At 69.5% G+C, this 112,697-nt stretch carries 102 protein-coding genes (1 of these 102 running past the window's edge); 57 read left to right on the plus strand and 45 right to left on the minus strand.

Going from position 1 to position 112,697, the window contains the following annotated elements:
• Positions 1 to 283 precede the first annotated feature (283 nt).
• The 8 genes from ABTX24_RS01480 (at position 284) to ABTX24_RS01515 (ending at position 10,951) form a co-directional block, all read left to right on the plus strand.
• On the plus strand, positions 284 to 1,558 hold the full coding sequence (locus tag ABTX24_RS01480; RefSeq protein WP_350836895.1) for an HNH endonuclease signature motif containing protein: 1,275 nt from the start codon (positions 284 to 286) through the stop codon (positions 1,556 to 1,558).
• A gap of 55 nt (positions 1,559 to 1,613) precedes the next feature.
• Complete coding sequence (locus ABTX24_RS01485) at positions 1,614 to 2,237, plus strand: flavin reductase family protein (RefSeq protein WP_350836897.1); 624 nt, start codon at positions 1,614 to 1,616, stop codon at positions 2,235 to 2,237.
• Between the two features lie 131 nt (positions 2,238 to 2,368).
• The gene (locus ABTX24_RS01490) at positions 2,369 to 3,628 is read left to right on the plus strand and encodes an extracellular catalytic domain type 1 short-chain-length polyhydroxyalkanoate depolymerase (protein WP_350836898.1); all 1,260 of its coding nucleotides are present in this window, start codon (positions 2,369 to 2,371) and stop codon (positions 3,626 to 3,628) included.
• A 1,309-nt stretch (positions 3,629 to 4,937) separates the two neighbouring features.
• Complete coding sequence (locus ABTX24_RS01495; protein WP_350836900.1) at positions 4,938 to 5,882, plus strand: class F sortase; 945 nt, start codon at positions 4,938 to 4,940, stop codon at positions 5,880 to 5,882.
• Positions 5,883 to 5,887: 5 nt separating this feature from the next.
• Positions 5,888 to 7,360: a Na+/H+ antiporter NhaC gene (nhaC, locus tag ABTX24_RS01500; protein WP_350836902.1), complete on the plus strand. Its 1,473-nt coding sequence runs from the start codon at positions 5,888 to 5,890 to the stop codon at positions 7,358 to 7,360.
• On the plus strand, positions 7,357 to 8,805 hold the full coding sequence (locus ABTX24_RS01505; RefSeq protein WP_350836904.1) for a basic amino acid/polyamine antiporter: 1,449 nt from the start codon (positions 7,357 to 7,359) through the stop codon (positions 8,803 to 8,805). Before nhaC ends, ABTX24_RS01505 begins: the two co-directional genes overlap by 4 nt.
• 44 nt (positions 8,806 to 8,849) lie before the next feature.
• Positions 8,850 to 10,115, plus strand: coding sequence for an arginine deiminase (locus ABTX24_RS01510; protein ID WP_350836906.1), 1,266 nt, complete (start codon positions 8,850 to 8,852; stop codon positions 10,113 to 10,115).
• Positions 10,115 to 10,951: an META domain-containing protein gene (locus ABTX24_RS01515; RefSeq protein WP_350836908.1), complete on the plus strand. Its 837-nt coding sequence runs from the start codon at positions 10,115 to 10,117 to the stop codon at positions 10,949 to 10,951. The genes ABTX24_RS01510 and ABTX24_RS01515 overlap by 1 nt, the downstream gene beginning before the upstream one ends.
• Positions 10,952 to 11,120: 169 nt before the next feature.
• On the opposite strand, the gene ABTX24_RS01520 is transcribed toward ABTX24_RS01515, so the two are convergent.
• Positions 11,121 to 13,361: an MMPL family transporter gene (locus tag ABTX24_RS01520; protein ID WP_350836910.1), complete on the minus strand. Its 2,241-nt coding sequence runs from the start codon at positions 13,359 to 13,361 to the stop codon at positions 11,121 to 11,123.
• 85 nt (positions 13,362 to 13,446) lie between these two features.
• On the opposite strand from ABTX24_RS01520, the gene ABTX24_RS01525 reads away from it, so the two are divergent.
• Positions 13,447 to 14,064 carry a TetR/AcrR family transcriptional regulator gene (locus tag ABTX24_RS01525; RefSeq protein WP_350836912.1) on the plus strand — a complete coding sequence of 206 codons (618 nt, stop codon included), beginning with the start codon at positions 13,447 to 13,449 and terminating at the stop codon, positions 14,062 to 14,064.
• Between the two features lie 82 nt (positions 14,065 to 14,146).
• Positions 14,147 to 14,458, plus strand: coding sequence for a hypothetical protein (locus ABTX24_RS01530; protein WP_350720590.1), 312 nt, complete (start codon positions 14,147 to 14,149; stop codon positions 14,456 to 14,458).
• 5 nt (positions 14,459 to 14,463) lie between these two features.
• Here ABTX24_RS01530 and ABTX24_RS01535 read toward each other — a convergent pair whose 3' ends face one another.
• On the minus strand, positions 14,464 to 14,850 hold the full coding sequence (locus ABTX24_RS01535; RefSeq protein WP_350836914.1) for a nuclear transport factor 2 family protein: 387 nt from the start codon (positions 14,848 to 14,850) through the stop codon (positions 14,464 to 14,466).
• A gap of 48 nt (positions 14,851 to 14,898) precedes the next feature.
• Positions 14,899 to 15,315, minus strand: coding sequence for a hypothetical protein (locus tag ABTX24_RS01540; protein ID WP_350836916.1), 417 nt, complete (start codon positions 15,313 to 15,315; stop codon positions 14,899 to 14,901).
• A gap of 131 nt (positions 15,316 to 15,446) precedes the next feature.
• Here ABTX24_RS01540 and ABTX24_RS01545 point away from each other — a divergent pair, with 131 nt between their 5' ends.
• From ABTX24_RS01545 to ABTX24_RS01555, 3 genes are all read left to right on the plus strand, one after another.
• Complete coding sequence (locus tag ABTX24_RS01545) at positions 15,447 to 16,169, plus strand: polysaccharide deacetylase family protein (RefSeq protein ID WP_350836918.1); 723 nt, start codon at positions 15,447 to 15,449, stop codon at positions 16,167 to 16,169.
• Positions 16,170 to 16,353: 184 nt separating this feature from the next.
• Positions 16,354 to 17,448 carry an FAD-dependent oxidoreductase gene (locus tag ABTX24_RS01550; RefSeq protein WP_350836920.1) on the plus strand — a complete coding sequence of 365 codons (1,095 nt, stop codon included), beginning with the start codon at positions 16,354 to 16,356 and terminating at the stop codon, positions 17,446 to 17,448.
• A 35-nt stretch (positions 17,449 to 17,483) separates the two neighbouring features.
• Positions 17,484 to 18,236: a DoxX family protein gene (locus ABTX24_RS01555; protein WP_350836922.1), complete on the plus strand. Its 753-nt coding sequence runs from the start codon at positions 17,484 to 17,486 to the stop codon at positions 18,234 to 18,236.
• A gap of 6 nt (positions 18,237 to 18,242) precedes the next feature.
• On the opposite strand, the gene ABTX24_RS01560 is transcribed toward ABTX24_RS01555, so the two are convergent.
• Complete coding sequence (locus tag ABTX24_RS01560) at positions 18,243 to 18,890, minus strand: GNAT family N-acetyltransferase (protein WP_350836924.1); 648 nt, start codon at positions 18,888 to 18,890, stop codon at positions 18,243 to 18,245.
• Positions 18,891 to 18,933: 43 nt separating this feature from the next.
• Positions 18,934 to 19,119, minus strand: coding sequence for a hypothetical protein (locus ABTX24_RS01565; protein ID WP_160024081.1), 186 nt, complete (start codon positions 19,117 to 19,119; stop codon positions 18,934 to 18,936).
• A gap of 527 nt (positions 19,120 to 19,646) precedes the next feature.
• Here ABTX24_RS01565 and ABTX24_RS01570 point away from each other — a divergent pair.
• Positions 19,647 to 21,848, plus strand: a complete 2,202-nt coding sequence (locus tag ABTX24_RS01570; protein WP_350836926.1) for a tetratricopeptide repeat protein — start codon at positions 19,647 to 19,649, stop codon at positions 21,846 to 21,848.
• Positions 21,849 to 21,899: 51 nt separating this feature from the next.
• On the opposite strand, the gene ABTX24_RS01575 is transcribed toward ABTX24_RS01570, so the two are convergent.
• Positions 21,900 to 23,153 carry an aspartate aminotransferase family protein gene (locus tag ABTX24_RS01575; RefSeq protein WP_350836927.1) on the minus strand — a complete coding sequence of 418 codons (1,254 nt, stop codon included), beginning with the start codon at positions 23,151 to 23,153 and terminating at the stop codon, positions 21,900 to 21,902.
• A 107-nt stretch (positions 23,154 to 23,260) separates the two neighbouring features.
• On the opposite strand from ABTX24_RS01575, the gene ABTX24_RS01580 reads away from it, so the two are divergent.
• Positions 23,261 to 24,727 (plus strand): NAD-dependent succinate-semialdehyde dehydrogenase, encoded by a 1,467-nt coding sequence (locus ABTX24_RS01580; protein ID WP_350836929.1) that lies wholly within the window; start codon positions 23,261 to 23,263, stop codon positions 24,725 to 24,727.
• Between the two features lie 57 nt (positions 24,728 to 24,784).
• Here the strand turns inward: ABTX24_RS01580 and ABTX24_RS01585 are convergent, their stop codons facing one another.
• Positions 24,785 to 26,212, minus strand: a complete 1,428-nt coding sequence (locus ABTX24_RS01585; protein WP_350836931.1) for an aldehyde dehydrogenase family protein — start codon at positions 26,210 to 26,212, stop codon at positions 24,785 to 24,787.
• A 94-nt stretch (positions 26,213 to 26,306) separates the two neighbouring features.
• Between ABTX24_RS01585 and ABTX24_RS01590 the strand changes: the two genes are divergently transcribed.
• A complete protein-coding gene (locus ABTX24_RS01590) occupies positions 26,307 to 27,122 on the plus strand; it encodes a helix-turn-helix transcriptional regulator (RefSeq protein WP_350836933.1) in 816 nt (271 codons plus the stop codon).
• On the opposite strand, the gene ABTX24_RS01595 is transcribed toward ABTX24_RS01590, so the two are convergent.
• From ABTX24_RS01595 to ABTX24_RS01610, 4 genes are all read right to left on the minus strand, one after another.
• Positions 27,119 to 27,775 carry a GntR family transcriptional regulator gene (locus tag ABTX24_RS01595; protein ID WP_160024075.1) on the minus strand — a complete coding sequence of 219 codons (657 nt, stop codon included), beginning with the start codon at positions 27,773 to 27,775 and terminating at the stop codon, positions 27,119 to 27,121. The genes ABTX24_RS01590 and ABTX24_RS01595 overlap by 4 nt on opposite strands.
• Positions 27,776 to 27,937: 162 nt before the next feature.
• Positions 27,938 to 29,311, minus strand: a complete 1,374-nt coding sequence (locus tag ABTX24_RS01600; protein ID WP_350836935.1) for an MFS transporter — start codon at positions 29,309 to 29,311, stop codon at positions 27,938 to 27,940.
• Between the two features lie 170 nt (positions 29,312 to 29,481).
• Positions 29,482 to 30,201, minus strand: a complete 720-nt coding sequence (locus ABTX24_RS01605) for a maleate cis-trans isomerase family protein (RefSeq protein WP_350836937.1) — start codon at positions 30,199 to 30,201, stop codon at positions 29,482 to 29,484.
• Positions 30,198 to 30,908, minus strand: a complete 711-nt coding sequence (locus tag ABTX24_RS01610) for a maleate cis-trans isomerase family protein (RefSeq protein WP_160024072.1) — start codon at positions 30,906 to 30,908, stop codon at positions 30,198 to 30,200. Before ABTX24_RS01610 ends, ABTX24_RS01605 begins: the two co-directional genes overlap by 4 nt.
• A gap of 94 nt (positions 30,909 to 31,002) precedes the next feature.
• Between ABTX24_RS01610 and ABTX24_RS01615 the strand changes: the two genes are divergently transcribed.
• The 3 genes from ABTX24_RS01615 to ABTX24_RS01625 are packed head-to-tail and all read left to right on the plus strand — an operon-like array spanning position 31,003 to position 33,967.
• Positions 31,003 to 31,998 carry a D-2-hydroxyacid dehydrogenase gene (locus ABTX24_RS01615; protein ID WP_350836939.1) on the plus strand — a complete coding sequence of 332 codons (996 nt, stop codon included), beginning with the start codon at positions 31,003 to 31,005 and terminating at the stop codon, positions 31,996 to 31,998.
• Positions 31,995 to 33,458 carry an amidase gene (locus ABTX24_RS01620; RefSeq protein ID WP_350836941.1) on the plus strand — a complete coding sequence of 488 codons (1,464 nt, stop codon included), beginning with the start codon at positions 31,995 to 31,997 and terminating at the stop codon, positions 33,456 to 33,458. Before ABTX24_RS01615 ends, ABTX24_RS01620 begins: the two co-directional genes overlap by 4 nt.
• On the plus strand, positions 33,455 to 33,967 hold the full coding sequence (locus ABTX24_RS01625) for a DUF3830 family protein (protein ID WP_160024071.1): 513 nt from the start codon (positions 33,455 to 33,457) through the stop codon (positions 33,965 to 33,967). The genes ABTX24_RS01620 and ABTX24_RS01625 overlap by 4 nt, the downstream gene beginning before the upstream one ends.
• Positions 33,968 to 34,031: 64 nt before the next feature.
• Here the strand turns inward: ABTX24_RS01625 and ABTX24_RS01630 are convergent, their stop codons facing one another.
• Positions 34,032 to 34,643, minus strand: a complete 612-nt coding sequence (locus ABTX24_RS01630; RefSeq protein ID WP_160024070.1) for a TetR/AcrR family transcriptional regulator — start codon at positions 34,641 to 34,643, stop codon at positions 34,032 to 34,034.
• Positions 34,644 to 34,709: 66 nt separating this feature from the next.
• Between ABTX24_RS01630 and ABTX24_RS01635 the strand changes: the two genes are divergently transcribed.
• The 4 genes from ABTX24_RS01635 (at position 34,710) to ABTX24_RS01650 (ending at position 37,779) form a co-directional block, all read left to right on the plus strand.
• Entirely contained in the window at positions 34,710 to 35,414 is a 705-nt protein-coding gene (locus ABTX24_RS01635) for an SGNH/GDSL hydrolase family protein (protein ID WP_160024069.1), read from the plus strand.
• A 99-nt stretch (positions 35,415 to 35,513) separates the two neighbouring features.
• The gene (locus tag ABTX24_RS01640; RefSeq protein WP_350836944.1) at positions 35,514 to 36,428 is read left to right on the plus strand and encodes a glucosyl-3-phosphoglycerate synthase; all 915 of its coding nucleotides are present in this window, start codon (positions 35,514 to 35,516) and stop codon (positions 36,426 to 36,428) included.
• Positions 36,428 to 37,288: a dihydropteroate synthase gene (gene folP, locus ABTX24_RS01645; RefSeq protein ID WP_350836946.1), complete on the plus strand. Its 861-nt coding sequence runs from the start codon at positions 36,428 to 36,430 to the stop codon at positions 37,286 to 37,288. Before ABTX24_RS01640 ends, folP begins: the two co-directional genes overlap by 1 nt.
• Positions 37,285 to 37,779 (plus strand): class III extradiol ring-cleavage dioxygenase family protein, encoded by a 495-nt coding sequence (locus tag ABTX24_RS01650; protein WP_350836948.1) that lies wholly within the window; start codon positions 37,285 to 37,287, stop codon positions 37,777 to 37,779. The genes folP and ABTX24_RS01650 overlap by 4 nt, the downstream gene beginning before the upstream one ends.
• Here the strand turns inward: ABTX24_RS01650 and ABTX24_RS01655 are convergent.
• Entirely contained in the window at positions 37,755 to 38,381 is a 627-nt protein-coding gene (locus ABTX24_RS01655; RefSeq protein ID WP_160024066.1) for a TetR/AcrR family transcriptional regulator, read from the minus strand. The genes ABTX24_RS01650 and ABTX24_RS01655 overlap by 25 nt on opposite strands.
• 115 nt (positions 38,382 to 38,496) lie before the next feature.
• Here ABTX24_RS01655 and ABTX24_RS01660 point away from each other — a divergent pair, with 115 nt between their 5' ends.
• On the plus strand, positions 38,497 to 39,492 hold the full coding sequence (locus tag ABTX24_RS01660) for a hypothetical protein (RefSeq protein WP_350836950.1): 996 nt from the start codon (positions 38,497 to 38,499) through the stop codon (positions 39,490 to 39,492).
• A 10-nt stretch (positions 39,493 to 39,502) separates the two neighbouring features.
• Positions 39,503 to 40,345, plus strand: coding sequence for a CHAD domain-containing protein (locus tag ABTX24_RS01665; protein WP_350836952.1), 843 nt, complete (start codon positions 39,503 to 39,505; stop codon positions 40,343 to 40,345).
• Between the two features lie 27 nt (positions 40,346 to 40,372).
• Here ABTX24_RS01665 and vanX read toward each other — a convergent pair whose 3' ends face one another.
• The 3 genes from vanX to ABTX24_RS01680 are packed head-to-tail and all read right to left on the minus strand — an operon-like array spanning position 40,373 to position 43,012.
• Complete coding sequence (vanX, locus tag ABTX24_RS01670; protein ID WP_350836954.1) at positions 40,373 to 40,987, minus strand: D-Ala-D-Ala dipeptidase VanX; 615 nt, start codon at positions 40,985 to 40,987, stop codon at positions 40,373 to 40,375.
• Positions 40,984 to 42,024 carry a D-alanine--(R)-lactate ligase gene (vanA, locus tag ABTX24_RS01675; protein WP_350836956.1) on the minus strand — a complete coding sequence of 347 codons (1,041 nt, stop codon included), beginning with the start codon at positions 42,022 to 42,024 and terminating at the stop codon, positions 40,984 to 40,986. Before vanA ends, vanX begins: the two co-directional genes overlap by 4 nt.
• A complete protein-coding gene (locus tag ABTX24_RS01680; RefSeq protein WP_502891064.1) occupies positions 42,017 to 43,012 on the minus strand; it encodes a D-isomer specific 2-hydroxyacid dehydrogenase family protein in 996 nt (331 codons plus the stop codon). The genes vanA and ABTX24_RS01680 overlap by 8 nt, the downstream gene beginning before the upstream one ends.
• Before the next feature lie 196 nt (positions 43,013 to 43,208).
• On the opposite strand from ABTX24_RS01680, the gene ABTX24_RS01685 reads away from it, so the two are divergent.
• Positions 43,209 to 44,537, plus strand: a complete 1,329-nt coding sequence (locus ABTX24_RS01685; protein ID WP_350836958.1) for a UDP-N-acetylmuramoyl-tripeptide--D-alanyl-D-alanine ligase — start codon at positions 43,209 to 43,211, stop codon at positions 44,535 to 44,537.
• Here the strand turns inward: ABTX24_RS01685 and ABTX24_RS01690 are convergent.
• Positions 44,493 to 45,074: a VanZ family protein gene (locus ABTX24_RS01690; RefSeq protein WP_160024059.1), complete on the minus strand. Its 582-nt coding sequence runs from the start codon at positions 45,072 to 45,074 to the stop codon at positions 44,493 to 44,495. The two genes, ABTX24_RS01685 and ABTX24_RS01690, sit on opposite strands and share 45 nt — an antisense overlap.
• 37 nt (positions 45,075 to 45,111) lie before the next feature.
• Positions 45,112 to 46,242, minus strand: coding sequence for a lipid II:glycine glycyltransferase FemX (locus ABTX24_RS01695; protein WP_350836960.1), 1,131 nt, complete (start codon positions 46,240 to 46,242; stop codon positions 45,112 to 45,114).
• Positions 46,243 to 46,327: 85 nt separating this feature from the next.
• Here ABTX24_RS01695 and ABTX24_RS01700 point away from each other — a divergent pair, with 85 nt between their 5' ends.
• Both ABTX24_RS01700 and ABTX24_RS01705 read left to right on the plus strand, forming a co-directional pair.
• Positions 46,328 to 46,993 carry a response regulator transcription factor gene (locus tag ABTX24_RS01700; protein WP_141804182.1) on the plus strand — a complete coding sequence of 222 codons (666 nt, stop codon included), beginning with the start codon at positions 46,328 to 46,330 and terminating at the stop codon, positions 46,991 to 46,993.
• Positions 46,994 to 47,003: 10 nt separating this feature from the next.
• Positions 47,004 to 48,089 carry a sensor histidine kinase gene (locus ABTX24_RS01705; RefSeq protein ID WP_350836962.1) on the plus strand — a complete coding sequence of 362 codons (1,086 nt, stop codon included), beginning with the start codon at positions 47,004 to 47,006 and terminating at the stop codon, positions 48,087 to 48,089.
• Positions 48,090 to 48,097: 8 nt separating this feature from the next.
• On the opposite strand, the gene ABTX24_RS01710 is transcribed toward ABTX24_RS01705, so the two are convergent.
• Entirely contained in the window at positions 48,098 to 48,568 is a 471-nt protein-coding gene (locus ABTX24_RS01710) for an Lrp/AsnC family transcriptional regulator (RefSeq protein ID WP_350836964.1), read from the minus strand.
• Positions 48,569 to 48,687: 119 nt separating this feature from the next.
• On the opposite strand from ABTX24_RS01710, the gene hppD reads away from it, so the two are divergent.
• Positions 48,688 to 49,893 carry a 4-hydroxyphenylpyruvate dioxygenase gene (gene hppD / locus ABTX24_RS01715; RefSeq protein ID WP_350836966.1) on the plus strand — a complete coding sequence of 402 codons (1,206 nt, stop codon included), beginning with the start codon at positions 48,688 to 48,690 and terminating at the stop codon, positions 49,891 to 49,893.
• A gap of 121 nt (positions 49,894 to 50,014) precedes the next feature.
• Here the strand turns inward: hppD and ABTX24_RS01720 are convergent, their stop codons facing one another.
• Positions 50,015 to 51,799: a bifunctional sugar phosphate isomerase/epimerase/4-hydroxyphenylpyruvate dioxygenase family protein gene (locus ABTX24_RS01720; protein ID WP_350836968.1), complete on the minus strand. Its 1,785-nt coding sequence runs from the start codon at positions 51,797 to 51,799 to the stop codon at positions 50,015 to 50,017.
• An 82-nt stretch (positions 51,800 to 51,881) separates the two neighbouring features.
• Here ABTX24_RS01720 and ABTX24_RS01725 point away from each other — a divergent pair, with 82 nt between their 5' ends.
• From ABTX24_RS01725 to ABTX24_RS01735, 3 genes are all read left to right on the plus strand, one after another.
• The gene (locus ABTX24_RS01725) at positions 51,882 to 52,505 is read left to right on the plus strand and encodes a TetR/AcrR family transcriptional regulator (protein WP_160024052.1); all 624 of its coding nucleotides are present in this window, start codon (positions 51,882 to 51,884) and stop codon (positions 52,503 to 52,505) included.
• Positions 52,506 to 52,638: 133 nt separating this feature from the next.
• Positions 52,639 to 53,499: a shikimate dehydrogenase gene (locus ABTX24_RS01730; RefSeq protein ID WP_350836970.1), complete on the plus strand. Its 861-nt coding sequence runs from the start codon at positions 52,639 to 52,641 to the stop codon at positions 53,497 to 53,499.
• Between the two features lie 83 nt (positions 53,500 to 53,582).
• On the plus strand, positions 53,583 to 54,914 hold the full coding sequence (locus ABTX24_RS01735) for an MFS transporter (RefSeq protein ID WP_350720521.1): 1,332 nt from the start codon (positions 53,583 to 53,585) through the stop codon (positions 54,912 to 54,914).
• 97 nt (positions 54,915 to 55,011) lie between these two features.
• On the opposite strand, the gene ABTX24_RS01740 is transcribed toward ABTX24_RS01735, so the two are convergent.
• The 6 genes from ABTX24_RS01740 to ABTX24_RS01765 all read right to left on the minus strand — a co-directional run bounded on the left by ABTX24_RS01740 (position 55,012) and on the right by ABTX24_RS01765 (position 61,396).
• A complete protein-coding gene (locus tag ABTX24_RS01740; protein ID WP_350836972.1) occupies positions 55,012 to 55,959 on the minus strand; it encodes an RNA polymerase sigma-70 factor in 948 nt (315 codons plus the stop codon).
• 81 nt (positions 55,960 to 56,040) lie between these two features.
• Entirely contained in the window at positions 56,041 to 56,898 is an 858-nt protein-coding gene (locus tag ABTX24_RS01745; RefSeq protein WP_350836974.1) for a phosphatidylinositol-specific phospholipase C/glycerophosphodiester phosphodiesterase family protein, read from the minus strand.
• Positions 56,899 to 56,995: 97 nt separating this feature from the next.
• Complete coding sequence (locus tag ABTX24_RS01750; RefSeq protein ID WP_350836976.1) at positions 56,996 to 57,367, minus strand: DoxX family protein; 372 nt, start codon at positions 57,365 to 57,367, stop codon at positions 56,996 to 56,998.
• A complete protein-coding gene (locus tag ABTX24_RS01755) occupies positions 57,364 to 58,563 on the minus strand; it encodes an NAD(P)/FAD-dependent oxidoreductase (RefSeq protein ID WP_350836978.1) in 1,200 nt (399 codons plus the stop codon). Before ABTX24_RS01755 ends, ABTX24_RS01750 begins: the two co-directional genes overlap by 4 nt.
• Positions 58,564 to 58,660: 97 nt before the next feature.
• Complete coding sequence (locus ABTX24_RS01760; protein ID WP_350836980.1) at positions 58,661 to 60,706, minus strand: family 20 glycosylhydrolase; 2,046 nt, start codon at positions 60,704 to 60,706, stop codon at positions 58,661 to 58,663.
• Positions 60,707 to 60,823: 117 nt separating this feature from the next.
• On the minus strand, positions 60,824 to 61,396 hold the full coding sequence (locus tag ABTX24_RS01765; protein WP_350836982.1) for a TetR family transcriptional regulator: 573 nt from the start codon (positions 61,394 to 61,396) through the stop codon (positions 60,824 to 60,826).
• A 167-nt stretch (positions 61,397 to 61,563) separates the two neighbouring features.
• Between ABTX24_RS01765 and ABTX24_RS01770 the strand changes: the two genes are divergently transcribed.
• The 3 genes from ABTX24_RS01770 to betT all read left to right on the plus strand — a co-directional run bounded on the left by ABTX24_RS01770 (position 61,564) and on the right by betT (position 67,027).
• Complete coding sequence (locus tag ABTX24_RS01770; RefSeq protein WP_350836984.1) at positions 61,564 to 63,066, plus strand: aldehyde dehydrogenase family protein; 1,503 nt, start codon at positions 61,564 to 61,566, stop codon at positions 63,064 to 63,066.
• A 5-nt stretch (positions 63,067 to 63,071) separates the two neighbouring features.
• The gene (betA, locus tag ABTX24_RS01775) at positions 63,072 to 64,808 is read left to right on the plus strand and encodes a choline dehydrogenase (protein WP_350836986.1); all 1,737 of its coding nucleotides are present in this window, start codon (positions 63,072 to 63,074) and stop codon (positions 64,806 to 64,808) included.
• Positions 64,809 to 64,879: 71 nt separating this feature from the next.
• Complete coding sequence (gene betT / locus ABTX24_RS01780) at positions 64,880 to 67,027, plus strand: choline BCCT transporter BetT (RefSeq protein WP_350836988.1); 2,148 nt, start codon at positions 64,880 to 64,882, stop codon at positions 67,025 to 67,027.
• Here the strand turns inward: betT and ABTX24_RS01785 are convergent.
• The 3 genes from ABTX24_RS01785 to ABTX24_RS01795 form a co-directional block, all read right to left on the minus strand.
• A complete protein-coding gene (locus tag ABTX24_RS01785) occupies positions 67,008 to 67,577 on the minus strand; it encodes a Uma2 family endonuclease (protein ID WP_160024038.1) in 570 nt (189 codons plus the stop codon). The two genes, betT and ABTX24_RS01785, sit on opposite strands and share 20 nt — an antisense overlap.
• Before the next feature lie 676 nt (positions 67,578 to 68,253).
• A complete protein-coding gene (locus tag ABTX24_RS01790) occupies positions 68,254 to 69,528 on the minus strand; it encodes an HNH endonuclease signature motif containing protein (RefSeq protein WP_160024037.1) in 1,275 nt (424 codons plus the stop codon).
• A gap of 614 nt (positions 69,529 to 70,142) precedes the next feature.
• Positions 70,143 to 70,298 (minus strand): hypothetical protein, encoded by a 156-nt coding sequence (locus tag ABTX24_RS01795; protein ID WP_350836990.1) that lies wholly within the window; start codon positions 70,296 to 70,298, stop codon positions 70,143 to 70,145.
• A 106-nt stretch (positions 70,299 to 70,404) separates the two neighbouring features.
• On the opposite strand from ABTX24_RS01795, the gene ABTX24_RS01800 reads away from it, so the two are divergent.
• The 5 genes from ABTX24_RS01800 (at position 70,405) to ABTX24_RS01820 (ending at position 74,105) form a co-directional block, all read left to right on the plus strand.
• Entirely contained in the window at positions 70,405 to 71,604 is a 1,200-nt protein-coding gene (locus ABTX24_RS01800) for a homogentisate 1,2-dioxygenase (protein ID WP_350836992.1), read from the plus strand.
• Positions 71,601 to 72,791, plus strand: coding sequence for a fumarylacetoacetase (gene fahA / locus ABTX24_RS01805; protein ID WP_350836994.1), 1,191 nt, complete (start codon positions 71,601 to 71,603; stop codon positions 72,789 to 72,791). Before ABTX24_RS01800 ends, fahA begins: the two co-directional genes overlap by 4 nt.
• The gene (locus ABTX24_RS01810; RefSeq protein WP_350836996.1) at positions 72,788 to 73,177 is read left to right on the plus strand and encodes an acyl-CoA thioesterase; all 390 of its coding nucleotides are present in this window, start codon (positions 72,788 to 72,790) and stop codon (positions 73,175 to 73,177) included. Before fahA ends, ABTX24_RS01810 begins: the two co-directional genes overlap by 4 nt.
• Positions 73,178 to 73,229: 52 nt before the next feature.
• Positions 73,230 to 73,751, plus strand: coding sequence for a pyridoxamine 5'-phosphate oxidase family protein (locus ABTX24_RS01815; protein ID WP_350836998.1), 522 nt, complete (start codon positions 73,230 to 73,232; stop codon positions 73,749 to 73,751).
• A 99-nt stretch (positions 73,752 to 73,850) separates the two neighbouring features.
• Positions 73,851 to 74,105 carry a hypothetical protein gene (locus tag ABTX24_RS01820; RefSeq protein WP_350717129.1) on the plus strand — a complete coding sequence of 85 codons (255 nt, stop codon included), beginning with the start codon at positions 73,851 to 73,853 and terminating at the stop codon, positions 74,103 to 74,105.
• A 21-nt stretch (positions 74,106 to 74,126) separates the two neighbouring features.
• Here ABTX24_RS01820 and ABTX24_RS01825 read toward each other — a convergent pair whose 3' ends face one another.
• From ABTX24_RS01825 to ABTX24_RS01835, 3 genes are read right to left on the minus strand one after another with little or no spacing between them, the layout of a single operon-like run.
• Positions 74,127 to 75,743 (minus strand): AMP-binding protein, encoded by a 1,617-nt coding sequence (locus tag ABTX24_RS01825; protein ID WP_350837000.1) that lies wholly within the window; start codon positions 75,741 to 75,743, stop codon positions 74,127 to 74,129.
• A 10-nt stretch (positions 75,744 to 75,753) separates the two neighbouring features.
• Complete coding sequence (locus tag ABTX24_RS01830; protein ID WP_350837002.1) at positions 75,754 to 76,887, minus strand: DUF5938 domain-containing protein; 1,134 nt, start codon at positions 76,885 to 76,887, stop codon at positions 75,754 to 75,756.
• A gap of 2 nt (positions 76,888 to 76,889) precedes the next feature.
• Positions 76,890 to 77,672: an SDR family NAD(P)-dependent oxidoreductase gene (locus tag ABTX24_RS01835; RefSeq protein WP_350837004.1), complete on the minus strand. Its 783-nt coding sequence runs from the start codon at positions 77,670 to 77,672 to the stop codon at positions 76,890 to 76,892.
• A 139-nt stretch (positions 77,673 to 77,811) separates the two neighbouring features.
• On the opposite strand from ABTX24_RS01835, the gene ABTX24_RS01840 reads away from it, so the two are divergent.
• A complete protein-coding gene (locus ABTX24_RS01840; RefSeq protein WP_350837006.1) occupies positions 77,812 to 78,480 on the plus strand; it encodes a TetR/AcrR family transcriptional regulator in 669 nt (222 codons plus the stop codon).
• The gene (locus ABTX24_RS01845) at positions 78,477 to 78,728 is read left to right on the plus strand and encodes a hypothetical protein (protein WP_350837008.1); all 252 of its coding nucleotides are present in this window, start codon (positions 78,477 to 78,479) and stop codon (positions 78,726 to 78,728) included. The genes ABTX24_RS01840 and ABTX24_RS01845 overlap by 4 nt, the downstream gene beginning before the upstream one ends.
• 63 nt (positions 78,729 to 78,791) lie before the next feature.
• On the opposite strand, the gene ABTX24_RS01850 is transcribed toward ABTX24_RS01845, so the two are convergent.
• Positions 78,792 to 80,252 (minus strand): amidohydrolase family protein, encoded by a 1,461-nt coding sequence (locus tag ABTX24_RS01850; RefSeq protein WP_350837010.1) that lies wholly within the window; start codon positions 80,250 to 80,252, stop codon positions 78,792 to 78,794.
• 116 nt (positions 80,253 to 80,368) lie between these two features.
• Between ABTX24_RS01850 and ABTX24_RS01855 the strand changes: the two genes are divergently transcribed.
• The 10 genes from ABTX24_RS01855 to ABTX24_RS01900 all read left to right on the plus strand — a co-directional run bounded on the left by ABTX24_RS01855 (position 80,369) and on the right by ABTX24_RS01900 (position 93,238).
• The gene (locus tag ABTX24_RS01855; protein ID WP_350837012.1) at positions 80,369 to 81,757 is read left to right on the plus strand and encodes a serine hydrolase; all 1,389 of its coding nucleotides are present in this window, start codon (positions 80,369 to 80,371) and stop codon (positions 81,755 to 81,757) included.
• A gap of 37 nt (positions 81,758 to 81,794) precedes the next feature.
• On the plus strand, positions 81,795 to 83,405 hold the full coding sequence (locus ABTX24_RS01860) for an ABC transporter substrate-binding protein (RefSeq protein WP_350837014.1): 1,611 nt from the start codon (positions 81,795 to 81,797) through the stop codon (positions 83,403 to 83,405).
• Between the two features lie 11 nt (positions 83,406 to 83,416).
• On the plus strand, positions 83,417 to 84,433 hold the full coding sequence (locus ABTX24_RS01865) for an ABC transporter permease (RefSeq protein ID WP_350837016.1): 1,017 nt from the start codon (positions 83,417 to 83,419) through the stop codon (positions 84,431 to 84,433).
• Positions 84,433 to 86,286: a dipeptide/oligopeptide/nickel ABC transporter permease/ATP-binding protein gene (locus tag ABTX24_RS01870; RefSeq protein WP_350837018.1), complete on the plus strand. Its 1,854-nt coding sequence runs from the start codon at positions 84,433 to 84,435 to the stop codon at positions 86,284 to 86,286. Before ABTX24_RS01865 ends, ABTX24_RS01870 begins: the two co-directional genes overlap by 1 nt.
• Before the next feature lie 76 nt (positions 86,287 to 86,362).
• The gene (locus tag ABTX24_RS01875; RefSeq protein WP_350837020.1) at positions 86,363 to 87,109 is read left to right on the plus strand and encodes an ABC transporter ATP-binding protein; all 747 of its coding nucleotides are present in this window, start codon (positions 86,363 to 86,365) and stop codon (positions 87,107 to 87,109) included.
• Positions 87,109 to 88,494, plus strand: coding sequence for a serine hydrolase domain-containing protein (locus tag ABTX24_RS01880; RefSeq protein ID WP_350837022.1), 1,386 nt, complete (start codon positions 87,109 to 87,111; stop codon positions 88,492 to 88,494). The genes ABTX24_RS01875 and ABTX24_RS01880 overlap by 1 nt, the downstream gene beginning before the upstream one ends.
• Entirely contained in the window at positions 88,495 to 89,631 is a 1,137-nt protein-coding gene (locus ABTX24_RS01885) for a M20 family metallopeptidase (RefSeq protein WP_350837024.1), read from the plus strand.
• A complete protein-coding gene (locus ABTX24_RS01890; RefSeq protein ID WP_350837026.1) occupies positions 89,628 to 90,428 on the plus strand; it encodes a GNAT family N-acetyltransferase in 801 nt (266 codons plus the stop codon). The genes ABTX24_RS01885 and ABTX24_RS01890 overlap by 4 nt, the downstream gene beginning before the upstream one ends.
• Complete coding sequence (gene menC, locus ABTX24_RS01895) at positions 90,425 to 91,546, plus strand: o-succinylbenzoate synthase (protein ID WP_350837028.1); 1,122 nt, start codon at positions 90,425 to 90,427, stop codon at positions 91,544 to 91,546. The genes ABTX24_RS01890 and menC overlap by 4 nt, the downstream gene beginning before the upstream one ends.
• Positions 91,547 to 91,588: 42 nt before the next feature.
• Entirely contained in the window at positions 91,589 to 93,238 is a 1,650-nt protein-coding gene (locus ABTX24_RS01900; RefSeq protein WP_350837030.1) for a PucR family transcriptional regulator, read from the plus strand.
• 25 nt (positions 93,239 to 93,263) lie between these two features.
• Here ABTX24_RS01900 and ABTX24_RS01905 read toward each other — a convergent pair whose 3' ends face one another.
• The gene (locus tag ABTX24_RS01905) at positions 93,264 to 94,130 is read right to left on the minus strand and encodes a DMT family transporter (RefSeq protein WP_350837032.1); all 867 of its coding nucleotides are present in this window, start codon (positions 94,128 to 94,130) and stop codon (positions 93,264 to 93,266) included.
• Positions 94,131 to 94,218: 88 nt separating this feature from the next.
• Between ABTX24_RS01905 and ABTX24_RS01910 the strand changes: the two genes are divergently transcribed.
• Positions 94,219 to 94,743, plus strand: coding sequence for a DoxX family protein (locus tag ABTX24_RS01910; RefSeq protein ID WP_160024009.1), 525 nt, complete (start codon positions 94,219 to 94,221; stop codon positions 94,741 to 94,743).
• A 53-nt stretch (positions 94,744 to 94,796) separates the two neighbouring features.
• On the opposite strand, the gene nhaA is transcribed toward ABTX24_RS01910, so the two are convergent.
• Positions 94,797 to 96,680 (minus strand): Na+/H+ antiporter NhaA, encoded by a 1,884-nt coding sequence (gene nhaA / locus ABTX24_RS01915; RefSeq protein ID WP_350837033.1) that lies wholly within the window; start codon positions 96,678 to 96,680, stop codon positions 94,797 to 94,799.
• Positions 96,681 to 97,079: 399 nt separating this feature from the next.
• Here nhaA and ABTX24_RS01920 point away from each other — a divergent pair, with 399 nt between their 5' ends.
• Complete coding sequence (locus ABTX24_RS01920) at positions 97,080 to 97,793, plus strand: TetR/AcrR family transcriptional regulator (RefSeq protein WP_350837035.1); 714 nt, start codon at positions 97,080 to 97,082, stop codon at positions 97,791 to 97,793.
• A 49-nt stretch (positions 97,794 to 97,842) separates the two neighbouring features.
• On the plus strand, positions 97,843 to 98,259 hold the full coding sequence (locus ABTX24_RS01925) for a VOC family protein (protein ID WP_160024004.1): 417 nt from the start codon (positions 97,843 to 97,845) through the stop codon (positions 98,257 to 98,259).
• Here the strand turns inward: ABTX24_RS01925 and ABTX24_RS01930 are convergent.
• The 10 genes from ABTX24_RS01930 to ABTX24_RS01975 form a co-directional block, all read right to left on the minus strand.
• Positions 98,248 to 99,123 (minus strand): NAD(P)-dependent oxidoreductase, encoded by an 876-nt coding sequence (locus ABTX24_RS01930; protein WP_350837037.1) that lies wholly within the window; start codon positions 99,121 to 99,123, stop codon positions 98,248 to 98,250. The genes ABTX24_RS01925 and ABTX24_RS01930 overlap by 12 nt on opposite strands.
• Before the next feature lie 80 nt (positions 99,124 to 99,203).
• Positions 99,204 to 100,022, minus strand: coding sequence for a sulfurtransferase (locus ABTX24_RS01935; RefSeq protein WP_350837039.1), 819 nt, complete (start codon positions 100,020 to 100,022; stop codon positions 99,204 to 99,206).
• A 12-nt stretch (positions 100,023 to 100,034) separates the two neighbouring features.
• Positions 100,035 to 102,329, minus strand: coding sequence for a molybdopterin-dependent oxidoreductase (locus ABTX24_RS01940; protein WP_350837041.1), 2,295 nt, complete (start codon positions 102,327 to 102,329; stop codon positions 100,035 to 100,037).
• Positions 102,326 to 103,984, minus strand: a complete 1,659-nt coding sequence (locus ABTX24_RS01945; RefSeq protein WP_350837043.1) for a dipeptide ABC transporter ATP-binding protein — start codon at positions 103,982 to 103,984, stop codon at positions 102,326 to 102,328. The genes ABTX24_RS01940 and ABTX24_RS01945 overlap by 4 nt, the downstream gene beginning before the upstream one ends.
• A 13-nt stretch (positions 103,985 to 103,997) precedes the next feature.
• The gene (locus ABTX24_RS01950) at positions 103,998 to 104,843 is read right to left on the minus strand and encodes an ABC transporter permease (RefSeq protein ID WP_350837045.1); all 846 of its coding nucleotides are present in this window, start codon (positions 104,841 to 104,843) and stop codon (positions 103,998 to 104,000) included.
• Between the two features lies 1 nt (position 104,844).
• Positions 104,845 to 105,873, minus strand: coding sequence for an ABC transporter permease (locus tag ABTX24_RS01955; protein ID WP_350837047.1), 1,029 nt, complete (start codon positions 105,871 to 105,873; stop codon positions 104,845 to 104,847).
• 5 nt (positions 105,874 to 105,878) lie between these two features.
• Positions 105,879 to 107,534 (minus strand): ABC transporter substrate-binding protein, encoded by a 1,656-nt coding sequence (locus tag ABTX24_RS01960; RefSeq protein ID WP_350837049.1) that lies wholly within the window; start codon positions 107,532 to 107,534, stop codon positions 105,879 to 105,881.
• Between the two features lie 46 nt (positions 107,535 to 107,580).
• Positions 107,581 to 108,780, minus strand: coding sequence for an acyl-CoA dehydrogenase family protein (locus tag ABTX24_RS01965; protein ID WP_350837051.1), 1,200 nt, complete (start codon positions 108,778 to 108,780; stop codon positions 107,581 to 107,583).
• Positions 108,777 to 110,009, minus strand: coding sequence for an LLM class flavin-dependent oxidoreductase (locus tag ABTX24_RS01970; protein ID WP_350837053.1), 1,233 nt, complete (start codon positions 110,007 to 110,009; stop codon positions 108,777 to 108,779). Before ABTX24_RS01970 ends, ABTX24_RS01965 begins: the two co-directional genes overlap by 4 nt.
• A 123-nt stretch (positions 110,010 to 110,132) precedes the next feature.
• Positions 110,133 to 111,023: a LysR family transcriptional regulator gene (locus tag ABTX24_RS01975; protein WP_350837055.1), complete on the minus strand. Its 891-nt coding sequence runs from the start codon at positions 111,021 to 111,023 to the stop codon at positions 110,133 to 110,135.
• A gap of 126 nt (positions 111,024 to 111,149) precedes the next feature.
• On the opposite strand from ABTX24_RS01975, the gene ABTX24_RS01980 reads away from it, so the two are divergent.
• Positions 111,150 to 111,881: an alpha/beta hydrolase gene (locus tag ABTX24_RS01980; RefSeq protein ID WP_350837057.1), complete on the plus strand. Its 732-nt coding sequence runs from the start codon at positions 111,150 to 111,152 to the stop codon at positions 111,879 to 111,881.
• Positions 111,878 to 112,697 carry the 5' portion of an FAD-binding oxidoreductase gene (locus tag ABTX24_RS01985; protein ID WP_350837059.1) on the plus strand. It continues 539 nt past the right edge of the window, so 820 of the gene's 1,359 nt are visible here — the first part of the coding sequence; the start codon lies at positions 111,878 to 111,880; its stop codon lies off the right edge, out of view. The genes ABTX24_RS01980 and ABTX24_RS01985 overlap by 4 nt, the downstream gene beginning before the upstream one ends.

Below are 112,697 nucleotides of genomic sequence, written 5' to 3' on the forward strand. Positions count from 1 at the left end.
TTCGCCGGCCGCCTTCGGCGGTCCTGGACTCCGGACCAGATCGAGAAAAAACTTGGCTGGCTATCGGGGCGGCGGCCCGGGTGTGGCGCAGCGGATTCTTGCTTGGGACGGGTGATGTTGATGGGGTGGGAAGGTGGCCCTTCGGGCCACTTAGCATCCACAGAAACGATGCCGTTCGCTTACCGCGAAAACAGCCGTTGACCAGGGAAAATAGATGGCCAAGCAGGCGTTAGGAGCGTAGAATCGGACACATCACAGCACACCTCTGAAGGAGAGGGCAGCGATGAGTCTCGGGCGTTCGATCGACCCCTGGGGCACCGACCCCGGTGATGCGATTGACGCTGCCCTGGCCGCCATCGAGGCCGCCCTCCAAGAGTTGCTGGCAACCGATCCCGCCTATTGGCGCACCGGCCAGAAGAAGGACCTGCTCGAGCGGCTGGAGAAGCTCCAGGCCCAGCAAGCCGCATTGAAGCTGCGGGTGCTCGCCACGGCCGGCGACATCGCCGAAGAGACCGGTGCCAAAGACGCCTCCGGATGGATGCGGACCGAGCTGCTCGTCGACAAAGCCGTGGCTCGCTCCCAGATCAAACTCGCGGCCAGTGTCGCGAAGTACGACCTCGTGGCCGCCGGCCTCGCTGAGGGTGTGGTGTCCCAGGACAAGGCCCGGGTGATCACCCAGGCGCTCGACAAGATCGACGCCGATCCCGTCGCCAACGGCGAGGACCTGGTGTTGGCCGAGAAGCTGCTGGTCGACTACGCCACCCGGTTGACCGCCAACGAACTCCGCACCGTCGGGCGACGGATCCTGGCCGAGATCGACCCCGCCAGGTTCGAAGACGCCGAAGCCAAGGCCCTCCTCGCCGAGGAAGAACGCGCCCAGCAGAAGACCGCGCTGCGGGTGTGGGACAACCACGACGGCACCGTCGGCTTCGACGGCGTCCTGCCGACCTCGATGGGGATGCGGTTCAAGCGACTGGTCGAGGCCTGGGCCCAGCCCCGCAAACAACAACTCGTCGCCAAGGGTGCGTCCTTGCCGCCGTGGGAACGACTGATGGGACAGGGCTTCGCCCGGCTCCTCGAGACCGTCGACCCGGCCGCGCTACCTAGGCATGGCGGGGATGCGACCACCATCAACGTGGTGATCTCCCTGGAGGAGCTCCGCAAGGACCTCGGCATCGCCACGTTGGGCTATGACGAGACCAACGGGGCCACCATCTCCGCGGCGGAGGCCCGCCGGATGGCGTGCAACGCCACCATCATCCCCTGGGTCCTCGGTGGTGACAGCGAGGTCCTCGACGTCGGCCGGGGCAGCAGGTTCTTCCAACCGATCCAACGCAAGGCGATGCGGTTGCAGCACAAGTGTTGCCAGGCCGAAGGCTGCGACATGCCACCGGAATGGTGCGATGCCCACCATCTAGAACCCTGGGCCGCCGGCGGCAAGACAGATCTCAAGGACGGGGCGCTGCTCTGTCCCCACCATCACCGCCTCGCCCACAACGCGGCGTACGTTCATGAGCGACTACCCGACGGCACGATCCGGTTCACCCGTCGTCCGTGACTGCGCCGTCGGATACCCGCCGGAAGTCGACGGTGAGGCGCCCTAGTTTCGAGGCATGGGTACGCATGTCGACATCGATCCGGCCATCCTCTACTTCGGCACGCCGGTGGTGTTGCTCGCTACGGTCAACGAGGACGGCACCACGAACCTGATGCCGATGTCGTCGGTCTTCTGGCTGGGACGTACGGCGGTTCTCGGGATCGGTGCTTCGTCGCAGACGGCGCGGAATCTGAGGGAGCGGCCGGAGATCGTGCTCAACCTTCCCAGCGTCGACCTCGTGACCCAGGTCGATCGGCTGGCGCTGACCACGGGCAACGCGGCGATGTCGGCGGCGAAGGCCGAGCGTGGGTATGTGTATGTGTCCGACAAGTACGCGCATGCCGGGCTGACGGCGTACGGATCGGACACGGTGCTGCCGACGTCGGTCGCGGAGTGCCCGGTGCACATCGAGGGGACGGTCGCGGCGCTCCACGAGCTCGGTGAACCGAAACTGCTCGCCGTCGAGGTCGCGGTGACTGCGGTGCGGGTCGCACCGGAGCTGCGTCTGGATGGTCACGACCGGCGGATCGATCCTGATCGCTGGCGGCCGCTGGTGATGAGCTTCCAGCACTTCTACGGGCTGGGGGAGCGGGTCCATCCGTCGCGGCTGGCGAGCATCGACGAGGAGCTCTATCGGTGAGCGACGCCGGATCGACACGTCCGAGCGTCGGATTGTGGTTCGGGCCGACATAGACCTGTGGCGGGCGTCACATCTACGGTCGGTCTGCCTGCCGGGAGGCGGCGGGCTGGTCTCGCTCAGGAGGATCGGTCATGGGTCTCGGGTTTCGGATCTCGTCCAGGCTTCGGCAGCAACGGATCGGCGCCGCGCTCGCGGGTCTCGGCCTGGTGATGGCCGGAGGAGCAGCGGTCGCGGTCGCACCCGCCGAGACGTCCACGGCTGCCGCGGGTACGTGGTCGGCGAGGACGGCGGGCGGGATGACGACCCAGCTCTACGTCCCCAGTACCGCTCCGACGCTCGGCACCGGGCGTGCTCTCATGGTCAACCTGCACGGCTGCGTCCAGACCTCGGCCGCCCTGCGCGACGGCGGCAACTGGGCCGCGACGGCGGATGCGCGCGGGATGGTCGTGGCGATCCCGGCGGCCCCGAACGGCGGCGTACTCCTCGGCTGCTGGGACTACTACGACGGCAACCACTCCCGGACGTCGCCGGGGCGGCACGACGACAACCTTCTCCAGCTGGTCAGCGACCTGCTCGCCGATCCGGCCCTGGACATCGACCCCGACCAGGTCTATCTGTCCGGGCTGTCCTCGGGCGGCGGCGAGACGATGGTGATGGGCTGCCTCGCGCCCGACGTCTTCGCCGGGATCGGGATCAACGCCGGCCCTTCGGTCGGGACGACCTCGGGGCAGATCGGGTCGGTGGCGGTGACCCAGCCGCAGGTCACCAACACCTGCCGTACGTTCGCCGGCTCCGCCGCGTCTGGGTTCGGCAGCCAGCTCACCTCGGTGATCTACGGCTCCAACGACACCACCGTCGCGCCCGGCTACAACACTTTGAACGCGCAGGTCATGGCCGGGATCTATGGTGCCGGGTCGCAGTCGTCGTTCTCCCTGGCGGGCCTCGCCGGCAACAACACCGCGGGCTCCGGCACGCTGTGGTCGGACGGCACCGGCCCGCGCGTGTCCCTGATCCAGAACACCGGCATGGGACACAACTGGCCGGCCGGCGGCGGCCCCGGTGGCTCGTACGTCACGACGAACTCGATCGACTACCCGGCGTACGTCACCGACTTCTTCTTCGACAACAACCGCCGGGTCGAGCGGGGCACCGAGCCAACCGACCCGCCGACGGAGGAGCCCACCGACCCGCCGACCGAGCCGGGCCTCTACTGCGGCGCTGCGACCAACGCCCAGCACGCGGCCGCCGGGCGCGCGCACTCCTACGGCACCAACCCCTACAACCCGTTCTACGCGAACGTCTCGGAGGACTACCTGGGGCAGGGCGACGCCACTGTGACGACCCTGCAGGAGTCGGCGGGCGGCCGCTTCGATGTGGTCACGACCTGCTGACGTAGACCTCGTCCCCGGGTATGCATGCCGTCGAGGGATATGAGTCAGAGGGCGAGCGTCGACGCGATAGCTGCACTACCCGCGGCGTCGGAGCGAGCGGTCGGTGATCTCGATGTCGACCCAGTCTCGGACGGGCCCGGCGTCGTGAACGTCGACTTCAGTGATCGGGGTAGGGCCCTCCGAACGACTGGGCGACGGGTCGTGCTCCTTAACTTTCAGGGCGACTGGGTTTATGCTGCCTAGAGAATCAGTGCGGTAAGTCGCGTCCTCGACGCAACCATCCGAGCGCGGCTGCCGCGGTGCCAGACGACTGTTGTCGTCAGGTCGCTCGAAGGCCTGGAGGTGCTCCGCGCGATCCGGCTGCTGCGGTCCCAACTGAAACCAGGTCCCCGATCGGGCGGTAGTACTGGACGTTCGCCAGTTCGGACTCAGAGCAGAGCAAGATGCTCCAGCCAACCAACCGGGGTCGTCGCGACGGACGCTAAGGAGGGCGGCACACGTGCGGCGCCAGAACACTCCGGGCGAGGACTCACGGGTCAGGCACACCCCACCGCGGGGAACGCTCACCCCAGGCGGATGCCAAGTCGATGGTCCCGGTGAGGTTTGCATCCCCACCCAGATCGGGCGCTTAGAGAACACGACGCCAGCTGCCGCGGCGCGCGCGGCAGCCATGGCGACCGCGCTGGTGGTCATGGTCGTTGCGACACTCCTGGGAACACTCGGCTGGGGAGGGTGGAGCCCGGCTGCGGCGGCTCCAGACGTGTGCAGCCCGCTGACATCGGGCAAGGTCGACACGACCGGTGATCCACAGTCGGTGACCGTGACCGCACCCGCCGGGTACAAGATCCGCCAGTACTGCGTGAAGGCCGGCGCGGCCCCGGCTGGCGGCGGGCCGGTGTATGTCACCGTCGACCCACCCCGGCAGTCCGTGACCATTACGCACCCGACGGGCAAGGCGGTCAGCCACTGGTCGATCGAGTATGCGTCCTGCACGACCACCCCCGTCGAGCCAACTGAAAGCCCCGACCCGGAGCCGACGGAGACCGGTCCGACAGAGACCGGTCCGACAGAGACCGGTCCGACAGAGACCGGTCCGACTCCGGACGCATCACCCGACACCCCCGACGAAACAGGCGATACCGGCGGCCCGGAGAGCCCCGGCGAAACCGGCACTGGGGGCATGGGGAGCCCCGGCGGCGCCGGCGGCGGTACAGGGGACCCGGGCGCCAGTGACCGCCAGGCGACGGCTCCCGACGCCGAGGGCGCGGAGTCGGCGGGACCTGGCGGGGTACCGGTCCCAGCTCCGGAGGTGTCCCCGCCGAGCGCCGCCACCGATCTGCCGGCCCGGACGCTGTGCCGCGTCGACGCCGGCCTGGTGGAGGCGGCCTCGCTGGGAGGTTCGCGCCCCGATGGTGCAGGGTGGGTCCTCGGAGGCGCCGGCATGCTCGCGGGTGCACTGCTCCTCGGCGCCGTTCTGGTCGGGCTTGCGGTGCGCCGCCCGAGTCGCGTCGGCTCCGCTCCCGAGTCGCCGGAGACGAGGCACGCCCCCCGGCTGCCGCGACGACCACCACGTGGCAAGACAGTCGCATCGCTGGTGACGTTGACCATCCTGTTGGCCGCTGCTGGCGCGGACTCGCTGGCCTGGAGACTGACCGAGGGCGCCACGTCAGATGGCGGGGCGCGCGAGGGGGGACTGGCGTCAGCCGAGGAGCCCTTCGGTGGAAGCGTGCGGACACACGCCGCGGCGAACGCGCGGAGCCAGGCGGGGGCGAACACCGATGCTCGACCGGGCCGCCGGCAGCAAGGTGCAATTCCGTTGCAGGTCATGGCACCTTCGATCGGGGTGGACGCCCCGGTGGTTCCGGTGGGTCTGGTCGAGAACACCCTGACCCCGCCGTCCGAGGCGTCGAGGGTTGGCTGGTGGAGCGGAGGGGCCCGCCCGGGCGCAGCGCACGGAGCGACGGTGCTCGTCGGGCACACCGTGCTCGACGGAATGGGTGTCTTCGACGACCTGCCCGAGCTGACAGAGGGCGCGACGCTGATCGTGTCGACGCAGGACCGCGCCGTGAGGTACACGGTGACCACCGTGCGAACCCTCTCCCGCGCAGCATTCGCTCGCTGGGCGCCGGCGCTGTCAGATAGCGGTGGCGCGGCGCGGCTGGTCTTGGTGACATGCACCGATTGGGACGGGTCGCGCTACCTCTCGAACGCCGTGGTCGTCGCTCGCCCGAGCCGGGATCCCTCGGTGGGGTGAGCCCGGTGTCGAAGGAACGCGTCGTCGGTGGTCGCCAGCCCTCCTTGATCGATTCGCTCCTGCCGTTGGCGGCCCTGGCGCTCCTGATCGGCGGAGCCCTGACGCTGTTCGGCCTCGACGCCCTTGACGGGCCAATCCAGGTGGCGCTGCTGCTCTGTTGCGCGATGGCCGCGTTGATCGCGATGAAGAACGGACACGACTTCGCCGCCGTCCAGAAGACCGGCCGAGGCGCACTGGCCTCGGTGACCAGCGCGATCTTCATCCTGCTGGCGGTGGGCGCCCTGATCGGTGTGTGGAACCTCAGCGGCACCATCCCGACGCTGGTCTACTACGGGATCCAGATCCTCTCCCCGGGCTGGTACTACGTCGCCACCGCCGTCATCTGCGGGGTGGTGGCGCTGTGCATCGGCAGCTCGTGGACCACCGCGGCCACGATCGGCGTCGGACTGGTCGGCATTGCCGGCCTGATCGGAGTGTCCCCGGAGATCGCCGCCGGCGCGGTGATCTCCGGCGCCTACCTCGGCGACAAGACCTCACCGCTCTCGGAGACGACAATCCTGACAGCGCAGATCGCCGGGGTCGACGTGTACGAGCACATCCGCCGCCAGGTCTGGACGTCGGTGCCGGCATTCCTCTTCGCGCTCGTCGTGTTCGCGGTTCTCGGTGTCACCGGATCAGACACGGTCAGCCAGGCCGAGACCGACTCCGACCTGTCCCGCCTCGACGAGGTCTTCTGGATCACGCCGCTCGCGCTGCTGCCGCTGGTGCTGCTGGGGTATCTGTCGATCCGGAAGGTACCGGCCTCGATGGCGCTGCTCGTGTCCACCCTGTTCGCCGGGGTGCTCGGCGCCTTCCTCCAGCCCGACGTGTACGCCGACTTCGTTGCCGGAGCCGGGAACGTTGTCGTGGAGTCGGTCAAGGCGGTCTGGCTGGCGATGGCAAACGGCTTTTCGATCGCCACCGGCATTCCCGACGTCGACCGGCTGCTCTCGCGCGGCGGCATGGACAGCATGCTGCTGACGATCTGGCTGATTCTCGGGGCGGTCACGTTCGGGGCGTTGCTGGAGGAGTTCGGACTGATCGACCGACTGGTGCAGCCCATGATCCGGGCCGCGCGGTCGACCGGGCGCCTGTTCCTCACCGTGTTCGCCTGCGCCTTCGGGCTGAACGTGGTCGCCGGTGACCAGTACATCGCGCTGGTGTTGCCCAGCGGGATCTTCCGTGCCGAGTTCGCCCGCCGTGGGCTCGCGCCGACGAACCTGTCCCGGCTGGCCGCGGACAGCGGCACCGTCACCTCTCCACTCGTCCCGTGGAACTCCTGCGGCGCCTTCATGGGCGCAACTCTCGGCGTCTCCACGTTGCTGTACCTCCCTTACGCCGTCTTCTGCTACGCCAGCCCCGCGCTGAGCGTGCTGTACGGCGTTACCGGCTTCCGCGTCGAGAAGACCGAGCCGACAAGACTCGAGGAGAAGGAATGAGCACGCAGACTGAGACGGCGCCGACGGCCGTCGCGAAGATGAGCCTGCCCACGCTGACCGCGATGGTGGTCGGGTCGATGGTCGGCGCCGGGGTGTTCTCGCTGCCGGCCCGGTTCGGAGTCGCCACGGGAATCCTCGGTTCCCTGATCGCCTGGGCGATCGCCGGCGCGGGGATGCTGATGCTGGCGTTCGTCTTCCAGAACCTGGCGATCCGCAAGCCCGAGCTCGACTCGGGTGTGTTCATCTACGCCAAGGCCGGGTTCGGCGACTACGCCGGCTTCAACTCCGCGATCGGGTTCTGGGCCAGCGCGGTGGCAGGCAACACCTTCTATTGGGTCTTCATCACCGCGACCCTGGGCGGGTTCTTCGGGGCCTTCGGCGACGGAGACACCGTCTTGGCGGCCGCAGTGTCGACGGTTGCCATCTGGCTGTTTCACTATCTGATCGCCCGAGGGGTCCGTGACGCGGCGATCATCAACCGGATCGTGACGGTCTTCAAGATCCTGCCGATCCTGGTGTTCATCGTGGTGCTGTTCGTCTTCTTCGACGCAGGGGTGTTCGCTGACAACTGGACCGCCTACGGGTACGGCCTGGGCAACATGGACGAGCAGGTCCGCAACACGATGCTGATCACGACGTTCGTCTTCCTCGGGATCGAGGGGGCCAGCGTCTACTCGCGCTACGCCAAGAAGCGCTCGGACGTCGGCAAGGCCACCGTGCTCGGGTTCCTGAGCGTGCTGGCGATCTTCTCGCTGGTCACCCTGTCCAGCTACTCGGTCATGCCGCAACCGGAGCTCGCCGACACCCGTCAACCGTCGATGATCGGAGTGTTCGAGTCTGTGGTCGGGGACTGGGGCGAGGTCTTCATCAGCGTGGCCGTGATCGTCTCGGTGCTGGGCGCCTACCTGGCGTGGACCTTGATGGCGGCCGAGGTCATGTACATCCCCGCCCGCAACGACGACTTCCCAGAGTTCCTCGGGCGTGAGAACGCCCAGGGGACGCCGATCACCGCGCTGGTCGTGTCCTCGCTCGCCGTCCAGGCACTGCTCGCGCTCACCCTGGTGGTCACCGACGCGCTGAACTTCATGCTCGACCTGTGCACGAGCCTGGCGCTGCTGCCGTACTTCCTTGCGGCGGCGTACGCACTCAAGCTCGGCCTGACCGGGGAGGCCTATGACGACGTGGCGCCGCGAACGCGTCTCATGGAGACGATCGTCGCGGGGATCGCCACGGCGTACACGCTGTTCCTGTTCGACGCCGCGGGACTGAAGTTCATTCTTCTGATGACGGTCATCCTTGCCCCGGCGACCCTCCTCTACGTCAAGGCCCGCAGCGAGCACGGCCGACGACTGTTCAGCCCGACCGAGCTCGGGCTGTTCGTGCTGATCGCGATCGGCGGTGTCAGTGGCGCCATCGGTCTGTGGACCGGCCGCATCACCCTCTGAGGTCGCGGACCGGACCCGAACCATCCGAAGAGAAAGGAACCGAAATGACCGAGCAAACCACAGGGCCTTCCACCCCGACGTACGGCGTCCACTCCGAGGTCGGGGTGCTCCGGAAGGTGCTCGTGTGTCGGCCGGGGTTGGCGCATCGCCGGCTCACGCCCAGCAACAGTGACGAACTGCTGTTCGACGATGTGATGTGGGTCGAGGCCGCCCAGCGCGATCACGCCGACTTCGTGAACAAGCTGACCCAGCGGGGGGTGGAGGTGGTCGAGCTCCACGACCTGCTGGCGCAGACGATGGACGTGCCCGGGGCGCGGGACTGGCTGCTGGACCGCAAGATCGTCCCGAACCGGGTCGGCCTCGGGCTCGTCGACGTCACCCGCGCCGTCCTCGACTCCCTGCCCGGGCAGCAACTTGCAGAGTTCCTCATCGGCGGGCTCGCCACCCAGGACCTGCCTGACGGGCACGGTATCGGCTATATCGCCCTCGCCCGCGAGTCGACGGGCGCCCGGGAGTACCTCCTGCCGCCACTCCCTAACACCCTCTACACGCGGGACACCACCTGCTGGCTGTACGGCGGACTGACCATGAATCCGCTCTACTGGCCGGCCCGCAAGGAGGAGACGCTCCTCTACAAGGCCATCTACCAGTTCCACCCGGACTTCGTCGGCTCCCCAGTCTGGTGGGGCGACCCCGAGCAGGACTGGGGCCAAGCCACGTTCGAGGGCGGCGACATCATGCCGGTCGGCAACGGCGTGGTCCTGATGGGGATGAGCGAGCGGACCTCGCGGCAGGCGATCACCCAGGTCGCGGCGGCACTGTTCGCGAAGGGTGCGGCCGAAAAGGTCATCGTCGCGGGCATGCCGAAGCTGCGTGCCGCGATGCACCTCGACACCGTGTTCACCTTCGCCGACCGCGACATCGTCACGCTGTACCCGCAGATCGTCGACGGCGTGCACGCGTTCACTCTGCTGCCTTCCGATACCGCGCCCGGCGTCGACGTCATCGACGAAGGCTCGACCCCGTTCGTCGACGTGGTCGCCAAAGCCCTGAGCCTGGACTCGCTGCGGGTGATCGAGACCGGGGGCGACGTGTACCAGTCCGAGCGGCAGCAGTGGGACAGCGGCAACAACGCGGTCGCCCTCGAACCCGGAGTGGTGTTCACCTATGACCGCAACACGCTGACCAATACTCTGCTGCGCAAAGCCGGGGTCGAGGTGATCACCATCGTCGGGGCCGAGCTCGGCCGGGGCCGCGGTGGGGGACACTGCATGACCTGCCCGATCGTCCGCGACCCGGTGACGTTCTGATGGCCGGCCAGCGGAGCATCGATGCCCTGGCGCTCGGGGCCGTCCTCGTCCTCGTCCTCGGCGTGCTCACCGGCTGCGGGGGCTCCGATGACACGTCGGTCGACGAGCCGACCACGACCGCGGGCGAGTCGCCGGCGGCCGTGGACGCAGCGGCACTCGAGGGGGCGACATACGAGTCCACTTCGGTAGAGGGCCACGACCTGGTCGAAGGGTCGACCATCCACCTGGCGTTCGAGGACGACACGATGTCGGTTTCGGCCGGGTGCAACACCCTGTTCGGCCCGTACGCCGTGACCGACGAGACGCTGGCCTGGACCGAGGCACCGGCCAGTTCGATGATGGCCTGTTCACCGGAGCTTGACGAGCAGGATCGGTGGCTGACCGATCTGTTCACCAACGGTATGCAGGGCACGGGCGACGGGCCCACCCTGACCCTGACCGACGGAACCGTCACGATCCAGCTCGCCAGCACCTCCGCCCCATCTCTCGACACCCTGCTCGGCAGGGTCTGGACGGTCGTCGGCACGATCGCCGACGGTGCCACCGCGCGGCTCCCGGTGAACACGCGCCGCCCGTGGCTGACCGTCGGTCAGGATGGGCTCTCCCGCCTCTTCACCGGCTGCAACAGCGGACGCACGACCGTACGGGTCGTGGACGACCAGATCGCCTTCGGCCCCGCCACCGTGACACGCGGCAGGTGCCAAGGGGCTGCGCGCCTCAACGAGGAGGCTGTCCTCGCGATCGTCGACGACCAGACCACCGACCACGTCGAGTTCATCGGGGAGGTGCTGATCGTGACCGTCGGCGACAAGGGACTCGTCTTCCAGCTCCGCTGACGCGGCGGGCCGGAGCCCATGAACAACCCGACGTACGGAGGCACGACCCCTGACAACCGTTCTACGCGAACGTCTCGGAGGACTACTTGGGACAGGGAGACCCCACCATGACGATCGTCCAGGAGTCGGCTGGCGGCCGCTTCGACGTGGTCACGACCTGCTGATCGGGTCACGATTCGCGGAGCCTGAGGCGGTCGAAGACGCGGTTCAGCCAGGGCGGCAGGTACCAGTTGGCGCTGCCGCCCAGCCGCATGGCTGCCGGGACGAGGACACCGCGGATGATCGTGGCGTCGAGGAGGATGGCGATGGCCGTACCGATGCCGATCATCTTCAGATACATGACTTCGCCGGAGGCGTAGACGGCGAAGGAGACCGCGAGGGTGACGGCGGCTGCCGTGATCAGCGGGGCGGAGCGTTGCAGGCCGACGAGCACGGCTTGCCGATTGTCGCCGGTTCGGTCGTACTCCTCGCGGATGCGGGAGACCATGAACACCTCGTAGTCCATCGACAGCCCGTAGACGACGCAGAACATGAGGATCGGGAAGGCCGGGTCGAGGGTGCCGATCGGGGTGAAGCCGAGGAGGTCGGCGAACATCCCGTTCTGGAAGACGACGGTGAGCACCGCGAACATCACGGCGATGCTCACCATGTTCAGGAGCACTGCCTTCAGCGGGATCAGCAGGCTGCCGCTGAACAGGAAGAGCAGCACGAAGGTGACCATCAGGATCAGGGCGCCGACCAGCGGGAGCCGCTCCATCAGTGCGTCGCGGAAGTCGACCAGCTCCGCCGGGTCACCCCCGACCACCTGCTGGCTGAAGGGGCTGTCCAGGGAACGCACCTGGTGGACGAGCTCGGTCGGGACGCCGGCGTCGAGCGCAGCGCGTGACGGGACCGCCTCGAGGCGTTGCCCGTCGGCTCGGTCGAGGCGGTCGGGTGCCGGGGCGATGCGGGTGCCGTCGGCGAAGACCCCGGCGGGGGAGTTGACCTGCACGATCCCGTCCACGGTGGAGAGGTCGGTCGCGTACTCGGCGATGTCCTGGGGAGCCACGGCGGGGCCGGTGTTGACGACCTGAAGGGCGTCGTTGGGCTCGGCCGAGAAGCCTGTGCGCAGCTCGTCGTAGGTGTCGCGCACGGAATGTCCGGGAGGCAGTACGCGGTCGTCGGGGACTCCGATCTGAACGCCGGCCGCGGGCGCGGCGAGAGCGATCACGCTGATCAGCGTGATCCCGCCCCAGGCGAGCGGACGATCCATCACCCGTCGCCCCAACCGGTACCAGCGCCCGGTCTCGACCGGCCTCGAGGCCGGGAGAGTGCGACCGCGCCGGGTCATCCGTGCGCCGATGACGGCGAGTGCGGCCGGGAGAACGACGATGGCGCCGATGCCCGCCGCGAGGACGGTGAGGACGCCGGCCCATGCGAAGGAGCGCAGGAAGTCGTACGGCAGGAGGAACAGCATCGACATCGCCGCCGCGACCGTCAGACCACTGAAGATCACCGTACGTCCGGCCGTGTCCAGGGTCTCGGCCAGCGCGTCCGGCACCGATCGACCTGCACCGAGGGCCTCGCGGAATCGGGAGATCACGAACAGGCTGTAGTCGACGCCCAGGCCGATGCCCATCACCAGGGTGATGTTCGCGGCGAACGAGGCTATCTCGGTCACACCGGTCAGGGCGCGCAGTCCGGCCAGCGTGCTGACCACCGCGAAGACACCGACGCCGAGGGTCAGCAGCGCGAAGCTGAGCCGGCGGTAGATGATCAGCAGCAGCACGAACATCAGCGGAAGGATGATCAGCTCGGCGCGCACGAAGTCGAGCGCTGCCTGCTCGCTGATCTGAGTCGAGGCCGCTTCTCCGCCGGCCACGCGTACCTCGATCGCCTCGCCGTGGACCGTGTAAGCAGGGATCAGGCGCGCGATCACCTCACGCGCACTCGTGGCATCACCGGCGACGTGGGCGAGAACGACCGCGGAGCCAGCGTCGTCGCTGCGCATGGAAGGGTCTCGACCGGTCGACCAGTAGGACCAGACCTCCGCCACCCGCGGCTCATCGTCGAGGTCGGCGGAGACTGCCATGGCCTCCCGCTCGACAGAGGGGTCATCGACCGATCCGCCGGTCGCCTCGACGAGCAGGACGACGTTCGCGGTGCCGGTGCCGAAACGCTCGGTGAGCTCGTCCTGAGCTGCCACCGACTCGGTGCCCGGCACCTCCCAGCGAGACAGTACGAACGATGACATCGCCCCGGAGGCGACGAACCCGAGAACGAGCAACGCGCTGATCGCGATGCCGAGGATCCATCCGGGACGACGGGCGACGAGACGGGCCAGCTTCGCCAGCCAGGTCGAGCGGAAGGCCGGAGCGGTGGCGGTGGTGGGGGCGGAGGTGGGGGTCAGTTCGCGGATCGGCTCGACCATGGTCGCGCTCTCCCTGCTAGTTTTACGAGTAGATGCTCGCGATAAATATACGAGCATTTACTCGCATATTTCAAGGAGGGCGACGATGACCGATCCTGCGGCTTCGATCCGGCCGCGCCGCAAGCGGCAGGCGCGTGGGGAAGAGCGAATGCGCGAGATCGTGCGTGCGGCCGCGGTGGTCTTCGCCGAACGCGGACCGGATGGCGCGACGACCAATGCGATCGCAGCCGAGGCCGGGATCTCGCCGGGCTCGCTCTATCAGTTCTTCGGCAGCAAGGCCGACATCGCCCGCGCGCTCAGCGAGCACTACGCCGCAGAGCTTTCCGGCGTGCGCCGAACGATCATGGACGTCGGCCAGGAGGCGTCGATCGAGGCCTCGATCGACGCCGTGGTCGGTCCGCTGGTCGAGTTCAACCTCGCTCACCCCGGGTTCAAGGCCCTCTTTGCGCGATCTGACCTGCCGGCCGACATGCGCGATGCCGTCGCCCCGGTTCAGCAGGCCATGCACCAGACGGTCGCGACGTTGATCGGACGATTCATGACCGAGCGTGAGCCGGCAGACGTCGATCGCGTCGCCACCGTCGCCATCCAGATCGTTCGCGGGATGATGCCGCTGATCACCGAGGCTCCAGACCCGGCAACCCGTGATGCACTCACGGCCGAGCTCCGCACTGCGTTGGCCGGCTATCTCACTCGCGCTTGAACCTCGCGTCGCGCTGACTCCGAGGCGAACTGTCCGGTGTGGCTGACGTAGGCTTCGTCTCCCGATCAGAACGAGGTGCAGCATGACAGCGAGCAGGTCCGCTCGTGAGCGGAAGGCAGCCTCGCAGGCCGGGCCCCTGGCCACGGTGAGGATCGACCTCGACGCGCAGGAGCAGTTCGTCTACAAGATCACCTGCACGGAGTGCGTCGTCAGGGACAGGATCAAGTGGGCGACCTACCGTGCCGGTGAGGACAACGGCTTCATGGCGGCGATGGACCGATGGATCTTCCACCTGACGCAGAAGCATCCCGAATCGGACGCGCCGTGTCTGAAGTTCCTGCCCGAGGCGCAGCAGCGGCTCGAGGAGCGCCGGCAGGGGCGACCCGTCGACTGACCGCCTCAGCCGCGCATGGCGGCGGCCTTGATCTCCTCGAACTGCTCGCCCATCCGGACGGCGAGGGCCTCGGCGGCACGCAGCGGGCGGACCATCACCTTGAAGTCGACGATCTTCCCCTCCGCGTCATCGGTCAGGAAGTCGCAGCCGTTGAGCTCGAGGCCGTCGACCGTGGCGGTGAACTCGTAGGCGTGGTGGACGCCGTCGTGGATCTCGCGCACGTAGGTGAAGTCCTCGAACACCTTCACCACGGCGCGCAGGATCGCGGCGGTGATCGCCCGGCCGGGGTAGGGCTTGAACGCGACCGGGCTGGTGAACACGACGTCCTCGGCGAGCATCGCCTCCACGGCATCCATGTCCTTGGCCTCGATCGCCTCGCGGAAGGTGGTCATCTTGGCTCCTCTGGGTCGACTGCTGGGAGGTCGGTTGCTGGGGAGAGCCTAGAGGGACGGGTGGTGCGGCGTGCTCCGCGCGATCCTCCGACCGCCGTTGAGGGCGTAGCCGATGCCGATCCCGACCGCCGCGGGAGCGAGGACGAGGCCGGCGAGGAACGGGGTCAGGTTCCACAGATCGCTCCACAGCACGTCGAAGTCGCGACCCTCCTCGAACCAGATCCGGACCGGGCCGCTGAGTCCGACCACGCCGGCGATCAGGGCCCAGCGTACGAAGACGGGCGGAAGGGTCGCCGCATGGTGGCCGTCCCACAGCCCCCAGATCCCCGAGACGGTGAGCAGCAGCGCGAAGTAGATCAGGCCGGCGCCGATGTTCGCGTCCTCGGTCGGGAAGAGGTTGGTCATCACGGTCGAGAACAGGAGGCTGCCGCCGAGGATCACGGCGAGGCGTACGAGAAGCTTCATGTCTCCAGCCTCGCCGATCGGGCTGCGGCGCGCATGAGTGTGAGTACTCAGACGTGCCGGAACGACTCGGTCCTTGACACGGATCAGCTGCGCCTCGATCGTGTTCGACAACGATGTCGAAGGAGTCTGGCATGACTGTCTGGAGCACGAGCAGCGACTGGCAGCTCAGCCCGGACCCCGGGTTCGTGCCGGGAGGCGCAGTCAGTCCGACGTCGACGCCGCTCGCCGCCGCCAGGGGCACGGGCAAGGTTGCCGCTCTCACCTTCGACGACGGCCCGAACCCCGGCGAGACGGATCGCTTGCTGGAGATCCTGGCCGCTCACGAGATCACCGCGGTGTTCTGTGTCATCGGCCAGAACATCACCGCGCCCGGCGGCAGCGAGATCCTGGGACGCATCGTCGCCGCGGGCCACACGCTGTGCAACCACACCACGTCCTACGCCGACATGGGCAGCTGGTCGCACGCCCAGGTCGAGCGGGATCTCAAGGCCAACCTGACCACGATCCGCGAGGTGCTGGGAGACCCGGCTCAGCAGGTGCCCTACTTCCGGGCTCCCAACGGCAGCTGGGGCAACACCGCAGAGGTCGCCGCCTCCCTCGGCATGCAGCCGCTCGGGCTGGGCAACGTGATCTTCGACTGGGACGGCAACGACCTGACCGCGGAGACGCTGGCGAGCAACCTCCGGGCGGCGATCCGCCCCGGCGCGGTCGCCCTCGCCCACGACGGCGGTGGCAACCGCGAGAACACCGTCGACGCGGTCGAGACGGTGCTCCCGGAGAAGCTGGCCGAGGGATACACCTTCACCCTGCCGCAGGGCGGCATCCCGGGCGCGGACTGGACTCCCAGGAGGTGACCGCCTCGAACGGTAGCGGCGGGGTAGTCCGGTAGTGAACTGCCCTAATACTGACGAGTAATAGGCAGTTCGCTACCGGACTACCCCGACAACGACTACCGATGGGGGCGAGAGCAGGGTGCGGTTGTGACGTACGAGCTCGTCGGCCCGGGCGAGGCCGGCGCCGTCGGCTAGATTGCGCGTCGTGAGTGGATCGATGAGCAGCCGGAGTGCCCTGGTGGTCGGCGCGGGGATCGGAGGGCTCACGACGGCGCTCGCGCTGTCCCGGGTCGGCTGGCAGGTGACCGTGCTGGAGCGCGCGCCGGAGCTGGGCGAGGTCGGCGCCGGCCTCTCGATCTGGCCGCGGGCGTGGAAGATTCTCGCCGATCTCGGGGTCGCGGATCGGCTCGTGGACGGCACCCGGCCGGCGATCCAGGCGGGGTTGCGGCGGCCCGACGGGCGCTGGCTGGCGAAGGTGGGCGCCGACGCCGCCGAGCGGACCCCGGTGATGGTGCACCGGGCCCGGCTGCACGAGGCGCTGGTGAGCGAGCTGGAGACCCGCGACGGGATCGAGGTACGCACCGGAGTGACCGTCACCAGCCTGGCTGAGCTCGACGACGCCGACGTGGTGGTCGCCGCCGACGGGATCCGCAGCACGATCCGGAACGAGCTGCATCAGCGCGAGGACGTACGTTATGCCGGCTACACCGCCTACCGCGGTGTCACCGCGGAGCCGGTGCCGGGTGACGCGTCGACCACGGGAGGCGAGACCTGGGGGACCGGGGTGCGCGTCGGCTACGCCCCGCTGGTGGATGGCCGGACGTACTGGTTCGTGACCGCCAACCGGCCGGCGGGGGAGACCGGCGGGGACCACCATGCCGACGTCACCGCGCTGGTCGGCGACTGGCACGACCCGATCCCGCAGCTGCTGGCGGCGACGCCTCCGAGCGCTGTCCTCCGCGGAGACATCTGTGATCTGCGGCTGCCGCTGAAGCGGTTCGACCACGGGCGGGTCGTCCTCCTCGGCGACGCCGCGCACGCGACGACCCCCAACCTCGGGCAGGGTGCCTGCGCCGCTATCGAGGACGCCGCCGTCCTGGCCGCGCAGCTCGCCGGTCACGCCCGCGTCGAGAGTGCGCTGGTGGCCTACGACCGCACCCGGCGGCCGGCTACATCTCGGCTGATTCGGGCTTCTCGGCTGGTCGGGGTGATCGGCCAGGTCGACAACGCCCCTGTGGTGGCGGTCCGTGACGCCAGCCTCGCGGGGCTCGGCGCGATCGCGGGGCTGCTGAGCAGGTAGATCCGCGTCACAGCCTCACGGCCGCTGGTGTCTGGATGACCATGACGGCTACCTATCTCACCCTGACGCTCATCGCCTCGATCGCCGCGCTCGGCGCGGCAGTGCTCAACCTGACCGGTCATCGGATACCGGTGACCGAGGCCCAACGGCTCTCGGTGCCGCTGGAATGGCTGAGGTTCCCGATCGGGGCGTCCTACGCGCTGGGCTTCCTGGGCCTGCTGGTCGGTCTGGCGGTCCCGGCTGTCGGGATCGTCGCGGCCGCCGGGTTCGTGGTCTTCTTCGTGCTCGCGATCGGGGCGCACCTGCGGGTGGGGGACCGGAGACTGGGCCGTGCCGGCGTCGGCCTCGGGCTGTCGCTGGCCACGCTCGTCGTCACCGGGATGTACGCGGCGGCGCAGGAGGACCTCGGCGGGGTCGTCGCGGCGTACGTCAATGAACGTCCGGACCCGTGGTGGCCGGTCGTGGTGCTCGCGGTTATCCAGATCGGCGATGCGGCGATGTGCTTCAAGCCGGTCAGCTTCATCGCCCAGTGCTTCACCGACGTCGGGCTGCCGCGGGCGCTGTGGCCGGTGATGCCGTGGGTCAAGGTCGCCGCCACCGCCGGCCTCGTCGCCGGGTTGTGGGTGCCGTACGTCGGGGCGCTGACCAGCGCGGCGCTGGTGGTCTACTTCGTGTGTGCCGTCTCGGCACACATCCGGGCCCGCGACTTCGGCCGCAATCTCGCCCTCAACGCCACGTTGTCGCTGGTCCTGTGCGTGGCCGTCTTCGTCTTCTGCTTCCTGCGCTGATCGGGTCTACGCCGCTCCGAACAGGGGCAGGCACGGCTCCAGGCCGCTGACCTCGATCCGGCTGCGGTCGTTGCGCTCCCACCGTTCCCGGCCGAGCCGGAGGCGGTGGGAGACCAGCACCTCACCGTCGCGTACGTCGCGGGAGATGCCGTCGGGCTCGTAGCCGAGCTTCGTCGAGACCCCGACGGAGGCGGCGTTGTCGGGGAACGCCTCGGAGGTGGCGTAGGCGCCGCCGAGGTGGTCGAAGACCAGGGTGAGGGCGCCCAGGCGGGCCTCGGTGCCCAAGCCGCGGCGGTGGTGTCGCAGGCCGAGCCAGGACGCGGTGCTGACCTCGCGTCGGGTGGCGTACTCGCTCGCCGAGACCCACACGACCCCGATGGGATCGCCGTCGAGGAAGGCGGCCAGCCCCAGGCTCCAGTCCTCGGGCTTCCAGTCGCCCCGGCTGGACCAGGCGCCGCGCATCACGTGGCGGGCTCGCTCCAGCGGTGGCCGCTCCGCCCACGGGGTCAGGAACGGCCGCTGCGTCGGATCGTGCACGCCGTCGGCCGCCACCTGCGCCAAGCGCGCGAGCTCGACGTCGGTCGGGAGCCGCAGCTCCAGGCGCGGGGTCCGGATCACCAGGCCGAACAGCGGCCACACCTCGGTCGGAGTCATCCGGCCATCATTCGAGAACGCGTACGCCGTGGGCAACCGGATATCACCCCGCGGAGTGACTCCGCACGTGGTCGAGCAAGTCGGCTGCCGCCGAGGTGTAGCGGTCGACCTCCTCGCCGCTGTCGCAGGTGCACAGCACGATGGTTACCTCACCGTCGCGCGGCCAGATTGCCTCCCAGGTCGCGCCGGCCTCCTCCCAGCGGAGCAGTCGCTCGAGATCGTCCGTCACGCTCCCACCGTACAACCGGAACTTACTGGGCGTGCGGTTGCGAAGACAGGCATGGGTTTACGGCCGTATCAGGAGAGCGTTTTCGTCTCAAAATAGCCTATGTCAGGTATATCGACGATGTCCGGGAAACAAGGTGCGTAGCTTCGATACCGTGCTTCTGAGTTTCTAGATATCGGGGTGTCGCCTTGAGTTATAGCGCTACGCGTTTGACATGTTATGCAATCTTGTCGGCGATTGAGCAGGACCTTCGCGATAATATCGCCGCAGAGCTTGGGGATCTGACAGTGGACGAACTCGTTCACGGCGAACTACTCGAGCGCGTCGTCTTGCGGAGAGCGAAAGATGGGTTGAAGTCGTCGCCGACTTTAACCGGCGCACTCCTCTACTTCGACTTTTCGGACGCTTACGAACTATTGTCTCGACAAAGGAAGCGGCTTTCCGGCGCGCAGCGCGAGACTTTGGATACTCTAGGTCCACATTTGACTCGAGTCATTGCTGTTCGGAACCGGGTAGCTCACACTCGTCCGATGGAGATCGACGACTCGTCATTTCTTATTGACGTGGCTAAGGAGTTGGTGCGCGGACATAAGGATAGCCTGGTTAACCTTGACGAGACCTTGACGAGACTTTCGCAGGACCCTTCATTCGTTCTGGGATTGACAATAAAGTTGCCCATAGACCCCGAGGGCGGCCCACGTCACAATCTTCCGGTTCCCGATTTTGATGAGACCGGATTCTTTGGGCGGCAAGCAGAACTGCGCCGTATTAAGCGCGCCATAAAAGGTGCGTATCCAGTGGTCTCCATTCTGGGTGATGGTGGAATTGGGAAGACATCGATTGCGCTGAAGGCCGCATATGAATTGCTGGAGGATCCTGATCAACAGTTTGATGCCATTGTCTGGGTGACAGCAAAGGCGACGATCCTCACAACCAATGAGATTCGACGAATTAGTGGGGCGATCGAATCCTCAATCGGTTTGTTCGCATCTGCGGCGGCTGAACTGGGAGGACCAACTGGGGGTGATCCGGTCGAGGAAGTCCTGGCCTACATGGAGAACTTCAAGATTCTCCTGGTGCTAGACAACCTTGAGACCGTCCTGGATCAGCGTCTGCGTGACTTTCTCCTTGAACTCCCTCTCGGAAGTAAGGTAATTATCACCAGCCGAATTGGACTCGGTATCGAGAACCCTGTTCAGTTGACGCCAATGTCACTAGATGAATCGACAAAACTCCTCAGGGCTCTTTGTCGAATTCGTGGTGTGAGGCAACTCTCGGGATTAACGCAAGCGTCCGTGGAGTCTCTCGCAAAGCGAATGGCCGGGCATCCGTTGTATATGCGCTGGTTTGTCGCAGCGGTTCAGGCCGGACGAAGGCCAGAAGAGTTGCTCGCTAGCAACGAGCTGATGTTGGACTTCTGTATGTCGAACGTGTACGAGTATCTCGGCGACGAGGCACGCGGTGCTGTCCGCTCGATGCAGGTGATACCCGGCGCCAAAAACCAGGCGGAACTGGCATATTTGAATCAGTTCACGGCTAGTCAAACCCAGGCGGTGCTTCTCGAACTCATTACGACGAACTTCGTTCAGACGTCGAGTCAGCCCGGCGGACAAGCGTTGGAGACGACGTATCAGCTGTCGGAATTTGCAGCTCAATATTTGGACAAGCATCACCCGGTGGAACCCGAGGAGAGGCACTGGCTCTTAGGGCAGGCAGAGGCTCTAAGAAACCTTGGAATGCGGGTGGCCGCGGACGGCTCCACTCAGCCATATGCGGCAAGTACGATTCACGTTCGGGGGCATGGTGACTTTCACCCAGCGGGCCAGTTGGCCGATGCGCTTGCTAATAGTGAAGTAGATCCTAAGGCAGCGATCTCGAGATGCAACGAAGTTCAGATCCTTGCGCCCGGATACTTTGAAGCGTGGAGAGTGGAAGCGCAGATCCAAGCGCGTCTAGGGGATCATGCGGCGGCAATCGCTGCCTTTGAGCGTGCCCTGGAGCTTGCCGACAGTTCGTCGGCTCTCCTGTATCACCAGGGCGACTTCCTTCTCAATGTGGTAGGTGACTGTCAACGTGCCCTTGGCGTCCTGCAAACGGCGGCTCGATATGACCCACTCAGCGCTGACATTGCGGGCCAGATCGCGTGGTGTCATTATGCGATTGGCGATTATTCGTCGGCACTGGATGCTGTAAGCCATCTACTTGAGATGAATTCGGTTGATAGAGCCTTTAGGAAGGCTTCCTGTGGAATAGCCCTGCTTGCTGGGATGGCCGGAATCTCGGCAGCGATGTACGTTCGCGATTTCGACCTCGCCGTGGAGTACTTAGAGGCCTCAGTAGCGACTATTGAATCGGTAGAGCGGACCGAGCTTGTTGGGGAGCCCGGTGACCTGCTCCTGGCTCTTCACAGTCAGACCGAACGATTGAGTGTTGTAGCCGAGGGATACTCGGCAGGAGGGGCCATCGAACTGCGTGGTCGGCTGGAGGGTTTGATTCGAGATCCTAAAGTCGCAGTGACTGGACGTGAGCTAGGCATTATAAAGTCCGTGGTCTCTGACAAGGGATATGGTTTCATTCGTCACGGGTCAGAGAACTACTTTTTTCACGTAAATCACCTGCTTGACTCGTCCCATTGGGACCAAATGACTGAAGGCGATCTGGCCGTCTTTGAACCCGTTCCCAGTCACCGTAAGGGGCCGCGGGCGCAGAAGGTTCGTTTAGTTCCGAACTGACGCTGTGGCTTCTTTGAGCGGGGCTCTCGGTCGTGAGCCGTCAGTAGGCACCTACTCTAGGACGGCGTCGACGGACTGGGCCCAGAGTCCGGCGGCCTCGTCGATGGCCGCGGAGTCGACGACGAGGGCGGGGATGAACCGCACGACCTGTCCCCAGGCGCCGCAGGTGAGCAGCAGCAGGCCGCGCCGGGCAGCCTCCTGCTGGGCCGCGGCCGCGGTGGCGCCGTCGGGCTCGCCGTCAGGGGTGCGGAACTCGTTGCCGAGCATGAGCCCGAGGCCGCGTACGTCGGTGATCGCCTCGTGCTTGCTCGCGACCTGCTCCAGTGCGGAGCGGAGCTCGGCGCCGCGCTCGGCGGCGTTCTTCACCAGGCCCTCCTCCTCGATGATGTCGAGGGTCGCCAGGGCCGCGGCGCAGGCGACGGCGTTGGCGCCGTAGGTGCCGCCCTGCGAGCCGGGCCAGGCCTTCGACATCAGTGCCTCGCTGGCCGCGATCGCGGACAGCGGGAACCCCGAGGCCAGGCCCTTGGCGGTCATGATGATGTCGGGACGGGAGCCGAAGTGGTCGTGGCCCCAGAACTGGCCCGTGCGGCCGAAGCCGGTCTGGACCTCGTCGATGATGAGCAGGATGCCGTGCCGGTCGGCGCGCTCGCGCAGGCCGTCGAGGAAGGCCCGGTCGGCAGGCACGTAGCCGCCCTCGCCGAGGACCGGCTCGACGAGGAACGCGGCCGTGTCGGCCGGGGCGCTCTGGGTCTGCAGCGTGTAGTCGAGCTGGCGCAGCGCGAACTCGGTCGCCTGCTCCTGCGGCCAGCCGAAGTGAGGGGCGTCGGGGAAGGGGGAGACCACGACGCCGGCCATCAGCGGGCTGAAGCCGGCACGGAACTTGGTGCCCGAGGTGGTCATCGAGGCGGCCGCGACGGTCCGCCCGTGGAAGCCACCGTGGAAGACGACGATGTTGGGGCGCCCGGTCGCCTGACGGGCCAGCCGGATCGCCGCCTCGGCGGCCTCGGAGCCGGAGTTGGCGAAGAAGAGACTGTCGAGGCCGGCGGGGAGGACGGGGCCGAGGCGGTCGACCAGGTCGAGGAGCGGGCGGTGCCTGACCGTCGTGTACTGCCCGTGGACCAGGTTGGCGATCTGGCGCTGGGTGGCCTCGACGATCTTCGGGTGGCTGTGTCCGGTGCTGGTCACGCCGATGCCGGCGGTGAAGTCGAGATAGCGGCGATCGTCCTCGTCGAAGAGCTGAACGCCTTCGCCGCGAGCCGCTACGACCGGGGTTGCCTGCTTGAGGATGGGGGAGAGCTTGGCCACCATGAACTCCTGTCGATTGTTGACAATCCGACCCGCTACTACACTAGGCCAGCGTTGGCCGGCTGTCAGCCGGACGGCCGGATGCTGACCTTGGAGGCAGATGCGTGATGGGCGGAGAACCGAACGAGGCACGGGTCGTGGCAGAGGTCCCGAAGGGGCTTCTTGTCGCAGGTCAGTGGGTGGATGCCGGCGACGGAGCGACCTTCGACGTGCTCGACCCGTCGACGGGGGAGGTGCTCTGTGCGGTCGCCGACGCGACCCCCGAGGACGGCCGCCGTGCGCTCGACGCCGCCGCGGGCGCGCAGAAGGAGTTCGCCACGACGGCTCCCCGCGCCCGCGCCGACATGCTGATGGCCGCCTTCGACCTCCTGCACGAGCGGATCGACGACCTCGCGCTGCTGATGACGCTCGAGATGGGCAAGCCACTGGCCGAGGCGCGAGGCGAGATCGCGTACGCCGCGGAGTTCTTCCGTCACTTCGCCGAGGAGGCGGTGCGGATCGAGGGTGGCTACCAGACCGCGCCGACCGGCGGCTCCCGGTTCCTCATCACGAAGCAGCCGGTCGGGCCGGCGCTGCTGATCACGCCGTGGAACTTCCCGATGGCGATGGGGACCCGCAAGATCGGGCCGGCGATCGCGGCCGGGTGCACCAGCATCGTCAAGCCCGCCCAACAGACGCCGCTCTCGATGCTGGCCCTCGGGGAGATCCTGCGCGAGGCCGGTGTTCCCGACGGGGTTGTCAACATTCTGCCGACGACCCGGCCCGGCGAGCTGACCGAGCCGCTGCTGCGCTCCGGCGTGATCCGCAAGCTCTCCTTCACCGGCTCCACGGCCGTCGGTCGGGTGCTGCTCGCCCAGAGCGCGGAGCAGGTGCTGCGTACGTCCATGGAGCTCGGCGGCAACGCCGGCTTCGTCGTCTTCGAAGACGCCGACATCGACGAGGCGGTCGCCGGTGCGATGGCCGCGAAGATGCGCAACACGGGGGAGGCGTGCACGGCCGCCAACCGGATCTACGTGCAGCGATCGGTCATCGAGGAGTTCGGCGACCGGCTCGCCAAGGCGATGTCCGAGCTGCCTGTCGGCCGTGGCGTCGAGGAGGGCGTACGCGTCGGGCCGCTCATCGACGAGGCGGCCCGGGAGAAGGTGCAGACCCTCGTCGACGACGCGGTGGCCGGTGGTGCCCGCGTGCTGACCGGCGGCACCGCCCCTGATGGCCCTGGCTACTTCTACCCGCCGACCGTGCTCACCGGCGTCCCCGCCTCCGCGAAGATGGGCAGCGAGGAGATCTTCGGGCCGGTCGCGCCGCTGACGCCGTTCGACACCGAGGACGAGGTGGTCGAGGCGGTCAACGACACCGAGTACGGCCTGGTCAACTACGTCTTCACCAACGACCTGCGCCGTGGCCTGCGGGTCGCCGAGGCGCTCGAGTCCGGAATGGTCGGGCTGAACCAGGGCGTGGTCTCCAACCCCGCCGCGCCCTTCGGTGGCGTCAAGGCCTCGGGACTGGGGCGGGAGGGCGGGCGTACCGGGATCGAGGAGTTCCTCGAGACCAAGTACGTCGGGATCGCGATGTGATCCCACGACCTGCGCCGTGCCTGCGCCCCCGGAACCGGGGGCGCAGGCACGGTCTCGTCAGAGCAGGATCGCCTTCAGCTCGGTGAACTCCTCGATCCCGGCCCTGCCCATCTCTCGGGCGGTCCCGGACTGCTTGCGCCCGCCGAAAGGCGCCAGCGGCGTGAACGCGCCACCGTTGACATGGACCTGGCCGACCTCGAGGCGCCGCGCGACCGAGAGGGCTCGGTCGGGACTCCCGAACACCGCCGCGGTGAGGCCGTACGGCGTGCCGTTCGCGATCCGCACCGCATCGTCGTCGTCGGTGTAGGCGATGACGCTGAGCACCGGCCCGAAGATCTCCTCCTGGGCGATCGTCGAGTCCGGGTCGACGTTCGCGAAGATCGTCGGCCGGATGAACGCACCGCCTTCCAGGCCGGGCACCCGTCCGGGTCCGCCGACGACCAGCTCGGCTCCCTCCGCGAGTCCCTTCTCGATGTAGCCGTTCACCCGTTGCCACTGCGCCTCGGAGGCGACCGGTCCGAGCCGGGTCGTCTCATCGGCAGGGTCGCCCACCGTGTACTCGGCGGCGGCCTCGCGCAGCTTCGCCACGATCTCGTCGTGTCGTGCGGCGGGGACGAGCAGCCGCGTCCAGGCGCCACAGGCCTGACCGCTGTTGCTCCAGGCGTACTGCAGGGTCTCCGCGACCACCTCGTCGAGGTCGGCGTCGTCGAGCGCGATGCTGGCGCTCTTGCCACCGAGCTCGAGCCCCACCCGCTTGACCGTGTCGGCCGCGACCGCTGCGACACGCCTGCCCGCGGCCGTCGAGCCCGTGAACGACACCATGTCGATGCCCGGGTGCGCCGAGATGGCCTCGCCCACGACGCTTCCGGTGCCGTAGACGATGTTCAGCACGCCGGCCGGGATCCCGGCGGCCGCTGCTGCGTCGGCCAGGATCGGTCCGGTCAGCGGAGCGGTCTCGGCAGGCTTGAGGATCACCGTGTTGCCGGCCAGCAGCGCCGGGACGACCTTCGTCACGACCTGCTGGAGCGGGAAGTTCCAGGGGGTGATGGCACCGACGACCCCGACGGGTTCACGCACGAGGATGGCGTTGCCGGCCCGCTCCTCCCACGAGATCTCGGCGGCCAGGTCGGCGACTGCGGTGGTCACCAACGGTGGGAACGCCGCCTGCGCGAGCCGGGAGAACCCGATCGGCACGCCGATCTCGGTCGAGATGGTCTGAGCGATCCGTTCGCCGCGAGCCGTCAGCTCGGCCGCGAGGGCTCGCAGCACATCGGCTCGGGCGGCGGGGCCGATGCCGGCCCAACCCGGAAGTGCCGTACGAGCGGCCTCGACCGCCCGGTCGACGTCGGCGGCGGTGCCGAGCGGAGCGGTGGCGACCACTCGCCCGTCAACAGGGCTGACGATCTCCATCGTGGTGGTCGCGGGGACGACGTTGCCGGCCACCCAGTGGCCGGGGACGTCATAGGTCAGGTCGATGCTTGTCATGCCACCACGGTGCTTCGCCCGACGGACCCCATCCATGCCCGGTCATGACAAGGCTGGAGGGGAGTAAGAGATCGCCTGCCGTTGTTGGGAAGACGTGAATCGCGTACGACTCGCAGAGTTTCTGCGCACGCGCCGCGAGGCGCTCCAACCGGAGGACGTCGGACTTCCCAGGGGAAGTCACCGCCGGACGCCGGGACTCCGGCGCGACGAGGTCGCAGAGCTCAGTGGCATCTCCACGCACTACTACACCCGCATCGAGCAACCGCGTGGCCCGGTGCCGTCAGCACAGGTGCTCGCGGCCATCGCCCGTGGGCTGCGGCTCAGCTCCGACGAGCTCGATCACCTTCTGCGCCTGGCGGGCCATCCAGCCGTACGTCCGGCCGACCCGCGACACGGGATCAGCCCGGGCCTGCGGCGGATCTTCGACCGGCTCCAGGATGAGACGGCCCTCATCGTCGACGAGGTCGGTGAGACCCTCCTGCAGACCCCCGCAGCGGTCGCTCTGCTCGGGGACGAGACCCGCTACTCCGGGATGATGCGCAGCCGCATCTATCGGTGGTTCACCGACCCGACGTCGCGCCGGCGCACGCCGACCGAGGATCACCCCGCTCACAGCCGTGCGCTGGTCGCCCAGCTCGAGCACGCGGCCGCGTCCACCAGGAATCCCCGCGCCGACGCGATGATCGCCGCGCTGCGGCGCTCGAGCCCCGAGTTCGAGGAGCTGTGGAGCCGACACCCGGTGGCCGGGCCCTACTGCGACGCGAAACGCCTGATCCACGACGAGGTCGGCGAGATCGAGCTGCACGGCCAGACTCTCCACGACCCCGAGCGGCCCCAGGCTCTGACAGTGTTCACGGCAGAGCCCGGCAGTGAGAGCGAACGTCGACTCAGGATGCTGTCACGCGTCTAGACGTAACCCTCGTCGTTGTCCTCGGCGTGGATGAGGCGCCGTAGCGCCTCGTCCATGTGCAGCTCGACGCGCTTGAGGGTGAGCTTCACATCGCCGGCTTCGATGGCGTCGACGATCTGGATGTGCTCCTCGACCAGCTCGAGCGGCTGTTGGTAGGTGCCCTCCAGCGCGGTCAGGCACATCCGCGTCTCGACGATCAGGGTCTGGTGCATGCGGGCCAGGCGCCGGCTCCCGGAGCACTGCACGAGCACGTCGTGGAAGCGGAAGTCGGCATCGCTCAGCTTCGCCGGGTCGCCGAGCTCGAGCGACTTGGTCATCGCGTCGCAGGCGGCGCGGAGCTCGCGCAGCGCCGCGGGGACCCGTGCCTTGGCGATCATCGTGGCGGCGGCACCCTCGACGGCTGCCCTGGCCACGTAGATGTCTCGGATGTCGGCCTCGTCGAGCTCGATCACGAAGAGTCCGCGGTTGGGCTCGCTGCGGAGCAGGCCCTCCTGGACCAGGCGCTGCATCGCCTCGCGCAGCGGGCCGCGGCTGACGCCGAACTGGGCCGAGAGCGCGGTCTCGCTCAGCTGTGCACCGGGCTGCAGGGTGCGCTCCATGATCGCCGTACGCAGCTGGCGAGCGATGACCGAGGCCGTCGACTCCCTGTGCACGGGTTCGAAGCTCGATGTCACTGTCAACGTGGTCTCCGATGGACTACCGAGAAGAGTTTGATTGTTGACAATCATTGCATGTGGCCGGTCCGGCGGTGAGCGGATCGACCGAGCGTGCCGGGTACGCGGATCGCACCCGGCACGCTCGTTCGCAGACGTCGGTCAGACCGTCTTGTCGAGACTGTCGAGCTCGGCGAGCTCCGCCTCGGACTCCGGCGTACCCGGGATCTCGGTGCCTCGGATCGACTTGCCGGCCGTCTCGACGACGAAGAACAGCGCGATCAGGCCGACCACGGATCCGGCGATCATGTAGTACGCCGGCATCAGCACGTCACCGGTGGCGCCGATCAGTGCGTTGTTGACGTACAGCGCCGTGCCGCCGAAGGCGGCGGTGGAGATGTTGTAGCCGATCGCCATGCCGCCGTAGCGCACCTGCGAGGGGAACATCGCCGGGAAGGTCGCCGAGATCGTCGCGAGCTGGGCGACGTAGACGATGCCCAGCACGGTGAACCCGAGGACCGCCGGCCAGAAGCCCTGACCGATCAGCAGGAACATCGGGACCGACAGCACGATCAGCCCGATGAACGAGCCGCCCCACATCGGCTTGCGGCCGACCTTGTCCGAGAGCGATCCGGCGATCGGCAGGAAGACAAGCATCGCGACCTGTCCGAAGATGACCAGCAGGTCGGCGTCGGAGCTGCTGAAGCCGGCCTCCTCCTGCAGGTAGGTCGCCATATAGGCCAGCAGGGTGTAGTTGGCGATGTTGAGCGCAGCGACCAGGCCGATCAGGGTGAGGATCGGCTTCCAGAACAGCGCGAAGAGATCCTTGAGCGCGGCCCCGGCGCCGCCCTCGACGGCGTCCTGCGTCTCGAGCTCCTGGAAGACCGGCGTCTCCTCGAGCTTGGTCCGGATGTAGAGGCCGATGAGGCCGATCGGGCCACCGATGAGGAACGGGATTCGCCAGCCCCACTCGGTCATCGCCGCGTCACCGATGATCGACTCGGTGGTGAACACGACGGCGATGGCGGCGGTGAAGCCGACGATGGTGCCGAACTCCAGGAAGCTGCCGTAGAACCCACGCTTCTTGTCGGGTGCGCACTCGGCCATGTACGTCGCGGCGCCGCCGTACTCACCGCCGGTCGAGAATCCCTGGATCACCCGGAGCAGCACGAGCAGGACCACGGCCCAGACGCCGACCGAGTCGTACGTCGGCAGGCAGCCGACCAGGAAGGTCGCGCCGGCCATCAGGATGATCGTCATCGCGAGGACGCGCTGGCGCCCGATGCGGTCACCGAGGGGGCCCCAGAAGAGGCCGCCGAGCGGTCGCAGGATGAACGAGATCGCGAAGGTCAGAGCTGTGCCGGCAAAGCCGTACTCCGGGAAGAAGTTGGCAGTGATCTCGGTCGCGACGTAGGCGAAGGCACCGTAGTCGAACCACTCTGTCGCATTGCCGACCGCTGAGCCCGTGATGGCTCTTCGGAGCTTCGATTTGTCGGGTTGTGCCTCGGCGGAGGGGATGGTTGGGGTTCCTGACATTTCTTCTCACCTGCTCGGTGTGATTGATGGCTGGGGACCGCTTTTGACCCGCAGTGTTGACTGTAGGTTTGTCAACAATCTGCGCCACGTTAGCGCTGTCTGTGCGCCTTGGCTAGGGCGCGCTGAAGGTGGCGCGGGGTGGGACGGGAGGTTTATGTAAAGCCGCGACGCTACCTGAAGAGGGTGCCGAGCCGAGGCAGGGGGCGGGGCGTTCCGGCGAGTCGCAGGCCCTCCCAGACGGTCACCTGGTTGGCCGTGAGCACGGGTTTCCCGAGGGCTTTCTCCAACGTATCGATGCAGGTCAGCGTGTGCAGCGCGGTGTCGGGAACGAGGACGGCCTCGGCCTCGGGAACATCCACCGACAGGGTCATCTCGAGGACCGCATCCGGGCCGAGACGGCCGGCGTCGACGGCGGTGAAGATCCCGCTGGCGCCGAAGGAGACCACCTCGACCCCGCCGGCCTCGAGGAAGGTGCTGAAGTGTGCGGCCAGCTCCTCAGGATAGGAGGCGGCGACGGCGACCTTCTCGAGCCCGAGCGCCCGGGCCGCCTCGACGAAGGCGATCGAGGTCGACGAGGCGGGGACGCCCAGCCGCTCGCTGATCGCGGCCGCCTGGGCCGCGGCGCCGTCCCGGCCGTAGACGAAGCTGCCCGACGTGCACGCCCACATCACCGCGTCGGGGGAGTGGGCCGCGATCGCGTCGGCTCCCTGCGCGAGCCGGGCCGCGGAGCCGGTGTCGAGGAGAGCCTCGACGGTGTGCTCGTCGCGGCCCATGGAGGTGTGGACCAGCGGCAGCCAGATCGCGCCACCGAGCGCGTTCTCGAGCGCCGGGAAGTCGTCCTCGGCCGCGTAGCCGGGATAGAGCAGTCCGATGACCGGTGGCCGGGTCATGAGGCATGCCCCAGCAGATCCTCGGCGGCCGGTGGGGTGCGCCCGACCATCCGGAGCGCGGCCTCCATGGTGGCCCGGTTCGCGGAGATCACCGGCTTTCCGAGCTCGGCCTCGAGGCGGCCGATGATGTCGTACGTCGCCAGGTTCGTGCACGAGACGACGACCGCCTCGGCGGCGTCGGTGTCGGCGGCTCGCACCAGGTCGAGCGTGGTCTCGTACGGAACCTCCCAGATGTGGTGACCCAGTCCGAGGTCGCCGGTGCTCACGACGGTGATCCCGGCCTCGGCCAGGAAGCGGCCGAACCGGCCGGCGAGCGCGACGTCGTAGGGGGTCGCGACCGCGACCCGGGAGACGCCGAGAGCGGAGAGCGACTCCAGCACCGCGCCGGAGGTGGTGATCGCGGGTGCGCCGCCGGCCCGGCTCATCGCGGCGGCCAGCCGCCGCTCGCCATGCCGGCCGTGGACGAAGCTGCCGGAGGTGCAGGCGTAGACGTAGAGGTGGGGTTCGGCGGCCGCGAGGTCGCGCACGGCCTGCTCGACGACCGCGGTCTCGCTGATCTCCTCGGCCATCTCGAGGGTGACCGCACGGTCGGTGAAGGGCGTCCGGTTGAAGAGCAGGCTGGTGTCGGGCGGGGCCCACCGCCACAGCTCGTGGTCGAGCACCATGTCATGGGGAACGACCACGGCGATGCGTACTGTCGGGGACATCGCACCTCGCTAGGATTGTTGACAATCTTCAATCTGCCCTCCTAGCGTAGTCTCGGATTGTTGCCGAGGTGTGTCGAGTGCGACGGAGGATTTCTTGGAGACGTCCCGGCGCCCCGCGATCACGATCCTCTGCCCGCCCGACGGCGGCAGACCCGCCGGCATGGAGCGCCTCGAGGCGGATGCCGAGCTCATCTACACCGATGCCGCGGGCCTGGCCGACGCGCTTCGTGGCGCCGAGGCGCTGCTGCTGTGGGACTACTTCTCCGAGGCCGTACGCGACGCCTGGCCGAGCGCCGGCTCGCTGCGCTGGCTCCATGTCGCGGCCGCCGGGGTCGACAAGCTGCTGTTCCCGGAGCTGGTCGCCTCCGAGGTCGTCGTCACCAACGCCCGCGGGATCTTCGACCGGGCGATGGCGGAGTTCGTGCTCGGCTCGATCCTGGCCGTGGCCAAGGACATCTACCTCAGCCATGACCTGCAGTCGGCCCGGAAGTGGCTGCGCCGCGAGACTCGGCTGATCAGCGCCGAGACCGCGCTCATCGTCGGCACCGGCGCGATCGGTCGCGAGACGGCCCGGCTGCTGCGCGCGGCCGGGATGGACGTACGCGGCGCCGGCCGCACCGCCCGCAGTGGCGATCCCGACTTCGGTGAGGTCGTCGCCAGCGCCGACCTCACCGCACACGTCGGCTGGGCCGACCACGTCGTCGTCACGGCCCCGCTGACCGACGACACCCGTGGCCTGATCAGCGAAGACGTGCTCGCGGCGATGAAGCCGGGCAGCCATCTGGTCAACGTCGGTCGCGGGCAGATCGTCGACGAGGCCGCGCTCGTCTCCGCGCTCCGCGACGGCCCGGTCAAGGCGGCGTCGCTGGACGTCTTCGAGGTCGAGCCGCTGCCGGCCGATAGCCCGATGTGGACCATGCCGGGGGTGGCCGTCTCGGCACACATGTCCGGCGACTACGAGGGCTGGCGAGAGGCGCTGGCGGACCAGTTCGTCGACAACGCCCGGCGCTGGCTGAGCGGCGATCCGCTGCTGAACGTCGTCGACAAGCAGCGCGGCTTCGTCGTCGCGGAGCAGGGGGAGAGGTCATGACCGACCCGATGACCGATCAGATGCCCGACCCGATGACCGCGGCCGGCGCGGAACTCAGCGCCTTGACCGCCGCCGAGCTCGTGGCCGGCTACCGCGCGGGCGCCTTCACCCCGCTCGATGCGACACGGTCGGTGCTCGACACGATCGACGAGCGTGACCCCGCGGTGAACGCGTTCGTCCGGGTCGATCCCGACGGTGCGCTGGCGCAGGCGACCGCGTCCACCGAGCGATGGCGGGCCGGACATCCGCTCGGCAGCGCCGACGGCGTACCGACCTCGGTCAAGGACATCCTGTGGACCGCCGGATTGCCGACAATCCGCGGCACCTGGCTCATCGACGAGGCGGGCCCGTGGCCTGAGGACGCTCCCACGGTCGCGCGGCTGCGCGAGGCCGGCGCCGTGATCACCGGGAAGACGACGACTCCCGAGTTCGCCTGGAAGGGCGTCACCGACTCGCTCCGCCACGGCTCCACCGGCAACCCCTGGGACCCGGGCCTGACCTCGGGCGGATCCAGCGGCGGTGCCGCGGCGGCGGTCGGTCTCGGTATGGGCCCGTGGGCGCTCGGCACCGACGGCGGCGGCTCGGTCCGGATCCCAGCGTCCTTCACCGGCACGGTGACGATCAAGCCGACCTACGGACTGATTCCGCTCTATCCCGCCAGCCCCTTCGGCACCCTCTCGCACGCCGGCCCGATGACCAGGACCGTGACCGACGCCGCGGCGCTGCTCGACGTGATCGCCGGCTTCGACTCCCGCGACTGGTCGGCGATGCCCACGCCGGGATCCTCGTTCCTGGCCGGCCTGGACGACGGCGTCGAAGGGCTGAGGATCGGGTTCTCGCCCACGCTCGGGTACGGCGAGAACGACCCCGAGGTCGAACGGCTGGTCCGCGAGGCGGTCGCCGTGCTCGAGTCCGAGGGAGCCCAGGTCGAGGAGGTCGATCCCGGTTTCACCGACCCGGTCGAGGCGTTCGAGGTGCTCTGGTTCTGCGGAGCGGCGAAGGTGCTCGACGCCTATCCTCCTGGCGCGATCGACAAGATCGACCCGCTGCTGCGCGAGGGCATCGAGACCAAGGGCCAAGGCTCCGCGGCCGACTACCTGGACGCCACCGCGGTCCGGATGGACCTCGGCCGGCTGATGGGGCGGTTCCACGAGACGTACGACCTGCTGGTCACCCCGACCATGCCGATCACCGCCTTCGAGCGAGGGTTGCCGGCGCCCAAGGGCTGGCCCTCGCAGTGGTGGCCGAGCTGGACGCCCTACACCTACCCGTTCAACATGACCCAGCAGCCGGCGGCGAGCGTGCCCTGCGGCACCACCGGCGCGGGGCTGCCCGTCGGCCTCCAGATCGTCGGCGCCCGCCACGACGACGCCCGGGTGCTGCGCGCGGCGCGAGCGTACGAGCGGGCCAGCGGTGAGCTGTTCGTCCGACCTGTCGACAATCCTCGAGGAGCCCGATGAGCCGCTACATCACCGTCACCTTGGAGCGCCGCGGCGTCTCCTGCCTCGCCCGCCTGCTCGATGAGGAGGCGCCACGCACCGCCGGCGCCGTGTGGGACGCACTGCCGCTCAGCGGCCAGGTCTTCCACGGCAAGTACGCCCGCAACGAGATCTACAACCTGGTGCCCGCCTTCGCCGCCAAGGAGCCCGGCAAGGAGAACACCACGGTCACCCCGATCCCCGGCGACCTGTGCTACTTCGCCTTCTCCTCCGACGACCTCGGCAACCCGTCCTACGGCTACCCGGAGGACCGCGGACCGGGGGAGATGACCGAGATCGTCGACCTCGCCCTCTTCTACGGCCGCAACAACCTGCTCATCAACGGCGACCAGGGCTGGGTGCCGGGCAACGTCTTCGGCACGGTCGTCGACGGCCTCGAGGAGATGGCGCAGGCCTGCCAGGACGTCTGGATGAACGGCGCCACCGACGAGGTCCTCACCTTCGCGCGCTCGCACGACGACGCGCAGTAGCCGACGCGCGACACCGGACCCGGGCGAGGACCACAGGTGCCCGAGCTCGGCCGACGACAGCCGCCTACTCCTGCGGGGGCAGACCGAGGACGGCACTCATCGCGGTCAGCGCCCAGGTGCTGACCGGCGCGCCCACCTCCATCTGGAGGGAGGGCGTGATGCCCGACGCGATGGCCTTGATCGCGAACGCCGCTTGGTCGGGATCGAGACTCTGGGGGAGGTCGCCGGCGTCGATCGCGGTGGCGATCTCGCGACGTAGCGTCTTGCGCCACCGGGCGGAGCCGCTGGCGAGGAGGTCGTGCACGGGGCCGTCGCGGCCGTCGAAGTCGAAGGTCATCTGTTCCACCGCGCATCCGCCGGGATAGGGCGGGTTGACGGCGTAGTCGACCCAGGAGCGGCACAGCGCACGGAGGCGTACGAGCCCGGGTTCGTGGTGTGCAACCGGTGCCCAGACGAGCTCGACGAAGCGCTGTTGGGTGTATTCGACCGCGGCCAGCTGGAGGTTCTCCTTGCTGCCGAACTGGCCGATCACGCCCGATTTGCTCATCCCCAGCCGGGTGGCGAGGCGGCCGATCGAGATCGTGTCCAGACCCTCGATCGAGGCCAGGTCGGCGGCCTCCTTGAGGATCGATTGCCGCGTATCGAGGGCTGCCTGAGCTGATGCGCGTCCCGCCATGCCGACGACTATAGCGCACGGTCGTATTCTATTGACGTACGAACGATCGTACTCTAAAACGGAATCATGACGACCTTTGCTCAGCTCTACCCCGCCGAGGCCGCGGACCGCGACTGCCTCGATCCGGGCCTCGCGCAAGCCGTGCTCGACAACGGGCGCTGGCACCGGCTGGTGATCCTCGGCGACAGCGTCGCCGCCGGCGTACGTGATCCTCTGGAGGGCTACCGGGACCTCTCGGCGGGGGAGCGGCTCGTGGAGGCGCTGGCCGCGACGCGGCCGGAGTTCAGGCACCGTACGCTCGCGCAGCCGTTCCTGCGGACCGCCGAGATCCGGGAGAAGTTCCTCTCCGATGCGCTGGCCTTCGAGCCGGACCTGGTCGTGGTCAGTGCTGGCGGGAACGACGCCTTCTCGCGTGGTTTCGACGCGGAGCGGTTCACCGCGGAGCTCGACGCGCTGTTGCGGCCGCTGGCTTCGACGGGCGCTACCGTCGCGACGATCGGGCTCTACGACTGGGCTCACTCGGGGCTGCTTCCCGCCGAGACGGCGACCGAGACCGCGCTCAGGCTCGACGAGGTCGACAGCGTGCAGCGTCACGTCGTCGAAGGTGTCGGCGGGATCCATCTGGGGGCCCGGCGGATCGCGGCCGGGCGGGATCCGGCGATCTACTCGGCGGACAGGATCCACGCGAACGCTCGCGGACAGGCGATCGCCTTCGCGAACGTCGTACGTCATCTCTCGGCCTATCGCGCCGTGCCCGACTGGCTTCGCTGAACCGACGGGCGCGACCGCCCGGCCCACCGCGGAGACGTCAAGTGACCGTGGTCGCCTCGTCGATGGATGCTGTTCGAAGCCGGCCCGTAGGGTTTGGGTATGTCTTGGTTGGAGCGCAACACCCATCACTGGGACGACTGGTCCCTGGCCGATCTGGTCGCAGCCAAGCAGGGGCAGCGGGTCAGTCTCGTGGTCCCGGCGCGCAACGAGGCCGCGACCGTCGGCGGCCTGGTCGACAGGCTGCGGACCAGCCTGATGGAGACCTCGGATCTGGTCGACGAGCTCGTCGTCATCGACTCCGACTCCTCCGACGACACCGCGCGGATCGCCGCCGACGCCGGGGCTGACGTCTACGCCTCGGCCGCGATCCGGCCCGAGCTCGGCTCCTACCCGGGCAAGGGCGAGGCGATGTGGAAGTCACAGTTCGTGACCACCGGCGAGCTGATCGTCTTCATGGACGCCGACCTGACCGACTGGGACACCCATTTCGTACGCGGCCTGGTCGGCCCGCTTGTCAACAATCCGAGGATCGATCTGGTCAAGGGCTTCTACCGGCGCCCGGGGGAGCACGGTCTCGACGGCGGCCGGGTCACCGAGCTCGTCGCCCGCCCGCTGCTCGCCCTCCACCGCAGGCCGCTGCGGGATCTGATCCAGCCGCTGGCGGGGGAGTGGTCGATCCGGCGCTCGCTGTTCGAGCGGCTGCGGGTCCCGACCGGCTACGGCGTGGAGCTCGCCGCCCTCGTCGACACCCTGGACACGCGGGGGATGGATGCGATCGCCCAGGTCGATCTCGGCCAGCGCGACCACAGCCACCAGGATCTCTTCGACCTCGGCCTGATGGCGACCCAGATCGTGGGCATGATGTCGCGCCGCCTCGGCACCGGTCCGGCGGGCGACGACGTCGAGATGCGGCAGTACATCCCGATCGACGGCTCGACCAAGGTCGTCGACCGCTCCGTGAGCCTGCTGGAGCGGCCGCCGGTGCGCGACGGCTCGGGCGGTATGGTCGCCTGATGCTGCGCCTGGGACGACATGCCTTCGGTGATGACGAGGCGCTGATGATGGCGATCGTCAACCGCACCCCGGACTCGTTCTTCGACAAGGGAGCGACCTGGGCCGAGGACGCCGCCTTCGAGCGCGTACGCCTGGTGGCCTCCCAAGGCGCCGAGATCGTCGACATCGGCGGGATCAAAGCGGCACCAGGGGCCGAGATCGGCGCGGCGGAGGAGAAGGCCCGCGTGGTCGACTTCGTCGCCCGGGTGCGCGAGGAGTTCCCGGCGCTGGTGATCTCGGTGGACACCTGGCGCGCCGAGGTGGGTGACGCGGTGTGTGCGGCCGGCGCCGACCTCATCAACGACGCCTGGGGCGGGGCCGATCCGGAGCTCGTCGACGTCGCAGCCGCCCACGGCGCGGCGATCGTGTGCACCCACACCGGCGGCGTGACGCCACGGACGCGGCCCTACCGGATCGAGTACGACGACGTGCTCCGCGACGCGATCGACTCGACCCTCGGCTACGCCCAGCGAGCCCTGGACGCGGGCGTCGCGAAGGACTCGATCGTGATCGACCCCGCCCACGACTTCGGGAAGAACACCTTCCACTCCCTCGAGATCACCCGCCGGCTCGGTGAGATGGTCGCGACCGGCTGGCCGGTGCTGGTCTCCCTCTCCAACAAGGACTTCGTGGGTGAGACGCTCGACCTGCCGGTCGGCGAGCGCCTCCTCGGCACCCTGGCCGCGACCTCGGTCTGCGCGCTGGCCGGTGCCCGCATCTACCGCGTCCACCAGGTCCCGGAGACCCGGCAGACCGTCGACATGGTCTGGACGATCGCCGGCCGACGACGTCCGAAGCGAGCGATCAGGGGACTGCAGTGACTCGAGTGGCGCTGGTTCCGGGATGCCTGGCCCTGCTGCCGGAGTACGCCTCGCTCGACGACCCGGTCGACGAGCTCCGCTCCGCCTGCCTGGCCGCGGTGGCCTGGCTGGGCGAGGACGTGCGCGTGATCGCCGGTACGCAGGGTGCTCGGGTGGCCTCCTCGCTGCTGGCCGAGGTCGGTGCGGCTCCGGTGACCAGCGGCGAGACGGCGTACCTCATCGTCGGCAACGGCTCGGCCTGCCGCAGCGAGAAGGCTCCGGGCCACCTCGACCCGCGGGCCGCCGGGTTCGACGAGGCGCTCGGCAAGGCGCTGGTCTCGCCCGACCCCGAGGCGCTCGGCGCGCTCGATCTCGGGTTGGCCGATGAGCTCTGGGCCGACGTCGGACCGATCGTAGAGGCGGCCGACCTGCTGCGCAGCGTCGCGACGGTGGCGGTCGACTATGACGGCGACCCCTACGGGGTGCGTTACTGGGTCGCTCGCTGGGAGTAGCCGAGCAGGTCGGTGAGTCCGGCTGCGTAGATCTTCGGGGTGACGTCGCCCAGCATGAGCCGCTGCAGGATGAAGCCGGGCAGCAGGCCGGTGAGGACCATCGCGATCCGTTCGGGATCGGCGTCCGGGTGGAACCGGCCGGCTTCGATGGCGCCTTCGGCGTAGGTGCGCCAGGCGGCCCGGATGCGGCGGGCCTCGGGTGCCATCAGCTCGCGGACCTCCGGGTCACGGGCTGCCTCGGCCCAGGTCTGCAGCGCGATCCGGGGGAGGTCGACGCCGAGCTCGGCGGAGAGTTCGAGGAGGTGCTGCGTCGCGGCCTCGATCGCGCGCTCGGGCGGGGGAGCGGCCTCGCCGGAGCTCGGGTCAGGGGTGAAGCTGGTGATGGCCTCGGCGATGGTCGTCAGGCCCGACTCGGCGATCACCCGGATGATGTCGCTCTTCCCGCGGAAGTACGTGTAGACCGAGCCGGCGGACAGGCCGGACTCCTTGACCACCGCGGCCATCGTCGTCTTGTGGAAGCCATCGCGCTCCACGCAGCGCAGCGTCGCCGCGATGATCTGCTGGCGCTTCTCGGCGCGATGCTCCTCGCTGATCTTCGGCATGCCGGAAGCATACCTCAAAAGAAAACGAACATTCATTCTTGATAAATCCGACGAGACGGAGGAGAGTGTCGTTCAAAGAGAATGAACATTCGTTTTTTTGGGGAAGGAACCCACCATGTCCCAGTCAGTGAAAGCCGTGATCGGGGTCAGCCTCGGTCTGGTCACCCTGCTCACGTTGCTCATCTCCGCGTTCGCCTGGCCGACCAGCGAGCTGGAGCCCAGATCGCTGCCACTGGTTGTCGCCGGCCCCGAGGCCGCGGTCACCCAGATCGAGACCCAGCTCGCCGCCAACGCGGGGGAGGACGCCTTCGAGATCACCGCCGTCGCGGACCGCGAGGAGGCGGTCGAGGCGATCGAGGACCGGGAGGCGTACGGCGCGATCGTCGTCGGCCCCCAGGGCCCGGAGTTCCTGGTCGCCTCCGCGGCCAGCGCCAACGTCGCTCAGCAGCTCACTCAGATGGCCACCGCCATGGGTGCCGAGACGGGCTCACAGCCCCAGGTGACCGACGTCGTCGCGAGCGCGGAGGACGACCCGCGCGGCGTCGTCTTCGGCGCGTCCGCGCTACCGCTGGTGATCGGCGGCATCATGGCCGGCGCCATCACCTCCCTGGTGCTGACCCGCACCCGTGACCGGGTCGTGGCCGCCTTCCTGATCGCGATCGGCGGTGGTCTCGCGATGACCGGCGTCGTCCAGGGCTGGCTCGGCGCCCTGGAGGGCAGCTACCTGGCCAACGCCGGAGTCGTCGCCCTCGGCATCCTCGCGGTCGCGCTCCCGATCATCGGCCTGCGCCACCTCATCGGCCCGGCAGGCGTCGGCATCGTCGCGCTGCTGATCCTGCTCGTCGGCAACCCGCTCTCCGGAATCACCTCCGCCCCGGAGATGGTGCCGTTCGGCTGGCTCGGCCAGCTGATGCCCCCGGGTGCGGCGGGGTCGGCGCTGCGCGGGTTCTCGTTCTTCGACGGCGCCGGGACCACCGTGCCGCTGATCGTCCTCGCCTGCTGGGCCGGGGTCGGCCTGCTCCTCACCGTGCTTCCGCACCGCGAGAAGGGTGGTGCCGAGGAGGCAGGAGCCGGACGAACCGAGCGTGACCTGGACGCCGTGGCACGGTAGAACAGTACGGATGAGTCATCCACGCGAGCCGGTCGGTGAGTGGTGGCGCGACCAGGTGGCCGCGCTCCACCGCTGGGGCCGGCTCGTGCTGCGTGACGAGGAGGACTCGGTCCACCAGATGCGGGTGACCGTACGCAGGCTACGCAGCGTCCTGGCGACCTACCGCCCGCTTCTCGACACGGAGTGGAGCGAGCCGCTCCGGGCGGAGCTGAAGTGGCTCGCCGCCCTCCTCGGAGACGTACGAGACGCGGAGGTGCTCCGCAGACGTCTGCGGCGTTGGGCGGCCGAGCACGGTCCGGGACCGACCGGTGTCGACGCGCTGCGGGCGGCGCTGGCCGAGCGCCAGGCCCAGGGGCGAGCCCGGCTGCTGCCGGAGCTGGACGGCGACCGCTACCGCGAGCTGATCGCCGGCCTCGCCGATGGTCTGCGCTGGTCAGAGGCGGACCCGCGCAAGAAGGCACTGCGCAAGCGGCTCCGCCGGAGCTGGCGACGGCTGGTGGTCGCGGCCGACGCGGTCGGGGAGACCGACGACACCGAAGAGCGTCGTCGGCGGCTCCATGAGGTGCGCAAGAAGGCCAAGCGGGTCCGCTACACGGCCGAGTCGCTGGGCGGGGTCTTCGGTAAGGACGCCGAGCGCCTCGCCAAGGCCGCCAAGTCGGTCCAGTCGACCCTCGGCGACCTCAACGACGCCACCGTCATGATCATGACGATCGGACTGGTTCCCGAGCCGGACGACGCGGTCCGCGAGCTGTTCCAGGTCGAGGAGGCCGCCGCCGAAGACGCCGAGGAGCGGTTCGCCTCCGTCTGGAAGAAGGCGAACCGTTCGAAGGTTCACGGCTGGCTGGATCCCTGAGCCGGTCGGGCTCTATCCGACAGGGCTCTATTCGACAGGAAAGTCGAAGTACGTGTCGGGGTAGGGCTCCTCGATCAGCGAGTAGTGCCACCACTCGTTCTCGTAGCGGCTGAACCCGCACGACTCCATCACCGAGCACAGGTGCGACCGGTTGCGCGCCGCGACCTCGGAGACCCCGGCAGCTCCGTGGTGGGAGATCTCGTCCATCAGGTCGTGATCGCCACCCATGTCCAGCAGCGTTCCCGTGGCCAAGGAGAAGAGGGTCAGGTCGACGGTGCTGCCGCGGCTGTGGCCGGACTTCGTGGCGACGTACCCCTTCTCGAACATCTCCGGGCGGGTGATCGAGGGGTAGTGCACGCGTTTGCGCTCGTCATCCTCCGGCGCGGGCTCCTCCGCCCAGCGCAGGAACGCGTCGACGGCGCGCTGGGGGCGGTAGCCGTCCCACAGCAGGATCCCGAACCCGAGAGCGGCGGCCTCGTCCCGTGCCTGGGCGAGTGCTGCACACAGCTCGCGGGTCCCGACGATGCGGTTGACCAGGTAGCCATCGACCGGCTTGCCGGTGAAGTTGTCCCAGGTGGCGTACTTGCTGTCCCAGCGGATGCCCGGCGCCAGCTCGTCGACGAAGCCGAAGCCCTCCCTCATCGCACCGTCTCGTCCAGCGCGAGGGAGACCGCGCGGTCGAGGAACTCGGTCATCGAAATCCCTGCCGCGGCCATCATCCGCGGATAGCGGCTGTACGAGGTGAGCCCGGGCAGGGTGTTGACCTCGTTGAGCACCACGGTGCCGTCCGCCTTGAGGAACATGTCGACCCGCGCCAGACCGCGACAGCCCAGCGCCCGGTAGACCCGCTTCGCCTCGGCCTTGACCAGCTCCTGCGCCTCGGCCGGGATGTCGGCGGGCACGATGAAGGTGGCGTTCTCCGAGCCGGTCTCGGGTGCGTCCTCCTGGTGGATCTTGAAGAAGCCGTGCGAGAGCGCGACGTGGTCGACCTCTCCGGTGACCAGCTCGGCACCGTTGCCGAGGATCGCGCAGCCGATCTCCTCGGCGACGACACCCTCCTCGACGAGCACCTTCTCGTCGTACTGCCGCGCGGTCGCCACCGCGTCGGCCAGCTCCGCGGCCGAGGTCACCTTGCTCACGCCGAAGGACGACCCGGAGCGGGCGGGCTTCACGAAGACCGGATAGGGGAGTACGTCGGGATCGACCTCGTCGCCCGGAAGGAGGATCCAGTGGTTCGGCGTCGGGACGCCGGCCTCGCCGACGACCGTGTAGGCCAGCGACTTGTCCATGCACAGCGCCGAGCTCTGCACGTCGCAGCCGACGTACGGGATCCCGGAGAGCTCGAAGAGCCCTTGGATCGCGCCGTCCTCGCCGAGCTTGCCGTGCAGGACCGGGAGCACGACGTCGAGACGGATCGTCTCGTAGCTGCCCTCATCGAGGACGAGCAAGCCGTGGACGCTGCGGTCGGGGGAGAGCACGACGGGGCGGTGCGCGCCGTCCTCCCAGCTCGCCTCCGGACCGTCGCACAGGCGCCAGTCACCGCTCTTGGTGATGCCGATCCAGTAGGCCTCGTACCTGTCGGCATCGAGGTTCTTGGCAACCTCCTGCGCCGACTTCACCGAGACGGGGTGCTCCTCGAAGACGCCACCGAAGATGATGCCGACCTTGAGCTTAGACATGCGGAAACCTGCTTTCGAATTCACGACAGTTCACGATGGAGTTCTCGACCGTGTCCATGAGGGCATGGTCGGTGAAGTAGGCGATATGGGGGCTGACCAGCACATTCGGCATCTTCTGGAGCCGTGCCAGCCAGCCGTTGGGGATGTCCCGCCCCCGGAGATCGGCGTAGAAGATGCCTTCCTCGCCCTCGATGACGTCCAGCGCCGCACCGCCCAGCCGGCCCTCCTCGAGCGCGGTGACGAGCGCCGGCGTCTCGACGAGCGCGCCGCGACCGGTGTTGACGACGTACGCGCCGGGGCGCATCCGGTCGATGCGGCGGCGGTCGAGGAGATGGTGTGACTCCGTGCTGAGCGGCGCGTGAAGGGTGACGATGTCGCTGCGCTCGACCAGCGTGTCCAGGTCGACGTGCTCCACCCCCTCGGCCGCCGGCCGGGGCCGGATGTCATAGGCGAGTACGTCGCAGCCGAAGCCCCGCAGCCGGTCGATGACCGCCGCGCCGATCCGCCCGGTCCCGACCACGCCGACGGTCAGGTCGCGCAGCTCGCGGCCACGCGTGGCCGCCGTGCGGTAGTCGTGGGCGTCGGTGCGCCGGATCGTCGACTTCGCCTGGCGCACCGACATGAGCATCAGCATCAACGTGTAGTCGGCCACGGAATCGGGTGAATAGGAGACGTTTCCGACCGTTATCCCGATGCTCGCCGCGAAGTCGACATCGATGTGGTTGAAACCGACGCTTCGCGTCGAGATATACCGGACGCCGCTCTTGTGCAGAGCGAGAAGTGTCTCGTTCGCTATCGGCGACTTATGGCTGACGCTGATGCACCGGTCTCCGATCGCGAGGGCGGCATTCTCCTCGGTGACGGGCTCGGTCGTGGTCCTCAGCGAGACTCCGAGCGCGGGCGCCAAGGAGTCGAAAAGAAGGCTCTCATCAGGGGCGCAGCCGTAGACCGTGATCCCGACGGTCGGCGAGATCACGGTCTGCTCCATCGGCTCGGTCGGCGCCGTCAGGGTCGGCTCGTGGTAGATCATCGACGCCAGCAAACTCCAGGAGCGGTTGCGACCCCGTATGGAATTTCCGATATGCCGACGATAGGTCGGCGTGGAGTTATCGTCCGCATATCGATTAGCGCATACGCGGCCACAACGGCTGATATCGAAGACTGATGGGATGATTCCCCTCAGCTTGGACGAAATCGCCTCGTTGGTCGGCGGGAAGGTCGTCGGCGACGGCTCGGTGACCGTGAGCGCGCCGGCAGTGATCGACGGCCGCGAGGCAGACCCGGGCGGCCTCTTCGTCGCGTTCGCCGGTGAGCACACCGACGGCCACGAGTACGCAGCACAGGCCGCCGAGGCCGGCGCCGTCGCCGTGCTCGGATCCCGCCCGACGGCGCTCCCGACGGTCGTCGTCGACGACGCGCAGGCCGCGCTCCAGCGGCTGGCCGCCCACGTCGTCGCGCTGCTGCGCGAGGAGATGACCGTCGTCGCGGTCACCGGTTCCCAGGGCAAGACCAGCACCAAGGACATGATCGAGGCGGTGCTGGCGAGCGCGGCTCCGACCGTCGCGACCTCCGGCTCGTTCAACAACGAGCTCGGCGTACCGCTCACCATGCTGCGCGCCGATGCGACCACGAGGTTCCTCGTCCTGGAGATGGGGGCTCGGCACATCGGCGACATCGCCGAGCTCACTGGCCTGGTCGCGCCGGACATTGCCGTCGTGACCAACGTCGGCCAGGCCCACCTGGGTGAGTTCGGGTCGCGCGAGGCGATCGCTGTGGCCAAGAGCGAGCTGGTGCGGGGGCTGGCGCCCGGCGGCACGGCGGTGCTCCATGCCGACGACCCACGGGTGCTCGCGATGGGTCAGCTCACCGACGGTCCGGTGCTGGCCTTCGGGGCCGGCGAGCGGGCGAGCGTACGCGTGCGCGACCTCGCCCTGGACCGGCTCGGCCGGCCCACCTTCACCCTCCAGCATGCGGGCGCCGAGGCCGTCGTCAGGCTCCCGTTCGTCGGTGCCCATTGGACGCTCAACGCCGCGGCCGCCGCTGCGGCCGGGCTGGCCGCCGGGGTTCCGCTCGAGCAGGCCGCGATCGCGCTGAACACCGCCTCGATCTCGAAGTGGCGCATGGAGCTGCGCGCCCTCGCCAGCGGCGCGACCCTCCTCAACGACTCCTACAACGCCAACCCCGAGTCCACCCGTGCCGGTCTGGACGCGCTCGCCTCGATCGACGCCAGGCGCCGCATCGCCGTGCTCGGCGAGATGCTCGAGCTCGGCGAGGCGAGCCGCGACGCGCACCATGAGATCGGGACGTACGCGGCCACCCGGGCCGACATGGTCCTCACCATCGGCGAGGCGGCCGCCGTCATTGCGGACGGAGCCGGGCAGCGGGCGGTGGCGCTGCCCGACAACGCCGCTGCGATCGACTGGCTGCGCAGCCGCCTCGCGCCCGGCGACGTGGTGCTCGTCAAGGCCTCACGCGGAGCCCGCCTCGACCAGGTCGCCGCGGCGCTGGTCTGAGGTCGGCGGAACGGTTCGCCGACGGCGCCACCACGGCCACGACAGGATCGCGGCGGCGGTGGCGCCGCCCGCGTTGAGGATGACGTCGTCGACCGAGGAGACCCGGCCGAGTGGCAGCAGGTGCTGCAGGACCTCGATCGACACCGAGGCGGCGCCCGCCAGGATCAGGACCCGCCACACCGAGCGGAGCGCCGGGAAGCGGATGGGGCCGAAGAAGCCGAGCGCGGCGAAGATCAGCAGGTTGCCGATCAGTCCGATGGGGCCCATGGTCGACATGTCCTCGAAGGGCACCAGGCTCACGTTGCCCGACAGGATGCCGTTGTTGCCGGGCAAGAGGGTCAGCAGCACACCCGGCACCGTGCCGTAGACGATGGCGACCTCCGCCAGCGAGTGACGCCATGCCCGTGGCCAGGCCACCCCGAAGACCCGGCGCAGCACCGCCAGCACCGGCACCGCCAGCACGGCCACCGGAAAAGCCAGCATGGTCAGCACCACGACTCCGGTCTCCGTCAGCGAGCCTGATTCGTTCACGATCATCCGAGGTTCCCTTCCTTGAACTTCCTGACCGACACCTTCATCGCCTCCGCCGCCTCATGTAGAGGTCGAAGGCTCGGTAGACGATCGGCCTCAGCGGCAGGTCCCACTCGCCGACGTACCTCACCGCCTGCCCGCCGGTGCCGACCTTGAACTGGATCAGGCCAACGTGGGAGTCGTCGGCGGACAGCGTGGGAGTGATCCCGCGCAGGTCGTAGACGTCACAGCCGGCGGCCAGCGAGTCGCGGATCATCGCCCACTGGCAGGCGTTGGAGCCGCGTACGTCCCGCTTCTCCGTGGACGAGGCGCCGTAGACGTACCAGGCGTGGGCGCCGACGCGGACGTAGATCGTCGCAGCCACCAGGTCGCCGTCGTGACGGGCGAGGTAGAGCTTGATGCGCTCCGGGTCCTCGGCGGACAACGCCGCGAACATCTTCTCGAAGTAGGCCCGCGGTCGTGGCGTGAACCCGTCACGCTCGGCGGTGTGGACGTAGAGGTCGTGGAACGCCTTCAAGTCCTCGCCGCCGGCGGAGGTGGTGACCTCGACGCCGGCCTTGGCGGCCTTCTTGATGTTGCGCCGCCAGAGCTGGTTCATCCCGGCGAGCACCTCGTCCTCGGACTGGGCGGTCCCGTCGGGGTGGCGCAGCGGGATCTCGTACGTGAACTGCGGCTGCCCCGCCCCGAACCCGTCCTCGGGGTTCTGCGGGATCCAGCCCGAGTCGCGCAGATAGCGGGTCACCTCGGCGCCGACCGGGTCAGACCGGCCGGGGACGTCGGTGAGCCGTCCCACCTCGGGGTCGGCGATGCCCTCCTTGACCTGCGCGGCGCTCCAGGTGTCGGTGGGCACCGGGGGAGCGACCCGGATCGCGAACGCGCCCTGCGAGCGTAGGTAGGAGACCAGCGGCGGGAACCAGACGGTCAGCCCGCCGGCCCAGTCGATGTCGGGGCCCCATGGCAGGTACGCCAGCGTGTAGCCCAGCCGCGGCACCGGCCGGTGCAGCACCAGCCCGGTCCCGGCGAGCCGGTCGCCGGCGTACCAACCCAGCGACTCGCTGCGCCACTCGGTCTTCACGTCGGCCCAGGCGGGGGTCTGCAGGAAGCTGACCGACCGCCGCGACCGGACATGGTCGAGGTGCTCGGCGGGGCTGATCGGTCGGACAGTGAAGGTCACCGTGCCAGTCAACCCGCGAGGATGTCGTCAGGGCGTATGGCATTTCGGATACGTCGGCGATATGTCATCGACCTAGGATCAGGGCATGCGGGTGCTGGTGGTCGAGGACGAGCCGTTGATGGCTGGAGCGATCCGTGACGGGTTGCGGCTGGAGGCGATCGCCGCTGACATCGCCGGTGACGGCGACACGGCGCTGGAGCTGCTGAGCGTCAACGCCTACGACATCGCCGTGCTCGACCGCGACATCCCCGGGCCCTCCGGCGACGAGGTCGCCAAGCGCATCGTCGCCTCCGGCACCGGGATGCCGATCCTGATGCTCACCGCGGCCGACCGCCTCGACGACAAGGCCTCCGGCTTCGAGCTCGGCGCCGACGACTACCTGACCAAGCCGTTCGAGCTGCGTGAGCTGGTGCTGCGGCTGCGGGCGCTCGACCGGCGGCGGGCCTACAACCGGCCGCCGGTGCGGGAGATCGCCGGCCTGCGGGTCGACCCGTTCCGCCGCGAGGTCTACCGCGACGGTCGCTACGTGGCGCTGACCCGCAAGCAGTTCGCGGTGCTCGAGGTCCTCGCCGCCGCGGAGGGCGGCGTGGTCAGCGCCGAGGAGCTGCTGGAGCGGGCCTGGGACGAGAACGCCGATCCCTTCACCAATGCCGTACGCATCACCGTCTCCGCGCTGCGCAAGCGGCTCGGCGAGCCCGCGATCATCGCGACCGTGCCGGGTGTCGGATACCGGATCGATGTCGATTCCTAGACGCCCGGGGATGAGCGTCAGGCTCAAGCTGACGCTCAGCTATGCCGGGGTCATCGTGGTCACCGGTGTGCTGCTGCTAGCCGTCGTGTGGGTCTTCCTGCTGCGCTACGTCCCTGACGGCGTGTGGCTGGAGGGGCCGCAGGAGCCGGGGAGGCCGAGTGCTCCCTTCGTCCCGAACCGCTCGGACCTGGAGCGTGCCTTCGCCCCGCGGGCGGCCACGATGATGGGCTTCCTCGTCGTGTTCGGGCTGGTCGGAGGCTGGATCCTGGCGGGGCGGATGCTGGCGCCGCTGCGGAAGATCACCGAGGCCACGCGCACGGCGGGCGGCGGATCGCTCTCGCACCGGATCGAGCTCGAGGGCCCTGGCGACGAGTTCCGTGAGCTCGCCGACGGCTTCGACGACATGCTCGCGAAGCTCGAGTCGCAGGTCGCCGAGCAGCAGCGGTTCGCGGCCAACGCGTCCCACGAGCTGCGCACGCCGCTCGCGATCACGCAGACGCTCCTCGACGTGGCGAGCAAGGACCCGAACCGCGACGTCGACGAGCTCCTCGGCCGGCTGCGCCTGATCAACTCCCGCGCGATCGACCTCACCGAGGCCCTGCTCGTGCTCAGCCGAGCCGACCAGCGCTCCTTCGTCCGCGAGCCGGTCGACCTGTCGCTGGTCGCGGAGGAGGCGGTCGAGACGCTGCTGCCGCTGGCCGAGCAGCGGGGCGTGCGGATCGAGACCTCCGGGGACCAGGCGTCGGTCATCGGCTCGCCAGCGTTGTTGCTGCAGGTCGCGACCAACCTGATCCACAACGCGATCGTCCACAACCTGCCCGAGGACGGGTCGGTGTCGGTCACCATCGCCGCCAACGAGCGGAGCGTGGTCCTCACCGTCGCCAACACCGGCGAGGAGCTCTCCCGCGAGCTCGTCGCCACGCTCACCGAGCCGTTCCAGCGAGGCACCCAGCGCATCCACGGCGACCACGCCGGCGTCGGCCTGGGCCTGGCGATCGTCAAGAGCATCACCCGGGCCCATGACGGCAACCTCGCCGTCCTCGCCCGTTCCGGCGGTGGGCTCCGGGTCTCGGTCGAGCTGCCCAGGGCTTCCTGAACCACCGGTCAGCGCGGTTCGGCTCCCGTGCGCAGCAGATCGAGGGTGCGCGGCTCGATCAGCGTGGAGAGGGTGACCACGCTGGTCGAGCGGACGACGGCGTGGGACTGGTCGATGCGGACGAGCACCTCCTGGAGCTTCGCGTGCGACCCGGTCGCCACCTTGCAGAAGACGTCGAAAGAGCCCGTGGTGACGTACGCCTCCAGCACCTCGGGGATGTCGGCGAGATCGCGACGTACGTCCTCGAGGGCTCCCTGGGAGATCTCCAGGGTGACGAACGCCTGCACCGTGTGGCCGGCGGCGGCCGGGTCGACCGTCGGTGCCCAGTCGCGGATCACGCCGGCCTCGGTCATCTTGCGCAGCCGGCTCTGCACAGTGGCGCGGGCGACGCCGGCGACCCGGGAGAGCTCGAGGTCGCCGACTCGCGGATGGGCGTGCAGGGTTTCCAGGAGGGTAATGTCGAGGGCATCGAGGTTCATGGCTCGATGGTAGTCAGATTGCCTAGCAAGGCGTGGTGAACTCTGGTCGAATCTGACAGATTGTCCAGTGCCGAGTGGTCAACTTGTTTGGTGTGACTCGGCCCACTTGACTTGCCCGCATGACGCTTGCAGACACCCTGACCAACCAAGAGAAGCTCGCCGGACTCGGGCTGGCCGAGCTGGAGCAGCTCGTCGGCCTGGTGGCGTACGACGACACCTCCGACCCCTTCCCGGTCACCGGCTGGGACGCGGTCGTGTGGGCTGTCGGCAACGCCACCCAGACCGCCCACTTCTTCCAGAGCGCCTTCGGCATGGAGCTGGTCGCCTACTCCGGTCCCGAGACCGGCAACCGCGACCACCACTCCTACGTGCTGCGCAGCGGGGGAGTGCGGTTCGTGATCAAGGGCGGCGTCGCGCCCGGGAGCGAGATCATCGCCCACCACGCCCGCCACGGTGACGGTGTCATCGACATCGCCCTCGAGGTGCCCGACGTCGACCGCTGCATCGAGCACGCCCGCAAGCAGGGCGCCCGCGTCCTGGAGGAGCCCCACGATGTGAGCGACGAGCACGGCACCGTACGCATCGCCGCCATCGCGACCTACGGCGAGACCCGCCACACGCTGGTCGACCGGTCCGGCTATAACGGCCCCTACCTGCCCGGCTACGTCACCCGCACCTCGACGCTGAAGAAGCCCGAGGGCGCCCCCAAGCGCCTCTTCCAGGCGCTCGACCACGTCGTCGGCAACGTCGAGCTCGGCAAGATGGACGAGTGGGTCGACTTCTACGGTCGCGTCATGGGCTTCACCAACATGGCCGAGTTCATCGGCGACGACATCGCCACCGACTACTCCGCGCTGATGTCGAAGGTCGTCGCCAACGGCAACCACCGGGTGAAGTTCCCGCTCAACGAGCCGGCGATCGCCAAGAAGAAGTCGCAGATCGACGAGTACCTGGAGTTCTACCAGGGCCCCGGCGCCCAGCACCTCGCGCTGGCCACCGGTGACATCCTGGCCACCGTCGACGCGCTGCGCGACGCCGGGATCGAGTTCCTCAACACCCCCGACTCCTACTACGAGGACCCCGAGCTGCGCGCCCGGATCGGTGAGGTACGCGTGCCGATCGAGGATCTGCAGAAGCGCGGCATCCTGGTTGACCGCGACGAGGACGGCTACCTGCTGCAGATCTTCACCAAGCCGATCGGCGACCGCCCCACGGTCTTCTTCGAGCTGATCGAGCGCCACGGCTCCCTCGGCTTCGGCAAGGGCAACTTCAAGGCCCTCTTCGAGGCCATCGAGCGTGAGCAGGAGCGCCGCGGCAACTTCTGACGGGAGTCCCGCCGAGTCGGCTCATCCTGACCGGTTTCCACGCCGAGTCGGCGCGTCTTGACGCGCCGACTCGGCGGCTTTTCTGGTCAGGACGAGCCGACTCGACCGACGGTGTCGCTCGTCAGCCGGCCTGGCTGACGAGGCGGACCGGGGCGTTGCCGGCGCCGTAGCCGTCGTAGCGATCCCGCCGCTCGACGAGCTCGAAGAAGACCTCGCCGACGGTCTCGGTGTAGCAGTGCAGGTACTCACCGTCGGCGTCGCGGTCGTAGAGGAGATCGAGGTCGCGCAGGGTGGCCACGAGGTCGTCGGGCAGGCCGAAGCGGGCGACGAGGTCGTCGTAGTAGTTGCCCGGGACCTTCAGCGGCCGCAGCCCGCGCGCGCGGGCGGCCGCGACGACGCCGATGACGTCGGGGCAGGCGAGCGCGATGTGCTGTGCCTGGCCCTGCTGCCCGTTCGGGAGCAGGTTGAGCGGAAGGCGGACGCCCCCGGCCGGCGAGCTCATCACCTGGCTGCGGACGAGACCGGACGGACCGGCGACCTCCTGGGTCGGCTGAGGCGTCAGTGAGAGCACGCTGGTGTAGAAGAGGACCGCCTCGTCGAAGCTGTGCCAGGGCTGGACCAGGTTGACGTGGTCGATCCGGGCGCCGCGACCGGAGCTCGAGACCCCGCCGTCGAACTCGCCGATCCAGTCCTCCGCGTGCGAGAGGAAGACCTCAGTGCCGTCGGGGGAGGTGAAGGCGCGCAGGGCCTGCTCGCCGGCGTACGTCCGGCGATGGACCGGCGGCGCCATCAGCCGGGCGGCGCGCTCGGCGGCCGGGTCCGAGTCGGCGACGTCGAAGCCGACGGCCGCGATGCGCGGCTCGGGGGAGGCGCTGGGCACGTCGTTGCACACGACGCGCGCTGCGCCCCAGGTCCACAGGCGCACCTGCTTGCTGCGGTGGCGGCCGCCGAAGTCGAAGCCGAGCTGCTCGAGCAGCACCTCGACGCCGGAGGTGTCCGGTGCCTTGACCTCGACGAAGTCGAAGGCCTCGGGCGCGGCCACCTGGGGCAGGCGGGGGAGCGGGCGCACGTCGCGGCCGGCCTCGTCGCCGAGCAGGTCGGCGGTGCGGTCGGCGAGCCAGCGCAGCGAACGCTGGGCCTGGCGGGCGGTGCGTACCGGATCGGTCTGGCGGAAGGTGTCGTTGAAGACCTCCAGCGACAGCGGGCCGTCATAGCCAGCGCGCAGCACGTGACCGAGGAAGGCCGGCAGGTCGAAGCTGCCCTCGCCGGGGAAGAGCCGGTGGTGACGGCTCCAGGACAGCACGTCCATGCTGAGCGCCGGAGCGTCGGCGAGCTGCAGGAAGAAGATCTTCTCGGCCGGGATCTCCTCGATCTGCTTGGGGTCGTGGCCGCGCGAGAGGATGTGGAAGCTGTCCAGGCAGATCCCGACGTTGGGGTGGTCGGCGAGCTCGACGATCCGCCACGAGCGCCGGTAGTCGTCGACGAACCGCCCCCAGGCGAGCGCCTCGTAGGCGAGCCGGATGTCGTACGTCGCAGCCAGATCACCCAGCCGCCGCAGCTGCCCCGCGGAGACCTCGTCGTCGTCGACGGTCGCGGTGCCGACGTTGCTGCAGACCAGCATCAGGTCGATGCCGAGCCGGTTCATCAGCCGGAACTTCGCCTCGGCGCGGTGCAGCACGTCGCCGAAGGCGGTCTCGTCGACTCCCTCGGCGTCGCGGAAGGGCTGGTAGAGGTCGAGGGTGAGCCCGAGCCGGTCGGCGAGCGCCCGGATCTCCTCGGGGGACTGGGGTGCGGCGATGAGGTCGGGCTCGAAGATCTCGATCGCGTCGAAGCCGGCTTCGGCCGCGGCGTACATCTTCTGGACCAGTCCGCTGCTGAGGCAGACCGTGGCGATCGAGGTGCGCATGGTTCTCCGTTCGTCGCTAATGTACGAAACGGTACATACATTGTTCCGCGTTGGGAAGCCGGTCGTGCTCTAGGCTCGGGGCATGGTTCAGTCGCGTGATGCCGAACGCACCCGGTCCGAGCTGCTCGACGTCGCGACCGAGATCTTCTCGGAGCAGGGCTACTCGGGGGCCCGGGTCGACGAGATCGCCGAGCGCACCCGCACCACGAAGCGGATGATCTACTACTACTTCGGCGGTAAGGAGGGGCTCTTCCTGGCTGTGCTCGAGGCTGCCTACCGCCGGATCCGAGAGCTCGAGCAGAGCCTGCACGCCGGTGATCTCGAGCCGGTCGACGCGATCCGCCGTATCGCCGAGCTCACCTTCGACCACCACGTCAACCATCCCGACTTCATCCGCCTCGTGTCCGTCGAGAACATCCACCGTGGCCGGCACCTGGAGAAGGTCGAGTCGCTGCGCGAGCTCGGCGCCCCGGCTGCCACCGTCCTCGACGAGGTCCTCGCTCGCGGTCGCGCCTCCGGTGAGCTGCGCGCCGACGTCGACGCCATCGACGTGCACATGATGATCAGCTCCTATTGCGTCTTCCAGGTCGCCAACAGCGCCACCTTCGGCTACCTCTTCGGCCGCGACATGCTCGCTCCGGACGTGCGGGAGCGCCATCGCCGCATCCTCGGCGACATCGTCGTCGGCTGGCTCACCGCTCGCTGACGCACACCCCTGAAGAGCCCGTCCCCGCGCCGCGGGGACGGGCTCTTTGCCGTGCGGGGGTTGACGACTCGGGGCCGGATGTGATCCCCTTCACTCTCGTAACGTACTAGTTCGTACATTAAGGATCGCCTAGATGAAGTCTTCGTTTCTTGTCGGCCTGATCGGCGCGGGCGTCGGACCCTCGCTGAGTCCGGCGCTGCACATGCGCGAAGGGTTCGAGCACGGGTTGTCGTACGTCTACAAGACGCTCGACATCACCGAGCTGGGGATTCCGGCCGAAGGCGTGGGCGACCTGGTGAGGGAGGCGCGGCGACTCGGCTTCGACGCGCTCAACATCACCCACCCGTGCAAGGAGCTCGTGATCGAGCACCTCGACCGGCTCGACGAGACCGCGGCGCGGCTGGGTGCGGTCAACACCGTCGTCTTCACCGACGAGGGGGCGGTCGGCTACAACACCGACACGACCGGCTTCGGCCACGCGCTGCGTACCGGGATGCCGGGGGCCCCGCTCGGCACCGTCGTGCAGCTCGGCGCTGGAGGGGCGGGCTCGGCCGTCGCTCATGCACTCGTGAGCCAGGGCGTCGACAACCTGGTCATCGCCGACATGGACCTCGACCGTGCCCAGGCGCGGGTCGAGGAGATCCGGCGTCACCACCCGGAGAGCACCGTCGAGGCGAGCCATGTCGACAAGCTGCCGGCGCTCCTGCCCGACGCCGACGGACTGGTCAACTGCACCCCGGTCGGCATGGCCGACCACCCCGGTACGCCGCTGGAGACGAGCCTCCTGCGTCCCGAGCTGTGGGTGGCGGACATCGTCTACCGGCCTCTGGACACCGCGCTGCTGCAGGCGGCGCGTGAGGCCGGCTGCCGGACGCTGCACGGAGGCCACATGGCGGTCTACCAGGCCGTCGACGCCTTCCGGCTGATCACCGGCATCGAACCCGATGCCGAGCGGATGCTCGCCCACCTGCGCGAGCTGGCTGCGGCCGGCTGACCCCCAGAAATTCGAAGAGCCAGAAAACACCACCCCCCACCCGTCCGCGGTCAGGAACCGCGGGCCTACCCGAGGAGGACCCGATGGCGGGACCTGACACCGAGAACCAAGAAGGCAAGACCCCGGTACGGGCCGCGCTGGCCAGCTTCATGGGCAGTGCCGTCGAGTACTACGACTTCTTCGTCTTCGGCTCTGCCGCGGCGCTGATCTTTCCGCACGTCTTCTTCCCCAGCACCGGCGACGCCGCGCTGGTGATGTCGTTCGCGACGTTCGCCTTCGCGTACGTCGCCCGCCCGGTCGGCGCGGTCTTCGTCGGTCACTTCGGTGACCGGATCGGCCGCCGGAAGGTGCTGCTCTTCACGCTCCTGCTGATGGGTGGCGGCACGTTCCTGATCGGCTGTCTGCCGACGTACGACCAGGCCGGCTGGATCGCGCCGGCACTGCTGGTCTTCTGCCGGCTGCTGCAGGGGCTCTCGGCCGCGGGCGAGCAGGCCGGCGCCAGCTCGCTCACGCTCGAGCACGCCCCCGACGACAAGCGCTCGTTCTACACGTCCTGGACGCTCACCGGCACCCAGGGCGGCCAGATCCTGGCCGCGCTGGTCTTCATCCCGGTCGTCGCGCTGCCCGACGACATCAAGTACGGCATCGGCTGGCGGATCCCGTTCTGGCTCTCCGCGATCGTGGTCGTGGTGGCCTTCTTCATCCGCAGCCGCCTCAACGAGACCCCGGAGTTCGAGGAGGCCAAGGCCAACAACGAGGTCGCGAAGCTGCCCCTCGCGGTGCTGCTGCGTGACCACTGGGTCGACGTGCTGCGCGTCATCTGCTGCGCCTTCATCGCGGCCGTCTCCACCGTCTTCGGTAACCTGGCCATCGCCTACGGTGTCGAGGTCGGCATGGTCGACTCGATCACGCTGTGGCTGGTCGTCGCGGCCAACGTCGTCGCGCTGTTCACCCAGCCGATGTTCGGCCGGCTCGCGGACCGGATCGGGCGCAAGCCCGTCTTCATCTACGGCGCCGTGGCCAGTGCGGTGATGATGCCCTTCTACCTGCTCTCGATGAGCCAGGGCAACGAGCTGCTCGTCTTCGCGCTCGCGATCGTCACCTTCTCCTTCGGCTATGCGGCCGCGAACGCGACCTGGCCGTCGTTCTACGGCGAGATGTTCTCGACCCCGGTGCGCTTCTCCGGCGTCGCGATCGGCACCCAGATCGGCTTCATGCTGGCCGGGTTCACCCCGTCGATCGTCACCGCTCTGGGTGGCGTGCAGGAGGGTGGCTGGGTCGTCACCGCGGGCTACACGGCGGTCGTCTGCCTCGTCGCGTCGGTCGCGGCCCTGACCGCCCGCGAGACCAAGGACGTACGCACCGCCGACCTCGGCCTGCGGCCGACCCGGTCACCGCAGGGCGCGGCGGCCTGACACTGATCCCCGCCGAGTCGGCGCGTCATGACGCGCCGACTCGGCGGGTTTTCTGGTCAGGACGAGCCGACTCGGCGGGTTTGAGTCGGCGGGCGGGTCATCGCCCGCGGCGGTGGCGGTTGCGGCGGCGTACGACGTCCTTCAGGTCGGCGACCGGGCCCAGGTGACCCAGCTTCTCGGGGTTGGTGACCGACCGGATCCGCTGGATCTGGCCGTCGAGGATGTCGAGGGTCCAGGTGCCGAGGATGGCGCCGTCGGCGTCGTGCAGGATGGCGCCCGGCTCGCCGTTGAGCTCGCGCTGCTCCAGGCGGGCACCGATGGCGAGCAGCGGCGGCACGGCCGCGACCAGGATGCGCGCGGCCTTCTCCGCGCCGAACCGACCGCCGACGCCACCGGCGACACCGCCACCGTCGTTGACCGTCTCCACATCGGCCGCCAGCAGCGCCTGGAGCCGGTCGACGTCACCGTCGCGCAGTGCCTCGAAGAACCGGCTGGAGAGCTCGGCGCGCTTGCGCCGGTCGGCCTCGAACCGTGGCTTGCCCTCGTCCATGTGGCGCCGTGCCCGGGAGGCGAGTTGACGGCAGGCTGCCTCGGAACGGTCGACCGCGGTGGCGATGTCGGCGAAGCCGAAGTGGAAGACCTCGCGCAGCACGAAGACCGCCCGCTCTAGCGGGCTGAGCCGCTCGAGCAGCAGCAGCGCCGCCATCGACACCGAGTCGGCCAGCTCCGTCGCGCGTTCCGGGCTGGCGTAGAGGCCCGCATGCTCGTCGACGTGGGTGTCGGTCGGCAGCGGCTCGGGGAACCACGGCCCGACGTACGTCTCCCGCCGCACGCGCGCGGAGCGCAGCACGTCGAGGGAGATCCGGGTGACCACGGTCGACAGGTAGGCCTTGAGCGAGTCGGGCTCGGTCGAGGTCGCCTCCAGCCGGAGCCAGGTCTCTTGCACCGCGTCCTCCGCCTCGCTCACGCTGCCGAGGATCCGGTAGGCGATCGAGAACAGCAGTGGGCGCAGCTCCTCGAACTCGATCTCGGTCTCAGGTGTCACGGTGGTCCTCCCTCAGGTCAACATCTTCCACCCGCGGGACGAGACGGCGCCCCGGACTGTGACATCGACCGTGGGACCGGCCTAGCCGTTGGCGGTCAGGAAGGCGTCCAGATCCTCGAGGTCGTCGGTGTTGATGTGATCGACGCCGGCTGCGAGCAGCTCGGACCAGACCGCCTCACGCGCGGGGCCGTCGTTGTCCGGCGTCGCCCAGAAGCGCACCCGGTAGCCCTGGGCATGAGCGTGGTCGACGATCTCGTGGAGCTTGCGGCGCTCGGTCTCCGGCATCGGACCGATGCCCTGCCAGGCGAAGACCTTGGTCCAGTTGTCGCTGACCAGCGGCATGAGCGAGGCCGGCATGCCGGAGTGGAGGTCGGTCATCCGGCCGTCGTAGAAGCTGAACCGCTCGGTCGCCCTCCGCATCGTCTCCAGCGGCCGGTCACCACTGATGACCGCCTCGACCGGACCGTCCTTGACGATGCCGTTCTCATAGCGGGTGAAGAGCTCCTCGTAGTCTCCGAGCTCCTTCTCGATCGCCGCGTAGGTCGCCTCGCCGGTGTTCTTGATGTCGATCAGGAGCTGGAAGGTGCCGTCGTAGCCGGGGTAGACGTCGCGTCCCTTGCCCTTGACGAGCTTCTTGAGCGGGGCGAGGTAGAGGCCTTCCAGCGTGCGCGCCGGGTCGAGATCCTCCGCGTCGTGCGCCACCAGGAGCTCGCCGTCGATCAGCCACACGTCGGCCTCGACGCTCGTGAAGCCGTGCTCCAGCGCGTCGAGCAGCGGACGCTCGTGCTCGTAGTCGTTGTGAGCATGCGCCTGCGCGTGCGGCGTACCGAGGTCGGCGGAGGGGCGCGCGGAGTCGGTCGAGCTCGCCGTGGCGGCGGTGGGGGAGAGGAACGCCGCCGCGGCGAGCACCGCGGTCAGCGACCGGACGAAGGTACGCATCAGGATCTCTTTCGGTGAGGGTGCCCCTCAACCTGGCCGAGCCGCGTGATCCCGTGGCGACCGCCGTACGTCCCCTGCCTGAACTCCTCTCGAAGGCTCAGCCGAGGCAGACGAATGCCGCCAGGCCGGCGTAGGCGAGGTTCACGACGCCCCGGAAGACGACACCTCCGATGGTGTCGCCGGGACGGGTCGCTCCCGAGGTGTGGCGGAGGTCGTCGAGGTGGACCAGCGTGTAGGCGAGGAACATCGCCACCGCCACGCCGGCCGCCCAGGAGCGGGTGGCCGGGACCAGCAGGCCGACCCCGATGACCACCTCGGCGACCCCGGAGGCGTACACCGTCAGCCGCTTGGCCGGCCACCACTCCGGGACCAGCGGCTCCACCTTGCCGGGGGTGACCAGATGGGCCACCCCGACGACGAGCAGGAGCGCGGCCAGGAGCCAGGCGACGACGGTGACCGCGAGACTCACAGGCTGGGCTCCTTCAGTAGCGGCGTGACGGCCGCTGCCTGCACCCGTCCGGCGCGTGAACGGTCCTTGAGCCCGAACGCGGATCCGGGGCGACGTGCCTCCATCGACATCACCCAGATCGTGCTGCGGCAGACGAGCTCCTTCACCTTCGCCGCGGGCATGCCACGGAGGCGGGCGCCCACGGCGGAGTCGTCGCGGCGGGCGAAGTTCACCAGGCCGAGCCCGCGGCCGATACTGATGCACTGACCCACGAAGCCGATGCTCACCGGCTTCGGCGTCGCTCCGGCGAGTCGTGTGAGCACCGTGTCCGCGGCCAGCGGCCCGAGCTGGTTGGCGGCCTGGCAGCTCATCCGGTACGCCAGACCGGACGGCGCTGCAGCGTCGCCGGTCGCGACGATCCGGTCGTCGTCGACGCTGGTCAGCGTCTCGTCGGTGACCAGTCGGCCGGCTTCGTCGGTGGACAGCCCGCTGCGGCGCGCCAGGTCCGGGGTGGTGAACCCGGCGGTCCAGATCGTCACCGAGCTGGTCAGCTCGCGGCCGTTGTCGAGGCGTACCCGGCCATCGAGCACCTCCGCCACCCGGGCGCCCTCGACGATGCCGACGCCGAGCCGCCGCAGGGCGCGCTCGGCATCGGCGCGGCCCTTCTCGTGCAGCCACGGACCGAGCCGGTCTCCGCAGATCAGAGCCACGTTCCGGCCTGCCTCGGCGAGCTCGGAGGAGACCTCGATGCCGGTCGGCCCGCCGCCGACGACGACCACCGGCGCGTCGGCCGGCGTCGCGTCGAGCACGGCCCGCAGTCGGGTCGACTCCTCGAAGGTGGCGATCCCGAAGGCGTGCTCCTCGGCCCCCGGCACCGACGTCGTACCGGTGCTGCCGACGGCGTAGACCAGATAGTCGTACCCCACCTCGCTCCCGTCCTCGAGAGCGACCGTCCGCGCTGCCGGCGAGATCGAGGACACGGTGCCGACGAGCAGCCGCACCCGCGGGCTGAGCACGTCGGCGTAGGCCACCACGGCGTCGTCGGACCCGGTGGCCAGCTGGTGGAGTCGGATCCGCTCCACGAAGTGGTCGCGCGGGTTGACGAGGGTGATCGTGATGTCGTCGCGCTTGGTGAGCCGGTTGGCGGCCATCACGCCGGCGTACCCACCGCCGACGACCACGACGCGGCTCCTGCTGATCGCTTCTTGGTTGCTCATACCCCAAGGACACCGGCCCCGCGAGGTTTGTGACACCAGGGGTGTGAAGCCGAAAGCGAGCCACAGGCACTCTCAGCTTCACACCCCCTCGGCACGGTCAGGAGACAGTGATGGTGAACCTCGCCGTCGAGCCGTCGGAGGCCGTGATCCTGCCGCGATACGTCCCCGGGGAGTCGTACGCATGAGCAGCCGTCACCGCATAGACCCCGGCAGCGTGGAGCGAATCCCGGGATTCAGACGCGGCGAACCGTGCGGGGACCGGAGCCGATCCGTCCCCGAAGTCGACCGTCGCGGTGAGCGGGGCAGTCAGCGACGAGCCACCGGTGCCGTCCGCGTCGTCGACCTCGTCGACGGTGACCGTGGTCCCGTCCGTCTTGGTCCCCGGGGCGGCGAGCAGTCCGACCGACACCGATCCGACCGACCTTGCCGACACCGCTGCATCGGTCCCGGCCAGCTCCGTCGACCAGGCGATCTGCGGCCCGTCGTAGAAGTTGGTGCCGGCGGCAGCCAGTCGCGGGCCGACCGAGGCGAGCCGCGCCGCGAAGTCAGACGGCGAGCGCAGCGACTCGGCGGTCCAGCCGGTCTCCCCGTGCGCGAGGACGCGTGGGAAGATCATGAACTCGGCCTGGTCGACGCCCCGGATCGTCTCGGACCACAGCGGCGCCTCGGTGCCGAGAATGTGCTCGTCCCCGACGCCCGCGATGACCTCCTGCGGGCTCCAGTCGTAGTAGTGCGCGACGTCGCAGTCGCCCGAGCACGCCCAGGACAGCCCGATCGGCGTCTTCGGGTGATACTTCATGTCGAGGTAGGACATGTTGCCCGGCGAGACGAGCAGCTTGGCGCCGTCCTCGATGACGGCGCGCTTCGCGTGCTCGGTCGTGCCGGCCCAGTACTGAACACCATCACCGGCGCTGAGCCCGGACTCGGCGTACTCGTTCCACCCGATCGTCTTCTTCCCGAGTCCGTGGACGATCGCGAGCGCCCGCTCGACGAATGCCACGTAGCCTTCGTGACCGTAGCGCTGCGTCATCGCATGCGACTCGTCGCCGCCGACGTGCAGGAACTCGGACGGGGTGAGCGCAGCGAGCTGCGAGAAGACGTGCTCGATGAACGTGTAGGTCGCCTCGGAGGTCGGATCGAGGTAGGAGTAGCCGACGTCGATGGTCCCGTTGTGTGGCGCCACCGGCTCGTCCTCGGTCGCCGGGTGGCTCGACCCGGCGGTGTTGAGCTGCGGGATCGCGGCCAGGGCGGCATTCGTGTGGCCGGGGATGTCGATCTCGGGGATGATCTCGATCTCGCGCTCGGCGGCATACCTCACCAGCGAGCGGTAGTCGTCCTGGGTGTAGAACCCGGTGTGACCGTCGGCGCTCTGATACGGATTGCCGAGCACCGCGGTCGCGCTCGAGACCCGGGTCAGCGCCGTGTAGTCGATGTCGTCACCGGGCGCTCGTCCGGAGTTGGTGATCTCGATCCGCCACCCCTGGTCGTCGGCCAGGTGCATGTGCAGCACCGAGATCTTGGCCGCTGAGGCGGCGTCGATGACCTGTTTGACCTCGTCGACCTCGAGGAAGGAGCGAGCGACGTCGAGCATGATCCCGCGATAGCCGAACCGCGGCGCGTCCAGGATCGAGACGGCCGGCACCGTCCAGTCGGTGTTCACCCGGACGGTCGAGGAGGCAAACGCCGGCATCAGCTGACGCAGCGTCTGGGTGCCGTTGAACAGCCCGTGGCGACTCGCCCCGGTGACCTTGACCCCGTGGGCCGTCGAGGAGATCTTGTACGCCTCCGGGTTGCCCTCGACCTCGCCGAACCCGGCCTGGGGATCGATGGTCAGGACGACATCGCGACGAGTCGGCCTGCCGGCGACGACCGGGAGGTCGAAGCCGGTCGCCGGGCGCAGCTCGGCGGCCATGAGAACGCCGACCTCGTCGGCGTCAGTGCCACGGGCGACGATCCGAGCCCGCTCGGTCAGGACGAAACCGGGCCCGTCCTTCGCGCTCACGCGGAGCGGCTTCGGCACCAGACCGGGCACCGGTGTCTCCGCCGTGCTCAGGCGCTCGGCACGGGGCTGAGCCGTGGCGGGTGACGTAGTCGACGCGGCGATGAGCATCGTGGCGAGGCCGACTGCCAACGCCGTTGTCATAATTTGGATGGTGCCTGAACGAATCATGCGCATGCCTCCAGCGATGGCGAACTCGGTCAACCATCGAGGGTAGCGGCGCTGGCGCCGCACGTCGTGGAAATCAGCGATCGCGGTGGATCAGGCAAGTCCGGCGACGGCGTCCGCCAGGTCATCGACGGACCGGGCACGCTCCGGGAGGTGACCGTCGGGACCCTGGCTGAGCTGGAACCCCATGAAGGCGGCGTCGATGACGTGGGCTGCCCGTTCGGCGACGGCGGGATCCACACCGGACTTGTCCAGGTGCGCGATGAGACCGGCCATCCACAGTGCGTTGGCCTCGCGGACCGCCGAGACGTACGGCTCCCTGCCGAAGAGACCGAGCGCGGCCGCCTCCACATAGATCCAGCTGCACCGGTCGCCCTCCATCACCGACCAGAGGTCGTAGACGGCCGAACGCAGGTCCGTGGAGGGCTCGAGCGCGGCGACCCCGGCGACCGACCGCTCGTTGGATGTGCGGAGGACGTCGGCGACCAGCTGGTCCTTGGTGCCGAAGTGGTAGAGCAGGACCCGGTTGCTGGTGCCCAGCTCGGCCGCCAGCGGGCGCAGGCTCAGGCCGATCAGACCGTGCTCGTGGACGTAGTCGGTCGCCAGCTCGGCCCAGGCAGCGCGGCGTTGTGGATCTTTCGCGGGCGCGTTACCAGCGGTCGTCATGCGGCGACTGTAACAACTGGCGCAGCCATTTGTATCAGCTGCAACAAATTTGTACCACCTGCAACAATTTTGTCCTTCCAGCCCTTGACCTGGCTCTTCGCGTCGGCGCAGGATCATTTGCAATTCACCTGCGGTTGCCTGTTCGGCAACCCGACGCTGGAGGTTGCATGAGCCAGATCTACATCGACGGGCGCTGGTTGCCTGCGCAGTCGGGCGAGCAGCGGGAGATCCGCTGTCCGGCAGACGGTGCGGTCGTCGGAACCGTTGCGGAGGCTGGAGCGGAGGACACCCGGGCCGCGATCGCCGCGGCGCGGAACGCCTTCGACAGCGGCGGGTGGCCGGCGACGCCTGCGCGGGAACGGGGTGACCTGCTGCTGAAGGTCGCCGACCTGCTCGAGCGCGACACCGCGATCATCGCCCGGGCGGAGTCGCTCGACACCGGGAAGCGGCTGGTGGAGAGCGAGTACGACGTCGCCGACGTGGTCTCGGTGTTCCGTCACTTCGGGCATGTCGCCGCCGAGGACGCCGGCCGCGTCATCGACACCGGGAACGCCGCCGTGAAGAGCCGGATCGTGCACGAGCCGGTAGGAGTCTGCGGCCTGATCACCCCGTGGAACTACCCGCTGCTTCAGGTGGCGTGGAAGGTCGCGCCGTGCCTGGCCGCGGGCAACACGTTCGTGCTGAAGCCCAGCGAGATCACGCCGCACAGTGCGATCCACCTGATGAAGGTGCTCGAGGAGGCCGGTCTCCCGGCGGGTGTCGGCAACCTGGTGCTCGGTGAGGGGCCGACCGCTGGCGCACCGCTGTCCGAGGACCCCCGCATCGACCTGGTCTCCTTCACCGGTGGCCTCGCCACCGGCAAGCGGCTGATGGCCAACGCCGCCGCGACGGTCAAGAAGGTCGCCCTCGAGCTCGGCGGCAAGAATCCCAACATCGTGTTCGCCGACTCCGACCGCGAGACCGCGCTCGACTTCGCGCTGACCGCCGTCTTCCTGCACTCCGGCCAGGTCTGCTCCGCCGGCGCGCGGCTGATCATCGAGGAGTCGATCAAGGACAGCTTCGTCGACGAGCTCGTCGCCCGGGCCGAGCAGATCCGTCTCGGCGGCCCCTTCGACGAGGGGGCCGAGACCGGCCCGCTGACCAGCAGCGCACACCGCGACAAGGTGGAGGCGTACGTCGCGAAGGGTCTCGCCGAGGGGGCCACCCTCCGCACCGGTGGCAAGCGCCCCGACGACCCCGCGCTCGCCGACGGCTTCTACTACCTGCCGACGATCCTGGACGACTGCACCACCGACATGTCCGTCACCCAGGACGAGTCCTTCGGGCCGGTCCTGACCGTGGAGACCTTCACCGACGAGGACGACGCCGTCCGCATCGCCAACGACTCCATCTACGGCCTCGCCGGCGCGGTGTGGACCTCCGACGCCGGCCGTGCCGAGCGGGTCGCCGCGAAGCTCCGGATGGGCACGGTCTGGATCAACGACTACCACCCCTACGTCGCGCAGGCCGAGTGGGGCGGCTACAAGCAGTCCGGGATCGGGCGCGAGCTCGGCCAGGCCGGGCTGGAGGAGTACCGCGAGACCAAGCACATCTGGCACAACATCGATCCCAGCCCGCAGCACTGGTTCGCCCCGACCTCCCCGAACACCGGCACCGCCGAGGAGAAGTGAAGACGATGACCCAGACCTACGACTACGTGATCGTCGGTGGCGGCTCGGCCGGCTCCGCTCTCGCCAACCGGCTCAGCGCCGACCCGTCCACGAAGGTGCTGGTCCTCGAGGCCGGTCACAGCGACTTCAAGATCGACCCGTTCATCCACATGCCTGCCGCGCTGCCGTTCCCGATCGGCTCGAAGCTCTACGACTGGGGCTACGAGACCGACCCCGAGCCTCACCTCGGCGGCCGCAAGGTCTACCACGCCCGCGGCAAGGTGCTCGGCGGGTCGAGCTCGATCAACGGGATGATCTTCCAGCGCGGCAACCCGATGGACTACGAGCGCTGGGCGGCCGACCCTGGCATGGAGACCTGGGACTACCGCCACTGCCTGCCCTACTTCAAGCGCATGGAGAGCCGCTTTCTCGAGGACGGCACCTCCGGCGCCGACCAGTGGCGCGGTGGCTCAGGGCCGCTCCACCTCGAGCGCGGTCCCGCCTCCAACCCGCTCTTCTCGGCCTTCTTCGAGGCCGCCCAGGAGGCCGGCTACCCGCTCACCGACGACGTCAACGGCTACCGCCAGGAGGGGTTCGCCCCCTTCGACCGCAACGTGAAGGACGGCCGCCGCTGGTCGGCCGCGCGCGCCTACCTGCACCCGGTGATGAGCCGCCCCAACCTCGACGTCGAGACCTTCGCGTACGCCACCAAGATCCGTTTCGACACCTCCGGTGACGTCCCGCGGGCGACCGGTGTGGACTACGTACGCGGGGTCGGCCGGGCCCGCCGGGAGCACACCGTCAACGCCGGCGAGGTGATCTGCTGCGGCGGCGCGATCAACACGCCCCAGCTGCTCCAGCTCTCCGGCGTGGGGGAGGAGTCGCTGCTGCGGCAGCACGGGATCGACGTCGTGCACAACCTTCCCGGCGTGGGGGAGAACCTCCAGGACCACCTCGAGGTCTACATCCAGTACGCCTCCAAGCAGCCCGTCTCGATCGCGCCCGGTCTGGTGTGGCACCAGCGGCCCAAGATCGCCTGGCAGTGGCTCTTCCAGAAGAAGGGCCTGGGTGCGACCAACCACTTCGAGGGCGGCGGGTTCGCGCGCTCCAACGAGGACGTGGACTGGCCGAACCTGATGTTCCACTTCCTGCCGATCGCGATCCGCTACGACGGCTCGATGGCGCCCGGCCAGGAGAAGGGCCAGCACGGTTACCAGGTGCACATCGGCCCGATGTACGCCGACACCCGTGGCCATGTGCGGATCAAGAGCGCCGACCCGATGCAGAAGCCGTCGATGCTCTTCAACTACCTCTCCACCCCGACGGATCGCAAGGAGTGGGTGGAGGCGGTCCGGGTGGCGCGCAACATCCTCAACCAGCCTGCCTTCGCGCCGTTCAACGCCGGCGAGATGTCCCCGGGGCCGAGCGTGGAGACCGACGAGGAGATCCTCGAGTGGGTCCGCAAGGACGCCGAGACCGCGCTGCACCCGTCCTGCACGGCCGCGATGGGGACCGGCGAGATGTCGGTGACCGACCCGACCTCGATGAAGGTGCACGGCACCGAGGGGCTGCGGGTCGTGGACGCGAGCGTCTTCCCGTACGTCACCAACGGCAACATCTACGCGCCCGTGATGATGGTCGCGGAGAAGGCGGCCGACCTGATCGCCGGCAACACCCCGCTGGCGCCCTCCGATGTGCCCTACTACCGCCACCGCGACGACTCGCCGCTGTGGCCGGCCGGGGACCCGCGCAACAAGTCCTGAAACCCGATCGTGACCCAAGCCGGCGCCGGGCGGACTAGCCTGCCGGGCACCCCAACCGGAGGAGACAGCTCATGCCGGAGACAATCGACCCGTCGCGTACGCCCTTAGGCGAACCCGCCGCAGACCCAGACGAGATCCCGACGACGAAGCCGGAGCTGAACAAGACCGTCTTCTTCGGCTCCGCCGGAGTGGTGGTCGCGTTCACGCTCTTCACACTGCTCGCGCCGGACACCGCGGGCGCCGCGATCGGACACGTCGTGGGGTGGATCTCGACGTACTTCGGCTGGTGGTACTTCGCGCTCGCCGCTGCGCTGATCGCGTTCGTGCTGTTCATCTGTCTGTCCCGCTACGGGCGGGTCCGGCTCGGCCCGGAGGAGTCCCGGCCGGAGTACTCGATGTTCACCTGGACGGCGATGCTCTTCGCGGCCGGGATCGGCGCCGACCTGATGTTCTACTCGGTCGCCGAGCCCGTCTCGCAGTACCTCACCCCGCCGACCGGCGAGGGCGGCACCATCGCCGCCGCCGAGCAGGCGGTGGGCTGGACGCTGTTCCACTACGGCCTGTCCGGCTGGGCGATGTACGCCGTCATGGGCATGGCGCTGGGCTACTTCTCCTTCCGCCACGGGCTGCCGCTCTCGATCCGTTCCGCGCTCTATCCGATCTTCGGCAAGCGGGTCCACGGGCGGCTCGGCGACGGCATCGACATGGCCGCGGTGCTCGGCACCATCTTCGGCATCGCCACCTCGCTCGGCATCTCGATCGCCCTGCTCAACGCGGGTCTCAACGTCCTCTTCGACATCCCCGAGGGCCGTGCCGCCCAGGTCGGTCTGGTCGTGGTCGCGGTGCTGCTCGGCACGATCTCGGCTGTCTCCGGGGTCGACAAGGGCATCCGGCGGCTCTCCGAGCTGAACGTGCTGCTGTCCCTGGCGCTGATGCTCTACGTGCTCTTCTCCGACAACACCGCGTTCCTGCTCAACTCGCTGGTGATGAACCTCGGCGACTATCTCGTGCACCTGCCCGGGATGAGCTTCGACACGATGCCGTACGACACCGTGGAGAACCCGGACGTCGGCGTCTGGAAGAACCTGTGGACGCTCTTCTTCTGGGCGTGGTGGGTGGCCTGGTCGCCGTTCGTCGGGCTGTTCCTGGCGCGGATCTCGCGCGGGCGGACGATCCGGCAGTTCCTGGTCGGCGTGATGATGATCCCGTTCGGCTTCATCCTGCTGTGGGTCTCGATCTTCGGCAACAGCGCGCTCGGCCGTATCCGCGGCGGTGACGCCGAGTTCGGTGAGCTGACCAGCGCCAACTACGCGCAGGGCTTCTACGCCTTCCTCGACAACTACCCGGGGGCGATCGCGCTGGTCGCGCTCGCCACCATGACCGGGTTCCTCTACTACGTCACCTCGGCCGACTCGGGCGCGCTGGTGATGGGCAACTTCACCTCGCGGCTGCCGCACCCGATGGCCGACTGCTCGATCCCGGTGCGGATCTTCTGGTCGGTGGCGATCGGCGCGCTGACCCTGGCGCTGATGTTCGCGGGTGGTGATGCATGGCTGACGACCTTGACCAACGCGACGATCATCATGGGCCTACCGTTCTCGGTCGTGCTCGCCCTGGTCGCCGTGGGACTCCACCGCTCGCTACGGCTGGAGTCGTTCAAGTCCGCGAGCGCCCGCTACTCGTTCCCGGGCGCGATCTCCTCGGCCCGCCTGGCCGGGGCGGGCGAGGGCGGCGTACGTCCGTCGCTCGCGCAGCGGTTGCGCCGCTCGGTCACCTATCCCACCGCCAGGGACACCGAGCGGTTCATCGGCACGGTCGCGAAGCCGGTCCTCGACGAGGTCGCCGCCGAGCTCTGCTCGCATGGCCTGACCTCGGTGGTGACCGAGACCAAGGCCGTACGCGGCGTCTCCGGCGTCCAGATCCACACCGATCTGGAGGACGCGCCTGCGTTCGTCTACAAGGTCACCCCGCTGCCGTGCCCCGCTCCGACCTTCGCTGTCGGGCGGGTCACCGGCGACGTCTACTTCCGCGCCGAGGTACACCTCGCTGAGGGCACCCAGGGCTACGACGTCAACGGCTACTCACACGAGCAGCTGATGGGTGACGTCCTCGACCAGTACGAGCGCCACCTCTCCTACCTCCACCTCGTCCAGCAGGAGCAGCTGCCCGCCGAGGTGCCCGAGGTGCCGGCGACGGACGTCAGCGGAGCAGGTCGGTGAGGTCGATCTTGATCGGGAACGGTACCGGGACGTCGAGCCGGTCACGGAAGATCCCGATCGGGACGTAGGCGTTGGTGAGGTCGTCGCGCTCGTAGACATGGATCGCGGGCGCGCCGTCCTCGTTCTCGATGCGCCAGTAGTGGGTGATCCCCGCCTCGGCGTACTTCTGCGGCTTCACCGCCCGGTCGCGGTGCTCGGACTCCGGCGAGACCACCTCGACCACCAGGACGACAGAATCGGCATCGTAGAACGAGGCCTGGTCGGAGATCCGTGCCGTGCTCACCAGCACGTCCGGCTCCGGCCGGTTGCGCCTGTCGAGCACCACCGTCAGCTCCCGATCCACCTCGAACCCGTCCGGCGCCTGCGCCGTCAGCGCGTTGGTCAGGGCCGTGACGAGCCGACTGTGCCAGCGGCGCTGCGGTGACATATTGAAGACCAGGGCTCCGTCGATGAGTTCGGTATGACGCGGCGCCTCGACGAGCATGTCGAGGTCTTCGGAGTACCAGCCCTCCTCACGGGGAGGGTGCATCCAGTCGGGCAACGCGGTCATGCTTCGAGGATACCGCCTGTTTCTGGTGTCGGGGGTCGGGCTTTGCCGGTCTTGGTTTGGTCTCGGTTCGTCGCGTTGGAGGTGGCCGTGGTTTCGTTTCTGGGGTTCGCCGCCGACCCTTGGTTCGATTGTTTCTCGATCGCGTACCGCGTCAAGGACGGGCTTCGCCCGCCGGCTTCGCCGGTCGCCTGCGGCGATCCTTGACCCGGTACGCGATCGAGAAAGATTTGGCCTGTATCGGGTCGGCGGCGAGGGTGTGGCGCAGCGGATTCGGTTTGGGCACGGGTTTGGGGCCGTGGCTGGTCGTACGCGTCGGCGGATCGTGCTTCGTGGGTGCCTACGGCAGTGGGCGCGAACTTGTGAACCGTTCACAAGGTGGCCGTCGGCTCTGGCCGGGTCGGGTTTGGTGCCGGTCGGGTCGCGAGTTCCCCACTGATCGGGAGAGTTCCCCACGGGCGTGGAGGTTCCCCATGCTCCGGAGGGTGGGGAACCGTCGCTGCGGTGGGGAAGCGTCCCCGCGAGTGGGGAGGCGGCGCGGGTGGGGTCCAGGAAGCTGACCGGAACGCTCATGCGGGCATCGGGTCGGGCGCTTCGCCGAGAGCTGACACCGGGTCGACGGATGTAGTCGTCGGCCCGAGGGGCAGGACCCGGTGGTGTGGGTTCCTCGCCCAGTCGGTTAGGGGCGGCGGGTGAACCTGATGGTGCCGTCGGGTAGTCGCTCATGGGTATAGCCGGGTGCGTGGGCGAGGCGGTGATGGTGGGGGCACAGCAAGGCCCCGTCCTTCAGATTGGTCTTCCCGCCGGCGGCCCAGGGTTCGAGATGGTGGGCGTCGCACCATTCCGGTGGCATGTCGCAGCCTTCGGCTTGGCAGCACTTGTGCTGCAACCGCATCGCCTTGCGTTGGATGGGCTGGAAGAACCTGCTGCCCCGGCCGGCGTCGAGGACCTCACTGTCGCCACCCAGGACCCAGGGGATGATGGTCGCGTTGCACGCCATCCGGCGGGCCTCGGCCGCGGAGATGGTGGTGCCGTTGGTCTCGTCATAACCCAGGGTGGCGATCCCGAGGTCCTTGCGGAGCTCCTCCAAGGAGATCACCACGTTGATCGTCGTCGCATCTCCGCCATGCCTAGGTAGTGCGGCGGGGTCGACGGTCTCGAGCAGCCGGGCGAAGCCCTGGCCCATCAGCCGCTCCCACGGCGGCAGTGGGGCGCCCTTGGCGACGAGTTGTTGTTTGCGGGGCTGGGCCCAGGCCTCGACCAGCCGCTTGAACCGCATCCCCATCGAGGTCGGCAGGACGCCGTCGAACCCGATGGTGCCGTCGTGGTTGTCCCACACTCGTAGGGCGGTCTTCTGGTGGGCGCGTTCTTCCTCGGCGAGGAGTGCTTTGGCTTCGGCGTCTTCGAACCGGGCCGGGTCGATCTCGGCCAGGATCCGTCGTCCGACGATGCGGAGTTCGTTGGCGGTCAGGCGACCGGCGTAGTCAACGAGGAGCTTCTCGGCCAGGACCAGGTCCTCGGCGCTGGCGACCGGGTCGGTCTGGATCTTGTCGAGGGCTTGGGTGATCACCCGGGCCTTGTCCTGGGACACCACACCCTCGGCGAGACCGGTGGCGACTAGGTCGTACTTCGCAACACTGGCCGCGAGCTTGATCTGGGAGCGTGCCACGGCTTTGTCGACGAGGAGTTCGGTCCGCATCCATCCGGAGGCGTCCTTGGCACCGGTCTCCTCAGCGATGTCGCCAGCAGACGCCAGCACCCGCAGCTTCAACGCGGTTTGTTGGGCCTGGAGTTTCTCCAGCCGTTCCAGCAGGTCCTTCTTCTGGTCCGTGCGCCAGTAGGCCGGGTCGGTGGTCAGCAGGTCTTGAAGGGCGGTCTCGATGGCGGCCAGGGCAGCGTCGATCGCGTCGCCGGGGTTGGTTCCCCAGTGGTCGATCGGACGCCCGAGACTCATCGCTGCCCTCTCCTCGGAGGTGTGCTGTGATGGGTCTGATTCTACGCTCCCCACCCCTGTCTGGCCACTTATTTTCCCTGATCAGAGACCATTTTCGCGGTCAGCGAACGACCTCGTTCCTGTGGATGGTAAGTGGCCCGAAGGGCCACCCTTCCACCCCATCAACCTCACCTGTCCCAAGGAAGATTCCGCTGCGCCACACCCGGGCCGCCGCCCCGATAGCCAGCCAAAATCTTTCTCGATGGGCCCCGGTGTCAAGGACCGCGAAGCGGCCGGCGAAGCCGGCGGCCGCAGGCCGTCCTTGACTCCGGGGCCCATCGAGAAGACCCTCAAAGCAAGGGTCGGCGGCCCACGCCAACCACGAAAAGACGGACTCATCCGAAGTCGATGAGCCGCCCATCCTCATGCATGACACAACCCCGCCCAATCCACGCGACCGCATGCTCCTTGTCCCCGACAGCGATGTGCGAGTAGCTAGGCGGAACCCAGACGAGCTCATAGTCGACGTCGCCCAGCGCCGCCTCGGTAGCCCGGACAGCATCGTCGGACGGGTCGAGAGTGCGTACGGCCTGTTCGACGGAGTCGAAGTATTTTCGGCCGGCCTCGGAGAGCTCCTAGGCGCACCAAGCGCACGTGCCCAGTGTCTCGATCTGCGCGGCGGTGGCCCTGATCGGGGCGTCGAGGCCGAGGAGCTGGGGGCAGGCCCGGACATGCAGGAGACGACCCGTCGCGTGTGCGACGAAGAGGGTCTCGGGGGTGTCGGAGGGCATCTCCGGATCCTAGGGGAGGGAGGTATGCCCCGGGAGGTACCTGGGACGAATTCAGGACGTTCGGCCCCCGTGATCGCTGTGGTCCAGGTCACGTACGATCCGGGGTATGGCGCATTACCAACAGCGCGGGCACATCCCGCCCAAGCGGCACACCCAACACCGCGACGGAGAAGGGAATCTCTACTACGAAGAGCTCATGGGCGAGGAAGGGTTCTCCTCGGACTCCTCCCTGCTCTACCACCGCCACATCCCCTCGGCGGTGAAGGACGTACGCATCTGGGAGCTGCCCGACCACGGCACCACCCCCAACCATCCGCTGCGCCCGATGCACCTCGGGCTGCACGACCTCTTCCCGGGGGAGGAGTGGAAGAGCGCCGATGCGATCACGGGCCGCCGGTTGGTGCTGGGCAACGGCGACGTCCGGCTCCACTACGCGGTGGCGGGGGAGACCTCGCCGCTCTACCGCAACGCGATCGGCGACGAGTGTGTCTACGTCGAGTCCGGGACAGGTGTCGTCGAGACGGTCTTCGGCGACCTGATGGTGGGAGAGGGCGACTACGTGGTGATCCCACGCGCCACCACCCACCGCTGGGTGCCCGTCGGCGACGCTCCGCTGCGGGTCTACGCGATCGAGGCGAACTCCCACATCGCCCCGCCGAAGCGCTACCTCTCCCGGTTCGGCCAGTTCCTCGAGCACGCCCCGTACTGCGAGCGGGACCTCCGGCTCCCGACCGACCCGCAGACGGTCGACGCGAGTGAGGCCGAGGTCTACATCAAGCACCGCGGCCCCGGAGCCGGCGGCATCGCCGGCTCGGTCCACGTCCTCCCGCACCACCCGTTCGACGTCGTCGGCTGGGACGGCTGCCTCTACCCGTACGCCTTCAACATCGCCGACTACATGCCGATCACCGGCAAGGTCCACCAGCCGCCGCCGGCCCACCAGGTCTTCGAGGGCAACAACTTCGTGATCTGCAACTTCGTGCCCCGCAAGGTGGACTACCACGAGCTCGCGGTGCCGGTGCCCTACTACCACTCCAACGTCGACTCCGACGAGGTCATGTTCTACGTCGGTGGCGACTACGAGGCCCGCAAGGGCTCCGGGATCGGCATCGGCTCGATCACCCTCCACCCCGGCGGCCACGCCCACGGCCCCCAGCCCGGTGCGATGGAGCGCAGCCTGGGCGCGGAGTTCTTCGACGAGCTCGCCGTCATGGTCGACACCTTCCGACCCCTGGAGGTCGGCGAGGCCGGCGCCACGGTCGACGACGGCAAGTACGCCTGGACCTGGGCAGGGGGCCGCCAGTGAGCTCGTGGCTGGACATCAAGGACAGTCAGTTCGGCCTCGAGGCGCTTCCGTACGCCACCTTCCGCACCGCCGCGGACCCCGCGCCGCGGCTCGGGGCGCGGATCGGTGACCTGGTGCTCGACGTCGCCGCCGTCACGGGCGTCGGCGCGGGAGGACTCGATGCGCTGCTCGCCGCCGGGCCGGCCGTCTGGAAGGACGTACGCGCCGAGCTGACCCGGTTGCTCAGCGACCCGGCGAGCGAGGACCAGGTGCGACCGCACCTGATCGCGATCGAGGACGCCGACCTGCTGCTGCCGTTCACCGTGGCCGACTACGTCGACTTCTACGCCTCCGAGCACCACGCGTCCAACGTCGGGAAGATGTTCCGCCCCGACTCCGAGCCGCTGACGCCCAACTGGAAGCACCTGCCGATCGGCTACCACGGCCGCTCCGGCACGGTGGTCGTCTCCGGCACCGACGTCGTCCGGCCGACCGGGCTGCGGAAGACGCCCGACGGCATCGTCGACGGCCCCTCGATCCGGCTCGACATCGAGGCCGAGATGGGGTTCGTCGTCGGCGTCGGATCGGAGCAGGGCACTCCGGTGCCGCTGGCCGAAGCCGCCGACCACATCTTCGGGATCACGCTCCTCAACGACTGGTCCGCGCGCGACATCCAGGCATGGGAGTACGTCCCGCTGGGCCCGTTCCTCGGCAAGTCGTTCGCCACCTCGATCTCGCCGTGGGTCCTCCCGCTCGCGGCACTCGAGGCGGCCCGGGTCCGGCCCCCGGAACGAGACGTCCCGCTGGCCGGCTACCTGGACGACTCGGCGCTGGAGCCCTGGGCCCTCGACCTCGCCCTCGAGGTCCGGCTCAACGGAACCCTGGTCTCCGAGCCGCCGTACGCCACCATGTACTGGACCGCCCCGCAGATGCTCGCGCACATGACCGCCAACGGCGCCTCGCTGCGCGTCGGCGACCTGTTCGCCAGCGGCACGATCAGCGGCCCGGAGCCGGGCCAGCGCGGCTCGTTCCTCGAGCTCAGCTGGTCGGGAGCCGAGCCGTTCAAGCTCGACGACGGGTCGGTGCGTACGTTCCTGGAGGACGGCGACGAGGTCACCATCACCGCCACCGCGCCCGCGCCGGGCGGCGGCCGGATCGCCCTCGGCGAGGTCAGCGGGCGGATCCTGCCCGCGAAGGAGCGGCCGTGACTACGGTCTACGAGTTCACGCCCCGCTACCTCGAGGTCGACATGCAGGGGGTGATGTTCAACGGCTGGTACCTCACCTACGTCGATGAGGCGATGACCCACTTCATCGACACCCGCGGGGTGCCGTACAGCCGCTGGCAGGAGCTGGGCGTCGACGTCCAGCTCGCCCACGCCGACCTGGACTGGAAGGCCGGCATCGGCTTCGGCGACCGCGTCCAGGTGCCGGTGCGCACCACCCGGATCGGCACCAAGAGCTTCACGCTCGAGTTCGAGTTCCGCCGGGGCGAGGACGTCACCTGCGCCGTGTCGGTCGTCTACGTGGTCGTCGCTGCCGACGGCTCGGGGTCGACCGCCATCCCGCCGGAGATCGTCACCGCGATCAGCTAGCCGCGCAAGAACGGTCAAGCGACCTCGGGGCCGTCGGTGTGAGACTCGTCGTGTGCACGAGACAGACGAAGAGATCGCCGACCTGCAACGCCTCCTGGACGCCTCGATCGGCCGCGCGAGCGGCCATCTGACCGGCATCGTCAACGACGAACAGCGCCTGAACGCCCGTCAGCTCGTCACCGAGCTGACGGGCATGAAGGTGCTCGTGCTGGCCACCGTGACCGCCCGCGGTGAGCCGCGGACGAGCTGCGTCGACGGCCACTTCGTACACGGTCGCTGGCTGTTCGGGACCTCTCCCACCGCCATCAAGGCCAAGCACATGCTCGCCCGCCCCGCCGTCAGCGCGACCCACGTCGACGGGGAGCGCATCGGCGTCTTCACCCACGGCACCGCGCACGTGGTCTCCGAGGGGCCGGAGTTCGACGAGCACAACGCCTACTTCACCGAGTTCTACGGCTCGGACCCACAGACCTGGGAGGGTCCTGGCGTCATCTACGCCACCATCGAGCCGAGCTGGATGGTGGCGTACGCCGCCGAACCCGCCGCATTTCCGGAGCAAACGAAGACAGACTGACGTTACTGACAGAAAGGGTGAGCAGCGGGGGACATTTCTGACAGCGACGAGGCGGAGCGTGGTGGGTGTCCGACAGGAACACCAACCAAGGAGACCATCATGAAGCTCATCCGAATCGCTGCCGCCGCCCCGCTCGCCGCTGCCCTGATCGCCGGCGGTGCGCTGGCGACCTCGGCATCGGCCTCGACCGCCGAGGGCGGCTGGGAGTACACCGGCCGCGACTTCTACTGGCAGGACGACTGTGCCGCCGCCGGTGCGGAGATGCTGGAGGACGGCGACATCACCGCATGGCGCTGCGACGGCTCCGAGTCGCCGTTCGACGACTACTCGCTGTTCGTCATCTGGGCGGCTTGAGGGCTTTACTGCCTGAGTGCTTTACGGCCGAGTCGGCGCATCCGCCCCCTCTCGCTCGCTTCGCTTCGCGAGACACGGGGGCAGATGCGCCGACTCGGCCCCATGAGACAGGCTTTTCTTGATCTCGGTCTTGAGCACCTTGCCGACCTTCGAGCGCGGCAGGTCCGGCCAGACCTCGATCTGCTTGGGGGTCTTGACCGCGCCGATCCGCTCCTTGACGTACGCCTTCAGGTCGCTGACGTCGACCGAGGCGCCCGGTCGGGGCAGGATGACGGCGGTGACGCGCTCGCCCCACTTCTCGTCGGGGAGTCCGACCACCGCGCAGTCGGCGACGGCGGGGTGGGTCATCAGCGCCTGCTCGACCTCGGTGGAGTAGACGTTGAAACCACCGGTGATCACCATGTCCTTGGCGCGGTCGACGATGTGCAGGAATCCGTCCTCGTCGAGGAAGCCGATGTCGCCGGTGTGGTGCCAGCCGTGCGCGCTCGCTTCGGCGGTCGCCTCGGGGTTGTCGAGGTAGCCACGCATGACCAGGGAGCTGCGTACGACGATCTCGCCACGCTCGCCGGAACCGAGCAGCGCGCCGCGCTCGCCCATGATCGAGACCGTCACCAGAGGCGAAGGCCGACCGGCAGAGGAGAGCCGCTCGGTGGCGACCGTCCCGTCCGAGTGGAAGTGGTCGGCGGGCGCCATGGTCGCGATCATCATCGGCGCCTCGGTCTGCCCGAACAGCTGCGCCATCACCGGGCCGATCCGGGTGAGCGCCTCCTCCAGACGCGTCGCCGACATCGGTGCCGCGCCGTACCAGAAGCAGCGCAGCGACGTGAGGTCGGTCGACGGCAGCGCCTGGTGGTCCAGCACCAGGTAGATCAGCGTCGGCGGCAGGAACGTGTGGGTGATGTGGTGGTGCTCGATGTGCTCGAGGAACGCACCCACGTCCGGCGTACGCATCACCACGATCTTGCCGCCCAGGCACATCACCGGGAAGCAGAGCACCCCGGCGGCATGGGTGAGCGGCGCGAGCGCGAGATAGGTGGGACGTTCAGGCGCACCAGGCCACGGGTAGGCCATCAGCGTGATCGCCGACATCGTCTCCAGGTTGGTGCCGGTGAGCATGACGCCCTTGGGTCGCCCGGTCGTCCCGCCCGTGCCGACGACCATGGCCAGGTCGTCCTCGACCTCGACGGGCTCGAACACCTCATCGGCAGAGCCGAGGAAGTCGTCCCAGCCGATCGCCCAGTCATAGCTCGCGTCGAGGCAGACCAGGGTGGTCAGCTCCGGCAGGTCGCCGCGGATCTGGTCGACCAGGCCGGCGAAGGCCGACTGGAAGATCAGCGCCGAGCAGCCGAAGAGGTCGAGGAGCTCTCGGTTCTCCGCCGCCTCGCTGCGCGGGTTGATCGGGCACCAGACGCCCCCCGCGCGACTGATCCCGAAGACGGAGGCGAAGGCGACCGGGTCGTTGGCCGAGAGGATCGCGACCTTCGCGCCCGGGCCGACGCCGCGGGCCCGCAGGCCCGCGGCGACGCGCACCGAGAGATCGACGACCTCGGCATACGACCAGGTGTCCTCGCCGCAGACGAGACAGGGCGCGTCGCCTCCGAGTGAGGCACCCTTGTCCAGATAGTCGACGAGCCGCATCGGGCCGCCCTCAGCCGCGCTGCCGGGTCACGACCGGCTCCGAGACGAGCCCGAAGGCCTGCAGCTGGCCGAGGAGCTCGCGGTGCCCGAACGCCTGGCAGCCCGAGGCGAACCCGACCCGGCGAGGCGGCTGCTGCAGCAGCGAGTAGGCGACGTAAGCCTGCAGCAGCCCGGTCTGCTTGTAGTTCTGGTTGCCGTGGATGACGCAGTGCGCGCGCCCCAGCGGGCCGGAGGCGTGGACCGAGTCGAGCGACTTGTTGAGCCGTGGGTTCTCGCGCGGCGGCATCTGGTTCATCACCTGGGCCGCCGTGGCGGTCAGCGCCTCGTCGCGCTGCTCGGCGTCCATGTCCTTGGTCGCCTCCAGCGCAGCCGCCACGATCTGCGGCACACCGTTCATCAGCGCGGCGTTGAAGACGCCGCCCTGGGCCTTGCAGGTGGCCACCTTCGGGTCGCGGCGGTACCAGACCGGGTGCGAGGTGCCGCCCCAAGGCAGCGAGAGCGCCAGCTCGTGCTGGCCCGGCACCACCAGCGGGACCAGCCCGGCGGTGGGGTCGAACTCGACGTACGCGTTCTGCTCGAGGTAGTGAGCCTTCGAGGTTGCCGCGTTCACCAGGATCGTGCGGGTCGAGGCGATCGTGGGGGAGCCACCCCAGAAGACCGCGATGTCGAGGGTGTCGAGGCCGGGCTGCTCGAGGCAGATCTCGGCCGCGATCTCGCCGGTGGTGTACATCTGCGCGATGCCCGGCGCGAGCAGCAGGCCCTTCTCGGCGAAGCCCTCGCTGTAGGTCTCGTCGCAGGTGATCAGCCAGTCCTGCTCGCCCGTGGTGTCGGTGTAGTGGACACCGGCGGCCAGCGCGGCCTCGACGACCTGGGGGCCGTACGACGAGAACGGGCCGACGGTGTTGAGCACGACCCGCGCCCCGGTGAGCAGCTCGGTGAGCGCCTCGACGGAGTGCTCGACCTCGGCGATCTCGTAGTCGGCGGTCTCGATGCCGGGCACGTTGGCGGCCATCGAGGCGACCAGCTTGTCCTTGGAGCGGCCGGCGGCCACGAACGGCACACCGAGCTCGCGCAGGTATTCGCACACCAGCCGGCCGGTGTAGCCGGAGGCGCCGTAGACGACGACAGGCTTGTTCTCGCTCATGGTCACATCCCCATTCCGCCGTCGACCGCGAGGCCGACTCCGTTGACGAAGGCCGCCTGGTCGGAGGCCAGGAAGACGACCGCGTTGGCCATGTCCTCGACCGTGCCGAGGCGTCCCGACGGGGTCAGCTCGACGACGCCGCCGACGGCCGCCTCCGGAGACTCGAAGAGGCCGAGCTGGGCGACGTCGTTGGCCAGCCCGGCACCCATCTCGGTCGGGACCAGTCCGGGGTAGATGCAGTTGACGCGTACGCCGTAGCCGAGCTTGCCGCTCTCCATCGCCGCCACCCGGGTCAGCCGGTCGACGGCGCTCTTGGTGGCCGAGTAGACCGAGATGCCGGGGAAGGCGATGGTGGCCGCGACCGAGGCGACGTTGACGATCACGCCGCCCTTGCCGGCGGCGCCGTCGGGCCGCATCGTGCGCAGGCCGTGCTTGAGGCCGAGGGCGGTGCCGAGCACGTTGACCTCGAGCATCTTCTTCACGTCGTTCGGGTCGAGCTCGGTGACCAGGCTGGTGATCTCGACACCGGCGTTGTTGACCAGGATGTCGAGCCCGCCGAGCGCGTCGACCGCGGCGGCCGCGCCCGCCTCCCAGGAGGCGTCGTCGGTGACGTCGAGGTGCACGAAGGTGCCGCCGATGGACTCGGCCACCTTGGCGCCCTGGTCGTCCTTCACATCAGCGACGGCCACCGTGGCGCCGGCCGCTGCTAGCGCTCGGGCCATTCCCTCGCCCAAGCCTTGGGCACCGCCGGTGACGAGTGCTGTGCGTCCACTCAGATCGGTCATCTGTGACTCCTTCGTCGCTGTGATCGGGCTCACAGACAATCGCGAATCTTGACGACTGTCAAGATTTCTCTTGACGATTGACCAGAAAATGATCCGGATGGCATCGAGCGACGCACGGGAGGGGGTATCGTTGCCGCCCATGACCCAGGTCGCCGCACCCAAGTCGCCTCGCCGCACGCCTGCCGACAAGCACGACGAACGCCGCAAGGCGCTCGCCGAGTCGGCGCTGCGTACGTTGGGAGAGCTGGGCTACGCCCGCGCCAGCCTGCGGGAGATCGCCAACAACTCCGAGTTCAGCCACGGCGTCGTGCACTACTACTTCAGCGACAAGCTCGAGCTGATCGTCTACTGCGTGCGCTACTACAAGCAGACCTGCGTCCACCGCTATGACGGTGTCGTCGCCGAGGCGACCTCTCCCGATGACCTCGTCGTCCGGTTCGGCGACAAGCTGGTCGAGACGATCGTCGAGGAAGCGCCGATGCACCGGCTCTGGTACGACCTGCGCTCGCAGTCCATGTTCGAGGAGAGCCTGCGCGAGGCGGTCACCCAGATCGACCAGAGCCTGGAGGACATGATCGCGCGCGTGGTGAACCGCTACGCCGAGCTCGCCGGCACCGAGCCCGCGATCGCGGCGCCGGTCGCCTACGGGATGTTCGACGGCATCTTCCAGCAGGCGCTGCTGGGCTATCTCAACGGCCGTGACGGCGCGCTGGAGGGCCTGCGCGACCAGGTCGTCGGACTGATGCCGATGCTGCTCGCGCGCCCCGCCGAGACCACCACCAGCCATGCACCGGGAGACCTGCGATGACACCGATGATCGGCCTGCCCACCGGAGCCGAGTGGGCCTATCTGATCGGCGGCACGGCGCTGCTGCTGGTCGGGTTGGCGGTCACCGTGTGGTGGCTGTTGATGCTGGTGCAGGCCCTGCGAACACCCGACAGCGTGTGGGCCGCGGCCGGCCAGAGCAAGATCCTCTACGTCCTGCTGATGATCTTCCTCGGCTGGCTCGGGGCGCTCCTCTACGTCTTCATCGCCCGGCCCGGGCTTCGCGCCTGAGCCTCGCCCGACCATCGCGACCACGGCCGCCGCGGCGATGCGTACGCTCCCGAGCGGCTCGCGTCAGCGACGGATCGGCCGGCCGGGGTACGCCGTGGGGTCGAGGCTGCCGTCGCGCACGACGAAGGTGCCGTCGACCAGGAGGTGGACGACTCCGGCCGAGGGCCGGGTGGGGTCGAGGTAGGTCGCCTGGTCGGTGATCCGGTCGGGGGAGAGGACGACCAGGTCGGCGTCGGCGCCGGGCGCCAGGTATCCCTTGCCGCGCATCGCCGAGGTGAACGGGGCGAGCACCTGAGCCGGTAGGTAGGAGCAGCGGCGGAAGGCCTCCGGCCAGGTCCAGGCACCGGTCTCGCGGACCATACGGCGCAGCGAACGGGCGTAGGTGCCCGAGGTACGAGGGTGGGTCTGGCCGCCGAGCGGCAGCGGCCACTCCCGGGTGTCGGTGACCCCGCCGGCCCACTCCACCGGCATGGAGTCGCTGGCCACGATCGCGTCGGGGAAGGCGAGGGTGCGCTGCAGCATCGCGTTGTCGGTGGGGCAGTCCTCGTCGAGGAAGCGGACCACGCAGACGGCGCCGGGGTCCGTCGCCCGCAGCTCGGCCAGGCGCGCGACCGATGCGATCTGCTCGCCGGTGGTCACCATCGTGATCGAGGACGGAGTCAGGCCCCAGGCGCCGAGCCGCTCGGGAGCGAGGAAGAAGGCGCCGATCGCCGTGGAGCCGGCTCCGTACGGATAGGCCTCGACGGTCACGTCCGACCCGGCCGTGCGAGCGTCGTCGAGCAGGCCGAGGACGCGGTCGACGTGGCGGCGGGAGGTGCTGTTGACGTGGCAGTGGTGCATCCGCGCGCCCGTCTCGGCGGCGGCGCGGGTGATCTCCTCCGAGCCGTCGATCGGGGTGCTGGGGTCGGCCTCGACGATCTCGCGTACGTGGGTGAACGCCGCGGTGCCGCTGCGGGCAGCGAGCCGGGCGACGTCGAGGAACTCGGCGGGGTCCGAGCGTGGGGCGTAGCCCATCAGCACTCCGATCCCGAGCGCCCCCGCGGCCAGCTCGGATTCGAGCAGCTCGAGCCAGGCGTGCCGCTCCGCGGCCGAGGACGTACGCTGCCAGGCCGGGTCGCCGAGCATCGACAACGAGGCCTCCAGGTCGGCCCCCGGCGTGATGCCGAGGTGCGCGACGGCACGGGCGTCGCCCCACGAGGCAGAGAAGCCGTAGTGGAGCACCCGGCCGTCGGCCGCAGCCCGCTGGTAGGCCAGGTCGAGGGGGAGCAGCCCGGCCTCGAGGTCGAGGGTGGTGGTGACTCCGTCCATCGCCTGGAGCCGCTGGCCGGCGATCGAGTGGACGTGGCTGTGCAGGTCGACGAACCCGGGGCCGACGACCAGCCCGGTCACGTCGATGACCTCGGCGGCGGGGTCGTCGGGGACGTTCCCGACGGCCACCACGGACCCGTCGGAGACGGCCACGTCGGCCACCTGCTCTGTCCCTGCTCGAGGGTCGACGACGAGGCCACCACGGAGAATCAGCACGTCGTCATCAAACCGTCCCCGGCAACGGCGGCCATTGTCCGATCGGACAACAGCGTGCCCGGTTGACTGTCCGATGAGACGAACACGCACCCGTCGGGACTCCCTACGGTTTCGGCATGCCCCACAACCCGACCCGCCCGGACGCCGCCCGGTTCCTGCAGGAGAGCTTCGCCGACCTCGTCGCCGAGCACGGGGTGCCCGGCGCCTCGATCGCCGTCCTCGTCGGCGACGAGGTGGTCGCCGCCGCGGCCGGCACGACCAGCCTGGCCACCGGGGTCGAGGCCGACACCGAGACGGTCTTCCAGATCGGCTCGATCACCAAGGTCTGGACCGCGACGCTGGTGATGCAGCTGGTCGACGACGGTCTCCTCGATCTGGATCGGCCGGTGCGCGACTACCTGCCCGAGCTCGTCATCGGCGACCGCGAGGCCGGCGAGACGATCACGACCCGCCAGCTGCTGTGCCACACGGCCGGTTTCGAGGGTGACATCTTCACCGACACCGGGCGTGGCGAGGACGCGGTCGAACGCTACGTCGCCACTCTCACCGACCTGCCGCAGCTCTTCGCCCCCGGTGAGACGTTCTCCTACAACAACACCGGTTTCGTCGTGCTCGGGCGGCTGGTCGAGGTGCTGCGGAAGGCCCCGTTCGACCAGGTACTCCTCGATCGGATCGCGCGACCGCTCGGTCTTGCCAGCGTCTCCCCGAGTCCGTACGAGGCGATCCTGCGCCGTGCCGCCACGGGACACATGCCGGGGGCGGACGGCTCCCCGGAGGCGGCGCCGACCTGGGCGCTGGCCAGGTCCAACGCGCCGGCCGGCTCGATGCTCGCGATGACGGCAAGCGACCTGCTCGGCTTCGTCCGGATGCACCTGAACGGCGGGACCGCACCCGACGGCACCCAGGTCCTCTCGGCCAGCTCGGTCGAGGCGATGCGGGAGCGCCAGGTCGAGCTGCCGCTGCTCTCCGGGATGGGCAGCGCCTGGGGTCTGGGCTGGGAGCTCATCGACACGCCGCAGGGCACCGTCATCGCGCACGACGGCGGCACCATCGGCCAGGCCGCCTTCCTCCGCGTCGTTCCCGAGCAGGGGCTCGCCGTCGCGCTGCTCACCAACGGCGGCGAGGTCTTCGGGCTCTTCAACGCGGCGGTCGCGCGTCTGCTCGAGGACCTCGGCGGCGTACGGCTTCCTGACCGGCCCACCCCGCCGGCCGCGCCCGCGACGGTCGAGCTCGACCGGTTCGTCGGGCGCTATGCGGACACGATCTACGACATCGAGGTCACCGCCGACGGCGCCGGCGGGCTCGTCCTGGACCGCACCCCGAAGGACGTCATCGCGGAGATCGGCGAGCAGCCGATGCGGTTCTCCCTCGTCCACCTCGACGGCGACTCCTTCATCGCCGCCGAGCCCGTCCGCGGCATCCATGTCGTCTTCGCCTTCATCGGCGAGGCGGACGCCCGGGCGAAGTACGTCCACTACGGCCGCGTCGTCGCGCGCGCCGACTGACCATCCCCCCAGAACCCGTACGAAAGAGGTACGCCCCATGAACCTGCGCCGATCCCGAGCAGCCCTGGCGAGACCCGTCCTCCTGACGCTGACCCTGCCCCTGGTCGCCGCGGGCCTGGCCGCGTGCGGCTCCGGCTCGGGCAGCGGCAGTGAGTCCAAGGAGTACGTCGACGGCAAGCCGTTCACGATGGCCATCGCCTCCGATCCCGGTGCCTTGGACCCGCACGGCGGCGTGACCAGCACCCTGCTGCAGCTGAGCAGGTTCGCGTACGACTCCCTGGTCAGCGTCGACAAGGACGGTGAGGTGCGCTCGCAGCTCGCGGAGAAGTGGAGCGTGGACGGCACGACGGTCACCTTCGACATCAAGAAGGATGTGACCTGCGCGGACGGCTCGGCGTTCACCGCCCAGACCGTGGTCGACAACATCAGCTACGTCGAGGACCCGAAGAACAAGAGCCCCTACCTGGGCGTCTTCATCCCGGCCGGCGCGACCGCGAAGGCATCTGGACAGACCGTGACGGTCACCCTGGCGGCTCCGGCACCGTTCGTGCTGGCCTCCTTCGCCTACCTGCCGATGGTGTGCGACAGCGGCCTCGCCGACCGGGAGAGCCTCAAGACCGGGACCGCCGGGACGGGCCCGTACGTGCTCGAGGACGTCGTCCCCGGCGACCGCTACACCTACGAGGTCCGCAAGGACTACACCTGGGGTCCCGACGGCGCCACCACCGCAGCCACGGGCACCCCCGCTACGATCGAGGCCAAGATCGCCGCCAACAACACGACCGTGGCCAACCAGCTCCTCTCCGGCGAGCTCAACGCCGCCTCGATCACCGGTCAGGACGCTGCCCGGCTGGATGCCGCGAAGCTGAACCGCGTCGACGCACAGGCCGTCGTCGGTGAGCAGTGGTTCAACCACAACGAGGGCCACCCGACCGCCGACCCCGCGGTACGCGCCGCGCTGACCCAGGCGCTCGACCTGGCCGAGCTGCAGAAGGTGATCACCGCCGACAAGGGTGGCCCGGCCACCCAGCTCGCGGTCGTCGAGCCCGCCGGCTGCACCGGCTCCTCGGTCGAGGGCAACCTGGTCGACAACGACGCCGCTGCCGCCGAGAAGGCGCTCGAGGACGCCGGCTGGACCGCCGGGGCTGGCGGCGTCCGGACCAAGGCCGGGAAGCCGCTCGCGGTCGACTTCGTCTACGACTCCTCGCTCGGCGCGCCCGGGACCGCCGCGGCCGAGCTGGCCGTCGCTGCCTGGAAGAAGGTCGGGATCGATGCCAAGGCCACGTCCTTGGACCAGACCGCGATCCAGACCGCGATGTTCGGCACCGGTGACTGGGACGTCATCTGGGAGCCGGTCAACATCAACACCCCCGACCAGATCGTCCCGTTCCTCTCCGGTCCGGCGCCCGCCGAGAGCGGCAACAACTTCGCCGGCATCGCCAACTCCGGCTACGACGCAGCGGTGAAGACCGCCATGGCCAAGAACGGCGCCGAGGGCTGTGAGGACTGGCTGGCCGCGGAGGCGAGCCTGTTCGAGTCGTACGACGTGGTGCCGTTCGCCAACAACCTGCTGCCGTTCTTCTCCCAGGGCGCCGAGCTCGAGGTCGTCGGCGGCGTCGTGCCGACCAGCATCCGGATGCTGGGTTGAGGCAGACGTCGATGACGGTGACACCAGTGGTGCCCGCGCCCCGGACGACGCGCGGTCCAGGCGGCTCGGGCCGCCTGGGCGGGCGGTGGACACGGTTCGCCCTGCGCCGCGGCGGGCGGCTGCTGGTGTCGCTGTTCGTGCTGGTCACCGCCGCGTTCGTGATGATCCACCTGGTGCCGGGCGACCCGGTCCGGGCCGCGCTCGGGATGACCGCGCCGACCGAGGTCGTCGAGGCGAGGCGGCAGGCGCTCGGCCTCGACGACCCGCTGCTGACCCAGTACCTGGACTATCTCGGCGGTCTGTTCCGCGGCGATCTCGGCGAGTCGATCCAGACCCAGCTTCCCGTCGGCGAGACGATCGGCCGGCGGCTGGGCGCCACGGTCTCGCTCGGCCTCATCGCCTTCGCCCTCGCGCTCCTGATCGCCGTCCCGCTCGGTGTCGCCGTGGCGGTCGCGACTCGGCGCGGCCGGCGGCAGCGTACGTCGCTGGGGTTCGCCTCCAGCAGCGTCGTGATCGGCTCCATCCCCGACTTCCTGGTCGGTGTGGTGCTGGTCGCGGTCTTCGCGGTCGGCCTCGGCTGGTTCCCTGTCGCGGGCCGCGAGGACGGGGCCGCCTCCTACGTGCTGCCCGTCCTGGCCCTGGCGATCGGCCCGGCGGCGATGCTCGCCCGGATCGTCCGCGTCGAGATGGTCTCCGTGCTGGAGTCCGACTACATCCGCACCGCCCGGGCCAAGCGGCTCCCGGCACGACGGATCCACCTGGTGCACGCGCTCCCGAACGCGGTCACCGCGACGCTGACCCTCGGCGGGATGCTGCTCGCCTCGATGGTCGCGGGCACGGTGCTGGTCGAGAACGTCTTCGCCTGGCCCGGGCTCGGCAGCACCATCGTTTCGTCGATCGTCACCAAGGACTATCCGGTCGTGCAGGGCACGGTGCTCGTCTACGGAGTGATCGTGCTGGTGGTCAACACGCTCGTCGACGTCGCGCTCGCGCTCCTCGACCCGCGCTCGACCGTGGGGGAGGCGTGATGAGGGCGCTGCGTACGCCGGTGGGGGCGCTCGGCGCCGGCCTGCTCGCGGCGGTGCTGCTGATGGCCGTCCTCGCTCCGGTCGTCTTCGGCGACGGGGCTGCCGCGGTCGACACCGACAACCTGCTCGCCGGGCCCTCGGCGGAGCACTGGTTCGGCACCGACAACGCCGGCCGCGACCTGTTCCTGCGGGCGCTGGTGGCCACGAGGCTCTCGGTCTCCCTGGCGCTGCTCGCGACCGCGATCGCCGTGCTCACCGGGCTGGTGCTCGGATCGCTGCCGTGGCTGCTCGGGCAGCGGCTCGGGCGGCCGGTGACCGCGCTGGTCAACATCCTGGTCGCCTTCCCCGGACTGCTCCTGGTCCTCTTCCTGGCCACCGTGTTCGGGGTCGGAGCCCGCGGAGCGGTGCTGGCGATCGGGTTCGCCGGTGCGCCCACGTTCGCCCGGCTCTGCCAGACGCTGATCGCCGGCATCGCCTCCCGCGACTACGTCGCAGCGGCCGAGATCGCCGGGCTCGGCCGGATCCGGATCCTGGTGCGGCACGTGCTGCCCAACGTCGCCGAGCCGCTCGTCGTCAACGCGACCATCGGGGCAGGCGGCGCGCTGCTCGCCTTCGCCGGCCTCTCCTTCCTCGGTCTCGGTGTCCAGGCGCCGGCGTACGACTGGGGGCGGCTGATGCAGGACGGTCTGGCCGGGATCTACCTCCACCCGCTCGCCGCGCTCGCGCCGGGGATCGCGGTCGTCATCGCCGGCCTCGCCTTCAACCTCACCGGCGAGGCGGTCGCGGGGGCGCTCGGCGTGACACCGGTCATCGGGCCACGCGCCTGGTCGGTGCCGGTTCGCTCAGCTGCCGAGAGGGCGTCCGCGCCGGCCGACGAGCTGGTGCTCGACGTACGCGACCTCGCCGTCGCCTTCCCAGGTCCGTCGGCCCCGGTCGTGCCGGTCCGCGGCGTCTCCCTCTCGCTGCGGTCCGGTGAGGCCGTGGGGATCGTGGGGGAGTCGGGGTCGGGCAAGTCGCTGACCGCGCTCGCGATCGCCCAGCTCGTCGAGGAGCCCTGCCGGGTCACCGGCGAGGTCACCCTCTGCGGCACCGACCTGCACGACGGCGGCCACCACGAGGACCTGCTCGGCACCTCGCTCGCCGTGGTCTTCCAGGACCCGATGACCTCGCTCAACCCGGCGATGCGGGTCGGTCCGCAGCTCGCCGAGGTGAGCCGCTTCCATCAGGGGCTCGGCCGGCGGGACGCGCTGGCCCGCGCCGTCGACCGGCTGCGCGCCGTGCGCCTGCGGGACCCGGAGCGGGCCGCCCATGCGTACCCGTTCGAGCTCTCCGGCGGCATGCGCCAGCGCGCCATGATCGGGATGGGCCTGATGGGCACGCCACGGCTGATCATCGCCGACGAGCCCACGACCGCCCTGGACGTCACCGTCCAGAAGCAGGTCCTGGCGCTCCTCGAGGACGTACGCCGCGAGCACGGCACCGCAATCCTGCTGATCTCCCACGACGTGTCCGTCATCGGCGAGATCTGCGACCGGGTGCTGGTGATGTACGCCGGCCGCATCGTCGAGGAGCTCGCCGCCGGTGATCTCCACAGCGGCGCCCGCCACCCCTACACCCGGGCGCTGGTCGCCGCGGTCCCGTCGATGAGCACACCGCGGGACCAGCCGCTGGCCACCATCCCGGGTCAGCCGGTCGACCCCGCCGCGGTGCCTCCGGGGTGTGCGTACGCCGCCCGGTGCCCGCTCGCGACCGACCAGTGCCTGAGTGAGGAGCCTGCGCTCGTCGACGGGGTCGCGTGCTGGCGCGCAGGGGAGCCACTCCCGTCGGAGCAGGCGAGGCAGGTGAGCGTATGAGCGAGCGACAGCGAGCGACAGTGGGCCTCAGGCCGCCGCGTCCGTATTCTCCGCCCTTCGCTACGGAGGCGGCGGCATGAGCATGCGGTTCGAGCAGGTCAGCGTGCGGTTCGGACGCACCCAGGTGCTCCACGAGGTGAGCCTGGAGGTGCCCGACGGGACGATCGTCGGGCTGGTCGGGGAGTCGGGTTCGGGCAAGTCCACGCTCGCGCGGGCCGCGGTCGGGCTGGTGCCGGTCAGCGCCGGGCGGATCCTGGTCGACGGCGTCCCCGCCGGCCGACGCTCGGGCGTCCAGATGGTCTTCCAGGACCCCTACTCCTCCCTCGACCCGCGGATGAGCATCGGCGAGAGCATCGCCGAGGCCATCCCTGGCCGGCCTTCGAAGGCGGAACGAGCCGATGAGGTCGCCCGCCTCCTCGAGCTGGTCCACCTCGACCCGGGCCGCGCCGGCCAGCGCCCGGGAAGCCTCTCCGGCGGCCAGCGGCAGCGGGTCGCCCTGGCCCGGGCGCTGGCGGGCAAGCCGCAGGTGCTCATCGCCGACGAGATCACCTCGGCGCTCGACGTCTCGGTCCAGGGCGCCGTACTGAACCTCGTGCGTGAGATGCAGCGCGAGCTCGGCCTCTCGATGCTGTTCATCTCCCACAACCTGGCCGTGGTGCGCTACGTGGCGGACACGGTCGCGGTGATGAGCCACGGGCACATCGTCGAGCACGGGCCCGCGGCCGACGTCCTGGAGAACCCGACCCACCGCTACACCCAAGAGCTTCTCGCCGCCGTCCCCGGCGGCACCTCGCCCAAGCCCACCCCCACCAAGGAGACCTGATGACCATCGATTCCGCTCACTGGCAGACCCGGCTCGTCGAGCTGACCAAGAAGCACGGCGTCCCCGGGGCCCAGCTGGGCATCCTCCGGATCGGCCGCGACGGCGCCCAGGACGAGCAGGTCACCCTGGCCACCGGTGTGCTCCACCTCGGCACCGGCCAGCCCGCCACGACCGACTCCGTCTGGCAGATCGGCTCGATCTCCAAGGTCTGGACCGCGACCGTGGTGATGCAGCTGGTCGACGAGGGCAAGATCGCCCTCCACACGCCGGTCAAAGAGATCATCGAGGACCTCGAGCTGCGCGACCCCGAGGTCACCGAGAAGGTCACGATCCACCACCTGCTCACCCACACCAGCGGCATCGACGGCGACGTCTTCACCGACACCGGACGCGGCGACGACGTGCTGGAGAAGTACGTCGCCCGCCTCGGCGAGGCTGCCCAGAACCACCCGCTGGGCGCGACCTGGTCCTACTGCAACTCGGGCTACGTGCTGCTCGGACGGGTCATCGAGGTCGTCACCGGGCAGACCTGGGACCAGGCGATGAAGGAGCGACTCTTCACCCCGCTCGGCCTCACCCGCACCGGCACCCTGCCCGAGGAGGCGATGGTCCACGCGTTCGCGATGGGCCACCTCGGCACCGGCGACGACATCGCCCCCGCGCCCGTCTGGGGGCTGCCTCGCTCGTGCGGCCCGGCCGGCCTGATCACCGCGACCGCTGCCGACGTGCTCGCCTTCGCCCGGATGCATCTGAGCGGTGGGGTGGCGAAGGACGGCACCCGGGTGCTCTCCGCCGCGTCGGTGGCGGCGATGGCCGACTTCCAGGTCGACTGCCCGGAGAAGGACCTTCTCGGCGACTCGTGGGGCCTGGGCTGGTTCCGGTGCGACTGGCACGGGGCGCGCGCGATCGGTCACGACGGCAACACCATCGGGCAGGCCGCGTTCCTGCGGCTGCTTCCCGAGGCCGGCATCGCGGTCTCGCTCAACACCAACGTCGCCAGCGCCATCGCGCTCTACCAGGACCTCTTCGAGGAGATCTTCGCCGAGCTCGCCGACGTGCGCCTCCCGGACCGCTTCGAGATCCCCGCCGACGCACCCGACGTCGACATCACGCCCTACCTCGGCGAGTACTCCCGCGAGTCGGTGCTGGAGGAGGTCCTGGTCCTCGACGGCAAGCCGGTGATGCGGACGACCGTCTCCGGGCCCGTCGCCGACCTCGAGGGGGCCTCCGAGCCCGAGGTGCACGAGCTGGTGCCGGTCGCGGACGCGATCTTCGCCGTCAAGCCCGACAAGTCCGAGGCGTACTTCCCCGTGCGCTTCTACACGTTGCCGACCGGTGAGCGATACCTCCACTTCGGCGCCCGCGCGACCCCGAAGAAGGCCTGAATGCGTCAACCTCAGATCGATCTCCACCGGCTCCTGACCGACGTCCGGGAGCTGGTCGAGACCGAGTCGCCCTCCACCGACCTGGACGCCGTGGCGCGCTCGGCCGAGGTCGTGGCACGCCTCGGCGCGGCCCACCTCGGTGCTCCTCCGGAGCGTCTGGTCGTCGACGGGGTCACCCATCTGCGCTGGCGCTTCGGGTCCGCACCCCACGTCCTGCTGCTCGGCCACCACGACACGGTCTGGCCGCACGGCACTCTGGACAGGATCCGGTACGCCGTCACCGACGGTGTCCTGCGCGGCCCCGGCTGCTTCGACATGCTCGCCGGCCTGGTCATGGCGTTCCACGCGGTCGCCGCGCTGTCCTCTCCCGAGGGCATCTGCCTGCTGGTCACCGGTGACGAGGAGCTCGGCTCGCCGTCCTCACGCGCCCTCATCGAGGCCGAAGCCAGGGAGGCGTCGGCGGTGCTCGTGCTCGAGGCCTCGGTCGGCGACGGCGCGCTCAAGACGGCCCGCAAGGGGACCTCGATGTACGAGGTCGAGGTCGTCGGACGGGCCGCTCACGCCGGTCTGGAGCCCGACAAAGGCATCAACGCGACCGTCGAGCTGGCCCATCAGGTGCCGGCGGTGGCCGCGCTCGCCTCCCCGTCCGCGGGGACCACGGTGACCCCGACGTCCGCGTCGGCGGGCACGACGCTCAACACGGTCCCGGCGGTGGCCCGGTTCACGGTCGACGTACGCGCCTGGAGCGCCGCCGAGCAGGAGCGCGTCGACGCCGGGATGCGCGCCCTGGAGCCGGTGCTCGAGGGCGCGAAGCTGGTGGTGCACGGCGGGATCAACCGGCCGCCGCTAGAGGAGTCCATGTCGGCGGCACTGTTCGAGCGGGCCGTCTCGGTCGCCACCCGGCTCGGTCTGCCGGTTCCGGGCCAGGCGGCGGTCGGTGGAGCCTCCGACGGCAACTTCGCCGCCGGCGTCGGCACCCCGACGCTCGACGGGCTGGGCGCGGTCGGTGGCGGGGCACATGCTGAGGACGAGCACGTGCTGGTCGACCGGCTGGTCGACCGGACGCTGCTGCTGCACGGGCTGCTCGAGGACCTGGTGGCCGCTGGGTCGGCCGAGGGATCGAGGAGCCGGCCGTGACGCGGGCATGGGGGTCGTACGAACGAGCGGCCGCGGCCGCCCGGGTCACCGTCCGCGAGCTCGACGGCATCGTGGAGCTGCAGCGGGCCGAGCAGGTCCTCGGTGGGATCTGGGGCGTGCCGGACAACCCGCCGCTCGGGTCGGAGCTGATGCGCGCGATGCGCAAGGCCGAGGGGTACGTCGCCGGTGCCTTCGACGCGATCAGCGGCGAGATGGTCGGGGTCTGCGTCGGCTTCCACTCGGTGCCGGCGGCCCGCGCGATGCACAGCCACATCGCCGGCGTGGTCCCGCAGATGGCCGGCCGGCACGCGGGCTTCGCACTCAAGCTGCACCAGCGGGCCTGGTGCCTGGAGCGCGGGATCACCCTGATGGAGTGGACCTTCGACCCGCTCGTGGCCCGCAACGCCTACTTCAACCTGGCCAAGCTCGGCGCAAGGGTCGCGGAGTACCTACCCGACTTCTACGGCTCGATGGCCGACGGCATCAACGACGGCGAGGACGCCAGCGACCGGATCCTGGTGCACTGGGACCTGGGCTCTGCAGAGGTGGCGGCCGCGTGTGACGGCAGCCCGGTCGACGCGGTCGCGGTGGCCGCCGAGTCGCGCGGAGCCTCATGGGTCGCGGTGCCGCGCGACATCGAGGCGCTGCGGGTCTCCGACCCCGGCGAGGCCAGGGCATGGCGTACGAAGGTCCGCGAGCAGCTGATGAGCGGCCTGGAGTCGGGCCGGGTCGCCGGCTTCGATCGCGACAACGGATATCTGCTGGCCGGAACGGCCACGACGGAAGGAACCGCATGAAGCTGGAAGGGATGGAACTGCGACGGGTGTCGATGCCACTGGTGTCGCCCTTCCGGACCTCCTTCGGCACCCAGAACGAGCGCGACATCCTGCTGCTGCGCGCGGTGACCTCGCAGAGCGAGGGATGGGGGGAGTGCGTCGCGATGGCGGACCCGCTCTACTCCTCCGAGTACGTCGAGGCGACCGCGGACGTGCTCCGCCGGTTCCTGCTTCCGGCCCTGGCCGCGGCCGGCGGCGAGCTGGAGCAGCACGGGGCGTACGCGGTGGGGAAGGTGCTGCACCCGTTCAAGGGACACCGGATGGCGAAGGCGGCGCTGGAGATGGCGCTGCTCGACGCGGAGCTGCGCGCGGCCGGGAGATCCTGGGCCCGCGAGCTGGGTGCCGTGCACGACCGGGTGCCGAGCGGTGTCTCGGTCGGCATCTTCGACTCCGTGCCCCAGCTGCTGGACGTCGTCGGCGGCTACCTGGAGGCCGGCTACGTGCGGATCAAGCTCAAGATCGAGCCGGGCTGGGACGTCGAGCCGGTGGCCGCGGTCCGGGAGCGGTTCGGCGACATCCCGCTGCAGGTCGACGCCAACACCGCCTACACGCTGCGCGACGCCCGCCATCTGGCGAAGCTGGATCCGTTCGACCTGCTCCTCATCGAGCAGCCGCTGGAGGAGGAGGACGTCCTCGGCCACGCGAAGCTCGCCCGTCAGATCCGCACACCGGTCTGCCTCGACGAGTCGATCGTCTCCGCCCAGACGGCCGCCGCCGCGATCTCACTGGAGGCTTGCTCGATCATCAACATCAAACCCGGCCGTGTCGGCGGTTACCTGGAGGCCGTACGTATCCACGATCTCGCCGCCGCGCACGGTCTCGCCGTCTGGTGCGGTGGCATGGTCGAGACCGGGCTGGGCCGCGCCGCCAACGCCGCGCTGGGCGCGCTGCCGGGGTTCACCCTTCCCGGTGACATCTCCGCCTCCGACCGGTTCTACCGCACCGACATCACCGAGCCGCTCACCATCGAGGACGGCCACATGAGCGTCCCGACCGGCCCGGGGCTGGGAGTCACCCCGATCCCGGAGATCCTGGAGTCGTTCACCACCTCGACCGAATGGATCCCGCTCGGTGCGTAGCCCTGATGCGTCGTGCTGGGATCCGGCACTAGTATTCCGGACGTGAGCCAGCGTCCGCGCGCGAGCCTGGGCCGCGTTCTCGACGACCTGGGCGACACCCTGCTGGAGCTGCTGGCCGGCGACCCGGCCCACGACGGTGAGATCGGCGGCGTGGTGATCCACGATCCCGACGACGAGCCGGTGCACCCCGCCGGGGCGCTGGTGCTGGCCGTCGGGGTGCGGTCGGGCGAGCTGCCCGAGCTCGTTCGGGAGGTGGGCCGCCGCGGGGCGGTCGGGCTGGTCGTCCGTGCGCCCGTCGTGCTGACCGATGCCCTGGCTGCCGCGGTCGAGGAGAGCCGGACCGCCCTGCTGGGGCTGCGCCGCGGGGCGACCTGGGCGCAGCTGACCGCACTGCTGCGCTCGCTCCTCGCCGAGGGCGACATCGGCCCGGCCGAGGCGGAGACGCTCGGTGGTCTGCCCTCCGGCGACCTGTTCGCGGTTGCCAACGCGATCGGAGCGCTCCTGGACGCGCCGGTGACGATCGAGGACCGCAGCTCCCGGGTGCTGGCCTTCTCCGGCCGTCAGGACGAGGCCGACGCCTCGCGGGTCGAGACGGTCATCGGCCGCCAGGTTCCCGAACGCTACGCCCGGATGCTCACCGACCTCGGCGTCTTCCGCGAGCTCTACCGCGAGCACCGGCCCGTCGTCGTCGACCCGGCCCGTCTCGACGAGGACAGGATCAGCAAGCAGCGCGTCGCGATCGCGGTCCGCGCCGGCGACGAGGTCCTCGGCTCGATCTGGGCGGCGATGGACGGCGAGGTCACCCCCGAGCGGAGCGCGGCGCTGCGCGACGCCGCCAGTCTGGTCGCGCTCCACATGCTGCGGGTGCGGGCCGGCGCCGATGTGCAGCGGAGGCTGCGTACGGATCTGGTCAGCTCGGTCCTCGAGGGCGCGGCCGGTGCGCGAGACGCGCTGGGTCGGCTCGGCCTCGCCGGGCGTCCGGTGGTCGTGCTCGCCCTGGCGCTGCGGCACGAACCGTCGGCCGAGCACGAGCACGAGCCCGACCCGGGCGGCGCCAGCACGCTCGAGCGCGCCGCCGACGCGCTGGCGGTGCACCTCTCGGCCGCCGTGCCCGCCTCGGCGGTCGCGGTCGTCGGGGGCATCGTCCATGCCCTGGTCCCGCTCCCCGGCAACGGCTCCGAGCCCGAGGAACGGGCGGCTCGACTGGCCGGGGAGTTCTGCGAGCGACTCGGCACCCGGCTGCCGGTCGTCGTCGGCGTCGGCGGTGTCGGCTCGGACATCAGTGCCATCGTCGCCTCCCGTGAGGCCGCGACCCGGGCGATGCGGGTGCTCCGCGACGGCGTCGCCCCGGGCGGTGACACACGCTCGGTGGCGCGGCTCGCCGACGTCTACACCCAGTCGCTGCTCCTCGAGCTCCGCGATCTCGCGGCCGCGCGGGACGAGCATCCGGTCGGCCCGATCGCGCTGCTGCTCGACTACGACGAGCGCCACGACTCCGGTCTTGCCGAGACCCTGGATGCGTGGTTGGACGCGAACGGCGACGTACGCGCCGCTGCCTCCGCCCTCTTCATCCACCCCAACACGCTGCGCTACCGGCTGCGCCGGCTCGAGCAGGTCAGCGGCCTGGACCTCGCCGACCCGGAGCAGCGCTTCGGGGCGGCGCTCCAGCTGCGTCTCCTGGCGCTGCGCTGAAGCCCCACCCCGACGGGTCCCGCGCTCAGATCACCATCGCGACCACGGCCGCCGCGGCGAGGACGGTCGCGGCGACACGTACCCTCCCGATCGGCTCGCGCAGCACCAGAGCCGCCGAGAGCGCGACCCAGATCAGGCTCGAGCTGCGCACGGCGGCCACCAGCGAGACCGGGGCGTGCAGGGTGGCGTAGAGGCTGAGGACGTACGAGGTGGGGATCAGCACCGCGAGCACGGCCACGGTCCGGGCGTGGGTCCTGGCCTGGCGCAGCCCCTCGGCGTACTTCCCGTGCACGATCACGCTCCACAGCACCACCTGGATGACCGTGCCGACGGCGTAGTAGGCGATCGGGTCGAGGCCGCGCTCGACGACCACCCAGCCGTCGTAGGTCGTGTAGCCGGCGATCGAGACGGCGATGCAGGCCGACCACAGCAGCGGCTTCGCCTGCAGCGATCCCCGCGTGCGGACGGTCTCGAACAGCAGCGCCCCGACCGCTGCCGCCATCAGGAGTACGCCACCCCACTGCGCCCAGCTCAGCCACTGCCCGAGCACCACCATGCCGGTGAGCGCCACCACGACCGGGGCCAGACCGCGCGAGAGCGGGTAGATCTGGCTGACGTCGAAGTCCTGGTAGGCGACCTGGACCAGGCCCATGGTGAGCGCATGCATCGCGGTGCTGCCGAGCGAGAGCAGGAGGAGCTCCCACGTCACCGCGATGCCGTGCCCGCGCACGATCATCACCACCGCGGTGACAGTGACGACCAGACAACTCTCCACGATCGCCACCGCCCACAGCGCCGGCCTCCCCGCCGGCGCGATGGTCTTCGAAGCCGTGTTCCAGGCAGCGTGGGCGATCGCCGAGCCCAGGGCGAGAACGACTCCGAGCAGCAGCATTTGGGTGAGCCTACGGCGTCGCTGCACGCATCATGACCGGACTCCTCCTAGGGTGGGCCACTCCAACCCCACGACACCGAGGACTGTGATGGACCCCGTCGACCTGGCTCTGATGCTTCTCCGGCTCGCGGTGGGCGGCACGATGATCGCCCACGGCGTCAACCACTGGCGCGGAGGCGGCAAGATCGCCGGCACCGCGGGCTGGTTCGAGAGCCTCGGCCTGCGCCACGGCACCCTGCAGGCGTGGGCCAGCGTGGTGACCGAGATCGGTGCCGGCGTGCTGCTGATCCTGGGCCTCATCACGCCGCTGGCCGCTGCCGGCGTCGTAGGCGTGATGCTCGTCGCCGCGTTGCTCGCCCACCGGCCCAACGGGTTCTTCGTCTTCAAGGAGGGTTGGGAGTACGTCATGATCCTGGCCGTCGTCGCGGTCGTCCTCGGCGTCACCGGACCCGGCACGATCTCGCTCGACTCGGCCCTCGACATCGTCTACGACGGCTGGGTCGGCGGCGCGGTCGCGCTCGGTGTGGGTGTCCTCGGCACCGCCCTCCTCCTCGCCGCGTTCTGGCGCCCACAGCGTGACGACACGGCCGCTGAGGCCACCGACGAGGCGTGACCCCCGCCGCCGAGTCGGCGCGTCATGACGCGCCGACTCGGCGAAGGAATGGTTCAGCGGCGCGAGCGGACCCCGAGCCGTGCGGTCTCTCCGGTCGCGGAGCGCTCCAGCTCGGCGATGAGAGTGCGGGCGTCGTAGCGGCCCTCGTGGCGGTGTGACCCGACGAAGAACGTCGGGGTGCCGCGGGCGCCGCTGGCGTTGGCCGAGGCCATGTCCTCGCGCACGTGCTCGGCCAGCGCCGGATCCTCCAGGTCGCGAAGGAACTGCTCGACGTCCAGCCCGAGGACACCGGCGTAGCCGGCCAGGTCATGGTGCTCGAGCTCGTTCTGGTGCTCGAAGAGGTGCTTGTGCATCTCCCAGAACTTGCCCTGCCTGGCGGCGGCCTCGGCGGCGACCGCGGCCAGCTCGGCATGCGGGTGCTGGGTGAGGGGCAGGTGGCGTACGACGTAGCGGATCCGGGGTCCGAAGTAGTCGCGGACCTCGTTGGCGGTGCCGGTGGCACGGGCGCAGAAGGGGCACTCGTAGTCCAGGTACTCGACGAGGGTGACCTCGGCGTCCTCGGTGCCGTAGATGTGGTCGCGCTCCGGGTCGACCGGGGGAGAGAGCAGCTTCGGCAGGGCGGCGTCCCGCTGCCCGAGGAAACGCGCGGCGAGCTGGAAGATCACCCAGCCGAGCGCGGAGGCGATCACGACGGCGAGCAGCACGCCGACGACCGCGTCGCGCTGGAGCGTCTCGGAGTCGAAGGCGAGGGTGGTGATCAGCAGCGCGACGGTGAAGCCGATCCCGGACAGTGCCGCGCCGCCGAGAACATGGCCGCCACCGACGCCCTGCGGCAGCCTGCCGAGCCGCAGCCGCGTGGCCACGAGCGCGCCGCCGCCGATCCCGAGCGTCTTGCCCAGGACCAGTCCGGCCACGACGCCCCAGGTCACCGGCGAGCTCAGCGCCTCGCCGAGCACTCCGTTGCGCAGGTCGACGCCCGCGTTGGCGAGCGCGAAGACCGGCACGATGAGGTAGCTCGTCGGTACGTGCAGCGTCTCCTGGAGCCGCTCGTTCACCGAGATCGTGCGGGTGAGCTCGTCGCGGGTCTCACGCTGCAGCGTCGGCAGCGGCGACTGCCGGAAAGCACGGAACCGCGAGGTCGCGACCTCCATCTGGGCCCGGGTCGGCTCCGCTGCCGGCACCAGGAGGCCGGCCAGCATCCCCGCGATCGAGGCGTGCAGCCCGGCACCGAGCGTGGCCACCCAGGCGATCAGGACGAGAAGTACGTAGGGCCCGGCCCGCCACACCTTGACTCGGTCGAGCACGAAGATCCCGACCAGGGCCAGCCCGGCGACGACCAGCGGGCCGACCTCGAGATTCTCGGTGTAGGCGACCCCGATCACGCTGACCGCGACGATGTCGTCGATGACGGTAAGCGTGAGCAGGAAGATGCGCAGCTGGGTCGAGACCGCCGGCCCGACCAGGGCCAGCATGCCGAGCAGGAACGCGGTGTCGGTGCCGATCACGATGCCCCATCCGCGTGCCGCCTCACCGGAGGGGTTCAGCAGCACGTAGATCAGTGCCGGCAGCAGCAGTCCGCCCGCGCCGGCGATCAGGGGCACCACCATGCGGCGGCGGTCGGTGAGCTCGCCGACGGCGAGCTCGCGGCGTACCTCCAGGCCGACGACGAAGAAGAAGACCACCATCAGGCCGTCGTTGACCCAGTGGTGCAGGTCCATCGACAGGCCGACGTCGCCGAACCTGACCGAGAACACCGTCTCCCACAGGTGCTCGTAGCCGTGCGACCACGGCGAGTTGGCCCAGGCCAGCGCCAGCAGCGAGGCGATCACCAGCAGCGCGGCGCTCGTCGACTCCAGATGCATGAAATGCCGCAGCCTGGTGCCGAGCTGCCCGGTCAGGTCCTCGTCACGCCGGCACCTCGTCTGCTGTTTTCCCACGGAACGATCCTAAGCCGGGCCAGCGCCGTGACCCGGGGCTGTCCGCGTGAGAGTCGCCTCAGTGCCGGCCGGTCGGGTCGGTCGGAGATCATGTGGCGGTCGCCACAGGCGTTACACGAATGTCCAACAGATGCGTGACCTGTCACCCACATCGTCGTTAGCCCATCTGACGGCGGGTAACAGCCGGATGACAGCGCCGAACCAAGTGGCGCGACCCGGTACTCAGCCGTGCATGGGGGCTTCCGGTGTATGCGTCCGGGTACCGACAGGCGCAAACACACACATCGTGGACATAGCCCGATCGAACTATGTCCAATAGGTCCTACGACTCATATTTTGTAGAGGATAAAGTCCTTTCAAGTCTTCCTTGAAAGTCTGGATGGGAGTTAGATGGGCAACATGACAACTAGGCGTTCTCGGCCCGGCCGCCCTAGGCATGTTCCCGATTCAGGTACGACCTCACCGCGCGACCAGATCCTGGATGCCGCATCGCGGCTGTTCGTCTCCCAGGGTTTCGCGGCGACGTCTACCCGCGAGATCGCCGACATGGTCGGCATCCGCCAGGCGTCCCTCTACTACCACTTCGCGGGGAAGGACGAGATCCTCGGCGAGCTGCTCCGCCGGTCGGTGCGACCGACCACGGACAAGGTCGAGAAGATCCTCGACCAGGTGCCGCCTCTCGACTACGAGACCGCGCTCTACCTGCTGGTCCTCGTCGACGTACGCACCCTCGCCGACGTGCCGCACAACGTCGGCATGCTCTACCAGCTCCCCGACGTGGCCAAGTGCGAGGTCTACGACGAGTTCCGCAACGAGCACGCGGAGCTGGCCGGCCACTACGCACACCTGGCCGGCGAGATCGCCTCGAAGACGGTGCGCTCGACGGTCAGCCGCAAGCAGCTGGGCGACCTGCTCATCCAGCAGGTCGAGGGCGTGATCAACATGCGCACCGAGGACCCGAACCGTCGGATCCCGTGCCGCGAGGCTTGGGCGATCGCCGCCACCTGCCTGCGGATCTGCGACGTGCCGCAGGAGAAGATCGACGCCGCGGCACCCATCGCCATCGAGCTGCTCCCGCAGTTCATCGACGAGAAGGTCGTCGAGCCGGCCTGAGGCGGATAACCCGGTGGACGCGGGTGCGTGCGTAGGTTTCGATGTGGGCATGACCCTCTTCGTCTCGCACACCACCATCGACTGCCACGACGCGTACGCGCTCTCGGAGTGGTGGAAGGCTCTGCTCGGCTACGTCGACGTGGAGGGTGACCCGAACCTCCCCGGTCACGAGGAGTGCATGATCCTCGATCCGGAGACCGGCCACCGGCTGCTGTTCATCGAGGTGCCGGACGAGGAGCTGCCCGCCAAGCGGATCCATCTCGATCTGCGCCCGCGCACCGGCACCCGCGACGAGGAGGTCGAGCGGCTCCTCGAGCTCGGCGCGACCCAGATCGCCGACCACCGCGGGAAATACGGCCCCGGGACCGGCTGGGTCATCTTCGCCGATCCCGAGGGCAACCAGCTCTGCGTGCTGCGCTCCGAGGCGGAGGTCGCCGCGCAGGAGGCGCAGGCCTCAGGGGCGTAGCAGCTCATACATGCTGGAGAAGCCCTGATCGCCGTGGCCCTGGGCGATCCGGCGGTCCATCAGCGACTTCACCTCGCGCATCCGGACCGCCTCGACGCCGGTCGACTCCCGGTGCCCGATCAGGTCGTCCATCAGGGCCGCCTGGACGTCGAGCGACCCGAGGTCGGGGCCGTACGTCTTGCTCTTGATCGCTCCGGCCATCATCCTCAGGAGGCCGGCGTAGCCGTTCAGCGACCCGACAAGCCGCTCGGTGAACGCCTCCAGGTCCATGCCCTCCCTCTCCACCAGGTCGAGGGTGTGCAGGAAGCCGATCAGGAACTCGTAGCCCATCGCGACCTGAGCGTTGAACTCCACGGCCGCGAACCCGGCGTCGGGTCCGTGGTAGAGGACCGTGCCGAGCTCCCGCAGGGCCGGCTCTGCGGTCTCGTAGGCGCCGCGGTCACCGCTGAAGGCGAGCGACACCCTGGGCGTGCCGACATCAGGCGGGTCTCCCATGACCTTGCCGTCCACATAGACCGCCCCGCGCTCGATGGCCCAGGTCTCGTTGGCCCGGGCCTGGGCGGGGGAGCCACTGGTCAGGCTGACCAGGGTGTGGCCGGCGGCCGCGTCGCCGACGGACTCCAGGACGTCCTCGACCGCGGTGTTGTCCAGCAGGCTGAGGATCGTCAGCGGGCTGGCCGCCACCGCCTTCGCCGCCGTGGACGCGACGGCGGCTCCCGCGTCGGCGAGCGCCTCGGCCTTGTCGGCCGTCCTGTTCCAGACCGTGGTCCGGTAGCCGCGCTCGAGGTACGTCCGGGCGATCGCCGATCCCATGTTGCCCATCCCGATCACGGTCACCGCGGGTCGGTCGTTGCGTTCCGTCATGGTCCAGCTCCATCTCTCTCGTGGTGGATCACCATCGTCAAAGATGAAGTTGACTTGAGGTCAAGGAGATTGCCGTCGGGCTAGCCGGTCTCCACCGGGAGGTCGTGGTTGCTCCACTGGCTCCACGAGCCGGGGTAGAGCGCGGCGTCGTAGCCGGCGATCGCCAGCGCGGCGACCTCGTGGGCGGCGGTGACACCGGAGCCGCAGTAGGCGGTCACCGGGGAGCCGGCCTCGACCCCGAGCTCGGCGAAGCGGGCCCGGAGCTCCTCGACCGGCAGGAACCGGCCGTCAGCCCCGAGGTTCTCGGCGGTCGGCGCGGAGACCGCGCCGGGGATGTGGCCGGACTTGGGATCGACGGGCTCGACCTCGCCGCGGTAGCGCTCGGCCGCGCGGGCGTCGAGCAGAAGACCCTCGTACGCCTCGACCTGCTCGAACGGCAGCACCGGCAGGTGGCCCGGGGTGAGTGTCACCGTGCCGGGCTCGGGCTCGACGTCGTCGGTGGCCAGCGGATGTCCGGCGGAGGTCCAGGCGCCGAGGGCGCCGTCGAGGAGGCGTACGTCGGCGACGCCCGCCCAGCGCAGCAGCCACCAGGCGCGAGCGGCGGAGGTGTTGCCGACGGCGTCGTAGGCGACCACGGTGTCACCCTCGGAGATGCCCCACCGGCGGGCGGCGGCCTGCAGGTCCGCGAGCTCGGGGAGCGGGTGGCGGCCGTCGGTGGGCTCGCCGTGGCGGGCCAGCTCGGTGTCGAGGTCGACGTAGACGGCGCCGGGGATGTGGCCCTCGAGGTAGGACTGGTGTCCGGGCGGGCCGCCGAGCTGCCAGCGTACGTCGAGGAGGACCGGGGGCTGGTCCGAGGCGAGCGCGGTCGCGAGCTCGTCGGCGTCGATGAGTACGTTCACGGGTGAAGTCTTTCAGGAGAAGGTGGGTGGCTCATAGGCACGCACGGGCGGTGTCGGGCCGTCGTAGCGGGTCACCGAGACCAGGACGTGGGCGCCGGTGTTGGACTGGGTCAGCGACGAGGTCGGCAGGTCGCGGGTGAGCACGTTGACGTTGCCGTTGATGCAGTCGGCTACGTCCGGGGCGCTGGGGTCGAACCAGGCACCGGTGTGCATCTGCGCGACGCCGGGGAGCAAGGCGTCGGTGGTGCGTACGCCGGCCAGGAGGCTGCCCTGGGCGCTGCGAACGAGTGCCAGGTCGCCGTCGGCGAGGCCTCTGGCAGCAGCGTCGTCGGGGTGGAGGCGGATCGGCTCGCGGCCGGCGACCTTGGTGGCCTGGCTGGCCTCGCCCATGTCGAGCTGGCTGTGCAGCCTGTGGGAGGGCTGGTTGGCGAGCAGGTGCAGGTCGTACTTCACCGCGGACGGCGATCCCCACCACTGATCGGGCTCGCGCCACTGAGCGTGTCCGGCGAGGTCGTCGAGGCCGAAACTGTCGATGGTGGACGACCACAGCTCGAGCCGGCCGCTGGGGGTCTCGAGCGGGTGCGCGGCGGGGTCGCGGCGGAATGCCGAGAAGGCCGCGTCCTGGTAGAGCTCCTGCGGCAGGTCGATTCCACCGGCGGCCCAGAACTCGTCGAAGGTTGGTGCTCCGGCCGGTGTTGTCGGCAGCTGGCACCAGTCCTCGTAGAGCCGGCGCAGCCACTGCCCGGAGGTGAGGCCCTCGTCGACGTCGGCACCCAGACGCCGGCCGAGCTCACCGTAGATCCACAGCTCCTCGCGTGCCTCGCCAGGCGGCTCGGTCGCCTTCGGCATGGTCCGCAGCCTGCGGTCGCCCGCGCCGGCGGCGAGATCGTCGCGCTCGAGCGTCGAGGCGACCGGGAGGACGATGTCGGCGTGCCGCGCGGTCGCGGTCCAGTGGGTCTCGTGGACGACGAAGGTGTCGAGCCGGCCGAACGCGGTGCGTAGCCGGCCGAGGTCTTGATGGTGGTGGAACGGGTTGCCGCCGGCCCAGTAGGCGAGCCGGATGTCGGGATAGGTCAGGACCTGGCCGTCGAAGGCGAACGGCTCGCCCGGACGGAGCAGCAGGTCCGAGATCCGGGCGCACGGGATCAGGTCGGCGACCGGGTTGGCGCCCTGCGGGAAGGTCGGCAGCGGCACCGGTGCGACGCCGACGCCGTAGTCGCCTATCGACCCGTAGCCGTGCGTGAAGCCGCCGCCCGGCAGCCCGATCTGGCCGAGGAAGGCCGCCAAGGTCAGCGCCGCCCAGACCGGCTGCTCTCCGCGCTCGCCCCGCTGCAGGGCGTAGGCGACGTTGACCAGGGTGCGTCCGGCCGCCATCTCGTGGGCCAGCCGCCGGATCCGTTGCGCCGGGGTGCGGGAGATGGCCGCGGCCCACTCGGGGGTCTTGGCAACGCCGTCGGACTCGCCGAGGACATAGGCGCGCACCTGGTCGGCGCCGACCGTATGGGTGGCCAGGAACGCATCGTCGGCGAGACCGTCGACGACGAGGACGTGGATCAGCGCGAGTATCACCGCGGTGTCGGTGCCGGGCATCACCCCGATCCACTCGGCGTCGAGCCCGTCAAAGGCGTCGTCGCGCTGCGCGCTCAACGAGACGACCCGGGTGGTCGCGCCGGCCCGGGTCGCCGCCCCGGTGCCGATGTGGCGGTCGTGCCCGCCGGGGACCACCCAGGTGTTGGAGCGCCGCAGCCCGCCGAAGGTCACCAGCAGGTCGGTGTGATCGGCGATCTGCGGCCAGGAGACCGGCCGCGAGCGGAGCTCGGTCATCGCCGCCCGCCCGATCAGGTGGGGGAGAAGCACCAGGCTTGCGCCCCGGCTGTAGTCGCTCACCGAGCGGGTGTAGCCGCCGATCCGGTTGAGAAACCGGTGGAGCTGGCTCTGTGCGTGGTGGAGCCGCCCGGCGCTGCTCCAGCCGTAGGAGCCACCGAAGATCGCACTGTTGCCATGGGTCTCGACGATCCGGCCGAGCTCGCCCGCGAGCAGGTCGAGCGCGGTGTCCCAGCCGACCTCGACGTACGTCTCCTCGGGTGAGCCGCGACCATCGCTGGGTCCGGGGCCGTCCTCCAGCCAGCCTCGCCGGAGGGCCGGGCGGAGCACCCGGCTGCGGTGGCGCTGACCGGTCACCACGTTGCCGATGGCGGGGGAGGCGTCGGGGTCGTCGGGGTGTGGCCTGGCCGCGAGGAGCTCGCCGTCCGGACCGACGTCGACCTCGAACGTGCCCCAGTGGGCGCTGGAGGAGACCGCGCTCATGCTGTCTGCGGGATCGGCCGCTCGGCGAGCTCCTGGCCGGGGATGGCCGCGACCAGCTCGCGGGTGTAGTCGGTGAACGGCCGAGACAGCACCCTGCCGACCGGTCCCTGCTCGACGATGCGGCCACGGTTCATCACCGTGACCGTGTGCGCGATCTGGCGCACGATCGCCAGGTCGTGGGAGACGAAGACGTAGGTCAGCCCGAGCTCGACCTGCAGACCGAGGAGCACCTCGAGGATGTCGGCCTGCACGCTGACGTCGAGCGCCGAGGTCGGCTCGTCGAGGACGATCACGTCCGGGCGCAGCACCAATGAGCGGGCGATCGCGACGCGCTGGCGCTGCCCACCGGAAAGATTCGTCGGGCGCCGGCCGAGCAGGCTCTCGTCCAGTCCGACCGCGGCGAGGGCCTCGCGGACCCGCTCGTCCCGCTCCCGCCGGGTGCCGACCCGGTAGCGGTCCAGCGGCTCCCGGATGATGTGCCGGATCCGCCAGGTGGCGTCCAGCGAGGTGAACGGGTTCTGGTAGACGAGCTGGAGATGACGACGTACGCCACGCAGGTCGGCGTGGGTCCGGTGGCTGACCGTCTCTCCGTCGACCAGCACCTCGCCGGTGGTCGGCTGTTCCAGGCCGAGCAGGAGACGTACGGCGGTGGTCTTGCCCGACCCGGACTCGCCCACGAGCGCGTGGGTGGTGCCGGGAGCGACCCTGAAGGAGGCGTCCGAGACGGCGTGCAGGTCCTGGCCCTCGACGGTGAACGTCTTGCCGACCTCGCGGAACTCGATCCTCGGCACGGACTCGTTCGCGGCCGCCGTCACCTCGCTGTCGCGGAGGGCGGCGTAGCGGTCGGGGTTGAGGGCGGGTACGTCACCGTGCAGCTTGCGGGCGTAGCCGGAGGCCGGGGCGGCGAACACCTGCCGGGTGGGGCCGGCCTCCTGGACGGTGCCGTCCTTGAGCACCACGATCTCGTCGGTGCGGTCGGCGGCGATGGCCAGGTCGTGGGTGATCAGCAGCAGGCTGATGCCGCGTTCCTCGCGAAGCTCGGAGAGGAGATCGAGGATCCGCTTCTGGATGGTCACGTCGAGGGCCGAGGTCGGCTCGTCGGCGATGATCAGCTTCGGTTCGGGGATGATCGTCAGCCCGATCAGCACCCGCTGCAGCATCCCGCCGGAGAGCTGGTGCGGGTAGGAGTCGAAGACCCGCCGCGGGTCGTCGAGACCAACCCGCGCGAACGTGTCGAGCACCAGTTCGCGCCGCTCTGCGCCGCTGTGCTCGCCGTCGAGGAGCCTGGTCGCCTCCAGCGCCTGCGAGCCGACGGTGCGCACCTGGTTGAGCGAGCTGGTCGGGTCCTGCGGGATGAATCCGAGCTCACGGCCGCGCAGCGGCCGGAACCGTCGCTCGGGCAGGTCGAGGATCTCCCTGCCGGACAGGCGCACCGAGCCGGTGGCACGGCCGAGGTCACGGGGGAGCAGCCGCAGGATCGAGCGGGCGATCGTGGACTTGCCGGACCCGGACTCGCCGATCAGGGCGAGGCCGGAGCCCGCGGTGAGCGCGAAGCTGACATCGGTCACGACCTGCGTACGCCCGTAGGAGACCGAGATTGACTCGGCGGCCAGCAGCGGGTCGGACGGTGTCGACGGGGGAGAGGTGTTCGTCATGGATGCTCCGAGGTCAGGCGGGCCGGCGCAGCCAGCGGCTGACCCGGTTGAGGGAGAGGACGGTGGCGACGATGACCGCGGCGGGGGCATAGATCATCCACGGGGCGAAGGGAAACTTCTCGCCGTCGGCGACGAGGCGGCCCCAGTCGGAGGCCGGTGGCGGGTCGCCGTAGCCGAGGAAGGCGAGCCCGGCGATCACCAGGATCGCGACGCCGAACTGCAGCACCGCCAGCGGCACGATCGAGCGCGAGGCGTTGGGCAGGATGTGGGTGAGCAGGATCTGCCACCGCGAGCCGCCCTGCAGGTAGGACGCCTCGACGAAGGTCGCCTGGCGCACCTTGATCACCTCTGCGCGCATCACCCGGGCGAAGACCGCCACCGCGACCACGCCGGTCGCGATCGCGGCGTTGACCGTCTTGAATCCGAGCGCCGAGACGATGACGACGGCGAAGAGGAAGCCGGGGATCGCCAGGAGAACGTCCACGAACCGGGCCAGCACGGTGTCGACCCAGCCCTCGAGGAACCCGGCCAGGAGCCCGATCAGGCTCCCGGCGACGACCCCGATGGCCACCGAGATGAGCGCTGAGGTCACCGAGGAGGCCGAGCCGTGCACGACCCGGGCGAAGAGGTCGCGCCCCAGGTCGTCGGTGCCGAACCAGTGGGCCGGGCCGGGGCCGAGGAGCTTCTCGGTGGGTACGCCGCCGGCCGGGTCGTGACTCGTGAACAGGCCGGGGACGAGCGACCAGGCGATGATCACGGCCAGCCACAGCAGCGAGACGACGACGGTCGGCGGGACCCGCCTCAGTGCCGCGACGCGAGGTGCGTCGACGGCCGGCTCGGAAAGCGTCGCGACGGTCATCTCAACCCGCCTTCCCGGTGGTGAGGCCCGAGGGGGCGAACGGCCCCGGCCGGCGCCCGGGCGCGGGCACCGTCGCTCTCGTGGCTGCCTCGGTGAGGCGTACGCGGGGGTCGAGCAACGGGTAGACGAGGTCGGCGACGAGGTTGACCACTACGAAGACCACCGCTGAGAGCGAGACCACCGCCTGGAGCACCGGGGTGTCCTGGGTGGTCACGGACTGCTGGACGAGGCTGCCGAGGCCGTTGCGTCCGAAGATCTGCTCGGTCAGCACCGCCCCACCGAGCAGCTCGCCGACGATGAGCGCGATGACCGTGACCACCGGCAGCGAGGCTGGCTTGAGCAGGTGGCGCACGAAGAGGCAGGCCTGGGTCAGGCCGCGCGAGCGGGCCACGGTGGCGTACTCCTGGCTGGACTCGTGGTCGAGGTTGGCGATGATCACCTCGGCCAGCTGTGCCGAGACCGGGATCGCGAGCGTGAGGGCCGCGAAGAAGGTGCCGACCGGTGTCTCGGAGTCGATCACCGAGAACAGGTGCAGCTGGAAGGAGAAGAAGATCAGCACCAGCAGCCCGACCACGTAGTTGGGCACCGAGAGGAACAGCGACGGGAAGGCCCGCAGCAGGTCGCGACCGGCCCAGCGGGGTAGCGCGTGGGCGCCGTAGCCGACCGCGAAGGCAAGCACCAGCGCGATCGCGAGCGCGGTCCCGGCCAGCGAGAACGTCGAGGCCGCGACCTGCCCGATCATCGGGGCGACGGGCAGGTTGGTGCGCAGCGAGACGCCGAGGTCGCCGGTGAGGAAGCGGGACAGGGACTCCCACAGCTGCACCAGCACGGGCTGGTCCAGCTTGTAGTAGGAGACGATCTGGTCGACCTCCTCGGGCGTGAACCCGTTCTCCGGGTTGTTGAGCATGCCGGATACCGGGTCACCGGGGAGCACGCTGATCACCAGGAAGGTGGCGATGTAGGCGAGCAGGATCACCACGACCGCCTGCCCGATGCGCCGGAGCACGAACACGGGATAGGAGTTGCTCATGACGCTCACTCGATCGTGGCGGCGGCGAACTTCGCGAACGCCGTGCTGTCGGTCTCGACGCCCTTCAGGTCGGGGCTGGTCAGCAGCGGCCGCTGCACGATCTGGGTGATCGGCACGTAGTAGGCCTGCTCGAGCACGTGGCGCTGCAGCTCGGCCAGGTCGGCGTCACGCGCGACGGGGTCGGTCGCGACCCGGATCGAGTCGCGGAGCTTGTTGATGGTGGCGTCCGACTCGCCGATGCCGAACCAGTTCTCGCCGCTGTCGGCGTCGGTGAACACGTTGGCGGCGGTCGAGGCGTCACCGATGGAGCGGGTGACCTCGTAGGCGGCCACGTTCGGTGCCCCGACGGTGATCTTCTCGCCATAGGTGATCACGTCGTACGTCTGCACGCTCACCTTGAAGCCGAGCTTGCCCAGCTGGGTGGCGATGAGCTGGTCGACCTGCTTGGAGGTCGGCAGGTAGGGGTTGGAGTAGAGGGTGAACTCCAGCCGCTTGCCGTCCTTGGCCAGGACGCCATCGGACCCCTTCGCGTAGCCGGCCTCGGCGAGCAGCTTGGCGGCGGAGTCGGGGTCGTAGCCGAACTCCGCGGACTGGTCGGAGACGCCGGGGACGGTGTCGTTGAAGAACGAGGTCGCCGGCTTCCAGTCGGAGGTGTAGACGGTGTCGATGATCTCGTCGCGGTCGATGCCGTGCTGGACCGCCTGGCGGACCTTCACGTCCTTGAAGATCGCGGTCTTCGTGTTGAGCGCCCAGCCGAAGGCGAACCCGAGGTAGACCGGCGTGTGCACGCTGAATCCCTGGCCCTTGAGGTCGGAGATCTGTTGCGGCGTCGGGTTGTAGGCGACCTGGGCCTGGCCCGACTGCACCGCGGCGGTGCGTACGGCGGCGTCGGGGCTGACCTTGTAGGTGATCTGCTCGATCTTCGCCGCGCCGGTGTTTCCGAGCGCCTCCGGACCCCAGTCGTAGTCGTCGCGCTTCTCGAGCACGACGTTGTCGTCGGCCTTCCAGGACTTCACGACGTAAGGCCCGGAGCCGAAGTTGGTGGAGAGCTCGGCCTGCTCGTCCGCGGTGCCGGAGATCGCCTTGGGTGCGTACAGGGCGCTGGCGGCATAGCCGAGGGTCGGGATGAAGCCGAGGGTCGGCGCGGAGAAGCTCACCTGGACCGTCGTCTCGTCGACGGCCTTGGCCCCTGCGTACGTCTTGGGGAACAGGCTGATCGGGGCGATGCCCTGGTCGGGCTGACCCTTGGCCCAGTAGTCGAGATTGGCGACCACGGCGGCGGCGTCGAGCGGGTCGCCGTTGGAGAAGGTGACGCCCTTCCTCAGGTGCAGGGTGAAGGAGGTGTAGTCCCTGTTGTTCTCCCACTTCTCGGCGATCCAGGGCGAGATCTTGCCCTCGTCGTCGACGTAGACGAGCTTGTCGTAGATCTGGCTGAAGACGTTGCCCTGGAAGCTGGAGATCGACGCGCCGTTGGGCACCCAGGAGTTACCGAGCGAGTCGAGCAGGAAGGTCACCTGGCCGTCGGCGGAGGCCCCGGAGGAAGTGCTGCCGCAGGCGGTCAGCGAGGCCGCGGCCAGAGCCGCGACCGCGGCCAGGGCGGCCTTGCGGCGCCAGGAGCCGAGGCGGGCGTGGCCCGCGGCGATGCGTCGATCGATGTTCATCTGGGTTCCTTCGGTGGTGTGCGTGACGTATGCGAGGTGGGGTGACTCACGCGCCGAGAACGCGTCGGCCGGCCTGGACGAGGGCGAAGTCCTCCTGCGGCGGGTGCACCCGGATGCAGAGGGCGTCGCGCAGGTGGCGCTCGAGGCGGTTGTTGCGGGTCAGGCCCGGGTTTCCGAGGGCGGCGACCGCGGTCTGGGTCGCCGAGACGACGGCCCGGGCGATGGCGACCTTGATCACCGAGAGCTGCGGGAGGACCGAGTCGTCTCCGGCCTCGAGCCGGCGCAGCGTTCCGTACGCGAGGGTCTCGGCGGTCGCGATCTGCAGGTCGATCTCGCCGGCGACCGCCTGGATCCGCTCGGTCTCGGCGATCGGCTTGCCCAGCGCGCTGGGCACCCGGGTACGGGCGAACTCGGCGAACGCCGACCGTGCCGCGCGGGCCACGCCGATGTAGAGCGCGGGGTGGGCGAAGCTGCCGGGGCCGGCCGTGGCGGCGGGGTCACGGTAGGAGCCGTCGGGGCGGCGCGGGATCTCCCGGAACGCCTCGTACGGCACCTCGACCGCGTCGTAGACGACGTCGTGGGTGTTGGAGGCGCGCAGGCCGAGGTGGTCCCAGGTCTCTACCCAGGTGATGCCCTCCGCGTCGCCGGGGACGGTGACGTGGCCGACCCGTGGTCGGTGCGCCGGCGTGTCCGGCTCGTCGGCGGTCACCCACACGGTGTGGTAGGTCAGGGCCGTCCCGCCCGTGGCGTACGCCTTGTGGCCGTCGAGCCGCCAGCCGTTCTCGGTGCGGGTGATGGTGGTCTTCGGGATTCCGCCGCGTGCCGGGGCGCCCAGCTCGGGTTCAGCACGGATGGCGTTGACGAACGACGGCTCCTGGAGGGAACGGCGCAGCAGGTCGTCGTAGTGCTCGGCGTACCAGCCGCCGAGCTCGGCCTGCGCGGCGTGCGCCATCAGGGTGTTGGTGACGATCAGGGCAACCGACGGGTCACCCTCTCCGATGGCCTCGACGATGCGTACGGCGTCGATGGTCCCGACTTCCGGGCCGCCGTAGCGCTTGCCGACGGTGGCGGTCACCAGGCCCGCGCGCCAGGCGGCCTCCAGGCCCTTGTCCGGCACCTCGCCGGAGCGGTCGTAGTCGGCGGCGTGCTCGGCGATCTCTGCGGTGACCTGTGCGAGCGCGGTGTCGGACAGGTCCGGGACCGGGAGGTCGTACGTCCTCTGGCCGGTGTCGTCGGTAGCCGTCATGCCCCGGCACCCTCGAGCGCCGCGGCTTTGTCGGCGGCGGCGACGAAGTCGTCGCTGTAGTAGCCGAGGTGCTCGGCCTGGAGGTTGCCACGGCGGCCGGTCGCCTCGCGGTGGGCGATCTCCTGGCGCACCAGCGGGAGGACGTACTTTCCGTAGCCGGCGGCGTCGGCGAGCGTGTCGTAGCCGCGGATGGAGACGAGGTCGGCACCGGCATCGACGTAGTCGAGGATCGCGGCGGCGACGGTCTCGGGGCTGCCGACCAGGGCGGTGGAGGCACCCTGTCCGCCGGTCGCGGCGGCGGTGCGGGTCCATAGTGCGCGGTCGTAGCGCTCGGAGGCGCCGGCGAACTCGAGGGCACGCACCGAGCCGATGTTGGTGGCCCGGGACTGGTGGCGGCGGGCGAAGTAGGCGGCCTTCTCGTAGGTTGCGCCGATCTTGCCGATGTAGTCGTAGGCCTTCTCCCAGGCCTCGGCGTCGGTGGGGGCGACGATCGGCCGGAAGGTGACCCAGATGCGCGGGTTGGGCCGGCCCGCGGCGGCCGCGATCGCGTTGACGCGGTCGATCTCGGTGCGCAGCTCGGGGAGCGGCTCGCCCCAGAAGGAGAAGATGTCGGCCTGGTTGCCGCCGATGTCGAACGCCTCCTGCGACTGGCCGCCGATCGAGATCGGGACCGGGTCGCCGGAGTAGGTGGAGAAGCCGGGCCCGAAGTCGGCGAACCTGTAGAACTCGCCCTCGTGGCTGAACGGCTCCTTCTCGGTCCAGGCTCGGCGCAGCAGGTCGATGTACTCCCCGGTGCGGGCATAGCGCCGCGGCTTGGGTTCGTAGTCGCCCTGGCGGTGCTGCTCGTCGTCGGAGCCGCCGGAGATCAGGTGGACGACCGCGCGGCCTTCGGTCAGCTGGTCGAGGGTGGCCAGCTTCTGGGCCGCGACCAGCGGGAAGGTGGTGTTGGGGCGCAGCGCGACGATCGGCCTGATCCGCTCGGTGAGCGTCCCGACGGCTGCCGCGGTGATGAACGAGTCGGCCGAGTTCGAGCCGTAGGGAAGCAGGGTGTAGTCGAACTCCTGCTCCTCCAAGGTGGCCACGTAGCGCTTGAAGTAGTCCAGGTCGATGCCGTGGGGGACCTGGATCGGGTTCAGCTCGGTGGACGGGTTCAGGTGGGAGAGACTGATGAACTCGACCTTGGGTGATGCTGTCGCCGGGATCTGGGCGTCGAAGACTGGGGTGGTCACGAGGGGGTTCCTTCCGGGCCGCGCGGGTTCAGTCAAGAAAGTTCACTGACTTAGTTGTCAATGCTGGTGTGCGGAGGGGTCGGCGTCCAACAGGAATGTGGGATGTGAATCCTTCGCGCTGGCTTATGCGTTGCTGATCAGACGCAGTGGCGGGGTGGCGGCGAGGAAGTCGCGCCCGGTGGCCAGGGCCGTTTCCTCGATCGCCTCGTCCAGGCCGCGCCGGGCGATCATCCGCAGGTGGGCGGTGCCGGCGGCCGGGAGGCCTGCGCGCTCGACGACGCCCTGGGGTCGGCCTCCGATGCCGGGCAGGAGGGCTGTGCCGAGCCCGGCGCGCACGCCGGCCAGCACCCCTTCCAGTGTTGTCGAGGTGGCGGTCACCTCGACCTGGTGGCCTGCCTCGGCGAGCAGGGCCAGCGCGCGCTCGCGCAGCCCGCACGGCTCCTCGAAGGCGACCAGGCTGAACGTGTCCGCACTGGTCGCGGTCGGGCCGGTGGCCGTGCGGTTGGGGGCTGCGTACCAATGGAGGGGGAGGAGCCCGACCTGGTGGCCGGCGGCCTGGCCGCTGGGGTCGAGGACGAAGGCGAGGTCGACCGTCCCCTTGGTCACCGAGTCGTAGAGCTGGGTGGAACGGCCGATCTCGAAGCGGGTGCCGGTCTCCGGGAACGCTTGGGTGAGGGTGTGCAGGAGCTCGGGGAGTATCTGCTCGACCGCGTGCTCGACGCAGCCGACGGTGATGGTCGTCGGGTTGGCGACCTCCAGGAGCGCGAGCGACGCGTCGTGGGTGGCGAGGATCTTGCGCGCCTCGACCAGCACCCGCTCGCCGTCGGGTGTGAACCGCATGGTGCGGCCGTCCTTCTCGAAGAGGCGGCGCTTAAGGGTGCGCTCGAGGAGTCGTACGTGCTGGCTCAGCGCGGGCTGGCTGATGTGTCGCACGGCGGCCGCCTTGGTGAACCCGCCGCTCTCGGCGATCGCCACGAGCGTACGTAGATGCTCAATGTCCAGCGAAATACTCATATATCTAGTCTGTGCCCTCGGCGGGCCTTGTGGGCGGGCCTTCCAGATATCGATCACGATCGGCGATGGATCAGCTGAGCAGATTGGTCTTGGACGCAATCGGCGGCCGCGCCGAGCATGGTGGGCATGACTGCCATCGCCGTGACCGACCTGCCGCGTACGTGGGACGAGCCCGAGGGGGTCGCGCCGCGCGGCACCCTGATCCTGCTCACCGGACGGGGTGAGACCGCGGCGACGTACGCCAGGTTCGGCCGCCGCGTCTCCGCCGACGCCTACAAGGTGCGGATCGTCGAGGTGGACTCTGGCGACCTCGACGCCGCCCGGGCGGCGGCCGAGGCACTGGCGGCCGATGAGGCGCTGCCGGCGCCGAAGGTGCTCGTCGGCTCCGACACCGGCGCCACCCTTGCCGCCCTGCTCGTCGGCGAGCTGCCGGTCGACGCCGCCGTCATCGCCGGCCTGGCGCTTCCCCGGACGAGTGCCGAGGTGGACGGGGAGTGGGAGGACGAGCTGGAGGTACGCAGCGCCTGCCCGACCCATCGCGGGACGATCTCGGCCGATGCCGGCTTCGCGCGAGGTGCTCTGGCGGACCCGCCGCCCTGGGACGAGGTCGAGCTGAGCGTGCCCGAGGTGCCGCTGCTGGTCATCCACGGCCGCGAAGACCGGATCACCCCGGTCGGCGAGGCGCTGAAGCCGTGGGTGGGCGCGGAGACCGTCGAGCAGCACGTCGTCGAGGGCGGCCGTCACGACATCCTCAACGATGTCACCCACCGATCCGTCGCGGCCACGGTGATCCTCTTCCTCGAGCGGCTCAAGCTGGGTGCGGACCTCCCGGTCATCGTGCGGCAGGTCGGCCGGTGACCCTCCCCGCTGGGTTCCTGGCCGAGCTGACCGCGGCGGTGCCGACGGCCTCGACGGAGGAGTCGTTCCTTGCCGCGGTCGCAGTAGACCGGTCCGGGATCGTGGCCGAGGGAGTGCCCGACGTGGTGGTCCGCGCGACCTCGGTCGCGGACGTACGGGCCACGCTGCGGTTGGCCTCCGCGCACGGCGTACCCGTCGTCCCTCGGGGTGCGGGCACCGGCCTGGCCGGAGGCGCCGTCGCCGCCCCCGGCATGCTCGTGCTCGACGTGAGCGGCATGGACCGGATCATCTCGCTCGACCCGGTCGACCAGACCGCTCATGTCGAACCCGGAGTGATCACCGCCCATCTCGACCGGACCGCCGGCGAGCACGGCCTGCGCTACGCCCCCGACCCGGCATCGGCCGCCATCTCCACCATCGGTGGCAACGTCGCCACCAACGCGGGCGGTCTGCGCTGCGTTAAGTACGGCGTCACCCGCGACGCCGTGCTCGGCCTCGAGGTCGTGCTCGCCGACGGCACCCTGATCAGCACTGGCCGGGCGACCCTGAAGGGCGTCGCCGGCCTCGACCTCACCGGCCTCTTCGTCGGCTCCGAGGGCACCCTCGGCGTGGTGGTCGGGGCGACCGTACGCCTTCGGCCCCTGCCGGAGCGGACCCTGACCGTCGCGGCGGCCTACGCGGGAGTGGAGGCCGCCGCTCGGGCCTGCGCCGCCCTGGCCCAGGACCGGCGCGAGCCGGCCATGCTCGAGCTGCTCGACCAGGCCACCCTCCAGGTCGTCGACGACGCCCAGGGGACCGCCTACGCCGAACGCGGCG

Source organism: Nocardioides sp. NPDC127514, from assembly GCF_040302125.1.
Lineage (GTDB): Bacteria > Actinomycetota > Actinomycetes > Propionibacteriales > Nocardioidaceae > Nocardioides.

Excerpts from the sequence above, each read along its gene's own strand:
- ABTX24_RS01480 (WP_350836895.1), top strand. The coding sequence starts at position 284 with ATGAGTCTCGGGCGTTCGATCGACCCCTGGGGCACCGACCCCGGTGAT.
- ABTX24_RS01485 (WP_350836897.1), top strand. The coding sequence starts at position 1,614 with ATGGGTACGCATGTCGACATCGATCCGGCCATCCTCTACTTCGGCACG.
- ABTX24_RS01490 (WP_350836898.1), top strand. The coding sequence starts at position 2,369 with ATGGGTCTCGGGTTTCGGATCTCGTCCAGGCTTCGGCAGCAACGGATC.
- ABTX24_RS01505 (WP_350836904.1), top strand. The coding sequence starts at position 7,357 with ATGAGCACGCAGACTGAGACGGCGCCGACGGCCGTCGCGAAGATGAGC.
- ABTX24_RS01510 (WP_350836906.1), top strand. The coding sequence starts at position 8,850 with ATGACCGAGCAAACCACAGGGCCTTCCACCCCGACGTACGGCGTCCAC.
- ABTX24_RS01515 (WP_350836908.1), top strand. The coding sequence starts at position 10,115 with ATGGCCGGCCAGCGGAGCATCGATGCCCTGGCGCTCGGGGCCGTCCTC.
- ABTX24_RS01520 (WP_350836910.1), bottom strand. The coding sequence starts at position 13,361 with ATGGTCGAGCCGATCCGCGAACTGACCCCCACCTCCGCCCCCACCACC.
- ABTX24_RS01525 (WP_350836912.1), top strand. The coding sequence starts at position 13,447 with ATGACCGATCCTGCGGCTTCGATCCGGCCGCGCCGCAAGCGGCAGGCG.
- ABTX24_RS01530 (WP_350720590.1), top strand. The coding sequence starts at position 14,147 with ATGACAGCGAGCAGGTCCGCTCGTGAGCGGAAGGCAGCCTCGCAGGCC.
- ABTX24_RS01535 (WP_350836914.1), bottom strand. The coding sequence starts at position 14,850 with ATGACCACCTTCCGCGAGGCGATCGAGGCCAAGGACATGGATGCCGTG.
- ABTX24_RS01540 (WP_350836916.1), bottom strand. The coding sequence starts at position 15,315 with ATGAAGCTTCTCGTACGCCTCGCCGTGATCCTCGGCGGCAGCCTCCTG.
- ABTX24_RS01545 (WP_350836918.1), top strand. The coding sequence starts at position 15,447 with ATGACTGTCTGGAGCACGAGCAGCGACTGGCAGCTCAGCCCGGACCCC.
- ABTX24_RS01555 (WP_350836922.1), top strand. The coding sequence starts at position 17,484 with ATGACCATGACGGCTACCTATCTCACCCTGACGCTCATCGCCTCGATC.
- ABTX24_RS01560 (WP_350836924.1), bottom strand. The coding sequence starts at position 18,890 with ATGACTCCGACCGAGGTGTGGCCGCTGTTCGGCCTGGTGATCCGGACC.
- ABTX24_RS01570 (WP_350836926.1), top strand. The coding sequence starts at position 19,647 with ATGGAGATCGACGACTCGTCATTTCTTATTGACGTGGCTAAGGAGTTG.
- ABTX24_RS01580 (WP_350836929.1), top strand. The coding sequence starts at position 23,261 with ATGGGCGGAGAACCGAACGAGGCACGGGTCGTGGCAGAGGTCCCGAAG.
- ABTX24_RS01585 (WP_350836931.1), bottom strand. The coding sequence starts at position 26,212 with ATGACAAGCATCGACCTGACCTATGACGTCCCCGGCCACTGGGTGGCC.
- ABTX24_RS01600 (WP_350836935.1), bottom strand. The coding sequence starts at position 29,311 with ATGTCAGGAACCCCAACCATCCCCTCCGCCGAGGCACAACCCGACAAA.
- ABTX24_RS01605 (WP_350836937.1), bottom strand. The coding sequence starts at position 30,201 with ATGACCCGGCCACCGGTCATCGGACTGCTCTATCCCGGCTACGCGGCC.
- ABTX24_RS01610 (WP_160024072.1), bottom strand. The coding sequence starts at position 30,908 with ATGTCCCCGACAGTACGCATCGCCGTGGTCGTTCCCCATGACATGGTG.
- ABTX24_RS01620 (WP_350836941.1), top strand. The coding sequence starts at position 31,995 with ATGACCGACCCGATGACCGATCAGATGCCCGACCCGATGACCGCGGCC.
- ABTX24_RS01625 (WP_160024071.1), top strand. The coding sequence starts at position 33,455 with ATGAGCCGCTACATCACCGTCACCTTGGAGCGCCGCGGCGTCTCCTGC.
- ABTX24_RS01630 (WP_160024070.1), bottom strand. The coding sequence starts at position 34,643 with ATGGCGGGACGCGCATCAGCTCAGGCAGCCCTCGATACGCGGCAATCG.
- ABTX24_RS01635 (WP_160024069.1), top strand. The coding sequence starts at position 34,710 with ATGACGACCTTTGCTCAGCTCTACCCCGCCGAGGCCGCGGACCGCGAC.
- ABTX24_RS01640 (WP_350836944.1), top strand. The coding sequence starts at position 35,514 with ATGTCTTGGTTGGAGCGCAACACCCATCACTGGGACGACTGGTCCCTG.
- folP (WP_350836946.1), top strand. The coding sequence starts at position 36,428 with ATGCTGCGCCTGGGACGACATGCCTTCGGTGATGACGAGGCGCTGATG.
- ABTX24_RS01655 (WP_160024066.1), bottom strand. The coding sequence starts at position 38,381 with ATGCCGAAGATCAGCGAGGAGCATCGCGCCGAGAAGCGCCAGCAGATC.
- ABTX24_RS01660 (WP_350836950.1), top strand. The coding sequence starts at position 38,497 with ATGTCCCAGTCAGTGAAAGCCGTGATCGGGGTCAGCCTCGGTCTGGTC.
- ABTX24_RS01665 (WP_350836952.1), top strand. The coding sequence starts at position 39,503 with ATGAGTCATCCACGCGAGCCGGTCGGTGAGTGGTGGCGCGACCAGGTG.
- vanX (WP_350836954.1), bottom strand. The coding sequence starts at position 40,987 with ATGAGGGAGGGCTTCGGCTTCGTCGACGAGCTGGCGCCGGGCATCCGC.
- vanA (WP_350836956.1), bottom strand. The coding sequence starts at position 42,024 with ATGTCTAAGCTCAAGGTCGGCATCATCTTCGGTGGCGTCTTCGAGGAG.
- ABTX24_RS01680 (WP_502891064.1), bottom strand. The coding sequence starts at position 43,012 with ATGGAGCAGACCGTGATCTCGCCGACCGTCGGGATCACGGTCTACGGC.
- ABTX24_RS01690 (WP_160024059.1), bottom strand. The coding sequence starts at position 45,074 with ATGATCGTGAACGAATCAGGCTCGCTGACGGAGACCGGAGTCGTGGTG.
- ABTX24_RS01700 (WP_141804182.1), top strand. The coding sequence starts at position 46,328 with ATGCGGGTGCTGGTGGTCGAGGACGAGCCGTTGATGGCTGGAGCGATC.
- ABTX24_RS01705 (WP_350836962.1), top strand. The coding sequence starts at position 47,004 with ATGAGCGTCAGGCTCAAGCTGACGCTCAGCTATGCCGGGGTCATCGTG.
- ABTX24_RS01710 (WP_350836964.1), bottom strand. The coding sequence starts at position 48,568 with ATGAACCTCGATGCCCTCGACATTACCCTCCTGGAAACCCTGCACGCC.
- hppD (WP_350836966.1), top strand. The coding sequence starts at position 48,688 with ATGACGCTTGCAGACACCCTGACCAACCAAGAGAAGCTCGCCGGACTC.
- ABTX24_RS01720 (WP_350836968.1), bottom strand. The coding sequence starts at position 51,799 with ATGCGCACCTCGATCGCCACGGTCTGCCTCAGCAGCGGACTGGTCCAG.
- ABTX24_RS01725 (WP_160024052.1), top strand. The coding sequence starts at position 51,882 with ATGGTTCAGTCGCGTGATGCCGAACGCACCCGGTCCGAGCTGCTCGAC.
- ABTX24_RS01730 (WP_350836970.1), top strand. The coding sequence starts at position 52,639 with ATGAAGTCTTCGTTTCTTGTCGGCCTGATCGGCGCGGGCGTCGGACCC.
- ABTX24_RS01735 (WP_350720521.1), top strand. The coding sequence starts at position 53,583 with ATGGCGGGACCTGACACCGAGAACCAAGAAGGCAAGACCCCGGTACGG.
- ABTX24_RS01745 (WP_350836974.1), bottom strand. The coding sequence starts at position 56,898 with ATGCGTACCTTCGTCCGGTCGCTGACCGCGGTGCTCGCCGCGGCGGCG.
- ABTX24_RS01755 (WP_350836978.1), bottom strand. The coding sequence starts at position 58,563 with ATGAGCAACCAAGAAGCGATCAGCAGGAGCCGCGTCGTGGTCGTCGGC.
- ABTX24_RS01760 (WP_350836980.1), bottom strand. The coding sequence starts at position 60,706 with ATGACAACGGCGTTGGCAGTCGGCCTCGCCACGATGCTCATCGCCGCG.
- ABTX24_RS01765 (WP_350836982.1), bottom strand. The coding sequence starts at position 61,396 with ATGACGACCGCTGGTAACGCGCCCGCGAAAGATCCACAACGCCGCGCT.
- ABTX24_RS01770 (WP_350836984.1), top strand. The coding sequence starts at position 61,564 with ATGAGCCAGATCTACATCGACGGGCGCTGGTTGCCTGCGCAGTCGGGC.
- betA (WP_350836986.1), top strand. The coding sequence starts at position 63,072 with ATGACCCAGACCTACGACTACGTGATCGTCGGTGGCGGCTCGGCCGGC.
- betT (WP_350836988.1), top strand. The coding sequence starts at position 64,880 with ATGCCGGAGACAATCGACCCGTCGCGTACGCCCTTAGGCGAACCCGCC.
- ABTX24_RS01785 (WP_160024038.1), bottom strand. The coding sequence starts at position 67,577 with ATGACCGCGTTGCCCGACTGGATGCACCCTCCCCGTGAGGAGGGCTGG.
- ABTX24_RS01790 (WP_160024037.1), bottom strand. The coding sequence starts at position 69,528 with ATGAGTCTCGGGCGTCCGATCGACCACTGGGGAACCAACCCCGGCGAC.
- ABTX24_RS01795 (WP_350836990.1), bottom strand. The coding sequence starts at position 70,298 with ATGCCCTCCGACACCCCCGAGACCCTCTTCGTCGCACACGCGACGGGT.
- ABTX24_RS01800 (WP_350836992.1), top strand. The coding sequence starts at position 70,405 with ATGGCGCATTACCAACAGCGCGGGCACATCCCGCCCAAGCGGCACACC.
- ABTX24_RS01820 (WP_350717129.1), top strand. The coding sequence starts at position 73,851 with ATGAAGCTCATCCGAATCGCTGCCGCCGCCCCGCTCGCCGCTGCCCTG.
- ABTX24_RS01825 (WP_350837000.1), bottom strand. The coding sequence starts at position 75,743 with ATGCGGCTCGTCGACTATCTGGACAAGGGTGCCTCACTCGGAGGCGAC.
- ABTX24_RS01830 (WP_350837002.1), bottom strand. The coding sequence starts at position 76,887 with ATGAGCGAGAACAAGCCTGTCGTCGTCTACGGCGCCTCCGGCTACACC.
- ABTX24_RS01835 (WP_350837004.1), bottom strand. The coding sequence starts at position 77,672 with ATGACCGATCTGAGTGGACGCACAGCACTCGTCACCGGCGGTGCCCAA.
- ABTX24_RS01840 (WP_350837006.1), top strand. The coding sequence starts at position 77,812 with ATGACCCAGGTCGCCGCACCCAAGTCGCCTCGCCGCACGCCTGCCGAC.
- ABTX24_RS01845 (WP_350837008.1), top strand. The coding sequence starts at position 78,477 with ATGACACCGATGATCGGCCTGCCCACCGGAGCCGAGTGGGCCTATCTG.
- ABTX24_RS01855 (WP_350837012.1), top strand. The coding sequence starts at position 80,369 with ATGCCCCACAACCCGACCCGCCCGGACGCCGCCCGGTTCCTGCAGGAG.
- ABTX24_RS01860 (WP_350837014.1), top strand. The coding sequence starts at position 81,795 with ATGAACCTGCGCCGATCCCGAGCAGCCCTGGCGAGACCCGTCCTCCTG.
- ABTX24_RS01865 (WP_350837016.1), top strand. The coding sequence starts at position 83,417 with ATGACGGTGACACCAGTGGTGCCCGCGCCCCGGACGACGCGCGGTCCA.
- ABTX24_RS01870 (WP_350837018.1), top strand. The coding sequence starts at position 84,433 with ATGAGGGCGCTGCGTACGCCGGTGGGGGCGCTCGGCGCCGGCCTGCTC.
- ABTX24_RS01875 (WP_350837020.1), top strand. The coding sequence starts at position 86,363 with ATGAGCATGCGGTTCGAGCAGGTCAGCGTGCGGTTCGGACGCACCCAG.
- ABTX24_RS01880 (WP_350837022.1), top strand. The coding sequence starts at position 87,109 with ATGACCATCGATTCCGCTCACTGGCAGACCCGGCTCGTCGAGCTGACC.
- ABTX24_RS01885 (WP_350837024.1), top strand. The coding sequence starts at position 88,495 with ATGCGTCAACCTCAGATCGATCTCCACCGGCTCCTGACCGACGTCCGG.
- menC (WP_350837028.1), top strand. The coding sequence starts at position 90,425 with ATGAAGCTGGAAGGGATGGAACTGCGACGGGTGTCGATGCCACTGGTG.
- ABTX24_RS01905 (WP_350837032.1), bottom strand. The coding sequence starts at position 94,130 with ATGCTGCTGCTCGGAGTCGTTCTCGCCCTGGGCTCGGCGATCGCCCAC.
- ABTX24_RS01910 (WP_160024009.1), top strand. The coding sequence starts at position 94,219 with ATGGACCCCGTCGACCTGGCTCTGATGCTTCTCCGGCTCGCGGTGGGC.
- ABTX24_RS01920 (WP_350837035.1), top strand. The coding sequence starts at position 97,080 with ATGACAACTAGGCGTTCTCGGCCCGGCCGCCCTAGGCATGTTCCCGAT.
- ABTX24_RS01925 (WP_160024004.1), top strand. The coding sequence starts at position 97,843 with ATGACCCTCTTCGTCTCGCACACCACCATCGACTGCCACGACGCGTAC.
- ABTX24_RS01930 (WP_350837037.1), bottom strand. The coding sequence starts at position 99,123 with ATGACGGAACGCAACGACCGACCCGCGGTGACCGTGATCGGGATGGGC.
- ABTX24_RS01940 (WP_350837041.1), bottom strand. The coding sequence starts at position 102,329 with ATGAGCGCGGTCTCCTCCAGCGCCCACTGGGGCACGTTCGAGGTCGAC.
- ABTX24_RS01945 (WP_350837043.1), bottom strand. The coding sequence starts at position 103,984 with ATGACGAACACCTCTCCCCCGTCGACACCGTCCGACCCGCTGCTGGCC.
- ABTX24_RS01950 (WP_350837045.1), bottom strand. The coding sequence starts at position 104,843 with ATGACCGTCGCGACGCTTTCCGAGCCGGCCGTCGACGCACCTCGCGTC.
- ABTX24_RS01955 (WP_350837047.1), bottom strand. The coding sequence starts at position 105,873 with ATGAGCAACTCCTATCCCGTGTTCGTGCTCCGGCGCATCGGGCAGGCG.
- ABTX24_RS01960 (WP_350837049.1), bottom strand. The coding sequence starts at position 107,534 with ATGAACATCGATCGACGCATCGCCGCGGGCCACGCCCGCCTCGGCTCC.
- ABTX24_RS01965 (WP_350837051.1), bottom strand. The coding sequence starts at position 108,780 with ATGACGGCTACCGACGACACCGGCCAGAGGACGTACGACCTCCCGGTC.
- ABTX24_RS01975 (WP_350837055.1), bottom strand. The coding sequence starts at position 111,023 with ATGAGTATTTCGCTGGACATTGAGCATCTACGTACGCTCGTGGCGATC.
- ABTX24_RS01980 (WP_350837057.1), top strand. The coding sequence starts at position 111,150 with ATGACTGCCATCGCCGTGACCGACCTGCCGCGTACGTGGGACGAGCCC.